The 90,637-nt window shown below is 70.8% G+C and carries 75 protein-coding genes and 3 tRNA genes (1 of these 78 running past the window's edge); 34 read left to right on the top strand and 44 right to left on the bottom strand.

Annotation, left to right across the window (positions count from 1 at the left end; genetic code table 11):
- Window positions 1-92: 92 nt before the first annotated feature.
- Window positions 93-1,511, bottom strand: coding sequence for an MFS transporter (locus ABZ454_RS09585; RefSeq protein ID WP_359537128.1), 1,419 nt, complete (start codon window positions 1,509-1,511; stop codon window positions 93-95).
- Window positions 1,512-1,673: 162 nt separating this feature from the next.
- Here ABZ454_RS09585 and ABZ454_RS09580 point away from each other — a divergent pair, with 162 nt between their 5' ends.
- Window positions 1,674-2,588, top strand: a complete 915-nt coding sequence (locus tag ABZ454_RS09580; RefSeq protein ID WP_359537127.1) for a helix-turn-helix transcriptional regulator — start codon at window positions 1,674-1,676, stop codon at window positions 2,586-2,588.
- Here ABZ454_RS09580 and ABZ454_RS09575 read toward each other — a convergent pair.
- Both ABZ454_RS09575 and ABZ454_RS09570 read right to left on the bottom strand, forming a co-directional pair.
- Window positions 2,561-4,066 carry an MFS transporter gene (locus tag ABZ454_RS09575; RefSeq protein WP_359536900.1) on the bottom strand — a complete coding sequence of 502 codons (1,506 nt, stop codon included), beginning with the start codon at window positions 4,064-4,066 and terminating at the stop codon, window positions 2,561-2,563. The genes ABZ454_RS09580 and ABZ454_RS09575 overlap by 28 nt on opposite strands.
- 15 nt (window positions 4,067-4,081) lie before the next feature.
- On the bottom strand, window positions 4,082-4,417 hold the full coding sequence (locus ABZ454_RS09570; RefSeq protein WP_359536898.1) for a hypothetical protein: 336 nt from the start codon (window positions 4,415-4,417) through the stop codon (window positions 4,082-4,084).
- A gap of 128 nt (window positions 4,418-4,545) precedes the next feature.
- Between ABZ454_RS09570 and dusB the strand changes: the two genes are divergently transcribed.
- From dusB to ABZ454_RS09550, 4 genes are all read left to right on the top strand, one after another.
- Entirely contained in the window at window positions 4,546-5,694 is a 1,149-nt protein-coding gene (gene dusB, locus ABZ454_RS09565) for a tRNA dihydrouridine synthase DusB (RefSeq protein ID WP_359536896.1), read from the top strand.
- Between the two features lie 595 nt (window positions 5,695-6,289).
- Window positions 6,290-9,037: a pyruvate, phosphate dikinase gene (gene ppdK / locus ABZ454_RS09560; protein WP_356319075.1), complete on the top strand. Its 2,748-nt coding sequence runs from the start codon at window positions 6,290-6,292 to the stop codon at window positions 9,035-9,037.
- A gap of 711 nt (window positions 9,038-9,748) precedes the next feature.
- The gene (locus tag ABZ454_RS09555) at window positions 9,749-10,765 is read left to right on the top strand and encodes a helix-turn-helix domain-containing protein (RefSeq protein WP_359536894.1); all 1,017 of its coding nucleotides are present in this window, start codon (window positions 9,749-9,751) and stop codon (window positions 10,763-10,765) included.
- A 160-nt stretch (window positions 10,766-10,925) separates the two neighbouring features.
- On the top strand, window positions 10,926-11,345 hold the full coding sequence (locus tag ABZ454_RS09550) for a VOC family protein (protein WP_359536892.1): 420 nt from the start codon (window positions 10,926-10,928) through the stop codon (window positions 11,343-11,345).
- 221 nt (window positions 11,346-11,566) lie between these two features.
- Here the strand turns inward: ABZ454_RS09550 and ABZ454_RS09545 are convergent, their stop codons facing one another.
- From ABZ454_RS09545 to ABZ454_RS09500, 10 genes are all read right to left on the bottom strand, one after another.
- The gene (locus ABZ454_RS09545; RefSeq protein WP_359536890.1) at window positions 11,567-12,358 is read right to left on the bottom strand and encodes an enoyl-CoA hydratase/isomerase family protein; all 792 of its coding nucleotides are present in this window, start codon (window positions 12,356-12,358) and stop codon (window positions 11,567-11,569) included.
- On the bottom strand, window positions 12,355-13,602 hold the full coding sequence (locus tag ABZ454_RS09540; RefSeq protein WP_356319071.1) for a cytochrome P450: 1,248 nt from the start codon (window positions 13,600-13,602) through the stop codon (window positions 12,355-12,357). The genes ABZ454_RS09545 and ABZ454_RS09540 overlap by 4 nt, the downstream gene beginning before the upstream one ends.
- Before the next feature lie 92 nt (window positions 13,603-13,694).
- Window positions 13,695-15,068 (bottom strand): cytochrome P450, encoded by a 1,374-nt coding sequence (locus ABZ454_RS09535; protein WP_356319070.1) that lies wholly within the window; start codon window positions 15,066-15,068, stop codon window positions 13,695-13,697.
- Between the two features lie 9 nt (window positions 15,069-15,077).
- Entirely contained in the window at window positions 15,078-15,638 is a 561-nt protein-coding gene (locus tag ABZ454_RS09530; RefSeq protein ID WP_356319069.1) for an ATP/GTP-binding protein, read from the bottom strand.
- A gap of 3 nt (window positions 15,639-15,641) precedes the next feature.
- Entirely contained in the window at window positions 15,642-16,025 is a 384-nt protein-coding gene (locus ABZ454_RS09525; RefSeq protein WP_356319068.1) for a DUF742 domain-containing protein, read from the bottom strand.
- Window positions 16,018-16,866, bottom strand: coding sequence for a roadblock/LC7 domain-containing protein (locus tag ABZ454_RS09520; protein WP_356319067.1), 849 nt, complete (start codon window positions 16,864-16,866; stop codon window positions 16,018-16,020). Before ABZ454_RS09520 ends, ABZ454_RS09525 begins: the two co-directional genes overlap by 8 nt.
- The gene (locus ABZ454_RS09515; protein ID WP_359536886.1) at window positions 16,863-18,047 is read right to left on the bottom strand and encodes an ATP-binding protein; all 1,185 of its coding nucleotides are present in this window, start codon (window positions 18,045-18,047) and stop codon (window positions 16,863-16,865) included. Before ABZ454_RS09515 ends, ABZ454_RS09520 begins: the two co-directional genes overlap by 4 nt.
- Window positions 18,048-18,694: 647 nt before the next feature.
- On the bottom strand, window positions 18,695-19,066 hold the full coding sequence (gene nirD / locus ABZ454_RS09510; RefSeq protein ID WP_356319065.1) for a nitrite reductase small subunit NirD: 372 nt from the start codon (window positions 19,064-19,066) through the stop codon (window positions 18,695-18,697).
- Window positions 19,066-21,660, bottom strand: a complete 2,595-nt coding sequence (gene nirB / locus ABZ454_RS09505) for a nitrite reductase large subunit NirB (protein ID WP_359536884.1) — start codon at window positions 21,658-21,660, stop codon at window positions 19,066-19,068. The genes nirD and nirB overlap by 1 nt, the downstream gene beginning before the upstream one ends.
- 1 nt (window position 21,661) lies before the next feature.
- Complete coding sequence (locus ABZ454_RS09500) at window positions 21,662-22,876, bottom strand: FAD-dependent oxidoreductase (protein WP_359536882.1); 1,215 nt, start codon at window positions 22,874-22,876, stop codon at window positions 21,662-21,664.
- 193 nt (window positions 22,877-23,069) lie between these two features.
- On the opposite strand from ABZ454_RS09500, the gene ABZ454_RS09495 reads away from it, so the two are divergent.
- Window positions 23,070-23,858: a TSUP family transporter gene (locus ABZ454_RS09495; RefSeq protein ID WP_356319062.1), complete on the top strand. Its 789-nt coding sequence runs from the start codon at window positions 23,070-23,072 to the stop codon at window positions 23,856-23,858.
- Between the two features lie 19 nt (window positions 23,859-23,877).
- On the opposite strand, the gene ABZ454_RS09490 is transcribed toward ABZ454_RS09495, so the two are convergent.
- The 4 genes from ABZ454_RS09490 to ABZ454_RS09475 form a co-directional block, all read right to left on the bottom strand.
- The gene (locus ABZ454_RS09490) at window positions 23,878-24,501 is read right to left on the bottom strand and encodes a class F sortase (protein WP_356319061.1); all 624 of its coding nucleotides are present in this window, start codon (window positions 24,499-24,501) and stop codon (window positions 23,878-23,880) included.
- Between the two features lie 126 nt (window positions 24,502-24,627).
- Window positions 24,628-25,452, bottom strand: coding sequence for a hypothetical protein (locus ABZ454_RS09485; protein WP_359536879.1), 825 nt, complete (start codon window positions 25,450-25,452; stop codon window positions 24,628-24,630).
- A 389-nt stretch (window positions 25,453-25,841) separates the two neighbouring features.
- Window positions 25,842-26,336 carry a DUF5990 family protein gene (locus tag ABZ454_RS09480; RefSeq protein WP_356319059.1) on the bottom strand — a complete coding sequence of 165 codons (495 nt, stop codon included), beginning with the start codon at window positions 26,334-26,336 and terminating at the stop codon, window positions 25,842-25,844.
- Window positions 26,337-26,379: 43 nt separating this feature from the next.
- Complete coding sequence (locus ABZ454_RS09475) at window positions 26,380-27,180, bottom strand: aminotransferase class IV family protein (protein WP_359536878.1); 801 nt, start codon at window positions 27,178-27,180, stop codon at window positions 26,380-26,382.
- Window positions 27,181-27,267: 87 nt separating this feature from the next.
- Between ABZ454_RS09475 and ABZ454_RS09470 the strand changes: the two genes are divergently transcribed.
- Window positions 27,268-27,891 carry an NAD(P)H-dependent oxidoreductase gene (locus ABZ454_RS09470; protein ID WP_359536876.1) on the top strand — a complete coding sequence of 208 codons (624 nt, stop codon included), beginning with the start codon at window positions 27,268-27,270 and terminating at the stop codon, window positions 27,889-27,891.
- A 66-nt stretch (window positions 27,892-27,957) separates the two neighbouring features.
- A complete protein-coding gene (gene cutA, locus ABZ454_RS09465; protein WP_356319056.1) occupies window positions 27,958-28,296 on the top strand; it encodes a divalent-cation tolerance protein CutA in 339 nt (112 codons plus the stop codon).
- Here the strand turns inward: cutA and ABZ454_RS09460 are convergent.
- Both ABZ454_RS09460 and ABZ454_RS09455 read right to left on the bottom strand, forming a co-directional pair.
- Entirely contained in the window at window positions 28,248-30,398 is a 2,151-nt protein-coding gene (locus ABZ454_RS09460; protein WP_359536874.1) for a molybdopterin oxidoreductase family protein, read from the bottom strand. The two genes, cutA and ABZ454_RS09460, sit on opposite strands and share 49 nt — an antisense overlap.
- 107 nt (window positions 30,399-30,505) lie before the next feature.
- On the bottom strand, window positions 30,506-31,243 hold the full coding sequence (locus tag ABZ454_RS09455) for an ElyC/SanA/YdcF family protein (protein ID WP_359536872.1): 738 nt from the start codon (window positions 31,241-31,243) through the stop codon (window positions 30,506-30,508).
- Between the two features lie 111 nt (window positions 31,244-31,354).
- Here ABZ454_RS09455 and ABZ454_RS09450 point away from each other — a divergent pair, with 111 nt between their 5' ends.
- The 6 genes from ABZ454_RS09450 to ABZ454_RS09425 all read left to right on the top strand — a co-directional run bounded on the left by ABZ454_RS09450 (window position 31,355) and on the right by ABZ454_RS09425 (window position 39,977).
- Entirely contained in the window at window positions 31,355-32,224 is an 870-nt protein-coding gene (locus tag ABZ454_RS09450) for a Cof-type HAD-IIB family hydrolase (protein ID WP_359536870.1), read from the top strand.
- 89 nt (window positions 32,225-32,313) lie between these two features.
- Window positions 32,314-33,252: a sirohydrochlorin chelatase gene (locus tag ABZ454_RS09445; RefSeq protein ID WP_359536868.1), complete on the top strand. Its 939-nt coding sequence runs from the start codon at window positions 32,314-32,316 to the stop codon at window positions 33,250-33,252.
- A gap of 36 nt (window positions 33,253-33,288) precedes the next feature.
- Window positions 33,289-34,626, top strand: a complete 1,338-nt coding sequence (locus ABZ454_RS09440) for a deoxyguanosinetriphosphate triphosphohydrolase (RefSeq protein ID WP_359536867.1) — start codon at window positions 33,289-33,291, stop codon at window positions 34,624-34,626.
- A 184-nt stretch (window positions 34,627-34,810) separates the two neighbouring features.
- Window positions 34,811-36,070 carry an FAD-dependent oxidoreductase gene (locus ABZ454_RS09435; protein WP_359536866.1) on the top strand — a complete coding sequence of 420 codons (1,260 nt, stop codon included), beginning with the start codon at window positions 34,811-34,813 and terminating at the stop codon, window positions 36,068-36,070.
- 609 nt (window positions 36,071-36,679) lie between these two features.
- Window positions 36,680-38,581, top strand: coding sequence for a DNA primase (gene dnaG, locus ABZ454_RS09430; RefSeq protein ID WP_359536865.1), 1,902 nt, complete (start codon window positions 36,680-36,682; stop codon window positions 38,579-38,581).
- Window positions 38,582-38,828: 247 nt separating this feature from the next.
- Window positions 38,829-39,977, top strand: coding sequence for an RNA polymerase sigma factor (locus tag ABZ454_RS09425; protein ID WP_356319133.1), 1,149 nt, complete (start codon window positions 38,829-38,831; stop codon window positions 39,975-39,977).
- A 166-nt stretch (window positions 39,978-40,143) separates the two neighbouring features.
- Here the strand turns inward: ABZ454_RS09425 and ABZ454_RS09420 are convergent, their stop codons facing one another.
- From ABZ454_RS09420 to ABZ454_RS09405, 4 genes are all read right to left on the bottom strand, one after another.
- Window positions 40,144-42,075 carry an ABC transporter ATP-binding protein gene (locus tag ABZ454_RS09420; protein ID WP_356319049.1) on the bottom strand — a complete coding sequence of 644 codons (1,932 nt, stop codon included), beginning with the start codon at window positions 42,073-42,075 and terminating at the stop codon, window positions 40,144-40,146.
- Entirely contained in the window at window positions 42,075-43,808 is a 1,734-nt protein-coding gene (locus ABZ454_RS09415) for an ABC transporter ATP-binding protein (RefSeq protein ID WP_359536862.1), read from the bottom strand. The genes ABZ454_RS09420 and ABZ454_RS09415 overlap by 1 nt, the downstream gene beginning before the upstream one ends.
- A gap of 167 nt (window positions 43,809-43,975) precedes the next feature.
- Entirely contained in the window at window positions 43,976-45,421 is a 1,446-nt protein-coding gene (locus tag ABZ454_RS09410) for an FGGY family carbohydrate kinase (protein ID WP_356324472.1), read from the bottom strand.
- Between the two features lie 66 nt (window positions 45,422-45,487).
- The gene (locus tag ABZ454_RS09405; protein WP_356324470.1) at window positions 45,488-45,787 is read right to left on the bottom strand and encodes a YtxH domain-containing protein; all 300 of its coding nucleotides are present in this window, start codon (window positions 45,785-45,787) and stop codon (window positions 45,488-45,490) included.
- 181 nt (window positions 45,788-45,968) lie between these two features.
- Between ABZ454_RS09405 and ABZ454_RS09400 the strand changes: the two genes are divergently transcribed.
- The 3 genes from ABZ454_RS09400 (at window position 45,969) to ABZ454_RS09390 (ending at window position 46,441) form a co-directional block, all read left to right on the top strand.
- Window positions 45,969-46,041 (top strand) — tRNA-Asn (locus ABZ454_RS09400).
- Window positions 46,042-46,046: 5 nt separating this feature from the next.
- Window positions 46,047-46,119 (top strand) — tRNA-Asn (locus ABZ454_RS09395).
- Between the two features lie 245 nt (window positions 46,120-46,364).
- A tRNA-Ile gene (locus ABZ454_RS09390) sits at window positions 46,365-46,441 on the top strand.
- A 496-nt stretch (window positions 46,442-46,937) separates the two neighbouring features.
- On the opposite strand, the gene ABZ454_RS09385 is transcribed toward ABZ454_RS09390, so the two are convergent.
- Window positions 46,938-47,273, bottom strand: coding sequence for a beta/gamma crystallin domain-containing protein (locus ABZ454_RS09385; RefSeq protein WP_359536859.1), 336 nt, complete (start codon window positions 47,271-47,273; stop codon window positions 46,938-46,940).
- 734 nt (window positions 47,274-48,007) lie between these two features.
- On the opposite strand from ABZ454_RS09385, the gene ABZ454_RS09380 reads away from it, so the two are divergent.
- From ABZ454_RS09380 to ABZ454_RS09370, 3 genes are all read left to right on the top strand, one after another.
- Entirely contained in the window at window positions 48,008-50,755 is a 2,748-nt protein-coding gene (locus ABZ454_RS09380) for an AAA family ATPase (RefSeq protein ID WP_359536858.1), read from the top strand.
- Window positions 50,756-50,861: 106 nt separating this feature from the next.
- Window positions 50,862-51,695 carry an alpha/beta hydrolase gene (locus tag ABZ454_RS09375; RefSeq protein WP_359536857.1) on the top strand — a complete coding sequence of 278 codons (834 nt, stop codon included), beginning with the start codon at window positions 50,862-50,864 and terminating at the stop codon, window positions 51,693-51,695.
- Window positions 51,696-51,795: 100 nt separating this feature from the next.
- Window positions 51,796-52,377, top strand: a complete 582-nt coding sequence (locus ABZ454_RS09370) for a sigma-70 family RNA polymerase sigma factor (RefSeq protein WP_359536855.1) — start codon at window positions 51,796-51,798, stop codon at window positions 52,375-52,377.
- A 74-nt stretch (window positions 52,378-52,451) separates the two neighbouring features.
- Here ABZ454_RS09370 and ABZ454_RS09365 read toward each other — a convergent pair whose 3' ends face one another.
- A complete protein-coding gene (locus tag ABZ454_RS09365; RefSeq protein ID WP_359536853.1) occupies window positions 52,452-53,132 on the bottom strand; it encodes a TetR/AcrR family transcriptional regulator in 681 nt (226 codons plus the stop codon).
- Window positions 53,133-53,368: 236 nt separating this feature from the next.
- Between ABZ454_RS09365 and ABZ454_RS09360 the strand changes: the two genes are divergently transcribed.
- The 4 genes from ABZ454_RS09360 (at window position 53,369) to ABZ454_RS09345 (ending at window position 57,533) form a co-directional block, all read left to right on the top strand.
- Window positions 53,369-53,842: a DNA starvation/stationary phase protection protein gene (locus ABZ454_RS09360; protein ID WP_359536852.1), complete on the top strand. Its 474-nt coding sequence runs from the start codon at window positions 53,369-53,371 to the stop codon at window positions 53,840-53,842.
- Window positions 53,843-54,200: 358 nt separating this feature from the next.
- Window positions 54,201-55,346, top strand: coding sequence for a serine hydrolase domain-containing protein (locus ABZ454_RS09355; RefSeq protein ID WP_359536850.1), 1,146 nt, complete (start codon window positions 54,201-54,203; stop codon window positions 55,344-55,346).
- Window positions 55,347-55,758: 412 nt separating this feature from the next.
- The gene (locus ABZ454_RS09350) at window positions 55,759-56,598 is read left to right on the top strand and encodes an alpha/beta hydrolase (protein WP_359536848.1); all 840 of its coding nucleotides are present in this window, start codon (window positions 55,759-55,761) and stop codon (window positions 56,596-56,598) included.
- Between the two features lie 101 nt (window positions 56,599-56,699).
- Complete coding sequence (locus ABZ454_RS09345) at window positions 56,700-57,533, top strand: alpha/beta hydrolase (protein WP_359536846.1); 834 nt, start codon at window positions 56,700-56,702, stop codon at window positions 57,531-57,533.
- Between the two features lie 521 nt (window positions 57,534-58,054).
- Here the strand turns inward: ABZ454_RS09345 and ABZ454_RS09340 are convergent.
- Window positions 58,055-58,519 (bottom strand): MarR family winged helix-turn-helix transcriptional regulator, encoded by a 465-nt coding sequence (locus ABZ454_RS09340; protein ID WP_359536844.1) that lies wholly within the window; start codon window positions 58,517-58,519, stop codon window positions 58,055-58,057.
- Window positions 58,520-58,613: 94 nt separating this feature from the next.
- Here ABZ454_RS09340 and ABZ454_RS09335 point away from each other — a divergent pair, with 94 nt between their 5' ends.
- Window positions 58,614-59,849, top strand: a complete 1,236-nt coding sequence (locus ABZ454_RS09335; protein WP_359536842.1) for an amidohydrolase family protein — start codon at window positions 58,614-58,616, stop codon at window positions 59,847-59,849.
- Between the two features lie 1,083 nt (window positions 59,850-60,932).
- Complete coding sequence (locus ABZ454_RS09330; protein WP_359536841.1) at window positions 60,933-61,994, top strand: hypothetical protein; 1,062 nt, start codon at window positions 60,933-60,935, stop codon at window positions 61,992-61,994.
- Here ABZ454_RS09330 and ABZ454_RS09325 read toward each other — a convergent pair.
- The 8 genes from ABZ454_RS09325 to dnaK are packed head-to-tail and all read right to left on the bottom strand — an operon-like array spanning window position 61,964 to window position 70,888.
- A complete protein-coding gene (locus tag ABZ454_RS09325) occupies window positions 61,964-63,715 on the bottom strand; it encodes an FAD-dependent oxidoreductase (RefSeq protein WP_359536840.1) in 1,752 nt (583 codons plus the stop codon). The two genes, ABZ454_RS09330 and ABZ454_RS09325, sit on opposite strands and share 31 nt — an antisense overlap.
- Window positions 63,715-63,978: a UBP-type zinc finger domain-containing protein gene (locus tag ABZ454_RS09320; RefSeq protein ID WP_359536838.1), complete on the bottom strand. Its 264-nt coding sequence runs from the start codon at window positions 63,976-63,978 to the stop codon at window positions 63,715-63,717. The genes ABZ454_RS09325 and ABZ454_RS09320 overlap by 1 nt, the downstream gene beginning before the upstream one ends.
- 28 nt (window positions 63,979-64,006) lie before the next feature.
- On the bottom strand, window positions 64,007-64,450 hold the full coding sequence (gene trxA, locus ABZ454_RS09315; protein WP_359537126.1) for a thioredoxin: 444 nt from the start codon (window positions 64,448-64,450) through the stop codon (window positions 64,007-64,009).
- A gap of 5 nt (window positions 64,451-64,455) precedes the next feature.
- Entirely contained in the window at window positions 64,456-67,098 is a 2,643-nt protein-coding gene (gene clpB, locus ABZ454_RS09310) for an ATP-dependent chaperone ClpB (protein WP_359536836.1), read from the bottom strand.
- Window positions 67,089-67,445, bottom strand: coding sequence for a chaperone modulator CbpM (locus ABZ454_RS09305; protein WP_359537125.1), 357 nt, complete (start codon window positions 67,443-67,445; stop codon window positions 67,089-67,091). Before ABZ454_RS09305 ends, clpB begins: the two co-directional genes overlap by 10 nt.
- Window positions 67,446-67,495: 50 nt before the next feature.
- On the bottom strand, window positions 67,496-68,446 hold the full coding sequence (locus tag ABZ454_RS09300) for a DnaJ C-terminal domain-containing protein (protein ID WP_359536835.1): 951 nt from the start codon (window positions 68,444-68,446) through the stop codon (window positions 67,496-67,498).
- Between the two features lie 6 nt (window positions 68,447-68,452).
- Window positions 68,453-68,968 carry a nucleotide exchange factor GrpE gene (locus ABZ454_RS09295; RefSeq protein ID WP_359536834.1) on the bottom strand — a complete coding sequence of 172 codons (516 nt, stop codon included), beginning with the start codon at window positions 68,966-68,968 and terminating at the stop codon, window positions 68,453-68,455.
- Between the two features lie 9 nt (window positions 68,969-68,977).
- A complete protein-coding gene (gene dnaK, locus ABZ454_RS09290) occupies window positions 68,978-70,888 on the bottom strand; it encodes a molecular chaperone DnaK (RefSeq protein WP_359536833.1) in 1,911 nt (636 codons plus the stop codon).
- Window positions 70,889-71,156: 268 nt separating this feature from the next.
- Here dnaK and ABZ454_RS09285 point away from each other — a divergent pair, with 268 nt between their 5' ends.
- Together ABZ454_RS09285 and ABZ454_RS09280 are read left to right on the top strand one after the other, a co-directional pair.
- Window positions 71,157-72,857 (top strand): helix-turn-helix domain-containing protein, encoded by a 1,701-nt coding sequence (locus tag ABZ454_RS09285; RefSeq protein ID WP_359536831.1) that lies wholly within the window; start codon window positions 71,157-71,159, stop codon window positions 72,855-72,857.
- Between the two features lie 20 nt (window positions 72,858-72,877).
- Entirely contained in the window at window positions 72,878-73,522 is a 645-nt protein-coding gene (locus tag ABZ454_RS09280) for an MEDS domain-containing protein (RefSeq protein WP_359536830.1), read from the top strand.
- 8 nt (window positions 73,523-73,530) lie between these two features.
- Here the strand turns inward: ABZ454_RS09280 and ABZ454_RS09275 are convergent, their stop codons facing one another.
- Together ABZ454_RS09275 and uvrA are read right to left on the bottom strand one after the other, a co-directional pair.
- A complete protein-coding gene (locus ABZ454_RS09275) occupies window positions 73,531-75,732 on the bottom strand; it encodes an FUSC family protein (protein ID WP_359536828.1) in 2,202 nt (733 codons plus the stop codon).
- Between the two features lie 280 nt (window positions 75,733-76,012).
- Window positions 76,013-78,481: an excinuclease ABC subunit UvrA gene (gene uvrA, locus ABZ454_RS09270; RefSeq protein ID WP_359536826.1), complete on the bottom strand. Its 2,469-nt coding sequence runs from the start codon at window positions 78,479-78,481 to the stop codon at window positions 76,013-76,015.
- 449 nt (window positions 78,482-78,930) lie between these two features.
- Here uvrA and ABZ454_RS09265 point away from each other — a divergent pair, with 449 nt between their 5' ends.
- A complete protein-coding gene (locus ABZ454_RS09265) occupies window positions 78,931-80,049 on the top strand; it encodes a hypothetical protein (RefSeq protein ID WP_359536824.1) in 1,119 nt (372 codons plus the stop codon).
- Between the two features lie 270 nt (window positions 80,050-80,319).
- Here the strand turns inward: ABZ454_RS09265 and ABZ454_RS09260 are convergent, their stop codons facing one another.
- The 5 genes from ABZ454_RS09260 to ABZ454_RS09240 form a co-directional block, all read right to left on the bottom strand.
- Entirely contained in the window at window positions 80,320-81,171 is an 852-nt protein-coding gene (locus ABZ454_RS09260) for an SDR family oxidoreductase (RefSeq protein WP_359536822.1), read from the bottom strand.
- A 29-nt stretch (window positions 81,172-81,200) separates the two neighbouring features.
- Window positions 81,201-81,842, bottom strand: coding sequence for an SDR family oxidoreductase (locus ABZ454_RS09255; protein WP_359536820.1), 642 nt, complete (start codon window positions 81,840-81,842; stop codon window positions 81,201-81,203).
- Window positions 81,843-81,864: 22 nt separating this feature from the next.
- Window positions 81,865-82,287, bottom strand: coding sequence for an LLM class flavin-dependent oxidoreductase (locus ABZ454_RS09250; RefSeq protein WP_359537123.1), 423 nt, complete (start codon window positions 82,285-82,287; stop codon window positions 81,865-81,867).
- A 149-nt stretch (window positions 82,288-82,436) separates the two neighbouring features.
- Window positions 82,437-83,375, bottom strand: a complete 939-nt coding sequence (locus tag ABZ454_RS09245; protein ID WP_359536818.1) for an NADP-dependent oxidoreductase — start codon at window positions 83,373-83,375, stop codon at window positions 82,437-82,439.
- 359 nt (window positions 83,376-83,734) lie between these two features.
- Window positions 83,735-84,430, bottom strand: coding sequence for a helix-turn-helix domain-containing protein (locus ABZ454_RS09240; RefSeq protein ID WP_359536816.1), 696 nt, complete (start codon window positions 84,428-84,430; stop codon window positions 83,735-83,737).
- Window positions 84,431-84,447: 17 nt separating this feature from the next.
- On the opposite strand from ABZ454_RS09240, the gene ABZ454_RS09235 reads away from it, so the two are divergent.
- Both ABZ454_RS09235 and ABZ454_RS09230 read left to right on the top strand, forming a co-directional pair.
- Window positions 84,448-84,666 carry a hypothetical protein gene (locus ABZ454_RS09235; protein ID WP_359536813.1) on the top strand — a complete coding sequence of 73 codons (219 nt, stop codon included), beginning with the start codon at window positions 84,448-84,450 and terminating at the stop codon, window positions 84,664-84,666.
- Between the two features lie 14 nt (window positions 84,667-84,680).
- On the top strand, window positions 84,681-85,721 hold the full coding sequence (locus ABZ454_RS09230) for an LLM class flavin-dependent oxidoreductase (protein WP_359536811.1): 1,041 nt from the start codon (window positions 84,681-84,683) through the stop codon (window positions 85,719-85,721).
- Between the two features lie 162 nt (window positions 85,722-85,883).
- On the opposite strand, the gene ABZ454_RS09225 is transcribed toward ABZ454_RS09230, so the two are convergent.
- Complete coding sequence (locus tag ABZ454_RS09225) at window positions 85,884-86,234, bottom strand: DoxX family protein (RefSeq protein WP_359536810.1); 351 nt, start codon at window positions 86,232-86,234, stop codon at window positions 85,884-85,886.
- Window positions 86,235-86,387: 153 nt separating this feature from the next.
- Between ABZ454_RS09225 and ABZ454_RS09220 the strand changes: the two genes are divergently transcribed.
- Complete coding sequence (locus tag ABZ454_RS09220; protein ID WP_359536808.1) at window positions 86,388-86,927, top strand: MarR family winged helix-turn-helix transcriptional regulator; 540 nt, start codon at window positions 86,388-86,390, stop codon at window positions 86,925-86,927.
- 292 nt (window positions 86,928-87,219) lie between these two features.
- Window positions 87,220-87,495 carry a GlsB/YeaQ/YmgE family stress response membrane protein gene (locus tag ABZ454_RS09215; protein ID WP_356319702.1) on the top strand — a complete coding sequence of 92 codons (276 nt, stop codon included), beginning with the start codon at window positions 87,220-87,222 and terminating at the stop codon, window positions 87,493-87,495.
- Window positions 87,496-87,744: 249 nt separating this feature from the next.
- Here ABZ454_RS09215 and ABZ454_RS09210 read toward each other — a convergent pair whose 3' ends face one another.
- Window positions 87,745-88,596 (bottom strand): phytanoyl-CoA dioxygenase family protein, encoded by an 852-nt coding sequence (locus tag ABZ454_RS09210; protein ID WP_359536806.1) that lies wholly within the window; start codon window positions 88,594-88,596, stop codon window positions 87,745-87,747.
- Between the two features lie 114 nt (window positions 88,597-88,710).
- On the opposite strand from ABZ454_RS09210, the gene ABZ454_RS09205 reads away from it, so the two are divergent.
- The gene (locus ABZ454_RS09205; protein ID WP_359536804.1) at window positions 88,711-89,727 is read left to right on the top strand and encodes a LacI family DNA-binding transcriptional regulator; all 1,017 of its coding nucleotides are present in this window, start codon (window positions 88,711-88,713) and stop codon (window positions 89,725-89,727) included.
- A 316-nt stretch (window positions 89,728-90,043) separates the two neighbouring features.
- Here ABZ454_RS09205 and ABZ454_RS09200 read toward each other — a convergent pair whose 3' ends face one another.
- Window positions 90,044-90,637, bottom strand: the final stretch of a protein-coding gene (locus tag ABZ454_RS09200; RefSeq protein WP_359536802.1) for a DNRLRE domain-containing protein. Its footprint extends 2,586 nt past the window's final position; only the last 594 of its 3,180 coding nucleotides appear in the window; its start codon lies beyond the right edge, outside the window — the gene reads right to left on this strand; it ends in the stop codon at window positions 90,044-90,046.

The raw sequence follows: 90,637 nt of genomic DNA, 5'->3' as shown, positions 1-90,637 counted from the left end.
GCTCAGCACCGGCCCCGCCGGCACCGGCACAAGAGCCGGCACCGCCCCCGCCGCCACCGGCACGAGTCCCGGCTACGGCTGTCGTGCTCGCCTCACGCCACCGTGCGCGGCAGCCGCAGGCTCAGCAGGGTCGTCAGCACCACCGCCGCCAACTGGACCAGCAGCGTCACGATCAGCGCGTCCCGCATGCCGGAGCCCGGCGTCAGGGTCAGGAACAGCGAGCCGAGCGTGGCCACGCCCAGCGCGAGCGCCGCCTGCTGGGTCGTCGTCATCACTCCGCCGCCCACCCCCGCCCGCTCCGGTGGCACGTCGGACAGGACGATGCGGAACAGGACGGGCAGCTGAAGGCCCTGGCCGAGCCCCGCGACCGCCATACCCGGCGCCAGCCCCAGCAGCCCCAGGTCCGACCAGCCGCGCCACACCGTCAGGGCCAGCACCACGACGCCGGCCGCCTGGATCAGTCCGCCGGCTGTCACGACCCGGCTGCCGTAGCGGCGCACCAGCCGCGGGCCTGCCAGTGAAGCCGCGAAGAAGGCCACCGCCATCGGGGCCATCGACAGCCCCGACTCGGCCGGGCCCAGCCTCAGTCCCTGCTGGAGCGCCACCGCGATGACGAACATGAAGCCGCCGAAGCCGATCGAGAACGGCACCACCAGCGTCAGCCCGCGCCGCAGCGAGTCGATCCGCAACAGGCTCGGCGGGACCAACGGGACCAGTCCGCGCCGGTCCGCCCGCCGCTCCACCAGGTAGAAGGCGACCGCGGCGAACGGGAAGAGCGCCAGCGAGACCCAGGTCCACAGCGGCCACCCCGCGGCCCGCCCCTCGGTGAGCGGGGCCAGCAGCGTCACCAGCGACACGCCGAGCAGCAGTGTGCCCGGTACGTCGACCGGCGCCGGCCGCTCCGAGCGGGTCTCCGGCACCGCACGGGCCGCCAGGAACAGCCCGACGGCCGCCACCGGAACGTTGACCAGGAACACCGAGCGCCAGCCCGCGCTCTCGCCGAAGACCGACGACAGCGGCGCCGCGGCGACCAGCACCCCGCCCAGGATCTGGCCCGCGACCATGGACAGCCCGGCCGTCGCCCCGTACAGGCTCATCGCCCGGGCCCGCCGGTGTCCCGAGGTGGCCGCCTGGATGGTGGCGAGCACCTGGGGCAGCATCAGCGCCGCCGAGGCGCCCTGGGCCACCCGCGCCCCGAACAGCGTCCAGGCGTCCGGCGCGAGTCCGCAGGCCAGTGAGGTGAGCCCGAACGCGGCGATGCCCAGCAGGAAGAGCCGGCGCCGGCCGGCCATGTCCCCGAGCCGGCCACCGAGGACGAGCAGTACCGCGTACGCGAGCCCGTACCCGGCGACGACCAGTTCCAGCAGCGCGGGGCCCGCCGCCAGATCGTGGTCGATGGTGGGGAGGGCGACGTTGACGATGAAGAAGTCGATCAGGGGAAGGGCCGCACCCAGCAGCACGGTGAACAGTCCTAGGGCGCCGAGAACGGGCGTGGGGTGGTCGCGCCGCACGACCGGGGCGGTGGGGGCGTAGGTCTGGTGCCGTACAGAGGATTCACTCACGGCACCGACGATCGCTCTCCTCGGAGCCTGGTACCAGAGTCTCCTTATCCTGGTACAAGGAGCACCTGGCACCGCCACGGGCGGGTCCCGCACCCTGGAGGCATGACCACGATGGTGACGGCAGCGCGCAGGGCCCCGGGAGCGCCGCGGACCCCGCAGGCCCCCACGGCGAGCTCCTCGGGCGCGTCCGGGACCGAGATCCGGAGGCACGAGCTCGCGGACTTCCTGCGCAGCCGGCGGGAACGGATCACGCCCGAGCAGGTGGGGCTCGTCCGGGGCCCCCGCAGGCGCACCCCGGGGCTGCGCCGCGAGGAGGTCGCCCAGCTCTCCGCCGTCGGCGTCACCTGGTACACCTGGCTCGAACAGGCCCGTGACATCCAGGTCTCGCCGCAGGTCCTCGACGCGCTCGCCCGGGCCCTGCTGCTGGACCGCAGCGAGCGCACCCACCTGTTCTCCCTCGCGGGGGCGGTGGACCCGGCGCCCGGCACGGACTGCCCGAGCATCACCCCCGCGCTGCGCACGATGCTGCGGCAGCTGGAGCCGATCCCCGCGTGCGTGCAGAACAGCCGGTACGACGTCCTGGCCCACAACCGGACCTACGGCCGGCTGCTCTGCGACATGGACGCCGTCGCCCCCGAGGACCGCAACATCATGCTGCTGTCCTACACGAACGAGGAGTGGCGCTCCTCGGTCATGGACATCGCCGAGGTGAACCGGCTCCTGACCGCCAAGTTCCGTGCCGCGATGGCGGAACACCTGGCCGAGCCGTCCTGGAAGGCGCTGCTGGAGCGGCTGGAGGCGGAGTCCGCCGACTTCCGGGAGATCTGGGCGAGACACGAGGTCGTGGGGGCCGGCGGCCGGTCCAAGATCTTCCGCAACGCGCATGTCGGCCTGCTCCGCCTGGAGACCACCGACCTCTGGCTCGGCCCCTCGGCCGGGCCGAGGCTGGTGACCTACGCGCCGCGCGACGAGGAGACCCGCGAGCGGCTGGAGCGGCTTCAGGCCCTGGTGCTCGCCGACGCCTGACCCGGGGACGCGCCCGTTTCCGCCTCCGGGAGCGCCCGCGCGGACTCCTCCAGCCGCTCCGCGGTGCGGCGGGCGGTGCCCCGGGCCCAGCGACCGCTGCTCACCGTGCCGACCAGCAGGACGCACACCCCGCAGCCCGTGATGATCCACCAGGCGGCCCTGCTCGCCGCGACGAAGTCGTCCGCCGAACCGGCGCCGTACGAGGAGCCCGCGCCGGCCACCCCCGCCGCGAGGACGGCCCCGATCACGGCGACGCCCAGCGTCTGGCCGATCTGGCGGCTGGTCGAGGCGACGGCCGCGGCGACGCCCGCCTGGGAACGCGGCATCCCGGAGACGGCGGTGTTGGTGATGGGCGCGTTCACCCCGCCGAAGCCCAGGCCGAACAGCACGTAGGCGGTGAACATCGAGACCGTGTCCCGCTCCGCGTCGAACGCCGCGAACATCAGCCCGCTCACCGCCATCCCGACGCCCGCGACCAGCAGGGGGATGCGCGGCCCACGACTGGCGACCACCCGGCCGGAGAGCGGTGACAGCACACAGACCACGGCCGCCATCGGCAGCATGTAGAGACCGGCGTCCAGGGCGCTCAGGCCCCGCACGTCCTGCAGATAGAGCGTGTTGACGAAGAGGAAGCCGCCGAGCGCGGCGAAGGCGCTGACCGCGATGACGGTCGCCCCGCTGAAGGGGGCGCTGCGGAAGAACCGCAGATCGATCAGCGGGTCGGTGCGCCGCGGCTCGTACACCAGCAGGCCGGCGAGCGAGACCGCGGCGAGTGTGGCGAAGAGCAGGATCTCGGGCGAGGTCCACCCCTTTTGCGGCACCTCGATGATCGCGTACGTCAGCGAGCCCAGCAGGGTGATCACCATCAGCTGCCCCACCGGATCGGGGCGGCGGGCCTTCGGCGCGCGGGACTCGGGGACGTAGCGCAGGGTCAGCAGCAGCGCGGCGACGCCGACCGGCAGGTTGATCCAGAAGATCGACCGCCAGCCCACGGAATCGACCAGCGCACCGCCCACCACCGGGCCCGCGGCCATCGAGATGCCGACGACACCGCCCCAGACGCCGATCGCCCGGGCGCGTTCGCGGGCGTCGGTGAAGGTGTTGGTGATGATCGACATCGCCACCGGGTTGAGCATGGAGCCGCCGACGGCCTGCACCATCCGGAACGCGATGAGCGTCTCCAGACTGGGCGCCAGCGAGCAGAGCGCCGAGCCCAGGGTGAACAGGACGAGGCCGGCCATGAAGACCTTGCGCCGCCCGATCCGGTCGGCGGTGGAGCCCGCGAGCATCAGCAGGGAGGCAAGGACCAGCGTGTACGCGTCGATCGTCCATTGCATTCCCGCGACGCTCGCGTCCAGGTCATGGCGCATGGCGGGCAGGGCGACGTTGAGGACGGTGCTGTCGAGGCTGACGATCAGAAGGCTCATGCAGCAGATCGCCAGTACGAGCATCCGTCGCCGGTGGCTGAGCTCGGGCATGCATGGATAGTACGGCTAACTAACGACTTCCGCTGCCAGTACCGCGGCCGCCCGGGCCAGCCGTGGGTGGTCCGTCGCCGCGTCCGTCGCGGGTTTCGTCGCCGGCGCCGCCGGCACCACGGGAGTCCCGTCCGGTGTCCAGGCAGTGCCCACGTCGTTGCAGCCGCCGTAGGAGCCGCCGCCTGTCTGGCCCGCGACGGTCCACTCCGGCGGCGGTCCGGCCCGCAAGCGCGTCCCACGGGTCGAGAGCAGGGTGCGGCGGGCGGGGGCCGGAGCCGCTTCGGCCGCGAGGGCTGCGGGCGCCGTCCGGCCTGAGGAGGGGGCGGGCCGGGCGGAGGGGGCGGAGTTCATGATCTTCGGTCCTTCGCTCGCTGACGTGGCGACGACCTCCTTCACGCTACGTGCAGGGTCCGACAACGGGCCGCGACCCTGCGCGCTCCGCCGCCGGAGCAGTTCCCGGCGTACGCGACAATGGGGCAATGACCACGCTCGCCCCCTCGCCCCAGCTGCTCCGCATCGGCCCGCACACCGTGCAGCCGCCGGTGGTCCTGGCCCCCATGGCCGGCATCACGAACGCGCCCTTCCGCACGCTGTGCCGGGAGTTCTCCGCCGGCAAGGGCCTGTTCGTCAGCGAAATGATCACGACGCGGGCGCTGGTCGAGCGCAACGAGAAGACCATGCAGCTCATCCGCTTCGACGCGAGCGAGACCCCGCGCTCGATCCAGCTGTACGGGGTGGACCCGGTCACGGTCGGCAAGGCCGTCCGCATGATCGTCGACGAGGACCTCGCCGACCACATCGACCTGAACTTCGGCTGTCCGGTCCCCAAGGTCACCCGCAAGGGCGGCGGCTCGGCGCTCCCGTACAAGAGGCCGCTGCTGCGCGCGATCCTCCACCAGGCCGTCTCGAACGCGGGCGACCTGCCCGTCACCATCAAGATGCGCAAGGGCATCGACGACGACCACATCACCTTCCTCGACGCCGGCCGGATCGCCGTCGAGGAGGGGGTCACGGCCGTCGCCCTGCACGGCAGGACGGCCGCCCAGCACTACGGCGGCACCGCCGACTGGGACGCCATTGCCCGGCTCAAGGAACACGTCCCCGAGATCCCCGTCCTCGGCAACGGCGACATCTGGTGCGCGGACGACGCGCTGCGGATGATGCGCGAGACCGGCTGCGACGGCGTGGTCGTGGGCCGTGGCTGCCTGGGCCGCCCCTGGCTCTTCGGCGACCTGGTGAGCGCGTTCGAGGGTACGGAGACGAGGCAGGCGCCCACCCTGCGCACCGTCGCGGACGTGATGCTGCGGCACGCGACGCTGCTGGGGGAGTGGATCGGTGACGAGACCCGCGGTGTCATCGACTTCCGCAAGCACGTGGCCTGGTACCTGAAGGGCTTCGCGGTCGGCTCCGAGATGCGCAAGAAGCTGGCGATCACCTCGTCGCTGGAGGAGCTCGGCTCCCAGCTGCACGAGCTGGAGCTGGACCAGCCGTGGCCGGACGGCGCCGACGGCCCGCGCGGGCGCACCTCGGGCAACAACCGGGTGGTTCTCCCGGACGGCTGGCTGAAGGACCCGTACGACTGCGCGGGGATCAGCGAGGACGCGGAGCTGGACACGTCGGGCGGCTGAGAACGGCCTCCGGCGGAGTGACACCTGAGGGGGTGGTGGGGCACCGGGTGCCGCGCCACCCCCTCCGCTCATGTGAGCGCCCTGTGAGGCGAGAAGGGGAGGGGGCGGGCTCGATCCGGCACGCTTTCACGGGGGAACGAGTTACTTGGGTCACCCTCGCGCCTCCGTGATGGGCGGTGCGTAAAGTCACGGTCACCCAGCGCCATCAGGCAGCCGTCCGCATAGTGACATCTGAGCGCCCCCTCCGGCGTGATCCTCGCCACGCCTGATGCGTGTAGGGCTCAGATGAGCGCATGGAAGAGGGCTGCACTTCTCAAAGGATGGCACTGGGTGCCAGGGGAGCTTCCCTTTGATCGATCGACGCTTCCCTTACCCACCGTTGCGAAAGAGGCGGCACGTGATGGCCGTCCGTGGTCATCTGTTCAAGAGATGAAGGCGGCGCCTCGAACGGCATGGGGTTCACTCCACTTTCGATCCGCTGGCGGACGGGTGGTTACGGCCGTACGACGCGCAAGTGGACGTACCCAGACACCTTCGATCTGGGTATGTTCCTCGCCGTCAGGGCAGCCACCGCGTCCTCGAGGAGTCGAGACCCGTGTCGGAAAACAAAGATTCCCACGTATCCACCCCGGAGTCCGGGGAGCCCGTGGGCCAGAAGTTCGTCTACGACTTCACCGAGGGCAACAAGGAACTGAAGGACCTTCTCGGCGGGAAGGGTGCCAACCTCGCCGAGATGACCAACCTCGGACTTCCCGTCCCTCCGGGTTTCACCATCACCACCGAGGCGTGCAAGGTCTACCTCGACAGCGGCGAGGAGCCGGCCGCACTGCGCGACGAGGTGAGTGCGCACCTCGACGCCCTTGAGGCACGGATGGGCAAGAAGCTCGGCCAGGCCGACGACCCGCTGCTGGTCTCCGTCCGCTCCGGCGCCAAGTTCTCGATGCCCGGCATGATGGACACGGTTCTCAACATCGGCCTCTCCGACGCCTCCGTCGTCGGCCTCGTCGCCCAGTCCGGGGACGAGCGGTTCGCGTGGGACTCCTACCGCCGCCTGATCCAGATGTTCGGCAAGACCGTCCTCGGGGTGGACGGCGACCTCTTCGAGGAGGCGCTGGAGGCCGCCAAGGAGGCCAAGGGCGTCACCGTCGACGTGGACCTCGACGCGGGCGACCTGAAGAAGCTGGTCAAGCAGTTCAAGAAGATCGTCACGCGGGACGCCGGACGCGACTTCCCGCAGGACCCGCGCGAGCAGATGGACCTGGCCATAAAGGCGGTCTTCGACTCGTGGAACACCGACCGGGCCAAGCTCTACCGCCGTCAGGAGCGCATCCCCGGCGACCTCGGCACCGCGGTCAACGTCTGCTCCATGGTCTTCGGTAACCTCGGCCCCGACTCCGGTACGGGTGTCGCCTTCACCCGCGACCCGGCCAGCGGCCACCAGGGCGTGTACGGCGACTACCTGCAGAACGCGCAGGGTGAGGACGTCGTCGCGGGGATCCGCAACACCGTGGCGCTCGCCGAGCTGGAGTCCATCGACAAGAAGTCGTACGACCAGCTGATGCAGATCATGGAGACGCTGGAGACCCACTACAAGGACCTCTGCGACATCGAGTTCACCATCGAGCGCGGCCAGCTGTGGATGCTCCAGACCCGGGTCGGCAAGCGGACCGCCGGCGCGGCCTTCCGCATCGCCACCCAGCTCGTCGACCAGGGGCTCATCGACGAGGCCGAGGCGCTCCAGCGCGTCAACGGCGCGCAGCTGGCGCAGCTGATGTTCCCGCGCTTCGACGACGACGCGAAGACCGAGCGGCTGGGCCGCGGCATCGCCGCGTCGCCGGGGGCCGCGGTCGGCAAGGCCGTCTTCGACTCGTACACCGCGGTCAAGTGGTCCCGCTCCGGCGAGAAGGTCATCCTCATCCGCCGTGAGACCAACCCGGACGACCTCGACGGCATGATCGCCGCCGAGGGCATCCTGACCTCGCGCGGCGGCAAGACCTCGCACGCCGCCGTCGTCGCCCGCGGGATGGGCAAGACGTGTGTCTGCGGGGCCGAGGACCTGGAGGTCGACACCAAGCGCCGCCGGATGACGGTGGGCGGGCGGGTCATCGAGGAGGGCGACGTCGTCTCCATCGACGGTTCGACCGGCAAGGTGTACCTCGGTGAGGTACCCGTCGTGCCGTCACCCGTCGTCGAGTACTTCGAGGGCCGGATGCACGCGGGCGCCGACGACGCCGACGAACTGGTCGCCGCCGTGCACCGGATCATGGCGTACGCGGACCGGGTACGCCGGCTGCGGGTGCGGGCTAACGCGGACAACGCCGAGGACGCCCTGCGGGCCCGCCGGTTCGGCGCCCAGGGCATCGGGCTGTGCCGCACCGAGCACATGTTCCTCGGTGAGCGCCGCGAGATGGTCGAGAAGCTGATCCTGGCCGACACCGACCAGGAGCGCGAGACGGCCCTGGACGAGCTGCTGCCGCTCCAGAAGGCCGACTTCATCGAGCTGTTCGAGGCGATGGACGGGCTGCCCGTCACCGTACGGCTGCTGGACCCGCCGCTGCACGAGTTCCTGCCCGACATCACCGAGCTCTCGGTCCGGGTGGCGCTCGCCGAGTCCCGTAAGGACGCCAACGAGAACGACCTGCGGCTGCTGCAGGCCGTGCACAAGCTGCACGAGCAGAACCCCATGCTCGGCCTGCGCGGGGTCCGGCTCGGTCTGGTCATCCCCGGTCTGTTCGCCATGCAGGTACGGGCGATCGCCGAAGCCGCCGCCGAGCGCAAGAACGCCAAGGGCGACCCGCGCGCGGAGATCATGATCCCGCTCGTCGGCACGGTCCAGGAGCTGGAGATCGTCCGGGAGGAGGCCGACCGGGTCATCGCCGAGGTCCAGGCCGCCACGGGCACGAACCTCAAGCTGAAGATCGGCACGATGATCGAGCTGCCGCGCGCGGCCCTGACCGCCGGCCAGATCGCCGAGGCCGCGGAGTTCTTCTCCTTCGGCACCAACGACCTGACCCAGACGGTCTGGGGCTTCTCCCGCGACGACGTGGAGGCCTCGTTCTTCACCGCGTACCTGGAGAAGGGCATCTTCGGGGTGTCGCCGTTCGAGACGATCGACAAGGACGGCGTGGGATCGCTGGTGCGCAGCGCGGTCGCGGCCGGCAAGGCGACCCGTCCCGACCTGAAGCTGGGCGTCTGCGGCGAGCACGGCGGCGACCCCGAGTCGGTGCACTTCTTCCACGAGGTGGGCCTGGACTACGTCTCCTGCTCCCCGTTCCGCATCCCGGTGGCCCGTCTGGAGGCGGGCCGGGCGGCCGCGCAGTCGCGGGGCAGCGACAGCCGGTGAGGCGACGGAACCACTGATTCCGCCGGCTGCCGCGGGTCCGGACCACCCTCATCGGTCCGGCGGCGGCCGCGGAATTCCCGGAGGCGGCGGCACCCTGTGCGGGGGTGCCGCCGCCTTGTCATGTGCGCGGGCTTCCGCGCGGGCGTGGCGCCTCCCGGGCCGGTGGCCAAAATGGGGGCTCTTTCCGTAATGCGGCACCGCGTCGACGCCGCACCGCACCGGCATTTCATTGCTTCGTTTAATACGCAAAGAGATAGGCCGGAACTGACCGGGGTGCGGTCCATGGATCCCCATCCATGGACCGCACCCGGCCTGGAGGGCCCGGCCATCGGGGGTGGCGTCGCGGGTCGGGCACGCGCATCTGCGGCGTCGTCGTCAATCACCATGGCTCCGCCATGCTTCAATCCTCCGCCTTGCAGCCGCACGCACCCGGCCCCGCTCCTTCACCCACCCCCCGATGACCGGGCCCTCTTACCCCGTCGAGTGCGGAGCCGCACCGTCACCAACCGCCGCCGAGCGAGCAAAACCCCCCACGGCCTTCACTCGCTCTTTCGGTGGCTCCGGAATCGCACCCGACGTCGTACAGCCTTTCGGGTGACGGTGGGTCGGGGCGAGACGTTTCACCTCTGGCCGAAACCCCGTGGTGACGTGCAGTAACCCTTCGCATACTCTGTCCCGGGGGCAATTGCAGGTGCAAGGGGTGAGGGTTCGGTGCTGCGTATCCATGTCTCCGGATGGGACCTTTCCAAGGTGCGGATGGCCACCGGGCCGGACGCATTATGGGAGACCATTCTCAGCTTTCACCGGTTGCGGGACCGGCGGGCTTCCTCGGTCTTCGGGAAGTGGCGCTCCGAAGCGCGACCGCGGTTGAATGGTGAAGTACGTCTGCTGTCCGCCGTGATTCCACCGCGCGGCTATTTCCCGGACTTCCTGACGCCTTCTCAGGAAAGCTCCGAACCCATGGACTTCACCTCCGGAATGGAGGCCCTGCGCGACACCCCGCCCGACCGGTTGCGAGCCGAACTGGCGGTGCTGGGCGCCCAGGCGGCGGCTGGCGGCCGCGGTCCGGCCCGGCGGGCGGTCGGGCCCGTGGCCCTGGACGCGCTGGGCGAAGGGCGCGCCGAGCCCCTCGGCCGGCTCATCGGCGCCCTGCGCGCCTACCACCGGGCCGCCGTCGAGCCGTACTGGCCGCACGTCCAGGCCAGCATCGAGGCCGACCGCGCCGTCCGTGGCCGCGCCCTCCTGGACGGCGGCGCCGAAGAGCTGCTGGGCTCGCTCCCGCCGGTGATCCGCTGGCGGGCGCCCGTCCTGGAGGCGGACTACCCGGTCGACCGCGACCTCCACCTGGACGGACGCGGTCTGCTCCTCCAGCCGTCGTTCTTCTGCCGCGGCACCCCGGTCGTCTACCGCGATCCGCTGCTCCCGCCGGTGCTCGTCTACCCCGTCGCCCAGGCGGCCGCCCCGGTCTTCGCCGCCTCCGGGCCCTGGCTCGGGCGGCTGCTCGGGAACACCCGGTCGACGGTCCTGAGGGTCATAGGCGACGGCTGCACGACCAGCGAGCTCGCCCGCCGGGCCGGAGTGTCCCTCGCCTCGGCTAGCCAGCACGCCTGTGTGCTGCGCGAGGCGGGCCTCGTGCACACCCGGCGCCACGGCAGCTCGGTCCTGCACACGCTCACCCCGCTGGGCGGCTCGCTGCTGCGCGGCGGTGCGCCGCTCGCCGTGTCCTGAACCCCCGGGCCCCGGGCCCCGGGGGAGGTTTTCCGTCCGGCGCCGCGCGGAAGGGATTTCTCGCCCGGCGCCGATGATTTTCCGGCGGCCCAGGCGTCTACCTGTCGTCAACGCGTACGAGAGACGCACAGGGGAACCGCACCGAGAGAGCGAGACGGCCATGCCTCAGATGATCTTCGTGAACCTGCCGGTCAAGGACCTGGAGACGACCAAGGGCTTTTTCGGCAAGCTGGGCTACTCCTTCAACCCCCAGTTCAGCGACGAGCACACCGCCTGTCTCGTCATCAGCGACACGATCTTCGCCATGCTCCTCGAGGAGCCGCGCTTCAAGGACTTCACGAAGAAGGAGATCGCGGACGCCTCGACGTCCACCGAGGTGATCCTGGCGCTCAGCGCCGACAGCCGCGAGAAGGTGGACGAACTGGTGGACACCGCGCTCGCCTCCGGCGGATCGCCGGCCAACGAGCCCCAGGACCTCGGCTTCATGTACGGCCGCTCCTTCCAGGACCCGGACCACCACATGTGGGAGGTCGTCTGGATGGACCCGGCGGCGGTCGAGGGCGACGGCCGGCCCGCCTGAGGGCCGGGTGCGCGTCGGGGAGGACACGGGACGGTGGTCCGGCGAGCGGCACGACCCCGCCCCCGCGCCCCGTACGAACCGCACGCAGGCGTTCGTACGGGGCGCGGCATGCCGAGGGGGAGGCGGACGGAACGAGCCCGGGACGGCTCGGTCCGGTCAGGCACTCACCCTCGCGGGAGCCGGGGTGGTGTCCGGGCGGGCGGCGTCGTGCGGGCGCGCGCTCACCGGGCCCCGGCCGGGTCTCGGTGGTGGCTGATGTGGGCGGTGAGCAGGTGGGAGTCGAGCAGCGAGGCGTCTGCCGTCCGGTCGGCCCGGGCGTAGCCGGCCAGCATGCGCTTGGTCAGGACCAAAGCCTCGGGAGAGCGGCGGACGAGCGGCCGCGTCCATGCGGCGACGACCTCGTCCAGCCGGTCGAGCGGAGCGCTCTTGTGGAGGAGGCCGATGCGCTGGGCGGTGGCCGCGTCGAACACGTCGCAGGTGAGCATGAGCTCGCGGATCCTGGCGGCCCCGGCCTCGGAGACCAGGCGGCCCATCGCTCCTCCCCAGGCGGGCGGGAGCCCGATGCCGACCTCCGGCATGCGGAACCGGCAGGTGTCCGCGCCCGCGCGCAGATCGCAGAACGAGGCGAGGGCGAGTCCGGCGCCGACCACCCGGCCGTGGAGCCGGGCGATCGTGACCGCGTGGGTGGTCTCCAGGGCCTGGCACAGGCGGTGGGCCTTGTCCGCTATGCGCCGCAGGGCCGCTCCGGTCGGATCCACGGTGAGCGCTGCCTGGTACTCGTGGCGGTCGGCGCCCAGGCAGAAGTCCGGGCCCAGGGAGGACAGGGTCAGGATCCGGATGTCCGGGCGTTCGTGGAGGTCGTCGAGCAGGTGGAGGAGCTCGTCGAGCACGGCGACGCCCAGGACGTCGTCCTGCCCCCAGGGGTTGAGGCGGACATGGAGAACGGGACCGTCCTGCTCGACGCGTATCGCCTTGCGGGAGGGGCTGGTGGGGGTATGGGTCGTTTCGGTCATGCGAGGGCGACATCCAAGTTCAGCAGGCGCCGGAACGCCACCCGGGGCGCCATCGACGGGCGGCGCACGAGGGTGAGGCGGGGAAGGCGCCGAACGATCTGACGGAGAAGTATCTGGGCCTCGAGCCGGGCCAGGGGCGCGCCCAGGCAGTAGTGGATGCCTCCACTGAAGGCCAGGTGGGCGGGTTTGCGCAGCGGGTCAAACCGGTCGGGCTCGCTGTGTCTGGCCGGGTCACGGTGCGCGGCTCCCACCATGAGGTGGACCATCTCGTCCTTGCGTATCTCCATTTCCCCGAGGACGCAGTCCTCGGCGGCGACCCTGCTGATGACATGGGTGGGCGGGTCGTAACGGAGCGTCTCCTCCACGAACGCCGGCACCATGTCCGGGCGTTCGGCGACCATGTCCCAGCGTTCCGGGCGCTCGACGAGCAGGAGCGCCATGGTCGCCAGGAGCTGCGAGGTCGTCTCCAGGGCGGCCAGGAGGACGAACAGAACCAGGAAGTAGACGGCCTCGTCGGCCTTGTCGCGATCGGGTTCCATGGAGTCCCACGTCCGTATCCAGCGGGACACGGGGTCGTCGCCGGGGTGGGCGCGGCGCTCGCGCACCAGATCGGTGAAGTAGGCGCGCAGTTCGGCGGTCGCCGCGTCGGACGCGGCCAGCTGGCTGGCCGAGGGCAGCAGCTCCTGGGTGAAGACCTGGTCATGGGTCAGATGCCGCAGACGAGGCCAGTCGGCAGCCGGCAGACCGAGCCAGTCGCCGATGGTGGCGACCGGAAGTTCCTCGCCCACCAGGGCGGCGAAGTCGGCCTCCCCGTCGTGCAACCGCTCCGACAGGGTGTCCAGGAGCCGGTCGGTCGTGGTGGTCACCGTCCGGCTGATCTGTTCCACGGTGGACCGGTCGAACGTACCGGCGGCCCGGCGTGCCCGGGTGTGGTCCGGGGGGTTGAGCGCGGCCAGGGTGTTGCTCATCTCCTGCGAGGAGGACGCGTTCCAGCGCGTGCCCGGCCCCTGCCTGGCGCGCCACTGCTTGTCGGGCTCCAGCCAGTCGCGACTGCGCAGCACCTGGTCGCACACGGCGAAGCTCGTGACGACGGAGCCGCCCCAAGGGGCGGGGATGACCTCGCCCCTCGACAGCAACTCCTCGTATATGGGGAAGGGATCGGCCTGCCCTCCTGCTGTCCGTAGACGGGAGAACAGCGAGGCGGACATCCTGCGCTCGTATGTCGGAGTGGTGACAACGCTCATGATGGCGGCTCCTTTCTAGAACCAGCCGCCATGCATACCCTCAAGATCGTTGAAGCATCCAATAACACAGAGAACTCAGGAGGTTACTTAAATCACTCCCCTCTCGTCCAAGCCAGGAAGCGGCTGAACAGGCCCCCCTTGTGCTGCGGCGCGGAGGCGCTCGCGGGCCCCGACGTCCGCGCGGCGGAACGCTGTTCGGCGGCGGCGGGCTTCTGGGCCGGCTGCGGATGGGCGGGATCGGCGGCCGACAGAACCACCCGCGGGGTGAAGCGGACCGGGAGGGTCACCAACGAGCGGCTCCACGGCGTCGGAGCCCAGGTGAGGGTCCGGAACGGGACGCGCATCTCGACGTCGGGCAGCCGGTTGAGGAGGCTCTCGACGGCGGTGACCGCGATCATGAACGCCGGGTCCTTGGCGGGGCACGCGTGCGGGCCCGCCCCGAAGGCCAGGTGGGCCTTGGCGCTGAGCTGCTGGCGGTGCTCGGTCAGCTTGGGGTCGGTGTTGGCCGCGGCGAAGGAGACCAGGACCGGGTCGTTGGCCCGGATCACCCTGCCGCCCAGTTCGACGTCGTGCGTCGGGTAGTGGGCCGCGTAGTTGGCGATCGGCGCGTAGTTCCACAGCGTCTGGGCCACCGCCTCCTCGACCGGCAGGCCGGTCTGCCACTCCTCGCCGAGGTAGAGCGCGCTGCTGGTCGCGATGGTGGCGGTCAGCGGTGCGGTACCGCCGGAGAGCAGGGTCACGAGCTGGTGCAGCACCTCCTCGTCGCTCAGCTGCGCCGAGTGCTCCATCAGGCGGGTCGTCAGGTCGGCCGCCGGACGGCGTCGCTTGAGGGCGATCAGCTCGGTGAGCGCCGCGCCCAGCAGCTCATCGGCGCCGGGAGTGCCCTCGAAGATGCCGCTGATCCCGGCGATCACGCGGTCGCCGATCTCGGGCGGGCAGCCGAACAGGTCGCTGAAGACCAGCAGCGGCAGCGGCTGGGCGTACTCGGCCATCAGCTCCGCCTGGCCCCGGGGCTCGGAGCTGAAGCGGCTGATCAGGTAGTCCGCGGACTGCTGCGTCTGCTTGATGAGCTGCATCTCGTTGACCGTGGCGAGGCTGTCGGTCACCGCCTGGCGCAGCCGGGCGTGCGCCGCGCCGTCGCTGAACAGCGCGTTGGGCCGGTAGCCCATCATGGGCAGCGCCGGGCTGTCCGCCGGGACGCGCCCCTCGTTCAGCGCGTTCCAGCGGCGGGAGTCACGGACGAAGGACGCGGGGTTCTGCAGCACGTACAGCGCGGCGTCGTAGCTGGTGACCAGCTCCACCTGGACGTCCGGGGCGATGTCCACGGGGGCGCTCAGGCCGAACGTGCGCAGATGCGCGTAGTGGCCGTCGGGGTCGGCCCCGAACGAGGGGCCGTACAACGGGACGTTCCCGTGCGCGGGGCATCCGGGCGGGGGTATCTCCTGTGCGTCACGAGGTTGTTGCATGAGGCGCTCCTAGCCGAGTCGGGACATGAGGTGTGTGACGAGGGTGATGAGGGCCTGGGCCGAGGAGTTCTCGTCGCGCACGTCGCACTTGGCGACGGGGGTGTCGGACGTCAGGTTCAGTGCCTCACGGACCTCGTCGAGCGGGTAGTCCGTGGTGCCCTCGAAGTGATTGACCCCGATGGCGTACGTCAGGCCGAAGCTCTCCACCAGGTCCAGGACGGGGAAGGACTCGTGCAGACGCTCGGGGTCGACCAGGACCAGCGCGCCCAGCGCGCCCCGGGACAGCTCCTCCCACATCTCCTTGAAACGTTCCTGGCCGGGCGTTCCGAAGAGGTACAGCACGAGCGTGTCACTGAGGGTGAGGCGGCCGAAGTCCATGGCCACGGTGGTGGTCTTCTTGTGCGGGGTCCCGGAGAGGTCGTCGAAGCCCTCGCTGGCCTCGGTGATCTCCTCCTCGGTCCGCAGCGGCTCGATCTCGGAGAGACTGCCGATACAGGTGGTCTTCCCGACCCCGAAGTGCCCCACGACGAGGATCTTCACCGCATTGGAGACGTGTGGGTCCAGGTGCACGCGTTACGCTCCGAATCGATTCTTCAGGCCTTCGAGCACGGCGCTGACCAGTTCTCTGTCGACACGCTCGGCGCGCGGTACAGGCCTCCGCACGAGGATGAGGCTGTCCTCCTCCAACTGCGCCAGCAGAATGCGCACGATGCCCAGCGGCAGGTGGGTATGACCGGCCACCTCGGCCACGGACAGGAAGCCGTCGGCGACCAGGTCCATGACCTGCCCCGCTTCCGGGGAGAGCGTGCGCGACGCGGCGGCCGTGTCCTGTGCCGCCATGACGAGGGTGGTGTGCTCGTACTCGTGGTCCGGCGGCAGGGCCCGCCCGTTCGTGATCACGAAGAGGGGGACTAACGGGGAGGTCAGCTCCAGATCCAGCTCCCGCTCGTCAGACATGGTCCGCCCTCTCCTCCCGCGCTGCCGGCGTGGTCAGTCCTGGCACCACCTCGTGCAGGCGCGTGGTGAATTCCTCGATGTCGCAGTCGTGCTCGGCCGCGGCAGCCAGGAAGGCCCCGGAACCGGCCGCCATCAGGAAGATCCAGCCGTGCTGGAACTCGATGACCGTCTGCCGCCATTCGGCGCTCTCCGCACCCGCGAACTGGGAGGTGACCCTGCTGTAGGCGTGAATGCCCGTCATCGCGGCGGAGATCGTGTCCGCCAGGTCCCTGCTCATCCCGCTGGTCGCCCCGCGGGGCAGACCGTCGGACCCCAGCAGCACGGCGTGCCGGGCGCCTCGCACCGTGGCGATCACCCGGTCGAGGTCGGCGAGCACGAAGCCCGCGTCACTCGCACCCGCGCCCCCGCGCCGGGCCGCACCGGTGTTGCGCGTGCCGGCGTCCTCCTCGGTGTTCACCCGTGGCGGCGAGGTGAGGTTGTTGCCCAGCCGCGCGACGAGGCGGTGCATGCGGAAGGAAATCTGCTGCATGTCCACATCAGGGGCCGCGGCGGCAGCCAGATAGGCGCCCTGCCCCGCTCCGATCAGGAAGCTCCACCCGTGGGAGAACTCGATGATCGTCTGGTTCCACTGCCGGTCCTCCTCCGGACCGGCGAAGTGAGCCGTGGCGCGGCTGAGGGACTGCATCCCGGCCATGGCGGCCGAGATGGTGCGTAGCTCCTTCTCGCCCAGGCCCTCCGTGGCCCCACGCGGAAGGCCGTCCGCGGACAGCAGGACGGCGTGCCGCGCCAGGGGCACGTTCTGCACGATGTCCTCGAGCATCCACGACAGGTCTGCGCTCATACGTCCTCAGACCCTTCGAGCGACGTGGCGTCGAGGTTGCGGCCCGACAGCGTGCCGCGCTGGAACGCCCCCAGGCTGCGGCCGGAGGTGCGGCCGGTCTCCTCGAAAGCCCGTGCGGCCGGCCGGTCGGACTCCGGGTCGGGCACACTCGCGATGGGCGCCTGGCGCGCTCCGCGCTTCGGCAGGCCGTGCATCGTGCGCGCCGCCCCGCCCTGCGGCCGTGCCTCGTTGCGCAGGATGCTGCTGACGGGGGCCTCCTGGGCCGGCGGTGTCTCCTCCATGGTCCACAGCTCCTCGGGCAACAGGACGACGGCACGGACGCCGCCGTACCGGGAGACTCCCGTGACGTCCACCTTGAATCCGTACTGACGCGCGATCAGGCCGATCACCGAGAAGCCGAACTTCGGCTGGGTGCCGAGCTGCGACAGACGGGGGGCGACGTCGCCGGACAGCAGCTCGGTCGCCCGCTGCCGGTCTTCGTCGTTCATGCTGACACCGGCGTCGTCGATGACGATGCACAGGTTGTTCTGGACCCGCTGGAACGTCACCTCGATCGGTGCGTCCTGCTGGGAGAAGCTGGCAGCGTTGTCAAGCAGTTCCGCCACGGCAAGGGCCACGGGCGCGACCGCGGACGCCTTCAGCGCGAGACCGGTCTGCTGCATGATGGCGACCCGGTGGAAGTTACGGATCTGCCCCTGGGCGCTGCGCACCACGTCGTAGACGCTGGCGGGCTTGTTGCGGCGGCCGAGCGGCGCGCCGCACATGACCGCGATGCCCTGTGCCTTGCGCGCCATCTGCGCGTTGGCGTGGTTGACCTCCAGCAGGTCGCTCAGCACGGCGTGACCGCCGTACTTCCGCTGGACGCCGTCCAGGAGCGTCGTCTGCTCCGCCGCGAGGCTCTGCAGGAAGCTGGCGGCCCCCTTGAGGACCGCCTTGGTGTTCTCCTCCGCCGCCTCCTTGGCCTCCCGGAGGGTGCTGTCCTGCTGGCTCATGAACCGTTGCAACTCGGCTCGCGAGATGTGGAGGTGACTGTCGGACGTGTGCAGCTGGCGCCGCAGCTCGGCCTCGGTCTGCTTCTTCTTCGCCCCGAGGGCTCTGTTACGTGCGGCGAGTACCACGGCCGCGACAACGGCTATCGCCGCCACCGCAACCAAGCACCACACAAGTGCGTCTTGAGTCATGGAAACCTTTCCCGGCGCAGGACATGCGGACGGCGATGGACGCACCTGGCGAGGACCCGCGGAGCAGCCGCTCGGCACGGCGCGGCCGCTGCTGTGCGGAATCACAGGGCGCCGGAAAGCACATCAGCATCTGAGCCTATTGGATCAAGATCACAGATGCGGGGATGCTATCACCGGCCCCCCGCCCCGCCGGACGGCCGCCGGAGCCCTCGGGGGAGGGCAACGAACCCTCTGTGCAGGCACGTTGAAGGGCCCGCCCGCCTCTGCCGCGGCCGGCCTGGGCATCCCTCGGGCGGTCGGCCTCCGATCGGCTCGGGGATCTGCACAAAGAAATGACAATCTCTCATATGTGCTGGTGGCGTGAACAATCGGTGGTCCGTCAGGCCGGCTCACGGGGTGTCAGGTGCCGGACCAGCGCAGCTTGCCCCGTCCACGGGTAGCACCTGGGGCCAGGCCGGGCCGGTGGTCCCGCATCCCCGCCATCCCCGCTTGCCCGCAGCGCCCAACGCCGAAGGGACGGCCGACCCCGCGCTACCGCTGGGTCGGCCGTCCCTCCTCACCCGCCTGGAGTGACGCCTGCTGCCGGCTCACTCATCCACAGGACCGGGAACGGTGATCAGCTGGACCTCCGTGCCCGCAGCGCTCCTTCAGTCCGCGCGGACCTCGAAGACCGGCACCGAGACCTCGTCGTCGTCCAGGCAGGCGCCCGTCGCCAGGTCGAAGCGCTGCTTGAGCAGCGGGGAGGCCACGAACGGCTGCCCGCCGTCCGAACCGACCAGCCCGCGCGAGAGCACGTACGCGCCGGTGAACGGGTCGCGGTTGTCGATCGCGTACGCACGCCCCGCCCGGTCCACGAACAGCGCGACCTGCCGGCCGTCCGGGAGGAGCGCGGCCACGCCACGGCCCGGCGTCAGCAGCGAGCGGTCGCAGACCGTGAGCCAGTCGTCGCCGGCGGCGAGCCGGATCATCCGGGCGTCGTGCGCGGTCTCGGTCGTCTCGGTCATCGTCTGCGTCGTCATCAGGAGGCGGTCCCTTCAAGAGTACGGATGGCGAGAACCGGGCCCGCGAGGATGTCCAGGTCGGGCTTGACCTGGTCGCGTTCCGGGACGAACTTCACCGACGGGTCGGGCGCGTCGGGTGCGTTGACGAAGGTGACGAAGCGGCGCAGCCGCTCCGGGTCGTTGATGGTCTCGGCCCACTCGTCGCGGTAGCCGCGGACGTGGTCGGCCATCAGCCGCTCCAGCTCGTCGCAGAGCCCCAGCGAGTCGTGGACGACGACGTCCCGCACGTGCTCCAGGCCGCCCTCGATCCGGTCCAGCCAGGTCGAGGTGCGCTCCAGCCGGTCCGCCGTGCGGATGTAGAACATCAGGAACCGGTCGATGAGGCGGACCAGTTCCGCGTCGGACAGGTCCTGGGCCAGCAGGTCCGCGTGGCGCGGGGTGGCGCCGCCGTTGCCGCCCACGTACAGGTTCCAGCCGCCGGCCGTGGCGATGATCCCGAAGTCCTTGCCGCGGGCCTCGGCGCACTCGCGGGCGCAGCCGGAGACCGCCGACTTCAGCTTGTGCGGGGAGCGCAGCCCCCGGTAGCGCAGCTCCAGGTCGATCGCCATCTTCACGGAGTCCTGGACCCCGTAGCGGCACCAGGTCTGCCCCACGCACGACTTGACCGTCCGCAGCGACTTCCCGTACGCGTGCCCCGACTCGAAGCCCGCGTCGACCAGCCGGGTCCAGATCAGCGGCAGCTGGTCGACGCGGGCGCCGAACAGGTCGATCCGCTGACCACCGGTGATCTTGGTGTAGAGACCGAAGTCCCGCGCCACCTCGCCGATCACGATCAGCTTCTCCGGGGTGATCTCACCACCGGGGATGCGCGGCACGATCGAGTACGAGCCGTTGCGCTGGAGGTTGGCGAGGAAGTGGTCGTTGGTGTCCTGGAGGGCCGCCTGCTCGCCGTCCAGGACATAGCCGCTCGCGCCGACCGTCGGCGCCAGCGAGGCGATGACCGAACCGACCGTCGGCTTGCAGATCTCGCAGCCGTCGCCGCCGCGCGCCTGCTCACGGCCGTGCGAGTCCAGCAGCTCGGCGTAGGAGGTGATCTCCAGGGTGCGCACGATCTCGTACAGCTCGCTGCGGGTGTACGAGAAGCAGCCGCACAGGCCCTTGTCCTGGCTCTGCGGGAGCAGCTGGCCGATGACCTTGACGCAGCTGCCGCAGCCCGTACCGGCCTTGGTGCACTTCTTCACCTCGGGCAGCGTGGTGTGCTCGCAGATCGCGCCCTTGGTGACGTTGTGGCAGGAGCAGATCACGGCCTCGTCGGGCAGCGAGGAGGGGCCGAGGGTGACCGGGCCGCCCGCGCCGGCCGGCAGGACCAGCTGCTCGGGGGCGACCGGGAGGACCGTGCCCGTCATCGGGCGGAGCGTGCCGTACTGGTCGGCGTCCCCGACGAGCACCCCGCCGAGCAGCGTGCCGTCCTGGCCGATCACCAGCTTCTTGTAGACGCCGGAGCGGGAGTCCGCGTACACGACGTCGAGGCAGCCCTCGGAGGCGCCGTGGGCGTCACCGAATGACGCCACGTCCACACCGAGCAGCTTCAGCTTCGTCGACAGGTCGGCGCCGGTGAACGCGGCCTCCTTGCCGGCGATCACCTCGGCGGCCGTCTGCGCCATCTCGTAGCCGGGCGCCACCAGGCCGTACACCCGGCCGTCCGAGGCGAGCGCGCACTCGCCGATCGCGAAGACCGCCGGGTCGGAGGTGCGGCACTCCTCGTCGACGATGATGCCGCCGCGCTGGCCGACCGCCAGTCCGCAGTCCCGGGCCAGCTGGTCGCGGGGCCGTACGCCCGCGGAGAAGACCACCAGATCCGTGGCGAGCGAGGAGCCGTCGGAGAGGGACATCCCGTTCACCGAGCCGTCCTCGCCCGCGGTGACCTCCTGGGTGCCGACACCCGTGTGGACGGTGAGGCCCATGTTCTCGATGGTGCGCAGCAGCGCCGCGCCACCGCCCTCGTCCACCTGCACCGGCATCAGCCGGGGCGCGAACTCCACCACGTGGGTCTCGAGTCCGAGCCCCTTCAGCGCGCCCGCCGCCTCCAGGCCGAGCAGGCCGCCGCCGACGACCGCGCCGGTCGTCGCCGTCTTCGCGTACTCCTCGATCGCGAGCAGGTCCTCGATCGTGCGGTAGACGAAACAGCCTTCGCTGTCCTTGCCGGGGACGGGCGGGACGAACGGGTAGGAACCGGTGGCCAGCACCAGCGTGTCGTACGTGAAGGTCTCGCCGGAGCGCGCGGTGACCGTGCGCGCCTCCCGGTCCAGCGACTCGGCGGGGTCACCGACCCGCAGCTCGAAGCCGTGCCGCTCCATGAAGCCCTGCTCGACCAGCGACAGGTCCTCGGGGGTCTTCCCCGAGAAGTACGAGGTCAGCTGCACCCGGTCGTACGCGGCGCGGGGCTCCTCGCACAGGACGACGACCCGGGCGGTGCCGGCGGCGGCCGTCAGCCCGCGGTCGGCGAGGGCCTCCAGGAACCGCTGGCCGACCATTCCGTGCCCGACGACCACGATGGTCGGCACGGCTGCTGCGGTGGAGGTGTGGGCGGTCGGGGAAGTGGACACCGGCATCTCAGAAGCCTCCGTCGTTGGTGAGCAGGTGAAGCAGGGACGTTTCGGCGGGGAGCGGTGCGTCGTCCTGCCAGGTGCGGGCCAGCGTGCCGACCGCGGCGAGATCGCCGAGCAGCACACCGCCCGCCAGCCGGTCGCCGCGGACGACGACCGTGCGGTACGCGCCCCGGGTGGCGTCCGCCAGTCGGATCACGTCGTCGCCGGGCAGCGGCCGGGAGTCGCCGAAGGCGGCGAGATCCAGTGCTCCGGCCCCGGGGTCGTCCGGGCCGTTCAGCGTCAGCCGGGTCAGCGCCCGGGTGCCGTCGTACCGGGCGGGCCGTCCGGCCAGCACCTCGGCGAGCACATCGGCCTGTTCCAGCGCCGGGCCCGCGAGCCCGTACACGGTGGAGCGGTGCTCGGCGCAGTCGCCCACGGCGTGGATGTACGGATCGGAGGTGCGCAGCTGGTCGTCGACGACGACGCCCTTGCGGACCTCCAGCCCGGCCGCCTGCGCGAGGCCGGTGCGGGGACGCACCCCGCAGGCCAGCACGGTGATCTCGGCCGCCAGCTCGTAGCCGTCGGCGAGCTCCACGGCCCGGACCGCGCCGTCGGCGCAGCGCAGCCCGCGGACCCGGCACTCGGTGTGCACCTCGACGCCCAGGGACTCCAGGTGGCGCCGCAGCAGTTCGGCCGATTCGGCGTCCAGCTGCCGCTCCATGAGGTGCTCGCCCTGGTGGGCCAGGACCACCTGGGCGCCGCATTCGGCCAGTGCGCGGGCCGCCGAGACGCCCAGGAGGCCGCCGCCGATGACGACCGCGCTCACCCCCGGCCGCACCGAGGCGCGCAGCGCCAGGCAGTCGTCGAGGGTGCGGAAGGCGTGCACCCCGTCCGGCATCGCGTGCCCGAGCCCCCGCAGCGGCGGGAGCACCGGGTTGGAGCCGGTCGCCAGCACCAGCCGCCCGTAGCGCACGACGCTTCCGTCGTCGCAGTGGACCAGCCGGTCCTCCCGGTCGATCCGCACCACCCGCACCCCGCGCCTGACCTCGGCCGGCGGGAGCGCGATCACCTCCGCCGCGTACCGTCCGGCCAGCACCTCGGCCAGCAGCACCCGGTTGTAGGGGGCGTGCGTCTCCTCGCCGATGACGGTGACATCGGGCACCCGGGCGGCCAGGCGTGCGCCCGCCATCCCGGCGCCGATCACCACCACCCGCGCCGTGTTCTCCGTCCGTGTCCTCATGACACAGAGCGTGGCCCGGGGGTGTTACCCGTCCGGATCCCCGCTGTTTCCCCGGAGGAACCTTGCGCTCAGCGCCCCGGGAACGCGCCTGTGAGGGCCGATCGCCGTGGCAACCTCAGAGTTGGCTCAAGGTTTCCGCCGGAACCACGAGACGGTTGGACGGGGCACGTACCTTCTCCTTAGGGTCGCGATCATGCCTGACATCACCGTGACCACCCTCGTCGTGCTGTGCCTCGCCGCGGCCGCGGCCGGCTGGATCGACGCGGTGGTCGGCGGCGGCGGCCTGCTCCTGCTGCCCGCCCTGCTGCTCGGCCTGCCGCACGTCCCGGCCGCCCAGATCCTCGGCACCAACAAGGCCGTCGCGATCGTCGGCACGTCGGGCGCCGCCGTCACCTACGCGCGCAGGGCGCCCGTGAAGGTCGGCACAGCGGTACGGATAGGGCTGGCGGCCCTGGCCGGCTCGATGACCGGCGCCTTCTTCGCCGCCGGGATCAGCAGCGAGGTGCTGCGCCCGGTGATCATGGTGGTGCTGCTGGCCGTCGCGGCGTTCGTGATGCTGCGGCCCCAGTTCGGCCGGTCGGCCGAGGACGGCGCCGCGCCCCAGGTCACCCGCGCCCGCACGGTCACCGCGATCGTCCTGGTGGGCGGCGGCATCGGCCTGTACGACGGGCTGTTCGGGCCGGGCACCGGCACCTTCCTCGTGCTGGCGCTCACCGCGGTGCTCCACCTCGACCTGGTGACGGCCTCCGCCACCGCCAAGATCGTCAACGTCTGCACCAACGCCGGCGCGCTGGCGATGTTCGCCTACCAGGGCAACGTGATGTGGCAGCTGGCCGCGCTGATGGCGGTGTTCAACCTGGCGGGCGGCCTGTTCGGGGCGCGGATGGCGCTGCGCAAGGGCAGCGAGTTCGTCCGCGGCGTGCTGCTGGTGGTCGTCTTCTCGCTGGTCGCGAAGCTCGCCTTCGACCAGTGGCAGGCCTGACTACGGCTCCGGCCCGGTCTCAGCGCACACCGGTGAGGTGGGCGTACGCCACCACGTTGCCCTGGTAGCCCGTCGCGTCGGAGTACCCGCCACCGCAGGTGATCAGGCGCAGCGACGCGTGCTCCGAGGCCCCGTACACCCGCCGGTCGGGGAAGTCCTCGTTGTCGTACACCTCGATCGCGTCGACCGAGAAGACGGCGGTGCGGCCGTCCTGGCGGAGCACCTCGACGGTGCTGCCCTTGCGCATCGACCCCAGGTCGTAGAAGACGGACGGGCCCTCGGCGTTGTCGACGTGACCGGCGACGATCGCGGTGCCCTTGGCGCCGGGCGGCGGTCCGTCCTTGTACCAGCCGACGATGTCGGTGTTCCCCGCCGGGGGTACGTCGAGGCTGCCGTCCGGTCCGAGCCCGAGCCGCATCACCGGGGCGTCCACCCGGATGCCCGGGATGGTGATGCGGACGGGCGCCGAGGGCCGCAGCGGCTCGGCGACCGGCGATCCGGGCAGCAGCCCGGGACCGGCGGCGAAGGCGTCGGCGGAGGCGGGGGCCGGCGGGGTCAGCCGGGTGTCGGCGCCGTTGCGGACCAGCCAGAGACCGGTCAGCGCCGCGACGACGAGCAGCCAGCCCTTGGCCTTCTGGGACACGGTCGTCCTCCGGGGGACGGGTGACGGGTGACGAGGCCGGAAGGCCCCGGACGAGAAAGGTCCCGCCCCGGTGGCGCGAGGCCACCGGGACGGAAACCGGGCGGTACGGAGAGGTGGAAGTCTCCGTCAGCTGCCGTCCCGCGTGCCGCTCGCCCGGCGACGCAGGAGCCAGGCTCCGCCGACGGCGGTCGCGGCGAGAACGCCGGCTCCCGCCGCGATCTGGGTGGTGTCCGGCCCGACGCTGCCGCCGACACCGGTCTTCACATGCCCCGTCGGGGCGGTGGGAGCGGCCGAGGTGCGGTGGCCGGAGGGGGTCTCGTAGTCGCCGGACGCACTGTCGTGCCCGGCGGAACTCTCGTGCCCCGAGGGGCTCGGGTGTGCGGTGGGCATGGGGCGGCCGAGGAGCGCCGGGGCGTCCGGCACGAGGGACTCGCCGGATGCCTCGGCCTCGTCGAGCCCCGTGGTGTCGTACTCCTCGGAGTCGTAGGGGTCCGAGGGCAGGCCGGCGCCGGCGGGGGAGTCCGCCTCGGTGGACCCGGCGGGGCTGTCCGTCGCGGGGCGGGTCTCCTCGCCCGCGGTGCCTGCCGCCTTCACCTCGATCTCCCCGGTGGCCCGCTTGCCGTTCTCGCAGGCCACGTCGATGCTGTACGGCCCCGGCTCGATGTTGCCCGGCACCCGGAACGAACCGGCCAGGACCTCCTCGAGGGTGGCCGGCGCCAGCGGGAACTCGGGGGCGTCCAGGGCGCTCGCGTCACCCTTGGCAGCGGTGTCGCTGCCGCAGGCGGTGGTGTTCACGGTGACGGTGGCGCCCGGAGCGGCACGTGCGGGAGTGATCTCCAATGGCCCCAGCTCATCCCCGTACGCGGACGGGGCGGCGACGCCGATGCCGAGCGCGGCAGCGGCGAGGGCCGCGGCGGCGGAGCCGGTCACGAGGCGAACAGGACTGCGCATGGGGGGTTCCTCCGAGCGGGGATGGCGCCGGGCTGGTGTGTCCTGGTTCCGAGCTAACGGTCGGCCCGCCATCCACGCACGCTGACACCAAGTCAGCTTTCACCCGACCGGCCCGGCGCCGCCTCCTTGCCACCCCGCATGTGCGCAGGTCACGGCGGTGTTCGCGGAGGCGGGGGCCCGCTCTTCGGCCTCCGGCGCCGATCGGGTGACACCGACGAGGAGGAAGTGGTGTACGTCACACGCATGATCCGGGCTTCCGAGGGCACACGAGGAATACCCCCCACGGGACGGCGTGCACAGCCGCCCCCGGCCACCGCCCCTCACCCGACCCGCCCCCCCTGGGCCCGGTGAGGGGCGGTCCGGCCTGTGCGGGGAGGCGAGGCGGCCCCTCAGGCGGGCGCGGCGGCGGACCACGTGATGACGGGCGGCCGGACCCGGGCGCAGAGCGGCTGCCCCTCGGCGTCGGAGAGCGGGAGCCGCGCGGTGAGGTGTCCGGAGCGCGCCGCCGCTTCGAGGACGCCCCCGTCGATGTCGGCGAACATCAGCTTGGCCCGCCGGAACATGGAGAACAGGCCGTCCCCGTCGACCGTGCCCCACGACAGATAGACGAACCGTCCGCCGAGCCGGTCCTGCACGTACGGCCCGCTCACCTCGACGCCGTCCGGGCCGCCGGTCGTGGTGCACTCCAGGGTCCAGCGGGCGAGGGGGGCGTCGCCGGGGTGCAGTCCGAGGAGTTCGCCGGGCCGGTCCTTGCGCTGGACGCCCACGTGGATGTTCTCCCGGCCGGCGAAGTCGCCGCCCGGCCCGCAGTCGCGGCCGGGCAGGCGGGAGCCCTCGATGTGGATCAGCAGGGGCGACGGCGGTCCTTCGGCGGGGTTCGGCATGGGTTCCATGGTCCACCCTCGCGGCGGTCCGCCGGGCCGCGCGTCAGACGGTCTCCCAGGGGGCGGCCTCGTACGCCGCCGCCAGCCGCTCCATCAGCTCCTCGTCGACCGTGAACGCCGTGTCGTCGATCCGGGCGACCGGCGCCATGCCCTGCGAGTTGGTGACGAACGCCGAGCGGTAGGCCCCCACGCCCTCCCGGTTCACCGCCCGGCGCAGCGACCGCACGCCTGCGCCGGGCAACTGCCGCTCCAGGAGCGTCATGGTGATGCCCCGCAGCGCGGGCGCCTGTGGCCAGACCACCGAAGTGCCGTCCCAGAAACCGATGTTGGTGATCGCTCCCTCGGTCACGGAGCCGTCGGGCAGGGTCAGCAGCGCGTCGTCGTAGCCGGCCCGGCGGGCGAGATCCCCGTAGTACGTCTGGCCGAAGTCGCCGGGACGCTTGAGGTGCGGAGCGGTGCGCGCGTACGGGACGGACATCAGGGTCCTCGGCCCCGGCTCCATCCGGGCCGGTCCGCGCACCGTGACCATGAGGGTCGTCGCGCGGGGGCCGGGCGCCCGCAGGCCGTGCACCCGCACCGAGGCGTCCGCCGTCCCCGCACTCCGCAGCGCGTGCCGGACCCGTTCGCGTACCGAGCCGCCGTCCAGAGGGTGTGCGAACAGCTCCCGGTTCGCGGAGTCGAGCCGTTCCAGATGGTGCTCGCGGCCCCGCACCCGGCCGCCCCGGACCTGCATGGCCGTGAAGTGGCCGTAGCCGGAGAAGGCGGCCCCCCGCAGATCGTCCTCGGTGGCCGGATGCCCGTCGAACTCGGCGTAGGGGAGCGGTACGGCCGCTGGAGTCGTCATGCCGCACACCGTATGCCGACGCGCGCGGGAGACGGAGCGGCGGCGAACGCTTGACCTCAACCATGGTTGATGTACGAGCCTCTTCGCATGGACCTCACCACAGCCGCAACCACGGCCACCACTCCGCCCGGGACCGCCCCGCTGAAGGTCGCGGTCATCCTCGCCAGCAACCGCGAGGGCCGGTTCGCCCCCGTCGTCGCCGACTGGTTCCGCTCCCGCACCGACGCCCACCCCGGCATCGGGACCGACCTGATCGACGTCGCCGCGCTCGACCTCCCGACCGCCCTCTCCCACAGCCCCGGACCCGAGGACCAGGCCCTGCTGGCCGAGGTCTCCGGCCGGCTGGCGGCCGCCGACGCCTTCGTCGTCATCACCCCCGAGTACAACCACTCCTACCCGGCCCCGCTCAAGAACCTCATCGACTGGCACTTCACCGAATGGCAGGCCAAGCCCGTCGCGTTCGTCTCCTACGGCGGCGTCTCCGGCGGTCTGCGCGCGGTCGAGCACCTGCGGCAGGTATTCGCCGAACTGCACGCCGTCACGATCCGCGACACCGTCTCGTTCCACAACGCCGGCGCCCTCTTCGACGACGAGGGCAGGCACCGCGACCCGGTCGGCCCCGACGCGGCGGCCAAGACGCTGCTGGACCAACTCCTCTGGTGGGGGCGGGCGCTGAGGGACGCCAGGGCGGCCCGTCCGTACGGCGGCTGACTGCTCCCCGGCGGCACCGGCCCGACAATCGGGGGAGGAACCGCTGCCGATCCGAGGAGACCGAACGTGACACCGCCCGCATGGCTGACCGTGCTGACCACGACGGACAGCGAGGAGAAGGCCCACCTCCTGGCGCAGGGCGCGGTGGAGGCGCGGCTCGCCGCCTGCGTCCAGATCTCCGCGCCCCTCACCTCGGTCTACCGGTGGCAGAACGCCATCGAGACCACCGAGGAGTGGCAGCTGTCCTTCAAGACGACCTCCGAGCGGTACGACGAACTGGAGGCGTACCTCCAGGACGCGCACGACTACGACACCCCGGAGATCATCGCCCTCCCGGTGCTCCGGGGCAGCGCCCGCTACCTCGGCTGGGTCTCGGCCGAGACGGCCCCGGTGACCTCGCTCTGAGGGGCGCCCGGGCCCGGGACGAGCGCCTCCACCCGCACCGCGCACACCTTGAACTCCGGCATGCGCGACACCGGGTCCAGAGCCGGATTGGTCAGCGTGTTGGCCCGGCCCTCACCCGCCCAGTGGAACGGCATGAACACGGTGTCCTCCCGGATCGCCCCGGTGATCCGGGCGGGCGCCACCGCCCGCCCGCGCCGTGAGGTGACCGCCACCGGACCGCCCTCGGCCACCCCGATCCGCTCGGCGAGCCGCGGGTGCAGCTCCACGAAGGGGCCCGGAGCGGCGGCGTTCAGCTCCGCCACCCGGCGGGTCTGCGCCCCCGACTGGTACTGGGCGACGACCCGGCCGGTGGTCAGCACCACCGGATACTCCGCGTCCGTCTCCTCGGCGGACGGCCGGTGCGTCACGGGGACGAACCTGGCCCGCCCGTCGTCCGTTGCGAACCGGTCCAGGAACAGCTGCGGCGTACCGGCGTGCTCCGTGTCCGGACACGGCCAGAAGACCCCGTCCTCGGTCGCGATCCGTTCGTACGTGATGCCCGCGTAGTCCGCCGGGCCGCCCGCCGAGGCCCGCCGCAGCTCGTCGAACACCTCCTCCGGGTCGGCCGGGAACCCCTTCCCGTGCCCGAGGAGACCGGCCAGCCCGTGCAGCACGTCCAGATCGCTGCGGACACCCTCGGGAGCGGTGACCGCACGCCGGCGCAGCAGCACCCTGCCCTCCAGGTTGGTTGTCGTCCCGGTCTCCTCCGCCCACTGCGTCACCGGCAGCACCACATCGGCCAGCGCGGCCGTCTCGGACAGCACCACATCGGCGACCGCGAGGAAGTCCAGCGACCGCAGCCGCTCCTCCACATGTCCCGCGTGCGGCGCGGACACCACCGGGTTCGACCCCATCACCAGCAGGGCCCGCACCTCGGTGCCCAGCGCGTCCAGCAGTTCGTAGGCGCTGCGCCCCGGTCCCGGCAGGGTGTCCGGATCGACCCCCCAGACCCCCGCGACATGGCGGCGCGCCGCCGGGTCGGTGAGCTTGCGGTAGCCGGGCAACTGGTCGGCCTTCTGGCCGTGTTCGCGGCCGCCCTGGCCGTTGCCCTGCCCGGTCAGACAGCCGTAGCCGGACAGCGGCCGGCCCGCGCGCCCGGTGGCCAGCGCGAAGTTGATCCAGGCGCCGACGGTGTCCGTGCCCTTCGACTGCTGCTCGGGGCCGCGCGCGGTCAGCACCATGCCGCTCTCCGCCTCGCAGAACATCTCGACCGCCGCCCGCAGTTGCGGCACCGGCACGCCGGTCAGCCGCTCCACCAGCTCCGGCCAGTGGGCCATCACCCCGGCCCGCGCCTCGTCCCAGCCGCTGGTGCGCTCACGGACGAACTCCTCGTCCACCCGGCCCTGCGCCACCACCAGGTGGAGCATGCCGAGTGCGAGCGCCAGATCGGTGCCGGGGCGGGGCGCCAGATGGAGGTCCGCCTGCTCGGCGGTCCTCGTGCGGCGCGGATCGATGACGATCAGCCGGCCGCCGTTCTCCCGCAGTTCGGTCAGGTAGCGCAGGGCGGGCGGCATCGTCTCCGCGAGGTTCGACCCCACGAGGATCACGCACCCGGTGCGCGGGATGTCCTCCAGCGGGAACGGCAGTCCCCGGTCGAGACCGAACGCCCGCTGGTGCGCGGCGGCAGCCGAAGACATGCAGAACCGGCCGTTGTAGTCGATCTGCGAGGTGCCGAGCACCACCCGGGCGAACTTGCCCAGGGCGTACGCCTTCTCGTTGGTCAGCCCGCCCCCGCCGAACACCCCGACCGCGTCGGCGCCGTGCTCCGCGCGCGTCCCGCGCAGCCCGTCGGCGATCCGGGCCAGTGCCTCGTCCCAGCCGGCCGGCTCCAGCTCCCCGCTCGCCGCGTTGCGCACGAGCGGTCCGGTCAGCCGCACCGCGGACGACAGCACGGCGGGCGCGGACCGGCCCTTGCCGCACAGCGCGCCCCGGTTCACGGGGAAGGAGGTGCGTTCCTCCACCTCGACGACCGCGTCGCCGGCGGCCGGGCGCAGGTTCATGCCGCACTGCAGTGCGCAGTAGGGGCAGTGGGTCGCGGTGGCGGCAGTCGCGGTGCTGGTCATGCCCCCAGCCTGCGAGCCGGGTGTTACACGGGCGCCCGCTCCCGGTTACGCCGCCGGTACGCGCACCTCAGCCCGCCCGGCAGCCCGCGGTGAGGTGCGCCGCGCCGTCACCGGGCGGCGGTGGCGAGGGCCTTCTCCACACCCGGCTCGCGGGGCCCCAGGAAGTGCGGGTCCGGCTTGAACAGGGCGTCCAGGGCGGCCTTCCCCGCCGCGAACACCTCCCGCGTGCCGCCGTAGTACCAGGTCGCATCGTGTACGGCCTCCACGCCGACGCCGTACGCGTCGATGCCCGCCGCCCGGCACAGTGCGATCGCCCGCCGGATGTGGAACCCCTGGCTCACCAGCACGGCCCGCTCGACCCCGAAGATCTTCCGGGCCCGCACGCACGAGTCCCAGGTGTCGAAGCCGGCGAAGTCGCTGACGATCCTGTTGTCCGGCACCCCGTGGGCGACCAGGAACGTGCGCATCGCGTCCGGCTCGTCGTACTCCACCCGGCTGTTGTCACCGGTCACCAGCACGACCTTCACCTTCCCGTCCCGGTACAGCTCGGCCGCGGCCCGCAGCCGGTTCGCGAGATACGGGGACGGCCTGCCGTCCCACAGTCCCGCGCCGAACACCACCGCGACCTGCTGCGCGGGCACGTCGGCCGTCGTCCTGACCCGGGCGTCGGCGACCGTGTGCATCCAGGTGGCCGGCGCCAGCGCCAGCACACAGGCGGCCATCACCCCCTGCACGGCCCGCCGCCGCCCCCGCCGGGTCCGCGGCAGCCGCGGCCGCAACCGGGCGGCGGCCCCGCGCAGCCGTGACCGGCAGGCCCCTGTCACCCCTCGCACCGGCAGCCGCATGCGTACCCCCCGTTCCTGTGTGTCCCCGTGCCCGTTCCGCACCGTCCCCTATGAGGTGACGAGCGGACGGCCGGAAGGGTTCTCGCGGACGGGCGTCGGTAGCATCGGCCGATGTTGCTTCCCCGGCTCATCGCATCCGATCTCGACGGCACCCTGCTCCGTAACGACGGCACCCTCTCCCCGCGCACTTTGCGAGCCCTGCGTACGGCCCAGGACGCCGGCGCGGAGATCGTCATCGTCACGGCCCGGCCGCCCCGTTTCGTCGACCGGCTCGCCGAGGCCGCCGGCCTCCTGGGCACGGCGGTGTGCAGCAACGGGGCCCTCGTGTACGACATCGCGACCCGCACCGTCCTCTCCTCCCGCCTCCTGCCCCTGGCCACCGCCCGGCGGGTGGCCACCGCCCTGGCGGCCGCGGTGCCCGAGGTGGGCTTCGCCCTGGAGAGCGGCGACCAGGTGCGGTACGAACCCGCCTACCGGCTGCGCATGTCCGAGGACGCCGGCGCCGAACTGCCCGTGCCGAGCCTCGCCGACCTCTGGTTGACCGAGGCCCCCGTCACCAAACTGCTCGCCTGGTCCGACCGGCTCGACGCCGACACCCTGCTGGCCGCCGCCCGGCAGGGCGCGGGTGACGAGGTGCAGCTCACCCACTCGGGCGGGCGCGGACTGCTGGAGATCAGCGCGCCGGGCGTCACCAAGGCGGGCACCCTCGAGGTGCTCTGCGCCGCACGGGGCATCGACGCCGACGAGGTCATCGCCTTCGGCGACATGCCGAACGACCTCACCGTCCTCACCTGGGCGGGGACCGGTTACGCCATGGCCAACGCCCACCCGGCCGTGCTGGCCGCCGTGCCGACGCACACCGCCGGCAACGAGGAGGACGGCGTCGCCCTCGTCATCGAACGCCTGTTCGCAGGGCAGGGCCGGCCCGCGCCGGCGGTCCACCACGAGGCGGGGGCCCCCGGGGAGGCGGCGGCCGTCTGACAGCGGGCGAGCGCTGCCGGTGAGGCGGCGGAAAACGCATGTGACCGGCGCGCAACGAGGCGGCAACCTGCGCACGGCACCATCGGTGCATGACGGAGCCGGCACCGGAACGTCCTCAGGAGTCCCCGCCCCTCGACAGCACGGCGCAACTGCTGATCCGTATCACCGCACAGCTCGGCACCCAGCTCAGCCTCGTCTCCCTGAACGGAACCCGACGGCCCATGCACCGCACCCCGCAGCCCGCACCCGGCAACGTGAGCCCCCTCGTACCCGCCGCCCCCGCACTCGTCGCCGTCGCGCACGGAAGCCGTGACCCGCGGGCGCTGCACACGGTGACGGCCCTCCTGGCCCGGGTGCGGGAGCTGCGGCCGGGGCTCGACGTCCGGCTCGGCCACATCGAGCTCAACACACCCCTCCTCCCGCAGACCCTGGACGCCCTGGGGAGCGGCGAGGCGGTCCTCGTGCCGCTGCTCCTGGGGCGCGGCTACCACGTGAAGCAGGACATCCCGGAGGCCGTCGCCGGCGCCGCCGCCCTGCGCACCCGCACCGCCGGCCCCCTGGGGCCGCACCCGCTGCTCATCGAGGCGCTCCACGGCCGGCTCACCGAGGCCGGCTGGCGGACCCGGGACGACGGGAACCGCGACAGCGCCGTGGTCCTCGCGGCCGCCGGTTCACGGGACCCCGAATCGGCCGCAGGCACCCGCCGCACCGCGCGAGCGCTCAGCGAACGGCTCGGCGGGGTGCCCGTCGTGCCCGCGTACGCCTCCGCCGCGACACCCACCGTCCCGGCCGCCCTGCGCGCGCTGGCCGCACGCGGCCGCCGCCGGGTGGCCGTCGCCTCGTACTTCACCGCCCCCGGACGCTTCGCCTCGGCCGCCGCGGCGCAGGCGACCTGGATCGCCGCGGCCCCGCTCGGCGCCCACCCGGCCATGGCACGCCTGCTGCTCCACCGCTACGACCAGGCACGGGCCACCGGCGCGCCGGCACACGACACCCTGATGAACACACGTTTCCTGGCCTCCGCCTGAGCGCTCCTGTCAGTCCGGCGGATTAGTGTCGCTCCCATGAACGGCACGGACGGCATGGACGGCACGGACCACGCGTACGGAACACAGGACCCCGGCCCGGCGCCCTACGGCGCCGCCGACGCCGAGCGCTGGGACACCGAACCGGACAAACGGCCCGGCCGCACCGCCTTCCAGCGCGACCGCGCCCGGGTGCTGCACTCCGCGGCCCTGCGCAGGCTCGCCGGGAAGACCCAGGTCGTCACCCCCGGCACCCGCAGCCACGTCTGGGACGCCAGCCCCCGGACCCGGCTCACACACTCGCTGGAATGCGCCCAGGTCGGCCGGGAACTCGGCGCCGCGCTCGGCTGCGACCCCGACCTGGTCGAGACGGCCTGCCTCTCCCACGACATGGGCCACCCGCCCTTCGGGCACAACGGCGAACAGGCGCTCAACGACTTCGCCTCCGACTGCGGCGGCTTCGAGGGAAACGCCCAGTCCCTGCGCCTGCTGACCCGCCTCGAACCCAAGCGGTTCGTCCCCGACACCCGCACCGGCGAACTGGTCAGCGTCGGCCTCAACCTGACCCGCGCCGCGCTCGACGCCGCCACCAAGTACCCCTGGACCAGAGGCGCCCACCCCACCGACCCCGGCTCGCCGAAGTTCGGGGTGTACGAGGACGACCTGCCGGTCTTCCACTGGTTCCGCGAGGGAGCCCCGCAGGGCCGCAAGTGCTTCGAGGCCCAGGTGATGGACTGGTCCGACGACGTGGCGTACTCGGTCCACGACTTCGAGGACGGTCTGCACGCCGGGCACATCGACCCCAACTGCCTCGACGCCGAGCCCGAACGCCAGGAGATCTGGTCCGTCGCCATCGGGCGGTACGTCCCCGCCGACACCGATCCCCAGGAGCTGTCCGACGCCCTGGACCGGCTCATCGGCCAGGACTGGTGGCCGCACGGCTACGACGGATCGGCCGTCGCCCAGGCCCGGCTCAAGGACGCCACCAGCCAGCTGATCGGCCGCTTCTGCCTCGCCGCCGAGACCGCCACCCGGCAGGCGTACGGCACCGGACGCCTCGGCAGATACGGCGCCGAGCTCGTCGTCCCCCGCGAGACGCGCCACGAGTGCGCGGTCCTCAAGGCCGTGGCCGACCGCTACGTCATGCAGCGCGCCGAGCAGGAGGCGATCCGGGCCGACCAGCGGATCGTCATCGCCGAACTGGCCGCGGCGCTCACGGCCCGCGCACCCGAGGGACTGGAGCCGCAGCTGCGGGCGCTGTACGAGGCGGCCCCCGACGACCGCGCCCGCAAAAGGGTTCTGGTCGACCAGATCGCCGCCCTGACGGACGCCTCGGCCCGCGCCCTGCACCACTCGCTCACCGCGCGCCGTGGCTGAACCGCACGGTCAGGGCCGCGCCCCGCGGGCCCGGCACCCCGCTCCGCACGGCGCCGGCCCTGATCGGCACACTGGCTTATGACCACGGGGTGTGACCTGATCGGGTCACACCCCCTTTCGCCATCACGCTGCGTGCGGGACGCTCGCAGTCGGCGCCGCGCAGCAAGTACCGAGGAGGCATCAAGTGGTCGACGCACATCGGACGTTCGTCATCGTCGGCGGAGGACTCGCCGGAGCGAAGGCAGCCCAGACGCTCCGGGCGGAGGGTTTCAGCGGCCGGGTCATCCTGATCGGCGATGAGCGCGACCATCCGTACGAACGCCCGCCGCTGTCCAAGGGGTACCTGAGCGGGAAGGAGGACCGCGACAGCGTCTTCGTCCAGGAGACGGCCTGGTACGCGCGGGCCGACGTCGAGCTCCACCTCGGCCAGCCCGTCACCGCGCTGAACCGCGAAGCCCGCTCCGTCGAGCTCGGCGACAGCACCGTCATCCACTACGACAAGCTGCTCCTGGCCACCGGGGCCGAACCGCGCCGCCTCGACATCCCGGGCACCGACCTGGCGGGCGTCCACCACCTGCGCCGCCTCGCCCACGCCGACCGGCTGCGCAACGTGCTGGCGGCGCTCGGCCGCGACAACGGCCATCTGGTGATCGCCGGGGCCGGCTGGATCGGCCTGGAGGTCGCCGCGGCGGCCCGCGGATACGGGGCCGAGGTCACCGTCGTCGAACCGGAGGCGACCCCGCTGCTCCGGGTCATCGGCCCCGAACTCGGCCAGCTCTTCACCGATCTGCACAGCGACCACGGCGTCCGCTTCCACTTCGGCGGCCGTCTCACCGAGATCGTCGGCCAGGACGGCATGGTCCTCGCGGTCCGCACCGACGACGGCGAGGAGCACCCCGCCCACGACGTCCTCGCCGCGATCGGCGCCGCCCCGCGCGCCGCCCTCGCCGAAGCCGCGGGCCTGGACATCGCCCCGCGCGAGCAGGGCGGCGGCATCGCCGTGGACGCCTCGCTGCGCACCAGCGACCCGCACATCTTCGCGGCCGGAGACGTGGCCAACGTGGCCCATCCGCTGCTCGGGGCCCGGCTGCGGGTGGAGCACTGGGCCAACGCGCTGAACAGCGGCCCGGCGGCCGCCCGCGCCATGCTCGGCCAGGACGTGTCCTACGACCGGGTGCCGTACTTCTTCTCCGACCAGTACGACCTCGGCCTCGAGTACTCGGGCTGGGCGCCGCCCGGCAGCTACGACCAGGTGGTGATCCGCGGCGACGCGGGCAAGCGCGCGTTCATCGCGTTCTGGCTGAAGGACCACAAGGTGCTGGCCGGAATGAACGTGAACGTGTGGGACGTCACGGAGACCGTGCAGGAACTGATCAAGGCCGGCCAGCCGGTAGACCCGGACGCCCTGGCGGACCCGTCGGTGCGGCTGGAATCCCTGATCTGAAGGCCCGTTGCTCCGCGGGGTGCGGTGGTCCGGGGCGGGCCCGTTGTTCGCCCCGGTCCGGGGCGCGGGGTTCCGTCCTCAATCGCCGGACGGGCTTGATGTGTGCGGGTTGCTCCGCGGGGTGTGCCGTTGCCCGGTGGGTGGGGGTCCGGGGTCCCTCCGGGGCGTCTCCTCGGACGACGAACGTTCGGCGGGTACGCAGCGGACCCGGGTCGATGTTCGTCGTCCTGCGGGGACTCCCCTGCACGCCCCCGAACCCAGCCGTCTCGCGGCTGCGACAGTCATCGGACTGATCCGCAGACGCGACTGATGCCGGGTGGGGGCGTGCAGGGCAGTCCCCGCAGAAAATGGCGTACGACCCGGGTACCAGTGCGTCGTCGGGTGCACACGCCATTTTTGAGGAGTCTGCCCGGAGGGCCCCCACCCCCACCCACCGGCTAATCCGCGCCGCCCCGCGGGGCAACCCGCACACAAGCCCGTCCGGCGATTGAGGACGGAACCCCGCACCCGGGACCGGGGCGCCTGGAGGACCCCCCGCCCCGGACAGGGGCAAGCGCTCAGGCCCACGTCCGGACGTGGGCTGTCCTACCTCACCCGTAGACTTCACTCGTGGCAGGCAGGATCAATGACGACGACGTGAAGGCGGTCCGGGACGCGGTCCCGATCGACGCCGTCGTTTCCGAGTACCTCCAGCTGCGCAACGCGGGCGGGGGAAACCTCAAGGGCCTGTGCCCCTTCCACGACGAGAAGTCCCCGTCCTTCCAGGTCAGTCCGAGCAAGGGCCTCTTCCACTGCTTCGGCTGCCAGGAGGGCGGCGACACGATCGCCTTCGTGCAGAAGATCGACCACCTGACGTTCGCGGAGGTCGTCGAGCGGCTCGCCGCGAAGGCCGGCATCACCCTGCGGTACGAGGAGGGCGGGTACAACCCCTCCCACCAGCGCGGTGAGCGGATCAGGCTGGTCGAGGCACACAAGGTGGCCGCCCAGTTCTACATCGAGCAGCTGGACGGCCCCGAGGCCGAGATCGGCCGCAAGTTCCTCGCCGAGCGCGGCTTCGACCAGGCGGCGGCCGCCCACTTCGGTGTGGGCTACAGCCCGGCGGGCTGGGACCACCTCACCCGCTATCTGCGCGGCAAGGGCTTCAGCGACAAGGAACTGATCGCCTCCGGTCTCTCCCAGGACGGCAGGCGCGGCCCCATCGACCGCTTCCGCGGCCGGCTGATGTGGCCGATCAGAGACACCTCCGGAGAGGTCGTCGGCTTCGGCGCCCGCAAGCTCCGCGACGACGACAACGGCCCGAAGTACCTGAACACCCCCGAGACCGCGATCTACAAGAAGTCCCAGGTGCTCTACGGCATCGACCTGGCCAAGAAGGACATCGCGAAGGCCAGCCGGGCCGTCGTCGTCGAGGGGTACACGGACGTGATGGCCTGCCATCTCGCCGGGGTCACCACCGCCATCGCGACCTGCGGCACGGCGTTCGGCGGCGACCACATCAAGATCCTTCGCCGCCTCCTGATGGACAACGGCAGCGCCCGGGTGATCTTCACCTTCGACGGTGACGCGGCCGGCCAGAAGGCCGCCCTGCGCGCCTTCGAGGACGACCAGAAGTTCGCCGCCGAGACCTACATCGCCATCGCACCGGAGAACATGGACCCGTGCGACCTGCGCCTGGCCAAGGGCGACGAGGCCGTCCGGGACCTGGTCGAACCGCGCACCCCGCTCTTCGAGTTCGCGCTCCGCCAGATCGTCGGCCGCTACGACCTGGAGACCCCGGCGGGCCGCGCCGCCGCGCTCGACGAGGCCGCGCCCGTCGTCGCCAAGATCAAGACGGGCAGCATCCAGCGCGAGGTCGCCGTCCAGCTGGCCGGCTTCGTCGGCATCCTGGACCAGGAGTACGTCGTGCACCGGGTCAACCAGCTCGCCCAGTGGGCCCGCGGCCGGGGCGACCGGGGGCCCGCCCCCGCCGCGCGCGGCGGCTCCCGGCGCCAGGAGATCCAGGCGCCCCCCGCCTCCTCGGGCCCCGCGCTCAACCTCCGCAGCCCGGCCCACCGCACCGAGCGCGAACTGCTCAAGCTCGCCCTGCAGAAGCCCGCCCTGGTCTCCCCGGCGTTCGACGCCTACGGGGTCGACGAGTTCACCGCCCCGCCGTACGCGGCGGTCCGCCAGTGCATCGCGGAGGCGGGTGGTGCCGAGCTCGGCGTCCCCGAGACCCGCGAGTACCTCGTGCAGGTGCTGGAAGCGACCCCGAACGACGCGGTGCGCAAGCTGGTCACGGAGCTGGCCGTCGAGGTCTTCCACGGCAAGTCCATCGACGAGGCGTACGCGGGCGAGCACCTGGTCAAGGTCCGGCTGCGCGCGGTCGACCGGCGGATCAACGACGTCCAGGGCAGCCTCGCCCGCCTCGGCAGCAACGTGGCCCCGGACCACCTGGCCGCCGCGCAGAACGAGGTCTGGGTCCTCCAGCAGTACGCCCAGTCCCTGCGCAACAACGGCGCCGCCGCGCTCTGAGGGCGCCCCGCGCCCCTGCGGCCCGGCTCCCCTGCTGGTAACCGCGCGGTCACGGACCGGATTCAGAAAGTGCCCGCACGCCCCTCGTGGCGGCTGTGTGTCGTACCCCACACTGGGTGGCGGTGCCAGGGCCGACCGGCACCCGGGGCGCGACACCGCCCCCCGATCGCCGACCGGTCCGAGTCATCGGAGCGCGGCCGGACCGCCGAACGGTGGTCCTCCATCCCCGCGATCCGGCAGCGATCACCTGGAGGTCGCCCTCGTGCAGACCCGGACCGTGACCGATACCGAGCGTGTCCCGGCCATCCCCGCGCAGACCCGGGCCGTGCATCACCCCGAGGCCGCGGCGGACCCGCCGACACCCCCGCCCGACCCGCAGGACCCGTCCGAAGCGCCACCGGACCCGCCCGAGCCGCCCGAGACCGTCATGGAGGAGCCGGAGCTCCCCGAACCCCCGGAACCGCGCGGCCGCCCCGACACCGGCGGACCGTCGTCCGACCTCTTCCGCCAGTACCTGCGCGAGATCGGCCGCATCCCGCTCCTCACCGCCGCCGACGAGGTGGAACTCGCCCGCCGCGTCGAAGCCGGCCTGTTCGCCGAGGAACGCCTGTCCCGCACCCCGGACCCCGACACCCGGCTGGCCGTCGACCTGGACCGGCTCGTGGTCATGGGGCGGATGGCCAAGCGCCGTCTCATCGAAGCCAATCTCCGGCTGGTCGTCTCCGTGGCGAAGCGCTACGTCGGCCGGGGACTGACGATGCTGGACCTGGTCCAGGAGGGGAACCTCGGGCTGATCCGGGCGGTCGAGAAGTTCGACTACGCCCGCGGCTACAAGTTCTCGACGTACGCCACCTGGTGGATCCGGCAGGCCATGTCCCGTGCCCTCGCCGACCAGGCGCGGACCATCCGGGTCCCGGTCCACGTCGTCGAACTGATCAACCGCGTCGTCCGGGTCCAGCGCCGCATGCTCCAGGAGCGCGGCTACGAGCCGACGCCCGAGGAGGTCGCCGCCCAGCTCGACCTGACCCCCGAACGGGTCGGCGAGGTCCTGCGCCTCGCCCAGGAACCGGTGTCCCTGCACGCCCCGGTGGGCGAGGAGGACGATGTCTCGCTCGGCGACCTCATCGAGGACGGCGACGCCGCGTCCCCCGTGGAGTCCGCCGCCTTCCTGCTGCTGCGCGAACACCTGGAGGCGGTGCTCTCCACCCTCAACGAGCGCGAGCGCAAGGTGGTCCAGCTGCGCTACGGGCTGGCCGACGGGCGGCCGCGCACGCTGGAGGAGATAGGGCGGATCTTCGGCGTGACGCGCGAGCGCATCCGGCAGATCGAGTCCAAGACCCTCAACAAGCTGCGGGACCACGCCTTCGCCGACCAGCTCCGCGGCTACCTCGACTGAACGCACGTACGTGCACGGACGCACGGCGGCTGCCCCGGTCCGCACGTACGCGCGCGCACGAACGGCGGCTGCCCCGGTCCGCACGCACACGCGCGCGGACCGGGGCAGCCGTGGACCACCGCGAGGGCCGTCACCGGCCGTCACCGGCCGGCCTCGGCGGCAGCCCTCAGTCGACCTCGGCGACCGCCTGCGCGAACTGTGCCGCGTACAGCCGGGCGTACGCGCCGTGCGCTTCCAGCAGCTCGTCGTGCGTGCCCTGCTCGACGATCGACCCGTTCTCCATCACCAGGATGACGTCGGCGTCCCGGATGGTGGAGAGGCGGTGCGCGATCACGAAGCTCGTACGGCCGTGCGCGAGACCGGCCATCGCCTTCTGGATCAGCACCTCGGTGCGGGTGTCGACCGAGCTGGTCGCCTCGTCGAGCACCAGTATCACCGGGTCGGACAGGAACGCCCGCGCGATGGTGATCAGCTGCTTCTCGCCCGCGCTGACGCCCGATCCCTCGTCGTCGATGCGCGTGTCGTAGCCGTCCGGCAGGGTGCGGATGAAGCGGTCGGCGTGGGCCGCCCGCGCCGCCTCCTCGATCTGCTCCCGGGTGACGTCGCCCGAGGCGCCGTAGGCGATGTTCTCCGCGATGGTCCCGCCGAACAGCCAGGTGTCCTGGAGGACCATGCCGATCCCCGAGCGCAGGTCGTCGCGCGACATCTTCGCGATGTCGACCCCGTCGAGAGCGATCCGGCCTCCGGTCACCTCGTAGAACCGCATCAGCAGATTGACCAGCGTCGTCTTGCCGGCGCCGGTCGGGCCGACGATCGCGACGGTGTGGCCCGGCTCGACGCTCAGCGACAGGTCCTCGATGAGCGGCTTCTCCGGGTCGTAGCGGAACGACACGTTCTCCAGACTGACGCTGCCACGCAGCTCGGCCGGGTACGCGCCCTCGCCCTTCGCGGGGTCGGCGTGCTGCTCGTCGGCGTCCAGCAGCTCGAAGATCCGCTCCGCCGAAGCCACCCCCGACTGCACCAGGTTGGCCATCGAGGCGACCTGGGTCAGCGGCATGGAGAACTGCCGCGAGTACTGGATGAAGGCCTGCACATCACCGATCGACAGCGAGCCCGAAGCGACCCGCAGCCCGCCGACGACAGCGATCAGCACGTAGTTCAGGTTCGACACGAACATCATCAGCGGCTGCATGATCCCGCTGTTGAACTGTGCCTTGAACCCGGCCTCGTACAGCGCGTCGTTCTGCTCGGCGAAGTCCCGCGCCGACTCGTCCTGCCGCCCGAAGACCTTCACCAGGGTGTGCCCGGTGTACATCTCCTCGATGTGGGCGTTGAGCTTGCCCGTCACCTTCCACTGCTGGACGAACTGCGGCTGGGAGCGCTTGCCGACCCGCGTCGCCACGACCACCGACAGCGGTACCGTCACCAGCGCGACCAGCGCCAGCAGCGGCGAGATCCAGAACATCATCACGAGCACGCCGACGATGGTCAGCAGCGAGTTGATGAGCTGGCCCATCGTCTGCTGCATCGTCTGCGAGATGTTGTCGATGTCGTTCGTCGCCCGGCTCAGCACCTCGCCGCGCTTGGCCCGGTCGAAGTACGACAGCGGCAGCCGCGACAGCTTCGTCTGGATGTCCTCCCGCATCTGGAACACGACGCGGTTGATCACCCGGATCGACAGCCGCGTCGACACCAGCATCAGCAGGCCCGCGCCGACGTACACGGCCAGCGCCACCAGCAGCACATGGCCGATCGCGTCGAAGTCCATGCCCTGCCCCGGGGTGAAGTCCACCTTGGAGAGCATGTCGGCCAGACCGCTGTTGCTCCTGCGCAGGCCTTCGACGGCCTGTTCCTTCGTCGTCCCCGCGTCCATCCCCCGGCCGACGACACCGGCGAACACCAGGTCGGTCGCCTTGCCGAGGATCTTCGGGCCGACCACCGACAGCGCCACACTCAGCGCCACGGCCACCAGCATCACGTACAGCGTGGACTTCTCCGCCGCGAAGCGCTTCAGCAGCCGCTTCGAGGAGCCCTTGAAGTCCATGGACCGCTCGGTCGGCGCCCCGCCCGCCATCATGCGTCCGCCAGGCCCGGCCATTACGCGGCCTCCGCTTCCGTCAGCTGCGAGAGAACGATCTCCCGGTAGGTCTCATTGCCGTCCATCAGTTCGTGGTGACTGCCGGAGCCGACGACGCGGCCCTCGTCCAGCACCAGGATGCGGTCGGCGTCACGGATGGTGGACACCCGCTGCGCGACGATCACCACCGTCGCCCCCGCGGTCTCCCGCAGCAGCGCCGCACGCAGCGCCGCGTCCGTGGCGTAGTCCAGCGCCGAGAAGGAGTCGTCGAAGAGGTAGATCTCCGGCCGCTGCACCAGCGTCCGGGCGATCGAGAGCCGCTGACGCTGACCGCCGGAGACATTGGTCCCGCCCTGCGCGATGGGTGCGTCGAGCCCGTGCTCCAGGCCCTCGACGAACTCCTTGGCCTGCGCGATCTCCAGGGCGTGCCACAGCTCCTCGTCGGTCGCGTCCGGGTTCCCGTACCGCAGGTTCGTCGCGACCGTCCCCGAGAAGAGATAGGGCTTCTGCGGGACCAGACTCACCGTCTTCGCCAGCAGGGCCGGATCCAGCGTCCGCACGTCCGTCCCGTCGACCAGCACCTGGCCGTCCGTGACGTCGAACAGCCGGGGTACGAGACCGAGCAGCGTCGACTTCCCGCTGCCCGTCGACCCGATGATCGCGGTCGTCTCACCGGCCCTGGCCACCAGGTCCACCGAGCGCAGCACGGGCTCCTCGGCGCCGGGGTAACGGAAGTCCGCGCCGCGCACTTCCAGATGACCCTGGACCGCGAGCTCCCGGACCGGCTTCACCGGCGGCACCACGGAGGAATCGGTCTCCAGGACCTCCTGGATGCGCTCGGCGCAGACCTCGGCACGCGGCACCATCATGAACATGAAGGTGGCCACCATCACCGACATGACGATCTGCATCAGATAGGAGAGGAACGCGGTCAGCGCGCCGATCTCCATCCCGCCGCTGTCGATCCGGTGGGCGCCGAACCAGACGACGGCGATCGACGACACGTTCACGACCGTCATCACGGTCGGGAACATCAGTGCCATCAGCCGGCCCGTGGACAGGGCCACATCGGTCAGCTCGGTGTTGGCGCCCCGGAAGCGCCCCTCCTCGTAGTCGTCGCGCACGAAGGCGCGGATGACCCGGTTGCCGGTGATCTGCTCGCGCAGCACCCGGTTCACCGTGTCGAGCCGCTCCTGCATCGTGCGGAACAGCGGGCGCATCTTCCGCACGATGAGGCTCACCGCGATGCCGAGGACCGGCACCACCGCGAGCAGCACCGCGGACAGCGGGACGTCCTGGCCGAGCGCCATGATGATCCCGCCGACGCACATGATCGGCGCCGACACCATCAGCGTGAACGTCATCAGGGCCAGCATCTGGACCTGCTGCACGTCATTGGTGGTACGGGTGATCAGCGAGGGCGCGCCGAACCGGCCGACCTCACGCGCGGAGAACGACTGCACCCGGTCGAAGACCGAGGCCCGCACGTCGCGGCCGAGCGCGGACGCGGTGCGGGCGCCGATGTAGACGGCCCCGATGTTGCAGACCACCTGGGCGATGCTGACGACGATCATGACGCCGCCGTACTGGACGATGTAGCCCGTGTCCCCCTGGACGACACCGTTGTCGATGATGTCGGCGTTCAGGGTGGGCAGGTAGAGCGTGGCGCAGGTCTGCAGCAGCTGGAAGACGACCAGCAGCGCGATCGGTTTCTTGTACGGACCGAGATAGGCCCGCAGGAGTTTTATGAGCACGCGTGTCTCTCGGTGTCGGCGAGGTCGGGAGTCGCCTCATTTTCCGGTACCGCCCACCGGGACTGCGAACGTTTTTATTCAAGTCCAGGTCAAAAAACGGACCGAGTCCACAATTCCCTGGTCCGGACCACGCCAGGGGCCCGGACCCGTCACCGAGAGCGGTCGCCTCACCGCGCGGCGTCGAACGCCCCCGGATGGATCTGGTCGCGCGTCGCCACGTACTGCTGACGCACGGCCTTGCCGACCGACAGCTCCTCGCCGGGCTCCAGCACCTGCGCCGCGGCGCCCTGCCACGCCGGGGGAGTGCGCCCGTCCAGGGCCCCCTGGGAGACGCCCAGCGCCCAGGCCGCCTGCCGGGCCGCACCCAGCGCCGCGTACTGCGCCGGCTGCGGTACGACCACCTGGGTGCCCAGCAACGCGGGCGCCAGCCCCTGCACGGCGGGCAGCTCGGCCGCAGCGCCCAGCAGGAACACCCGCCGCACCTCGACCCCACGGCCGCGCAGTACGTCCAGCGCGTCGGCCAGCGAGCACAGCATCCCCTCGAACGCGGCCCGCGCCAGGTGCTCCGGCTTCATCGACTCGCGGCGCAGTCCGCTCAGCGTTCCGGCGGTGTGCGGCAGGTGCGGGGTGCGCTCACCCTCCAGATACGGCAGGAGCACCAGCCCCGAAGAGCCCGGCGTCGACTTCAGCGCCAGTGCCGAGAGCTCCTCCAGCCCCTCCATCCCCAGCATCTCGGCGGTGCCGCGCAGCGCGCGCACCGCGTTCGACGTGTGGACGACCGGCAGGTGCATCCCCGTGGCGTCGGCGAACGACGTGATCATCCCGGTCGGGTCGGCCAGCGCCTCGTGGTGCACCGCCATCACCGAGCCCGAGGCCCCCAGCGACACCACCGCGTCACCGACCGCGACCCCCAGCCCGAACGCCGCCGCCATCGTCTCGCCGGTACCCGCCGAGATCAGCAGCCCCTCGGGCGTCGTCCCCGCCGCGTCCGACGGGCCGAGCACCTCCGGCAGCGCCGCCCGGTGCCCGAGCGCGAGCTCCACCAGGTCGGGGCGGTACGCCTCGCTGCCCGCCGACCAGTACCCCGTCCCGGAGGCGGCCCCCCGGTCCGTGGTCCGCCGGGCCGGCCGGCCCAGCAACTGCCACACCAGCCAGTCGTGCGGCTGGAGCACGGCGGCGACCCGCTGCGCCGCGTCCGGTTCGGTACGCGCCAGCCAGCGCAGCTTCGACACGGGCTGCGCGGCCTGCGGCACCGCCCCGACCGCCTCGGCCCAGGCCTGCCGCCCGCCGAGCCCGTCGATCAGATCGGCCGCGGCGACCTGCGCCCGCCGGTCGTTGCCGAGCAGCGCCGGGCGCACGAGATTGCCCTGCTGGTCCAGCGGCACCAGCCCGTGCTGCTGCGCCGACACCCCGATGGCCTGCACCCCTTCGAGCAGCCCGCCGGCGGCGGCCTCACCGAGTGAGAGCAGCCACGCCTGAGGATCGACGTCGGTGGCCTTCGCGTCGACGGGATGCGCGGCGTATCCCTGGCGCAGTACGGCACCCGTGTCCGTATCGCAGACCACGATGTGCGTGAAGGCGGAAGAACTGTCCAAGCCGGCGACTATGCCCATACGTGGATTCTGCCGCACCGCCGGAGGTTTCCCGACCGGTGGTGCGGCAGACGCGGCGAAGCCGACTCAGGTGTTGGTCGTGCCCCAGTCGTCCTCGCCGTTCGCCCCGCGCCCGCGCAGCGACCGCACGCGGTCGGCCACCGACGCCGGCACCTTGTCGCCGACCTTGTCCTCGACCGCGTGGTACGCCTTCCCCGCGAACTCGCGGCCGCTCTGGGCCGCCGTCTCGCAGGTGTTGCGCACGGCCGGGTTCTGGGCGAACTGGCGCGCGGACTTCTTCAGCTGCTCGTAACGCTCGCGCCCGGCTCGCGTGCCGAGCACGTAACCGAGGGCCACTCCGGCGATGAACGTGAGCCGGTACCGCATGGGTTGCCACCCTTCCTTCGCTCCGTGCGACGTGTGCTGCTCGCCTACCCGCAGACGCCCGAGATCACCCCGGGCGATACCGATTGGCAAAGCACCCCCCTGCTTGCGCTAATGTATGTGTCGCAGCGAACGCGCGCCGCCCGGCAGCAGCCGGGCAGGTACGTTCGAGGCAACGCAGCAATCCCCTGTAGCTCAATTGGCAGAGCAGCCGGCTGTTAACCGGCAGGTTACTGGTTCGAGTCCAGTCGGGGGAGCGCGATCCCCTGTAGCTCAATTGGCAGAGCATTCGGCTGTTAACCGGAGGGTTACTGGTTCGAGTCCAGTCGGGGGAGCGGAACGGAAGAGGACCCTCAGGGGTCCTTTTTCGCGTGCCCGGGACCTGCCCGCGAGAGGCCCGTCACGGAGGTGCCCCTGGTGCCCGAGTGACACTTTCGCGTCAACTTTCCGCCACCCGGAACCGGGCAGCGAGCAGCACGGTCTTCATGGTCAGCAGGAGCCGGGCAGTCGGAGCGAGAGATCGTATGACCGGCTATGCTGCGGCAGACGGCGCGCACACATGTACGCGCCACGCCGAAAAGGGGCGGTAGCTCAGCCGGTTAGAGCAGCGGACTCATAATCCGTCGGCCGTGGGTTCGAGTCCCACCCGCCCCACCAGTTTCACCCTGCGGAAACGTTCTGACCTGCGGAAACGTGGTTTTCGCGGTGCTTTCGCGTGGGGTGTTCACTTCGCGACGGTGTGGCGAACGCGGGCTTTCACACAGCCGGAGCGAGCCTCGGACGTGCTTTACCTGCGCTTGTGTCGACCCTTGCCTGTGGGGCGCGTGGTGGTGGTTCCCACGGCTGTCTCTTGAAGTCGGCCGGGCCTGCACCGGTGCCGAATCCTGGGCCGCCGCCCGCTCGACGGCGAACTGTCGTCGGCCGAGCGGATGCTGAACCTGGCACTCGCCCAGGCCCGCGCTCCTGCCGAACGGCGTCACCCGCTGGAAGCCCTGGCGGGTTCTCCACCGGAGCCGCTGCCCGAGCCGGACGACGGACATCGCCATCTCGGGCCCGGCCCTGGAGAGGCGACGCCGAACGGACTCAACGGACCAAGCGCAGCGACGTCATCTCTGATGAGGACTCGCTGTCACCCCGTTCGCAACGGTGGGCGCTACCAGATCCTGATCTTCGTGATCTTGTGGATGGGCTCGACGTTGCCGAAATGCCACTTGTCCACGGTCGCGCTGGTCGCCGGAGTGCCCAGCCTCGGCACGTACTCGAAGGTGACCTTGTTGTCCCCGGTCCAGATCTGGTCCACGCCGTAGATCGCCACGCTTTGCACGCCCGCGTTGGCGAAGCAGAGGGAGCCGCCTGCGTTGTGAAGCGACAGGAGACCCAGGCTATTGCAATCGGTGCGGTTGATGGCGGACGCCGACGAGGCAGGCAGTACGACGGCCATGGCCCCAGCCGCCGCGACTACCGCGAGGCGTGTGATGAAGCGCTTCACTGGTGTGTTGTTCCTTCCATGGTGGTGTGGTGCCGCAGAGGGCCGGAGCGCACGGCGGCATCGCAGGGACGCAGGTACGTCCCATCAGCGCAACGTGGAAAAGGGCGCTCCCGTTCACCACTCGAGCGCCCTGCTTCGGCCGCGGTCGCGCTCTCCCTCGGCTGCTCACGCGCCCGACGCAGGCAGGCAGGATCGGCCATGGCGAATGCTGGGGGTCGTGCGCCTGCGGCGTGAGGGCGGCTGTATCCGAGCGAACCCGACCCCCTGCCCGGCAGGACCGTCCTGCCGGATGACGTGGCTCCTCGGCCGCCGATGTCCACGCCCCCCACGCCGGGGCAGCGCTGTCGCCGCCCCGGCCGGGAGCAGCCCGCACCCGGCGCCGGCGCCGTGGAAGTGCCGACATCACGCCGGAGGCCATGGAGCGCACCGGCGCCGCCCTCCAGATCCTGTTCGTCCCCGTGATCCGCAATCGCAGGGCGGCGAAGGCGCCGCCCCCTCCGGTCCGGCGCATCGACGAGGAACTGGTCGCCCTCCACTACGACACCGCCACGGGCGGCGGCCCTTGGGACGCGGACCGCGGTAGTTCCCGCCCCCCGGCGTGCATACCATTGCATGAACGGCATCCAGGACAGGCTTTCAGATCGCCCGCCGTCGGAGATGCCGCCGGGTCACCTGGTGACGCAAGGACGTGGAGTCCTCGGGTGCTGGGGAGGCGCAGAGAATCGGAGTGAGGCATGCACAGGCGGGCGCTGCTGGGGCGCGAGACGGAGCGTCGCGCGCTGGCTGCCCTGGTTGAGCAGGGGGCCACCGGGTCGGGCGGCGCGACGGTGATCATCGGCGCGCCGGGAATCGGCAAGTCCGCGCTGGTCGCAGAGGCCGCGGCCGCGGCAGAGCGCAGCGGAACCCATGTGATCACTGCCGTGGGGGTCCAGTCGGAGGAAAACCTGCCCTGGGCCGGCCTGCACCAACTCGTTCACCAACTGCGTGACGGAATCGACGACTTGCCTGAGCGCCAGCGTGCCGCGCTGCTCGCCGCCGTCGGCCTCGTCGACGAGACCGTCCCCGACCTGTACCTCGTCGGCCTGGCCGCGCTGACCTTGCTGACGGACGCGGCAGCAAAGGCACCGCTGCTGGTTGTCGTCGAGGACGCCCACTGGATGGACCATGCCAGCCTCGATGTGCTCGGGTTCGTGGCACGGCGCATCGAGTCCGATCCCCTCGTCCTGGTCGCCGTCACCCGGCGCCTCGACGACCGCCTCGGCGCCGCCGGCCTGCCGGTGCTGCACCTGGGGCCGCTGACGGACGAGGTGTCGGGCGAGGTCCTGGATGCGGTGGCCCCCGACCTGGGACAGCAGGTCAGACGACGGCTGCTGGAGGAGTCCGCGGGGAACCCGCTGGCGCTGACCGAGTTGCCGGTCGCGCTGCGGTCGGTCGGCGGCGCGTACGCGCTCAACCCGGGCCCGCTGCCGCTGACCGCGCGGTTGGAGCGGACCTTCACGGCGCGGGTCTCTCGCCTTCCGGCCGACACCCGTGCGGTCCTGCTCCTCCTGGCTCTCAACGGTGACGGAACGATGGACGAATGCCTTGCCGCGGCGACCCGGATGCTCGGGACGGCGGTCGACGTCTCCGCCGGTGAGGCAGCGGTCGACGGCGGTCTGGTGGAAGCCCGGGAGCTGGCCTTCAGGCATCCGCTCATCCGCTCGGCCATGTACCACGCCGCCACCGCCGCGGAACGACAGGCCGCGCACGCCGCTTTGGCCGCCGTGCTCCGGGGACAGCCCGATCGGCAGGCATGGCACCGTGCCGCCGCCACCGCTGGTCCCGACGAACGGGTAGCAAGGGATCTGGACTCCACTGCCGGCAGAGCCCTGCGGCGAGGCGGTGTCGCCGCAGCCCTTGCCGCGCTGAGGCGGGCGACGGAGCTGACGAAGGATCCGTCCGCGCGGGCCGACCGGCTGCTCCGGGCGGCGGAGCTCGCGCTGGAGTCGGGCCGAGGAGACGTCGCGGCACATCTGCTGGTCCAGGCGCGCTCACTGGACCTTTCGGTCCGGGACCAAGGCCGCGCGGCCTGGGTCAGCATCGCTCTGGCCGAGGGGACTCGGGGCGAGGGCGCCGCGACCGCCGAGCTGGCCGATTTGGCGGTCGAGATCGCCGCTGAAGGCGAACCGACCCTGGGGCTGCGCATGCTGTGGGGCGCGGTCATGCAGTGCTTCTGGGGAGAGCCGGGGCCGGCCGCCCGCGAGCGCGTTGCCGCCGCCGCGGACCGGATGCCCGTGCATGCCGATGACGCCGACCTGGTCGCTCTGCGGGCGTACTCAGCCCCGGTGGAGCGTGGGGAAGCGGTCATGGCAGACCTGGTGGGCCAGCTGGAGCGCTCGTCCGAGAACGCCGAGGGGGACCAGCTCCTGGGGGCGGCCGCCGTGACGGTGGGCGCTCCCGCCCTGGCGGGCCGGTTGACGGCGAGGGCGCTGGACACCTTGCGCGCGGAGGGCAGGCTTTCGATGCTGGCTCGCGCCCTCTGCGTCCAGGCGGGGAGCGCCGCACGGCTGGGTGACGTGCGCGCCGGTTCCCTCGCCGCGGAGGAAGCCGCGTCGCTTGCCCGCGAGACCGGTCAGCCTCTCGTACACGCGATGGTGAACGCCATCCGCGCGCAGCTGGCCGCCGTCAGCGGAGACCCGGCGGCGGAGGCGTGGGCGGCGGAAGCGGAGCGCGAGGCCCTCCCCAGCGGAGGGCGCCCGGTGCTGGCCATCCTGCAGATGGCCCGCGGCCAGGCGGCACTCTGCCAGGGCCGCTACGCCGACGCGTTCGGCCACCTGCAGCGCGTCTTCGACCCGGCTGATCCTGCCTTTCACCCCTGGCTGCGCTTCTACGCGGTCGCGGAGCTGGTCGAGGCGGCTGTGCGCAGCGAATCCGCGGAGGTGGCACGCGGCATCGTGCGGGAGCTGACCCCGCTCGGGAAAACGACCTCTTCGCCCGCCCTGCTCTGCGGGTTGCGCCTGGGCCGGGCCCTGCTGAGTCCGCAGGATGACGCCGAGCCGCTCTACAGGGCGGCCCTCGACGCGGTCCCCACGGACTGGCCGTTCGAGCGGGCGCGGGCGCGCCTTGCCCTGGGCGAGTGGTTGCGGCGGCACCGGCGGCCCGCGGAGTCCCGCGTCGCACTGCAGGCCGCGCGCGAGATCTTCGACGCCCTGGGCGCGTCGGCATGGGCGGAGCGGGCACGGCAGGAGCTGCGCGCCGCGGGCGCGTCGTCCCCGCGCCAGGATCCGGCCGCGGTCGACCGGCTGACCTCGACCGAACTGCATGTCGCCCAGCTTGCCGCGCAGGGTCTGACGAACCGGGAGATCGGCGAGCGGTTGTACGTCTCGCCCAGGACGGTGAGCACCCATCTCCAGCGGATGTTTCCCAAACTGGGTGTGGCGTCCCGCGGTGAGCTCGCCGCGGTGCTGGGCGGCACGATGACGTACCCCGGCGGTGCGGCGTGATGACGTACGCCGAAGCCGTAATCCGACGGACGCGGTCCTCCCTGCTCGTTTTCTAGGTTTGCGCCATGCCTGGTTCGCACACGGCGGACGGGCGGGAAGGCACACCATGGGAACGATCACTGTCGGAACCGAGGGCTCGACCAGCATCGAGCTCTACTACGAGGACCACGGGGCAGGGCAGCCGGTCGTCCTGATCCACGGCTACCCGCTGGACGGGCAGTCGTGGGAGAAGCAGACCGATGCGCTGGTCAACGCCGGCTACCGCGTCATCACCTACGACCGCCGCGGCTTCGGCCGGTCGAGCAAGACCATGACGGGCTACGACTACGACACCTTCGCCGCCGACCTGGACACCGTACTGACACAGCTGGACCTGCGTGACGTGGTGCTCGTCGGGTTCTCGATGGGCTCGGGCGAGGTCGCCCGCTACCTCGGCGTCCACGGGTCGCAGCGGGTGGCGAAGGCGGCGTTCCTCGGTTCGCTCCAGCCGTTCCTGCTGCAGACACCGGACAACCCCGCCGGTGTGCCGCAGAGCGTCTTCGACGGCATCGCGGAGCAGGCGGAGACCGACCGCCACGCCTGGTACGAGAGCTTCTTCGTCGACTTCTTCAACACCGACGAGACCCTCGGGTCGCGCCTCAGCGAGGCCGCGCTGCGGGCGAACTGGGTCACCGCCATCGGCTCGGCGCCCAGGGCGGCATACGCGTGCGTCCCGGCGTGGCTGACGGACTTCCGGGCCGACGTCGAGCGCATCGACGTGCCGTCGCTGATCCTGCACGGGACCGCCGACCGCATCCTGCCGATCGACGCCACAGCCCGAGAGTTCCGCCGCCGCCTGCCCGACGCGCGATACGTCGAGATCGACGGCGCTCCGCACGGCCTGCTGCTCACCCACGCAGCCGAGGTCAACGCCGCTCTGATCGACTTCCTCGCCGCCTGACAGCCGGCCTTCCCTCTGGTGCGGAGCACGTGCGTGAGCTGTTGTCCGCGCCTGCGGGCGGGCAGGCCGCAGGCCACTCGAACAGGATTGGGCACCTCTCATGAACGGGATCATGGAAGCGGGGGCCACCGCCCTCGTTCCGACCGCGTCGCCGGCCCGGGACCTCTCAACGGACGCCGACTGCGACGCCTTCATCAAGGACATCTACGACCAGTACGGTCCTCTGCTCGTCCGATATGCCACGCGGCTGCTGGACGGTGACTGGCACAAGGGGGAGGACATCTTCCAGGAGACCGCGGCCCGTGCCTGGAAGCACGCCCGCTTCCTGGGCAGCCGCAACGAGCGCCTCAGACCCTGGTTGTTCACCGTGGCCCGAAACCTCGTCATCGACCATCACCGGGCACGCCAGGTCAGGCCGCTGGAGCTCATGCCCGTCGAGGAGCTGGACATATCCAGCGACAGCACGGCATCCACGATCAACTCCCATGTGGTGATGCAGGCCCTGGGGGAGCTGAACGAGCGGCAGCAAACCGTCATCCGCCTCATGTACTTCCTGGAATGCAGCGTCAACCAGGCTGCCGAGCACCTCGGCGTACCACCCGGCACCGTCAAGAGCCGCGCTTTCTATGCCATGCGGGCGCTGCGCAAGGTGCTGGAGAGGCAGGGAATCCTGGGGGTGTAGCCGCTGCGCGGCCACGCGCCGGCCGGATTTCCCCACCGCCCTCCGCGGACCCCGTGGTGCTGGTCGCATCGTCGTCAGCGGCACCTGTGATCCAAGCTGGGAAGCACCACGCAGGTGAAGTACGCGCGCAGGTACGCCGTGTCGGGATCTGCCCCCGTCACTGCCTGCTGTGACAGCATCGCGCCGAGCACCAGTTGAGGGAAGTAGGCGATGGCAGGGCAGTCGCTGGAGACCTCCCCTCGTTCGACCGCACGGTGCAGCAGCAGACGCAGTGCCTCCAGGTGCCCCTCGACGACATGTTTGCGCAGGGCCTCCGCGAGGTGGCTGTCGCTGCGTACCGCGTGCGTCAGGGAGGAGAGCAAGCGGGCGGATTGCCCCCCGTCTTCTCCCGCCCTCACGGCGACCTCGTCCAGGTCGCCCATGAGAGTGCCGGTATCGACGGCGTCGAGGTGGATGCGTTCGCTCTGTTCGAGGGCTGCTGTCACGAGATGCGTCTTGTGTGGCCACCGGCGGTAGAGAGTCGCCTTGCTCGCGCGCGCCCTCGCGCTGACCATGTCCATCGTCAGCGTTTCGAAGCCCACGTCTCTGAGCAGTTCGCGAACTGCGGCGAATATGAGGCGCCGGCGCTCTTCGCTCAGCCGGGACGGGGCTGGGCTTGCAGGTGTCGGCTGCATGAGGATTTCCACTTTCGGTAGCGGTTGTCGGGATTCGGTGACCGGCAGGGGCTGAGCGGGATCGCGGTCGGCTGCGGCCATGGACGCATGGGACGTCCGAGTTCTGCCGGGAGCCCGGCGTCGGCTCGGGCACAACCCCGCACGCTCGATTCGGGATCTCGTGCCGGATGAGCTGAACCCACGGCGCACTCCTGCCGTTTCTAGCCTCGGACTCATCAACGCCCTCCTGGAAACGAGCTGCGCGTGTCTCTGCCAACGGCAGTCGTCGGCGTCCGCGGCCAGGGCGTCAGCACCTCTCACGAAAGGACGGCACTCCTATGCCGGTCATCAACAACCCTCTGCCGGAGCGCGACCGCGAGACCGCGGGTGCGGCGCTGCAGGCGACCCTGGTCGACCTTCTCGACCTGTCCCTGGTGGCCAAGCAGGCCCACTGGAATGTGTACGGCCCGCGTTTCCGCTCGGTTCACGTCCAGCTCGACGAGGCCGCCACCGTCGCCCGGAACCACGCTGACACGGTGGCCGAGCGCGCGGCTGCCCTGGGCTTCAGCCCGGACGGACGGGCCGGGACCATAGCGGGAGCCAGCGGCGTGCCCGGCTTTCCGCCAGGCTGGACCAAGGACAGTGACGCCGTCGAGGCCTTGGTGCACGTGCTCTCCGCAGTGACCGGAAGACTGCGTGAACGCATCGTCGAGGTAGGCCCCGTGGATGTCGTCACTGAGGACCTCCTCATCGGACTCACATCTGATCTGGAGAAGCAGAGCTGGATGTTCCAGGCGGAGAACCGGGGCTGACCCGTGCCCGGTTCCCGCGAGGCGATCTCCGGCCTGAGCTGTCGGCATCGGGCGAGGATCGCCTCGTGGACAGGGTCATGCGCGGGTCCAGGTCTTGTCCGTGGCATCGGTGCAGGGCCATGGGCGGGCCCGGCGGGCAGCCGGATCCGACCGTGCCCGGCCGGATCGCGAGAAGCCGTTCGGCACGCATCCGCTGCGCAAACGCGTGACGGATCGATGGGCTCGCGGACGGGCTTCGTAGCCGCGTCTTGCTGCAGAGGCGTATGGGCATATCTCATGACCCACATCGATGTGTGAACCGAGGTGTTTTTTGTCCCGTTGAGTGATCGAACGGTTGTCGTCAGGAGTGGAGAAGAGCATGGGCGTCGAGGGAACGAGCACAGACCGGTTCGAACCGGTACGAGCGGTGCTGGGAGCGCACCTCGAAGCCGGCGACGAGTTGGGGGCGTCGATCGCCGTCGACGTGGACGGGGTCATGGAAGTCGATCTGTGGGGTGGCCACGCGGACGAAGCGCGGACCGTCCCGTGGCACCGGGACACGTTGGTGAGCATGTGGTCGACCACGAAAACCCTTACCAATCTCGCGGCTCTCATCCTCGTCGACCGGGGCGCGCTGGATCTGCACCGCCCGGTTGCGCACTACTGGCCCGAGTTCGCCGCCCAGGGAAAGAAGCACATCGAGGTGCGGCACGTCCTGGCCCACACCTCGGGACTCTCCGGCTGGGAGCAGCCCTTCTCCATGGACGATCTGTACGACTGGCCCACCGCGAGTGCCCGTCTGGCCGCGCAGGCACCCTGGTGGGAGCCGGGCTCCGCGTCCGGCTACCACGTGCAGACCCAAGGGCAACTGGTGGGAGAGCTTGTCCGGCGGGTCAGTGGCCTCAGCCTGAAGGAGTTCGTCGCCACCGAGATCGCTGAACCGGCGCACGCTGATGTCCAGATCGGCGCACGACGGGCCGACTGGCCGCGCATCGCCGATCTGGTGGCCCCCTCGCAGCTGGGCGGTATACCCGCGGCTCTCGATCCCGAGGGGATCTTCACCAGGACACTGCTCGGAAGCCCCGCACGTGACGAGCACGTCGACACCCCGCAGTGGCGCTCGGCCGAACTCGGAGCCGTCAACGGACACGGCAACGCACGTGGCCTGGCCCGAGCGCTCTCGGTCATCTCGCGTCGCGGCCAGGTCAACGGCCTGCGGCTTCTCTCCGAGGAGACGGTGGACAAAGTGTTCGACGTACAGGCCGACGGAGTCGACCTGTTCCTGGGCGTACCCGTCCGCTGGGGCATGGGCTACGCACTCGCCGATCCGAGGACGATGCCGCACATGCCCACCGGGAGGATCTGTTTCTGGGTCGGTCGGGGCGGTTCGATCGTCATGATGGACCTCGACCGGCGCGTCACGTTCTCGTACACGATGAACCGGGTGGGCGACGGGATCCTCGGCTCGGAACGCACCCACGACTACATCAAGCACGTCTACGAAGTCCTGGAGCGTACCGGCTGAGGCAGCGCCGTACGCTCCGCGCGCGGCGCTGCCGCACACCGTCGAACGTGCCGTCAACCGTCTCGACCGCGGCACGTCGCACCGCCAGCCATATCCGCGAACGAACAGTCCGCCGCCGGGTGAACCGGTCCGGTCACCCCCTCGTAGGACAGGATGAAGGACGCTCCTCGCCCGGTGGACGGGCGAGGCCAAAGCCTCAGGACCACAATCGGGCCGCAGCCCGGTGGCCGCTTTCCCGGCCACTGTTGGCTGCCGCCCGCCAGCGCTCCGATCCGCGCTGCTCACGTGGCCAGACGGACGCACGTCAACGAGCCACCGGCAAAGCGATCCGGGCCCCGTTTCCCGGCATACCCCCCGTGCATCGCCTTCCAATCCGTCGAGCACCATCCATCGAACAAGAGGGACTTCACACATGCGCAACACCCGCCTCGTCCGTCCGGGCAGCAGATACGCGCTGCTCGGTGTCACCGCGGCCGTCGGACTGCCCGTCGCCGCCGTCACCCTGCCCACTGCAGCCGATGCGTCGCCCCACCACCCCCTACGTCCGACGATCGTGCTGGAACACGGAGCGTTCGCCGACGCCGCGAGCTGGGACGGTGTCGTCGCCCGGCTGCAGCGCGAGGGCTACCCGGTGGTGGCCGCCGCCAACCCGCTGCGCGGTCCGGCGACCGATGCCGCTTACCTGCGCAGCGTCCTCGACCACATCGACGGGCCCGTGGTCCTGGTCGGCCACTCCTACGGCGGCACCGTCATCAGCCAGGCCGCCGCGGGCATCGAGGACAAGGTCAAGGCACTGGTCTACATCGCGGCGTTCCTGCCCGACACCGGCGAGAGCTCGATCGGACTGACGAACAAGTTCCCCGGCAGCACCCTCGGCGAGGCCGTCGAGTCCGTCAACTACTCCCTGCCCGACGGCGGTCAGGGCGCTGACGTCTACATCAAGCCGGAGAAGTTCCGCAGTCAGTTCGCCGCGGATGTGCCGGCGGACAAGGCCGGGCTCATGGCTGCCGGGCAGCGTCCGGTCGCCGCCGCCGCGCTGGAGGAGAAGTCCACCCGGGCCGCCTGGAAGACGATCCCCTCCTGGTCGCTGGTCACCACGGAGGACCGCAACATCCCCGTGGCCGCCCAGCGCTTCATGTCGGCCCGCGCCAAGGCTCGCACGACGACCATCGACGCGTCGCACGCGGTATCCGTCTCCCACCCCGAGGCCGTCACCCGCATCGTCGAGCAGGCGGCCCGCACGGTCCGATGACCGACGGGTCCGCCCCGTCGCTCGGCGCACCTCACCCCACGGACGTGCCCGGCCGGGCACGTCACCCTCAGACGCGTTCACACCGAAAGGCACCAACCACCATGGCGTTCATCACCGTCGACCAGGAAAACTCCACCAGCGTCGAGCTGTACTACGAGGACCACGGCACGGGGCAGCCGGTCGTGCTGATCCACGGATACCCGCTCGACGGCCACTCCTGGGAGAAGCAGTCCGCAGCACTCCTGTCGGCGGGCTACCGCGTGATCACGTACGACCGGCGCGGTTTCGGCCGCTCCAGTCGGCCCACCACCGGCTATGACTACGACACCTTCGCCGCCGACCTGAACGTGGTCCTGGAGACCCTCGACCTCGATGACGTCGTCCTCGTGGGCTTCTCCATGGGCACCGGTGAGGTCGGCCGTTACCTGGGCACCTACGGCTCCGCCCGGATCGCCAAGGCCGCCTTCCTCGCCTCCCTCGAACCTTTCCTCCTGAAGACCGACGACAACCCCGGCGGCGTTGACGGCACCATCTTCAAGGACATCGAAGGTGCAGTCACCGCCGACCGCTACGCCTACTTCACCGCGTTCTACGAGAACTTCTACAACCTCGACGAGAACCTCGGTACCCGCATCAGCGAGGAAGCGGTCCGCAACAGCTGGAACGTCGCCGCCGGCGCCTCCTCGTACGCCTCCCTGGCATGCGTGGCCACCTGGTCCACCGACTTCCGTGCCGACCTGCCCAAGATCGACGTACCGACACTCATCCTGCACGGCACCGCCGACCGCATCCTGCCCATCGAGGCCACCGGAGAACGTTTCCACCAGGCACTCCCGCAGGCCGACTACGTCGTCATCGACGGCGCCCCCCACGGCCTGCTGTGGACCCACGCCCAGGAAGTCACCGACGCCCTCCTCGCGTTCCTCGCCAAGTGACCGGCGGCCCACGCCTCACCTGCCGCGAGGTGGCACGCGGCCGGTTACGCACCGGGCGCGAGGCTGAACCGTACCCCCACTGCCGCACGGCAGGCCCGTGAGGCGCACAGAGCATGCCGTTCGAGCTGACGACAGAGATTCGCGCGCATCATGGAGGCAGCACGACCGGGCCGGGCGCTGTTCGCCACACGAGACGCCCGCCGCATGACTGGGCGGGCGTCTCGCCGGTGACGGCACAGGCCGCGTGTGGGATCGGGCTGCAGGGCCCCTGCTGCGTCCACGTGGCACGGCTCGGTACTGGGCCTTACGGTTGCGGCACGTCCGGGGATGGCGGCATGTCGGCGATCAGTGATTCAGCAAGATGTGTGACCTGCCGCCGCAGACACCTCGGTACCACCACGCCGAAGCCTGCTAGTCGTGTTGTCCACCAGCGTTGTTGACAGGGCGGTCAGAACCGCCGATGGGTGGTCGACCGCGACGAGGTCGCTTCGAGTGCCGGCAGCCGTCGCTGAGCGGCCGGATCAGCCTTCCGACTTGCCGCGGGCTGTCCAGATGCTTGCGTCCTGGCCGTATCTGGTGAGGAAGCGCGCGAACTGCAAGCGGTCCGCCCTGTCCCAGTGCGCGGTGATCTCCTCGAAGGCGAGACGCTGCTCACTGGCGTAGGCCCTGCGTGCCGATTCTCCCTCGTCGGTGAGTTCGAGCTGGCTGCTGCGGCCGTCCTGCTGGGAGGCGACGCGGCGAAGCAGGCCCTCCGCTGTGCATGCGGCGATGGCGCGGCTGGCGACGGGTTGGGCGACGCCCATCTTCTCGGCGACGCCGCCCACCGTGATCCGGCCCGCTGCGTCGCCGATCACGTTCAGGACGATGTTGCGGGTCAGGTCCCCACGTCCTGACCCGACCTGCCGACGCAGCCGGGACAGCGCTGGCCCCACGTTGTCGAGGAGCCAGTCGTCGTCGGCGGGTACAGGCTGTTCTTGGCTCTTCACGCCTCAAATCTACGACACACACGATCGACATGCATCTTGCATCTACATGACTTAAGGTATGTAATTACAGTCCAGTAGACAGCGAGGCACGACCATGAGCACCACCGCCATCACCGGCGCGCAGGTCTTCGACGGGGAGAAGCCGCTCGGCGTCACCACCGTCGTCATCCGACGGGGCAGGATCGTCCAGGTTGGCGGTCAGGCCCCGGCCGAGGCCGAGGTCGTCAACGGGGCCGGGGCGACACTGCTGCCCGGCCTGATCGACGCGCACGTCCATACCGACCGCGACTCCCTCGCACTGGCCCTCCAGTTCGGCGTCACCACCGAACTGGAGATGCAGGGCGCCAACACCCGCAACCGGCGCGGCGCGATCAGCGAGGACGACTCTGTCGCCGACGTGCGCTCCTCGGGCTTCGCCCTGACGCCGCCCGGCGGGCACCCCAGCGAACTGTTCCCGAAGGACTTCCACCCGGGCAGGCCCGCCGGAGGGGGCCCGGGTGGCGAGCACCGGGGCGAGCCGCCCTACCGCCCCGACGCCACCAGCCCCGAGGCGGCGGCGGCCTCGATTCCGCAGCTGATCGCCCACGGCTCGGACTACATCAAGTTCATGATCGACGACGGCAGCGTCGAGGGCCACCCGGGCCTGCCCATGCTCGACCAGGCCACCTTGAACGCCGGCGTCGCCGCGGCGAAGAAGCACGGCGCGCTGACCGTCGCCCACGCACTGACCATCGACGCCACCCGCATGGCGATCGAGGCGGGGATCGACGGCCTTGCCCACCTGTTCGTCGAACCTCCCACCGACGAGATCGTCACGCTGATCAAGGACGCGGGCATGTTCGTCGTGCCGTGCACCGTGCTGAACGCCTCCATGATGGGCATCACCGGCAGTGAACTGGCCGACGACCCGCGGGTGGCCTCCCGCCTGAACGCCGCCTGGGACGCCACCTTGCGCTCCTGCTTCGGCCACTACCCCCAGGGCAAGTTCCAGGACGTCCTGGACAGCGTCAAGGCCCTCGCCGACGCCGGGGTGGACCTGCTGGTGGGCACCGACGTTTCCCAGCCCGTGCCGTTCCTCGGCGGCCTCGCCCCTGGTGCCAGTGTCCACCAGGAACTGCAGCACCTCGTCGAAGCCGGTCTGCCCCCCGCAGCCGCCTTGCGCTCCGCCACCGCCACGACCGCCCGCCGCTTCCACCTCTCCGACCGCGGCCGGATCGCCGAGGGCCTGCGCGCCGACCTGCTCCTGGTCGACGGCGACCCCACCACCACCATCACCGACACCCTCAACACCCGCGCGGTGTGGCGCCACGGCACCCGCCTGGCCGCCTGACCTCCCCGTCAGATCCAGGGCCGGGCCCCGAAGGGCCCGGCCCTGGCCCGCCCGACTCCTTTCTCTTCCTCCCTGCCACGAGGCGACCGCACCGTGCCCGCCCACCTCATCGATGTCCACGCCCTCATAAGTGCGTTCTCCCGTTGAGGGATGGCCCTCCACTACGGAACGTGACTGCCGCAGGGAGCCCAGGCCGTGGGGACTGGACCGCGTCACGGGGACTCGGGTGACCCAGTGGCAGGAAGGGGAGAGTTGCCTATGGCGGTCCTGTGCTGCCGGAGGCCCGCGAGGAACTGCGGTGGGGCGAACGTGGGTCCCCGTACAGCGGTGGCGGTCCTTGAACGGCTTTGACCCGGACTTTTCCTGTCCCGCTGCCGTGGGACTGTGGTCAGGTCCCACCCTTCCCGCCACACGGCGCGCTGAGAATCGCCCTGACGAGCGGCGGTTCTCGGCTTGGTCCGTCGACGAAGGCGAACAGCGTTACGCGAGTATCTCTGACGCGGAGTCTTGCGTCCCGGCCCTGAATCTTCGGTACGGCAGCGGCAGCCGCACACAGCCCATGAGCACTCGAAGCGCCTGGCCGTCGGAGCACCGACCCGGCAGTCCTCCGGCAGGACCCTGATAGGAGGGCAATACGGCTAGCCGTCAGGCGGACGCCCGCTCAGAGGGAAGGACCCACACCTGTCGGCGGCGCCCGGCGGGCGGATCCGGGCCGGGGCTGTTGTGCTGGTCGGGGCGCCCCCACCCGTACACCGGAGAGAGCCGGATGAGAACCTACCGCGTGGTACCGCCGCCGACTCCGATGCCCGTCACCGGGGACAGGGGACAGGCTGGACGGCCTGTTGCACCGCGCGGGGAGTGGGTGGTCATCGGCGCGTCCCCGGCCCTTGGCGACTCCATGAATCCCGCTCGCACCCGGCATCCGCTGAGGGGGTGGGTTGAGCGGCAGGCATCGAGGTGGGGCCCGGCGCCTGCGTTCAACTGGTGCTGCGAAGCGCGGTGTATCGGCTGGTCCGATGTCGTCCGGGCCCTTTCGTGCCCGCACCTCCGCGCCCCGGCCTCCCGGTGAGCACACACCCGCAGGTGAGCCCCCCGCCCCGGCACCGGACGCTCGACCTCCTTGTGATGGCCGATCCGGGGTGGCCGACCGAAGTCGCCGAGCGGCTCAAGGAAGACCTCGCCGGTCTTCTCGGCGAGGCGTCGCCGGATGTGGACTGGCGGGTGACGGTGGTGTCGAGTTCCCTGGGCGTGCTTGCACAGACGGACCTGCCTCGGATGATGTACGCGCTCAATGAACGTCTGCAGGGCAGGACGTGGGACATCGCGGTCTTCGTGACCGACCTGCCCTATCGCGACAAGGCCCGGCCGGTCGTGCTGATGCTGAGTCCCTCGGAGCAGATCGCTCTGCTGTCCCTGCCGTCGTTGGGCATGTTCCGCATCTCCCGGCGGGTGCGTGATGCGGTGCTCGGAGTCATCGGTGAGCTGTTCCCGGCGAAGCTGGGCGAAACCTTGCTTCCACGTCGGATCCAGTACGCGGGACAGCGGCGGTATTACGTTCTCCCCGGCACCTGGGGCCGAGTGCGACTGCTGGCCGGAATGGTTCGGGCCAACCGGCCCTGGCTCCTGTTCCTCGGGCTGTCACGCGCGCTTGCCGGCGTCTTCGCCACCACTGCCTTCGGACTGATCAGCAATGACGTCTGGCAGGTCAGCCGCCATCTGGACGCTGCCCACGACGCCGTTCTCACCTTAGCGTCCATCACCGCCGTGGTCGCCTGGCTGGTCATCGATCACGAACTGTGGGAACGGCCGAGCGGGGAGATGGCCCGGCATCAGGCACGCCTGTACAACGTGGCGACGATCATGACGCTGTACGTCGGTATCGTCTGCCTGTACGCCGTGCTGTTTCTGCTCGTCACCGTCACGGCGGTGTTCCTGCTCACCCCCGAGACGGTTCGGGCCACCGTCGGACAGGAGCCGAGCGCAGGCTATTACCTCTCTCTCGCCTGGTTCATCACCTCCATGGGCACGGTGGGCGGCGCCCTGGGCGTCGGACTGGAGGACGACAGGGCGGTCCGCCAGGCCGCCTATGGCACGCGCCAGCGGCAGGGGCAGCGTCAGGACACCGACTGGCCGGGCGCGGACTGAGACTCGTTCCTCCCGGGCTCGCGGACGAGGTTGCCCTCCTGAGCCCGGTGTTCATGGACGAGCCGGACAGCCATGGCGCCCTCGCCCGCGGCGGAGGCGACCCGCTTGACCGATCCGCTCCTGACATCACCCGCGGCGAAGACGCCCGGCAGCGTGGTCTCCAGCATCAGTGGTCCGCGCCCGAGCGATTCCCAGAGACTCTGGTCGGCCGATGCCCGGGCGTCGGCGCCGGTGAGCACGAATCCGCGGGGGTCCAGCCCGACCACTCCCTTCAGCCATTCGGTGTGCGGCCGGGCGCCGATGAAGACGAAGAGGGCACGTGCCGGCAGTTCGCGCCGGTCGCCGGACTTGCCGTCCTCCACGGTCAACGAGTCCAGGACCCCCTCCCCGTCGACCCGGCGCACTTCGGTGCGGGTCAGCACCTCGACCTTCGGATGGCGTGTCACCAGGTCCACGAGATAGCGCGACATGTCCTTGCCGAGGTCGCCACTGCGGACGAGCAGATACACCTTGGGCGCGTACTCGGCGAGGAAGAGCACCGCCTGTCCTGCGGAGTTGCCGCCGCCCACCACGGCCACGGGGTCCATTCGGCACAGATTGGCTTCGTGGAGCGTGGCGGCGTAGTAGACGCTGGTGCCTTCCAGCCGGTCGATACCGGGGACTTGCAGCCTGCGGTAGCGCACTCCCGAGGCCAGGACGAGGGTGCTGGTCCGTATCTCGGAGCCGTCCGTGAAGGTGATGGCGTACCGCCCGTCGCGTTGTCCGAGTGCGGTGGCCTCGGCGGGGACGGTGATCCGGGAGCCGAATTTGCGGGCCTGGAGCACCGAGCGTTCCATCAGTTCACCACCCGAGATCCCGGACGGGAAGCCCAGGTAGTTCTCGATGCGCGAGGAGGTGGCCGCCTGGCCTCCGGTAGCTATGGCGTCGACGGTGACGGTGACGAGGCCGTCGGATGCGCCGTAGACGGCGGCAGCGAGTCCGGCCGGACCGGCGCCGATCACCACCAGGTCGTATGCGCCGGAGTCGGGCGCGGAAGGGGGGAGTCCGACGAGGCGGGCGAGGTCCGTGATGTCGGGATTGCGCAGTACCTGCTCGCCTCTCCAGATGACGACCGGCGTCTCGTCCGGGCGGATGCCGAAGCGGCGCAGCAGCGCCTCGGCTTCCGGGTCCTTCTCCAGGTCGATCCATCGGTGCGGAAGCCGGTTACGGGCGGCGAACTCGCGCAGGCGCAGGGTGTTGGGTGAGTAGCGCGAGCCCAGGATCCGGAAGCCGGCGCCCAGGCCGATGAGCAGGGACCGGCGGCCCAGGTAGGCGCGCAGCACCAGGTCTCCGAGGACCGGATCACGTGCCACCAGGGCCTGTTGCCGCTCCACCGGGACCGCGAGGACCTGGCCGGGCACACGCACGATCGCGGTGTCGAATGCGGGCTGCCCTTCGAGCAGGCCGAGTTCGCCCAGGAACCGGCCGGGGCCGTGCACGGCCACGGTGCGTTCGTCGGGACCGCCGTAGTCGTGGATGATCTCGACCATCCCGCCGACGATGGCAAAGAACTCCTCGCCCGGCTCGCCCTCGCGAAACAGCACCTCGCCCTTCCGCGTGGGACGGTGCTCGCCGTGCTGGGTCAGCGCTTCGAGCTGTTCCGACGTCAGCCGGGGGAAGGCGCCGAACCGGTCGGGGGTTTCGGCGATCGCCCCGTGTGGGTCCTCCGTACCCGCCCTCATCAGACCATTGCCTCGTGGACGTAGCACCAGCGCCAGTTCTCTCCCGGTTCGAGGGGCCGCACAATGGGGTGGCCGACGTCGGCGGCGTGCAGTCGGGCGTGCTTGAGCGGCGAGGAATCACAACATCCGACGTGCCCGCAGGTCAGACACAACCTGAGGTGCACCCATGGGGAGCCCAGACGCAGACACTCCTCGCAGCCCTCGGGTGTGCGTGGCGTCACCGGGCGTACGAGCGACAGGTGCCAGTCGCTTTCGGTGGTCATGATGATCGTCCTTCCCTTGACGAGCGGCTCAGCGGCGCCCCGCGAGGGTGTCCTCCACCCATTGGCGCAGTGTTCTGGCGGGAGCGGCGCCGGCCTGCCGCGCTATGACCTTTCCCTTGTCGAGAAGGAGCAGGGTCGGCACGGCCTGCACCTGGAACCGCTGGGACAGCTGGGGAGCCTGGTCGACATCGACCTTGACGAGCTTGATCTTTCCTGCGAGCTCGCGGGCGACCTGTTCCAGCGCGGGACTGACCATGCGGCATGGACCACACCAGGTGGCCCACAGGTCGACGAGGACGACGGGCGCCGCCTGCTCGGCGATCTCCGCGAAGTCGTCATCGCCGGCATCCACGATCCAGGGCAGTGAAGCCCCGCAGTTCCCGCACTGCGGGCGTCCCTCCGCTGCTGCCGGCACCCGGTTCTTACGGCCGCACTTCTCGCAGGCGACCGTCTTGCTCCGGTTCGTAGTCACCGTTCTCACGCAGCCATTCCATGGTCTGCGCGGGCCGGCCCGTCGTAGGTCACGACCAGTTCAGCGTTCTGGGCGTCGACCCGGATCGCCGAGCCGTCCTGCACATCGCCGCGGATCAGCGCCCGCCCGACGAGCGTTTCCACTTCATGGGAGATGAAGCGGCGCAGCGGCCGTGCCCCGTAGACGGGGTCGAAGCCCTGCTGGGCGATGAGCTCCCGGGCCTGTTCGGTGAGCTCGACGGTGACCTGGCGTTCGGCCAGGCGCCGGCGCAGGTCGTTGAACTGCAGCTCGACGATGTGCTTGATCTGCTCCATGCCCAGCGGCTTGAACAGCACGATGTCGTCAACGCGGTTGAGGAACTCGGGTCGGAAGTGGCTCCGCAGCTCACCCATCACCAGGGCCCGGGCCTCGGGTTTGATCTCGCCCTCGGCGCTCGCCCCGTCGAGCAGATGTGTCGATCCGATGTTGGAGGTCATGATGACGACGGTGTTGCGGAAGTCGACAGTGCGGCCCTGGGCGTCGGTGATCCGGCCGTCGTCGAGTACCTGGAGCAACGTGTTGAAGACATCGGCATGTGCCTTCTCCACCTCGTCGAACAGGACCACGGAGTAGGGCTTGCGGCGGACCGCCTCAGTGAGCTGGCCGCCCTCCTCGTAGCCGACGTATCCGGGCGGCGCCCCGACCAGCCTGCTGACGGTGTGCCGTTCCTGGTACTCGCTCATGTCGAGGCGGACGATGCTCTCTTCGGAGTCGAACAGTGCCGCGGCGAGCGCCTTGGCCAGTTCGGTCTTGCCGACGCCGGTGGGGCCGAGGAAGATGAACGAGCCGATGGGTCGGCGCGGGTCGCGGATTCCGGAGCGGGCTCGGATGATGGCGTCGCTGACCAGCTTGACGGCCTCGTTCTGACCGACCACGCGTTCGGTGAGGATCTCGTCCAGCCGCAGCAGCTTCTCCCGTTCGCCTTCCTGCAGTCGGGTCACCGGGATGCCGGTCCACGCGGCGACTATCTCGGCGATCTCGTCTTCCGTGACGACCTCGCGCAGGAGCCGGGTCTCGCCCTGCTTGGCGGCGAGCGCCTCCTCTTCGGCGGCCAGCCGGCGTTCGAGCTCGGTGAGTGTGCCGTAGCGCAGTTCGGCGGCGCGGTTGAGGTCGTAGGTGCGCTCGGCCTCCTCGGCGTCCTGACGCACCTGTTCCAGTTCCTGACGCAGTTCCTGCACCCGCCGGATGGCCTGGCGTTCGGCCTCCCACTGGGCGTTCATGGCGTCGGCCTCGGCACGCAGGTCGGACAGTTCGCGCCGGAGCTCTTCCAGGCGTTTGCGGCTGGCGGCGTCGGTCTCCTTCGACAGGGCCGCTTCCTCGATCTCCAGGCGGGTCACCCGGCGGGTGCTTTCGTCGAGTTCGGCCGGCATGGAGTCGATCTCGGTGCGCAGCCGTGCGCAGGCCTCGTCGACGAGGTCGATGGCCTTGTCCGGCAGGAACCGGTCGGAGATGTAGCGGTGGCTGAGGGTGGCAGCGGCGACGAGCGCGGTGTCCTGGATCTTCACGCCGTGGAAGACCTCAAGGCGTTCGCGCAGGCCGCGAAGGATGGAGACGGTGTCCTCCACGCTCGGCTCGTCCACCACGACCTGCTGGAAGCGGCGCTCGAGGGCGGCGTCGGATTCGACGTGCTTGCGGTACTCCTCCAGCGTGGTGGCGCCGATCATGTGCAGCTCACCGCGGGCGAGCATCGGCTTGAGCATGTTGCCGGCGTCCATCGCGCCCTCGGCGCCGCCACCGGCCCCGACGACCGTGTGGAGCTCGTCGACGAAGAGCAGGATGCGTCCCTCGGCGGCCTTGACCTCACTCAGTACGGCCTGCAGTCGTTCCTCGAACTCACCGCGGTACTTGGCACCTGCCACCAGCGAGCTCATGTCGAGGGAGAAGATGGTCTTCTCGCGCAGCCCCTCGGGCACGTCGCCGCGGACGATCCGCTGTGCCAGGCCTTCCACGATGGCCGTCTTGCCGACGCCCGGATCTCCGATCAGCACGGGGTTGTTCTTGGTTTTGCGGCTGAGGATCTGCATCACCCGGCGGATCTCCGCGTCCCGGCCGATCACCGGGTCCATCTTGCCGTTCCGCGCCTCGGCCACCAGATCGCGGCCGTACTTCTCCAACGCCTCGTACGCACTCTCCGGCGTGGCCGAGGTGACACGCTGGTTCCCTCGGATCCGGGTCAGCGCGGACAGGAAGGAGTCCTTGGTGATGCCGTGTTCCTTGAGCAGGCGCCCCGCCGCGGTCCTGGATCCCTCGTCGGCCAGTGCCAGGACGAGGTGCTCCACGGACACATATTCGTCCTTGAGGCGCTTGGCCTCCTGTTCGGCGGTGTCCAGCAGCTTGGCCAGCCGCTGGGTGACGTATACCTGCCCGGGTGTGGCGCCGGGGCCGGTCACCTTCGGTCTGCGTGACAACTCGCTCATGAGCGAGGCGCGCAACGCCTCCGTGTCGGCGCCGGCTTGGTCGAAGAGCCGTGGAACCAGACCCTCCGGCTGGTCGAGGAGCGCCAGCAGCAGATGCTCGCCGTCGACCTCGGTCTGGTCCATCCGGCCGGCGATCGTCTGCGCTTGCTGAAGAGCTTCCTGGGACTTCTGGGTGAGCCGGTTCATATCCACGATTCATCACTCCTAGAGCCGGCGTTGCTGCGCCTCAACGCGGCCTCCAGTTCGCTGATCCGGTCGAGCAGGTCGAGCACCACACCGAGGGATGCGTAATTGAGGGGGAGCCCGGCCCGTAGCCGTTGGATCCGGGCGAGCGCGGCGGGGGCGGTCGGTTCGAACCACAGCCGCCCCTTGTCGTCCCGCGTGGCGTCGACCAGGCCGAGTGTGACGAACCGCTCGACGAGATCGGGGTGGAGTCCGGAGCGTCGGGCCACGACGTCGAGGCTGAGTCTGTGAACCGGCACGATGGCGTAGTTGCGGACAACGACATTCAGGGGCTGCTGCGGACCTGGCGCCGTCATCCGGCGGTACCCGGCCTCCGGCCCGGCGTCAGCACGCCGCGGATCATGGGTCATCCTGGCTTCCTCGGGTCGAAGGTGGAAACGGCAGCCAGCTCCTCGAAGAGCTCACGCTCCCGGTCGGTGAGTACGGGCGGCACCATGATGCGGACCTCCGCGTAGAGGTCTCCGTCGGTGCCACGGGGGTTGGGCATGCCCTCGCCGCGCAGCCGCAGCCGGCGGGCGCTGGAGGAGCCCTTGGGTACGGTGACCTTGGCAGTTCCGCCGGGCGTGGGAACCGGTACCGTCGCGCCGAGCGCCGCCTCCCACGGCGTCACCGGCACTGCGACATGGATGTCCCGTCCCTCCAGGCGGAATCGCGAGTCGGGCTTGATCCGTACACGTAGGTACAGATCCCCCGGAGGGCCGTAGCCCCTCCCCGTTCCGCCTTCCCCGGCCAGCCGGATGCGCTGCCCGTCGATCACACCCCGGGGGATGTTGACGTCATAGGTCCGCTGTCCGCTGAGCCCGGCGAGGGTGACGCTGCGCCGGCCGCCGCGGTACGCCTCCTCGACACCGAGCTGAATCTCGGCCTCCTGGTCGGCGCCGGGTACCGGCCCCCCGCGCCGGCCGCTGTCTCCGCCGCTGAACATCCCTCCGAAGAGGTCCTCGAAGTTGACGCCGGAGCCGTCGAATCCCTCGCCGTAGTCGAACCGGACCCCGCCGCCGTCGCCGCCCCGGCCGGACGAGCCACGGCCACGGGCTCCTGCCCCTGCGGCCACCCGCTCGTCCCAGTCCTCCGGGATCTGCCGGAAGTCTTCGCCGAAGCGGTCGTAGCGACTGCGGGTCTTGGGGTCGGACAGCACGCTGTACGCCTCGTTGAGCTCCTTGAAGCGCTCCTCGGCCTGCGGATCCTTGTTGATGTCGGGGTGGTATTTGCGCGCCAGTCTGCGGAAGGCCTGCTGTATTTCGTCGGAGCTCGCGTTGCGCTGCACCCCGAGCACGTCGTAGTAGTCCCGTGCCATGGTGCGTCACTCCTGCCGCTTGGTGACCATGACGGCTGCAGGACGCAGCTGTTGGCTGCCCTCGCCGTACCCGGGACGCAGGATCTGGACCACGGTGTTCGGCTCGGCATCGGGGTCCTCGACGGTGCCGACGACCTCGTGCCTGGCTGGGTCGAAGGGCACGCCGGTGTCCTCGTAGCGGGGGTACCCGAGTCGGCCGAGCACGTCGACCGCCTGGTCGCGTACGGCTTTGACGCCCTCCAGTACGGCCGACATGTCGGATCCGGCGTGCGTGAGCGCCAGGTCCAGATTGTCGATCACGGGCAGCCAGGCCGCCGCGGTGCGGGCGCGTTCGGTACTGCGTTCGCGCTCCAGTTCCTTCGCGTGACGCTTGCGGAGGTTGTCCAGGTCCGCGAGCGCGCGGCGCCAGCGGTCCTGGAGTTCGTCGAGGGCCGCGGCGTGGTCGTCCACCTCCTGCTGCTCCGGGGGCGGGGCCTGGGGCCGCTCCTCCTGGGGAGTGGTCGGCTCCTGTTCGGTGGACATCACCGCACCTCAGCTCTTGTCGAATTCGGCATCGATCACGTCGTCGTCGGATCCGCTGGAGCTGCTCGGCCCGCCCGCTGCCGCGGAGCCTGCCGTGGCCCGGTCCTCCGCGGACGTGCCCGCGCCTGCCTGGTGGGAGGCCAGCGACGCGTGGATCTGCTGGAGCTCGGAGGTCAGCGACCTGACCCTGTCGAGCGGCGCTTCCTGCTTGACGGCTTCCCGGGCGTCGGTGACGAGCATCTCGGCACGTGCCTTCTCGTGCGCGGGCGCGGCGTCGCCCAGTTCGTTCAGCCGGCGTTCGACCTGGTAGGCAACGGCGTCCAGTTCGTTGCGGGCGTCCACCGCCTCGCGCAACGCCTGGTCCTCGCCGCGGTTCTCTTCGGCTTCCCGGACCATCCGCTCGACCTCACTCTGGTCGAGGTTGGAGCCCTCGCTGATGGTGATGCCCTGCTCGGCGCCGGTGTTCTTGTCCCGTGCGGTGACGTTCAGGATGCCGTTGGCGTCGACATCGAAGGTGACCTCGATCTGCGGCTCACCGCGGGGCGCGGGCCTGATGTCCTTGAGCTGGAAGCGCCCGAGGACACGGTTGTCCTTCGCGAGCTCACGCTCGCCCTGCAGGACGACGATGTCGACGGCTCCCTGATTGTCCTCGGCGGTGGAGAAAGTCTCCGTGCGGCGGACGGGGATGGTGGTGTTCCGCTCGATGAGTGTGGTCATGACACCGCCGCGGGTCTCCACACCGAGCGACAGCGGGATGACGTCGAGCAGCAGGACGTCCTTGACGTCGCCCTTGAGCACCCCGGCCTGGATCGCGGCTCCCATGGCCACGACCTCGTCGGGGTTGACGCTCATGTTCGGGTCCTTGCCGCCGGTAAGCCGGCGGACGAGGTTCTGGACGGCGGGGATGCGTGTGGAGCCGCCCACCAGGATGACCTCGTCGATATCGTTCTCGCTGATCTTGGCGTCGGTCATCGCCTGCTTGACCGGTTCCATGGTTCGCTCGATGAGGTCCTCGGTGATCTGCTCGAACGTGGACCGCATGACCGTCTCGGTGAGATGCTTCGGTCCGGCGGCGTCCGCAGTGATGAACGGCAGGCTGACCTGAGTCTGAGTGACCGAACTGAGCTCGGTCTTGGCCTTCTCGGCGGCCTCGAAGAGCCGTTGCAGGGCCTGCGGGTCGCTCCGCAGATCGATGCCGTTGTCCCGTTGGAAGTTGTCCGCCAGGTGGTCCACCAGCCGCCGGTCGAAGTCATCACCGCCCAGGTGACTGTCGCCCGCGGTCGACCGGACCTCGACCACCCCGTCGCCGACGTCGAGCAGGCTGACGTCGAAGGTGCCGCCGCCCAGGTCGAAGACGAGCACGGTCTCGTGCCCCTTCTTGTCCAGTCCGTAGGCGAGGGCCGCCGCTGTGGGCTCATTGATGATGCGCAGGACCTCCAGGCCCGCGATGCGCCCCGCGTCCTTCGTCGCGGTGCGCTGGGCGTCGTTGAAGTAGGCGGGGACGGTGATGACGGCTTCCGTCACCTTCTCGCCCAGCTGCTTCGCGGCATCGTCGGCGAGCTTGCGCAGAACCAGTGCGCTGACCTCCTCCGGCGCATACAGTTTGCCGCGCACCTCGAAGCGGGCATTGCCCTGCTCATCTCCGACCACGTCGAAGCCGACGGCCTTCGCCTCGTCGGATATCTCGTCGTAGCGGCGGCCGATGAACCGCTTGGCCGAGTAGATGGTTCCCTTGGGATTGAGGATCGCCTGGCGGCGGGCCAGCTGTCCGACGAGCCGTTCGCCCGTGTCGGTGAACGCGACGACCGACGGAGTCGTGCGGTTGCCCTCGGAGTTCGGGAGAACCGCCGCCTCACCGCCCTCCCATGCGGCGATCACGGAGTTGGTGGTGCCGAGGTCAATCCCGACTGCCTTAGCCATGAGGTACTCCTTCGTTGCACATGGGCTGACGGTCCTGCATGCACACGGCCCCTTCTCCGGACGACACGCGGCACCACTGGATCACTGCTGACCGCTTCAGTCTCACCGCCGGTGGTGCCCCGCGGCCTGCGCCTGCGAGGCCGAAATCTCTACGCGAGCTCGGTCTGACAGGACGAGAACAGAGAGGGGCATCCACGGACAAAACCTATATATGTGAGTAACGTGGGACTTCAGGGATTGTTCACCCAGGAAGGTCCCGGCAACAGACATGGCCACGACCTCGGGCACCGCCGGTAGATCCACCCGGAGCACCTGGGGCCGTGAGCATCTGGCGAGCGTGTTCAGCCTTTCCGTGCTCTCGACGATCATGAACGACGGGCCGGACGAGCGCGAAGTGCTGACGCTGGCGCTCACAGCCGTGGGCGGCCTCGGTCCGTTCCGGGCCGAGGCCGCCTACCTCACCTCCGACAGGGGCCTGACCCGAACCCCCGCCGACTGGCCGCACGCCACCTCCCACCTCGATGCCCAGGTCAGGATGGAGAGCGGCCGGGACGGGCCGGTCACGGTGCCGGACCGGGCATGGGGCTGGAACTTCGCACTGCGCGGCAAGGCGTACAGCATCGGACAATTGGTGGTCAGTGCGCGGTCACAGCCCTCCGGTGACGAGTGTTTTCTGCTGCGAGTCCTGGCGCAGCAGACCGCGGCGGCCCTGACACAGGCCATGACCAGGCGGACTGAGCGCGCCGGTGCACAGCAGCTCCGGAAGGTGAACGAGGACCACTCGGCCACGAACGCCCGGCTCACCACGTCCCTCTCCGAACTGGAGCGTCAGCGTTCCGTCCAAGAGATGCTCAATGACGTCTCCGCGAACGATGACGGCGTACAAGGCATCGCCGGGGCCCTCCACCGGCTCACCGGCTACCCGGTCGCCATCGAGGACCGCTTCGGCAATCTGTGGGCCTGGGCAGGCCCGGGCCCGCCCGACCCCTACCCCAAATCCGAGGCGGCCCCGCACGAAGAGCTGCTGCAGGGGGCGGCCCGCCGGCTGCGGCCGGTGCGGATGGGGGAACGGCTCATCGCCCTGGCCCGGCACCGTGGCGAGGTCCTCGGCATCGTCGCCCTGATCGACCCCGCGGCGAGTACCGGCGAGCAGGAGCAGTTCGCCCTCGACCACGCCTGCACCGTGCTGGCCCTGGAACTGGCCCACCTGCGCAACCTCGCCGAGGTGGAACTGCGGCTACGGCGCGAGCTGGTGGACGATCTGATCACGGGCACCGACGACGAAAGCGCCTACGCCAGGGCCGCCGCGCTCGGCCACGACCTGCACCGCCCGCACTATCTTGTCGCGGTGCAATGGGTGGGCCAGCCAGCTGACGAAACCTTCGTGCAGGCGATCGGCCGGGCTGCGGCCGGGCTGTCGATGCGGTCAATGCTGGTCGGACGGTCCGGGATGGCCATCCTCGTCCTGCAGGGCCGCCCCCGGGCGACGGCCCTGTACGAGGCAGTGGCCGGCGAACTGGGCTCGCCCACCGGTTCCATCGGTGTGGGCGGACGCTGCGACACTCCGAGCGAGATCTCGCGCTCGTACCAGGAGGCGCTGCGCTCTCTGGAAGTCCGTCAGCACTCGCGGTCACCGCACGGCGCCACCACCTTCGACGAGCTGGGCTTCTATCGCATCCTGGGGCCGGGGGGCAGCTACCGCGAGGTCGAGCAGTTCGTCCGTGAGTGGCTCGGGCCGCTCCTGGACTATGACGCCGCACACCACTCGAACCTGGTCCAGACCCTTTCCCAGTACTTCGAGTGCGGCGGCAACTACGACGCCACGGCGGGCGCCCTGGCCATCCACCGCAGCACTCTGCGCTACCGGCTCCAGCGCATCCGCGAGGTCAGCGGTACGGACCTCGGCGACGTCGACAACCGGCTGAATCTGCACGTGGCCACCCGGGTGTGGAAAGTTCTGGGCGGATGACCCTGATCAGGAGACGAGCGATGCATCGACGGACAGCGGAGACCCTCCGGGCATCCGTCGCCTCGGTGAGCGGTAGTCCGCTGGCTGCTGGTGACCACGTCTGCGCCCTGTACCGGGGCCGCGCCGAGCGGGACCGGCTCGTGGCACCGTACTTCGCGGACGGCCTGGACAGGGGGCACACCTGTCTCTTCCTGGCCGCGGAGGGAGAGGGCCCCACCTTCCGCGACGTCCTGACCGCGGCCGGGACCGCCGACGGCCGGGGTCTGGAGAACCTCCAGGTCAAGGGCCCGGCCGAGTACCTGCAGAACGGGACCTTCGACGGAGACCGCACACTGGCCCGGATGTATGCCTGGTCCGACGAGACGTTCCCGGGCGGCAACGGCGCCCTCGCCCGGCTGGCAACCGATATGAGCTGGGCCCGGCCCCTCGTGCAGCCTTCCTTCGTCCGGGCACTCGTCCGGTACGAGGTGAACGCGACGCGCTGGCTGCGGTCCTATCCCCAGGTGGGCATGTGCATGTACGACCTGGACGTATTCCGCAGCGATGTGGTCCTTCCCCTGGTCAAGGCCCACCCGCTGGTCTGGCTCAACGGCATGATCATGGAAAATCCGTACTGCCCGGCACCCGGGAAAGCGCCCGGCGCGACGGCTGCCGCCGAAGGCTGACGGCCCGCTCAGATGCCCTCCCGCGGCGGTCGGGCCGATACGTCGTCCCGCGCTCCCTCTTCCATGTCCGCTCGGGCCTGCCGATCCTGCCGATCCTGCCGGACCGACGCCACCTCCCGCTCCAGCGGCGACGTACCGATGGCGGTCGTCAGCTCCTCAAGGGCCCGGAGCACGAGTTCGGCACCGCGCCGCACCACCGGAGCCGGGCTGTCCTCGGCGCTCTCCCAGGCGGCGAGCGCCTCCTCGACCCGGTCCCAGGACGGGGTCAGCCGCTGGCGTACCTCCCGTGCCGCCTGCGCGGTGTCCGCCCTCAGGGACTCGGCGAACCGCTCGGCGCCGGGGACAGGCCGCGTCCCCCGCGCCGGCAGATGGGCCTCCAGCAGCATCGCCGCCCGCCCCAGCGAGGTGAGTGCTTCCCGGGCGTCCTCCGCCGCACTGCGGCTCAGTCCACGGTGCTTGACGGGCTCCCGCTTGGCCCGGTCGAAGGCCTCGTCCCACGCTGCCTCCGCCGCGCGGCTGGCGAGCAGGGCCCGCCGCACTTCCGCACGGTGCCGGTCCGCCGGATCCGCGTACGCGGCGATCACCGCCGCCGCGTAGCGCCCGCTCGCGGCGAGCCAGTCCGCGAGCCGGTCAAGCAGCCGCGGGGTCTCCCAGGCAGGGAAAACCATGTAGGCCAGCATCGCGAGCGCACCGCCGATCAGCGTGAGCAGCACCCGGTCCGGCACGGTCTGGTGCCACTCCTCGCCCCCCATCCCGAGCAGGAAGACGACATACGCCGCCACAAAGGACTGGGAGACGGCGTACCCGGTGTGCATCAGCAAGTACAGCAACGCGGCCGAGGAGACGGCCAGCCCGCCGGACAGATACGGGCCCGGATTCAGCAACTGAACCACCCCGGTGGCCAGTCCGACACCGATCAGAGTGCCGGCGAACCGGGCCACAGCACGGGCATAGGTCTGATGGAAGTCGGGTCGCAGCACCATGACGGAGGTGATCGGCACCCAGTAGCCGTGCCCCAAAGGGAGCGCCGTACCGAGCAGAAAGCCGAGGGAGGCCACCACCGCCAGGCGTACGGCGTGCCGGAGGACCGGCGAGTCCCGCACGAGTTCGTGACGCATCGAGCGCAGGACGGTCGGCACCATCCGGAGCACGGTCGGACGCAGCAGGGGCGACGCGCCCGGCTTCCCGGGGGCAGGGGCGTACCCCGCGCGGCTGTCACCGCACTCCACGGTCTCCACGACTTCGCCGAGCAGGTCGACCAGCCGGGACGCGGCCGCCCTCGCCGGACCCTTCAGCACCTCCTCCCTTTCCTCCCTTGCCCCGGCCCGTAGCGCCTCCACGGCCAGGGCGGGCACCTGGGCCGGGGCACCGCGGCGGATGGACCGAGCGGCGGAGTCCAGGACCTCGGCGGCCGTGGCCAGCAGTTCCCGCGCCCGGTCGCGTTCGGGGCCCTCCGCCGGTGCGCCTACCCCGGGGTCGGCGAGCGAGGCCAGGACCGGCCGGATGCGCTCGGCCAGGCCTCGGGGGCCGTGCAGGGCAGCGGGCCGCGTGCGTGCCTGCAACGGCGTGACCGCAGCAGCATCCCGGGCCGTCATCATCGGCTCCGGGTCGAAGCGGGCCGTGGGATCGTGCCGCAGCCGCCGGGCGTAGTCCGCCACGGCGGCGAGGGCGTCGGCGAGCGCGTCCCGGTGTGCTCCCCATCGGCGGATCGGGACCAGCAGGATAAGTGTCGCCTGCACCACTCCGCCGAAGGCGATGATCGCGGCGTGCTCCACTGCCTCTCCGATGCTGGTGGGCAGGGTGACGGTCACCAGCATGATGCCGACGGTGGTGGTCGCGACGATCCCGGCGGTCGGGCTCGCGGCCCAGGCCGCCCCGGCGAGAAACGCCCACACGGCGAGCAGCAAAAGGAACGCTACGAGGTGTGCCGCCGCGACATAGCCCAGGAAGGTACTGAGCGCCAGACCGGCACCAGCAGCCAGCGCGAGCACCTTGCGCGGGCGCCAACTGCGCTGGAACGTGGCGGTGCCGGCCGAGAACGCGCCGAACGCCGCGGAGGCGGCGGAGGCCGGGGAGGAAAGCCACAGAGAGAGTCCGATCACGACTGCGAGACCGGCCGCCGCGCGCAGCGCGACCAGGGGTTCGAGCCGCGTGCGCTCGATCGTCAGCCCGGAACGCACGACCTCCATCAGCGCCCGCAGCCACGTCACGGCGCCGAGCTTAGGCCGAGGCCAGGGCCGTCCGCGTCAGCCGCACCGAGCCCCGGTCCGTGGATCGGCGCCGCGGTCTCGACCGGCACCCGCATCGCGGCCGCCTTCGACATCCCACGATGCGCCACCTCGCCGGACTCATCGTGGAATGGGCCCGGACGGAGCACCTCCCGAGCGTGGCTTTGTCCACGAGAACGCCACAGGCCGGAACGCGGCATGGCGAGGCGCGTGGCCCTGCGCTCCGAACCCGGCTGATGGGTGCTCAGCCCTTCGCGCGGCGTCAGGAGCGCGCGAGCCGGGCCGCGAGATAGGGCGCGGTGGCGCTGCGGCGGACCCTCGCCAACTTGGCCGGCGGGCCCGCCGCGACCACCCGCCCTCCCGCGTCGCCGCCGCCCGGCCCGAGGTCGATGACCCAGTCGGCGGTGGCGATCGTGTCCAGGTCGTGCTCGACGAGGACGACCGTGTTGCCGGCGTCGACGAGCCGGTGCAGCTGTCGCAGCAGCAGCGCGATGTCCGAGGGGTGCAGCCCGGCCGTCGGCTCGTCGAGCAGGTAGAGCGCGTGCCCACGACGGGCTCGCTGCAGTTCGGTGGCCAGCTTGATGCGTTGCGCCTCACCACCGCTGAGTTCCGTCGCGGGCTGGCCCAGCCGCAGGTACCCCAGTCCCACCTCGCGCAGCGTCTCCAGACTGCGGGAGGCGGCCGGAACGGCGGAAAGGAACTTGGCGGCGGCGTCGACCGACAGCGCCAGCACTTCCGCGATGTTCTTGCCGCGGTAGGTGACTTCCAGCGTTTCCGCGTTGTACCGGGCACCCTGGCAGGTAGGGCATGGCGCGTAGGTGCCGGGCAGGAACAGCAGTTCTACCGCGACGAATCCTTCGCCCTGGCAGGTCTCGCACCGCCCTTCGGGCACGTTGAAGGAGAACCGCCCGGCCGAGTAGCCACGCGCCCTGGCCTCGTCCGTCGCCGCGTACAGCTTGCGCACCGCGTCGAACATCCCCGTGTACGTGGCCAGGTTGGACCGGGGAGTTCGGCCGATGGGCCGTTGGTCGACCCGGACCAGCCGGTCGAACGACTCGACCCCCGACGCGTCCTGGACGTCGACCTCCAACTGCGCCTCGCCGGGCTCCTCGGGTACGAGTCCGAGGTGGGCGCGGACGACCTCGGCGAGCACCTGCGTCACCAGCGTCGACTTTCCGGAACCGGACACGCCCGTCACCGCCGTCAGTACGCAGAGCGGTACATCGACGGACACGTCGTGCAGATTGTGGCGGGAGACGCCACGCAGGTGCAGCCAGCCGTGCGGTGTGCGTGGGCGGTGATCGAGCGGCTGGGCGCGCCCGAACAGGTACTGGCTCGTGGCCGACTCCCCGACCCGCTCAAGACCGGCGACCGGGCCGCTGTACAGCACGCGTCCGCCGCCCTCGCCCGCACGGGGGCCGATGTCGACCACCCAGTCCGCCCGCCGTACGACGTCCATGTCGTGCTCCACGACGAACAGCGAGTTGCCTGCCGCCCTGAGGCGGTCCAGTACGTCCAGCAGCGGTTCCGCGTCAGCCGGGTGCAGGCCCGCGGAGGGTTCGTCGAGGACGTAGACGACGCCGAACAGCCCCGAGCGCAGCTGGGTGGCGATGCGCAGGCGCTGCGCCTCGCCGGGCGACAGGGTCGTCGAGCGGCGTCCGAGGCTGAGATACCCCAGGCCCAGGTCGAGCAGGACGTCGACCCGCGCGACCAGATCGCCGCAGATCCGGACCGCGACCTCGGTCGTCTCCCCGGATCGGGCGGTCGATGTGGTGGCGGCGGCCCTGGACCGTCCCGCGACGGGCCGCAGCAGCGCCACGACCTGGGTGAGCGGCATCGCGTTGATCTCGGCGATGGACCGTCCGGCGAAGGTCACGGCGAGTGCCTCGGGACGCAGCCCGCTGCCGTGGCACTCGGGGCAGGGCACACTCCTGACGAACCGGAGCGCCCGTTCGCGCATCTTCTCGCTCTTGGAGTCGGCGAGGACGTGCATGACGTGCTTGCGGGCACTCCAGAACTTGCCCTGGTAGCCGTAGTCGACGCGGTCCTGCTCCGGCTCGATGTAGACGGAGGGCTGCTCGTCCGTGTACAGCAGCCAGTCCCGGTCCTTCTTCCTGAGCCTGCGCCACGGCCGGTCGATGTCGATCCCCAGGCCGGTCACGACACTGCGCAGGTTGGCGCCCTGCCAGGCACCCGGCCAGGCGGCGATCGCCCCCTCGCGGATGCTGAGCGAGGGGTCCGGGACGAGCAGGTCCTCGGCGACGTCGTGTACGACGCCCAGTCCGTGGCACTCCGGGCAGGCGCCGGCCGGGGTGTTCGGTGAGAACGACTCGGCTTCAAGCCGTGCGGCCCGGGGCGGATAGGTGCCGGCACGGGAGTACAGCATGCGCAGCAGATTGGACAGCGTGGTGATGGTGCCGACCGTCGAGCGCGTGCTGGGCGACCCGCGGCGCTGCTGCAGGGCCACGGCCGGTGGCAGTCCGGTGATTTCCTGCACGTGCGGTGCGCCGACCTGTTGCAGGAGTCTTCGGGCGTACGGTGCTACGGACTCGAAGTAGCGCCGCTGGGCCTCCGCGTAGAGCGTGCCGAACGCCAGCGAGGACTTGCCCGAACCGGAGACGCCGGTGAAGGCGACCATCGCGTCCCGCGGAACGTCGACATCGATGTTCCGCAGGTTGTTCTCACTGGCGCCCCGGACATGCACGAAGGGGTCGCTCGCGTCCTTGTTCACCGTTCCTGATTACCTGATCGCGCCGTGAACCGCGCGACAGGCACCGTCACCGGGCTCGCTCACACGAGCGTTCGGAGTGTCCCAAAGATTCATTCTCGATACACGGCTAGTAGCACGTCGTCACCTTGGGTGATATTGCCTGGTGGTGGGCATCTTCTGGACGTCTGGACGTGAAGCTGAGCGAGGTGGAGGGACTCCAGGGCCCGGCGCGGACGGTGGCGCGCCATGCAGTGCAGGCGGGAGCGGTACCGGAGCGGGTGGCCGCGGTGACACACGCGATCGTGACCTTGGTGGTGAGAGCAGGCCCTGTACTGGGCGACCGAAGAGATCTGCCCATACCGCCTGCACCGGTCGGCGGGAGCCAGCGTGTCACGTCGTGCCCACGCCACCCCGGGGGCATCCTGTGGGCACTCGCGATCGCGGGGACAGCCGACGAAAAGGGTCCAGCCATGCCGGTGTCCTCGCAGGTTACGGTCGTGGCTCTCCTCGCGGACCCGGACGCGCCGACCGAGATCGCTCAGCGCATGGCCCAGACACTTCCTGGTCGGCTCGCCGGCAAGTCAGGCCAGGGGCGACGGTTCGACGTCGAGGTGGTCAGTGAGCCTTTCACCGCAGGGACCGAGGACCCGCCCACCTTGATGCACCGTGTCATGGACCGCGCGAGTACGGAGAACTGGGACATCGTCGTGGCCCTCACCGACCTTCCGCTGCACTCTCACAGGCGCAAGCTCGTTGTGGATCTGAGTCACGAACACGGCGTCGCGCTGCTGTCCCTTCCGACACTGGGGGGCTGGCGGCTGCAGAGAAAAGCCCGGCGAGCCGTGGAAGAAGCCGTGCTCAGCTTGGCGAACCCGCGGGCCACTGGGGCTGAGGAAACGCCGCGAAGTCAGCCGCCGCTGGGGCCCTTCGCCGGTCGTCTCGCACCTATCCATCCGGGCCCGGTCGACGAGGAGGAGACCGCCGATCTGCGCTACGTCGCCAGCGGGCCGCGCGGTTACCTCCGAGTGCTCGTCGGTATGGTCCGCGCCAACCGCCCGTGGCGGCTGGTGCCGGGTCTGTCCAAGGCCCTGGCGGCCGCACTCGCCACAGGAGCCATCGCCACCGTGAACTCCACCGTCTGGAGCCTGGCCGCGTCCCTGAGCGCGCTACGTCTCGTGATCGCCATGGTCGGTTCTGTCGCGCTCATGATCGGCTGGCTGATCGTGGACGCGAACCTGTGGCATCGAACAGCGGAGGTCTCGCCGGAGGCGAGGAAGAGGGAGGCTCTCTACAACGCCTCGACCGTTGTGACCGTGGGTATCGGGGTGCTCGTCTGCTACGTGGGTTTGCTGGTCATCAACTTGGTGTGGGCGCTGTTCATCCTCACCGACCAGGTGTTCGCCTCCATGACACGAACGCCGCTCCACGCCACGGAATACTGGACGCTGTCCTGGTTCGTCGCTTCGATCGCCACGGTGGGCGGCGCTTTGGGATCGGGCTTGGAGAGCGACGAGGCGATCCGGGCAGCCGCCTACTCCAAGCGCGAACAGGAACGTCGCCGCACGCTGCAGGACGACCACGGTGACTAGGCAGTTTGTGCTTGGATCACCGGTCGACCAGAGGAAGGTGCCCGACGTGGAGTCCGGCCAGGTGGACGGTCGCGGTCCATGTTGCTGATCGTTCCGCCCCGGTGGCGTCCGGAGCCGGGGTGCAGGGGGTGGTTGTGGGTAGACCGCCGGCTGCGGTCGTGACCGCCCATGCGGTCGGACGTACCGGTTCGCTGGGCGGTGCTCGCATCGTCTGTGCGGAGGAAAGAGCGGGGAGTCGCGGTGCGGCGCCCCGCTCTCGAGGACCGGAGATCAGGCCCAGGTGCGGAGGGTCGTGGCCAGGGGCTCGGTGGGGTGGCCGATCAGCCGGGTGAGATCGCCCGAGGTGGGGGCCATGGCGCCGTCACGCATGTTGGCGTTGAGCGTGACCATGAAGGCTGCGGTCCCCTCGTCGAGGCCGAACGCGAGGAGCTGCTCGCGCTCCTGCTCGCCGGTGAGCGCCTGGTAGCGAACCGGGGTGCCGAGCACCTCGGCCGCGGTGGTGGCGAACTCCTCGAAGGACCAGGCGGTGTCGCCGGACAGCTCGTACGCCTTGCCTTCGTGGCCGGGGGTGGACAGGACGACGGCGGCGGCTTCGGCGAAGTCCTTGCGGGGTGCGGTGGCGATGCGGCCGCCGGCGATGCTGTTGGCGATGACGCCGCGCTCGCGCGCTCCGGCGAAGTCCTGCTGGTGGTTCTCGGTGTACCAGCCGTTGCGCAGGAAGGTCGCGGGGATGCCGGAGGCGGTGATGAGCTCCTCGGTGGCCTTGTGGTCGGCGGCGAGTTCGAGGATCGTCGTCGGCGCTTCCAGACCCGAGGTGTAGATCAGGTGCGTTACGCCGGCCTGGCGGGCGGCGTCGATCGCGTTGCCGTGCTGGGCGACGCGGTCTCCGGGGCCGAAGGAGACCAGGAGCAGCTTGTCTGCGCCGTCGAGCGACTTGGCGGTCCCGTCGACGTCGTCGAGGTCGACGGCAGCGGTGCGCAGCCCGCGTCCGGCGAGTTCGGCGAGACGCTCGGCGTTGCGGCCGAGGGCGAGGATGTCGCCGGCGGGTACACCTCGTGCGATGAGTGCGTCGATGGTGAGGGCGCCGAGCTTGCCGGTGGCGCCGATGATCGCGATGGTCATGAGGAGACTCTTCTTCCGGCCGGGTGGGTTCAGTTGCTGATGGCGGGTGCGCGGCCGACGTACGTGTCGTCGTCGATCTGGGCCGCGGTGAAGGCGGCGATGTCGGCGCGGCTGACGGCGAATCCGAGCTTGTCCGTGCCGAAGTAGCCGATGCGGACGCGGTCCTGCCTGGGGGTGTTCTTGGGTGCGATGAAGCGGATGACGGTCCAGTCGAGGCCGGACTGCTTGATGAGGTCGGTCATGCCGGTGATCTCGTCGTAGGCGCGGCGCATGAAGGTGCGGGGCAGGAAGCCGATGAGCCGGGTGACCGGGGTGGGCTTCTCCCGCGGGTCGAGGACCGCCGGGGTGGCGTGGCCGATGTAGCGGCGCACCTTGTGGTTCTTCATTGCGTCGAGGATGTGGCCGGTTCCGGCGACGAGCGGCGTGCCGGTGGCCTTGCGGTCCATGCTCGGGCCGAGCGCGCTGACGACCGCGTCCGCACCGGCGACGGCCGTGTCGATGGCGTCCTGGTCGGAAACTTCGCCGATCACGATGCGGACGCGGTCGCCCCAGGTGGCGGGAACCTTCTGCGGGTTGCGGGCGTAGGCGGTGACCTGGTGGCCGCGCTCCAGGAGCTCGGCGACGGTCAGGGAGCCGATCGCGCCGGTGGCACCGAAGACGGTGACGTTCATGCGGGGTCTTCTTCCTTGGGTCTCAGGAGGCGAGGACGTGGCGGACGGCCCGGGGGTTCACTTCGGCCTCGTGCAGCGGCGGGCGGAAGCGGCCCTCCCACGTGACACGCTCTTCGTCCCGGAGCCGCAGCAGCAGGTCGAGCTTCTCTGCGTACAGGTCGTCCAGTCGCGAGATGTCCTCGCCGAACAGGGCGAACGGCTCGGCGAACGCGCTGCGCCCGGCGATGATCTCCGCCCTGCCGTGGCTGACGAGGTCGAGCGTGGCGAAGTCCTGATTCACGCGCACCGGGTCGAGCACACTCGGCACCGTCGCCGTCGTGGTGAGCCTGGTGCGGCTGGTCGACCTCGCGATCGCGGCGTGCACCACCGCCGGGGAGGACACGGCGAACTGCCTGGTGTGGTGTTCGCCGATCCCGAAGACGTCCAGCCCGTGCTGCTCGGCCAGGACGCCTTACCCGATGATGTCGTCGGTGCGGCCGGCCGCCGTGTCCGGGCTGCCGGGGAATATGTCGCGCACGGAGAAGACGCCGAGTTCCATGAGGCTCCTTGGACTTCTTCGGGTGCCGTCGCGAGGCCGGGGCGGGGCGGGGCAGGTCAGGAGCAGGTGACGGTGATCTTGCCGAGGGTGCCGTTGGTGAAGGCGGTGAACGCCTTGTCGACCTCATCGAGGGGGTAGGTGGCGGTGACGGGCACGGTGAGAGCGCCGGTCGCGGCCTGGTCGGCGAGGGTGGTGAGGGTGGCCGGGTCGGGGTTGGCCATGATCGGGTGGACGGTGATGTCGATGCCCTCGACGGCGTCCTGCGTCAGACCGACGGTGGAGGCGAGGTGTCCGCCGGGGCGGACCAGGCCGGCCAGGGCGGTGCCGTCGCCCGCGAGGTGCAGGACGGCGTCGACGCCGCCGGGGGCCAGGGCGCGGACCTGGGCGACGAGGTCGCCGGTGAAGTCCACGACCGCGATGTCGGTGTCGTGGAGGCCGGTGACGAAGTCGGCTTCGGCGCCGGGGCGGGCGGTCGCGATGACGCGGGCGCCGCGGGCGGCGGCGATCTGGAGGGCGATCGCGCCGACCCCGCCGGTCGCTCCGGAGACCAGAACGGTCTGGTCCTTGGCGACGCCTGCGGCGTCGATGCTGTTCAGCGCGGCGGTCCCGGCCAGCCCGAGCCCGCCGGCGTCCTTGACGTCCAGGCCCTCGGGGATCGGGGCGACGCCGAAGCCGGCGTTGACGGTGACGTATTCGGCCAGCGCGCCGCCGCCGAGGTAGGGCTTGAGGGCCACACCGAAGACCTTGTCGCCGACCGCGTAGCCCTCGACGCCTTCGCCGAGCGCGTCGACGGTGCCGGCGAAGTCCATCCCGGCCACCAGCGGGAAGCGGTGTTCCATCATCCCCTGCAGGTGACCGCCCAGGACGGAGAGGTCGAAGCCGTTCACCGAGGACACGGCGACCTTCACCAGCAGTTCGCCGGCCTCGGGACGCGGCGTCTCGGCCTCGGCGACGACGGGAGCGGAGGGAACCTCATTCAGCGTGACTGCACGCATGACACAACACCTTTCTGAAATGGAAAGGGCTATCCGTTTCCATGTTGTCCAGAGTAACAACAGAAGTGGGGAGCGCATTCCACTTGGTGCGAGGTGATGGGGCTCACCGTTCGCCGCGACTGCCTCGACGGCGTATCCGAACGGCTCTCATGCGCAGGTGGGACCACGTTTCCCGGCGCGCGTGGCCAACGTGTGGCGCACCATCGCCCGCCCGGTCCGGCTCGTCATGTGCGCGCCGTAGGTCTCCTCTGACGCTCAGTGACCGTCCGCGTCCGCGCGTGAGTCCGGCGGGCGACGACAGCCCGACTGTGCCGCGAGGGTCCATGCGTCGCCCGATCGCCGCGGTCCGCGTCGCGCGCCTACGAGGCGTGTGAGCCGCTTCGCGTCAGGCGGACCATCGCCCGGTAGAGGGCCGCGGGCGCGGGGGCCTCCGGCATGGGAGGTACCGGGGCGTCGGGGGCGGCGTAGGAGCGGAGCATGTGAGCAACCAGTCGCCGCCAGGCGTCAGGAGCGGCGTCGCCCGCGGCACTGACGACACCCGCGTTGGCCATCAGCAGGATCGGGATGTCCCGGTCGGTGAAGTCTTCGCGCAGGTGACCCGTCTTCCGGGCCCGGGCGATGAGCGCGAGAACGTCGTTGTACGCCTCGGCGCGGCGGGCTTCGAGCGCCTTGGCCGCCGGGAAGGTCATGGTCAGCACGTCGGCGAAGCCGCGGTCGGCTGCCTGCATGGCGCAGATCGCGTAGATGTAGTCGGTGAACGCCCGCCAGGCGTCGGGCTCGGCCAGGGCCGTGGTGACGGACGCGGCATAGGCGTCCATGCGGTCGGAGAAGACGGCGTTGATCAGTTCCTCCCGGCTGGCGAACCGGCGGGAGAGAGTCGCATTGCCGACCCCCGCTTCCCGGGCGACGGCCGCCATGGAAACGGCGAGACCCTCGCGGGCGTAGAGGCGGCGGGCGGCCGCGAGGATGCGGTCGCGGTTTCGCTCGGCATCGATGCGCAAGCCCGTTCCGGACTGCACATCCTGGGACGCGTCGGGGTCTGCAGGAGAAGTCATGCCTCCATCCTAGTCAAGTGGGAAACCCATCCCACTTCTGTTGTTACGCTGTACAGCGCCGAAACGGGCAGGCCATTCCACTTCGGGTCGAGCTCGCGAGCGGCCGCATCCGCTCCGGCTTCCTCGGCATCGACAAGGCCGGCTCCGCTGTGAGCCGCGCCGACATTGCTGCCTTCCCCATCTCCCAGATCACCGACACCCGGTACCGACGGGCCAGGCCCGCCATCGGCAACTGAAACAGGAACAGGTCATGACCTTCGAACTCGGCGTCTACTCCTTCGGCAACACGCCGCGCCTGGCGGACGGCAGCCGCGGCCCTACCGCTCACGCCATCCGGGACGTCCTGGAGGCGATCAAGCTTGCCGACGAGGTCGGACTGGATTACTTCGGAGTGGGCGAGCACCACATGCGCGCGATGCCGCTGTCCTCGCCCACCTCCGTCGTCAACGCCGCCGCGGCGTCCACGAACCGGATCAAGCTCAGTACCGCCGTCAGCGTCCTGTCGACCGACGACCCCATCCGCGTCTTCCAGCAGCTCGCCACCGCCGCGGCCATCGCGCCCGGCCGGATCGAGACGGTCGCGGGGCGCGGCTCCTCCGCCATCACCTTCCCGCTGTTCGACCACAGCGAGCACGACTACGACATGCTCTACGCCTCCAAGCTCGAACTGCTGATGGCGGTCAACGCCGGTGAGAACGTGTCCTTCGACGGCCCGCACCGCAAGCGCCCCCTCCAGGACGCGACCGTCTTCCCGCGTCCCGAACAGCCGCTGAAGATCTGGCTGGGCACCGGCGGCAGCCCCAACTCCGTCTACCGCGCGGTCGAACTCGGCCTGCCCATGTTCCTCGGCATCCTCGGCGGCACCCCCGAGCACTGGGCCCAGTACGGCCGCGCCTACCGCGCCGCCTGGGCGGAGGCCGGCCACCCCGCCGAGCAGGCCGACATCGCCGTCGCCGTCCACGGGTTCGTCGCCGACACCGGTGAGCAGGCCCGCGCCACCTACCTGGAGTACGAGCACCGCATGATGGCCGAAGGCATGGCCGAACTCGGCCGCCCCGCCCCGCCGCGCGCCGACCGCGCCGCCGCCTTCGGGCCCGACGGCATGGTCTTCGTCGGCAGCCCCGACGAGATCGCCGACCGCATCCTGCGCCTCCACGGTCTGCTCGGTCACAGCCGCCAGATCCTCCAGATGGACGTGGGCGGCATGCCCCAGCGTGACTTCCTGCGCGGCATCGAACTCCTCGGCACCAAGGTCCTGCCCCGGATCCGCGCCGAGCTCCAGGGCTCCTGAGCCGCGGACGGCGCCCTCCCGCAGTACGTGTCGACCGAACGCGCAGCCGATCCCTGGGCCGGCTCGTCGGCGAAACGCTGACTCGACGGGAGAAGTCGCCCACGGGGGGAAGTCGTCCACCGGCCCGCGCGCCGCGGGCCGGTGTCACTGCCGTGCGCGCGGTCAGATCGTCGCGATGGCCAATACCAGCGGTGCCACGGAGACGAGCATGATGACGGCCGGCGCGCCGACTCCCTTCTTGTCGCCCGCGCGGAGATGCGTGATCACGGCGCCCAGGAAGTAGAGGACGACACCGATGGCGGCCGCGACACCCAGCGGGCGGTAGGCGATGCCGACGAGGAGGCCCAAGGCGCCCGCGATCTTGACGAGGCCGAGTGGCACGAACCAGCTGTCACGAACCCCGAGCGCCTTGAGCTGGTCCGTGATCTTCGGGTCGCGCGTGATGTCGCCGCGGGCCGAAGCGAGCAGCAGCAGGGACAACAGGATGGCGACGACGACATAGGCGATGAACATGAGGAACTCCGGAGGGGAATGGGGGACGGGGCCCGCTGGGGGGTCCAGAAACGTCCGGGGTGCGGTACGGAAAACGATGTATCGCAGGAGATAATGTAAGTGCTTCAATGATTCGCGGCAACCAACTCTTTGCTTGCTTGCTACGGTCGAACCATGGCCCGCGAACAATCCGGCGACACCGCCCCCGCCGCCCGCGCTCCCGTCAGTTCCACCGCCCGCGACGACGCCCCCGAGCCAACCGGCCCGGAGTCCCGGCTCTCCCTGCTCCTGGCGCGGCACGGAGGGGTCACCGAAGCGTGGATCCGTGAGGCGCTCACGACCTCCGGGGTCACTCCCCGCCACGCCATCGTGCTGATGCACCTCAACGACGGTCAGCTCGGTCAGCGTGATCTCGGTGCCCGTCTGTGTGTGGATCCCAGCGTCCTGGTCACCCTTCTCAACTCGCTGGAGGACCGCGACCTGGTGCGACGGCGCCGTGATCCAGCCGATCGACGCCGTCATATCGTGGAGATCACCGATGCGGGCGCGGCTGCCGTCACGAAGATCGACGCCGCCATCAGCCGTGTCGAGGACGAACTCCTGGGGGACCTCACGCCACAAGAGCGCGACACCCTGCGCGCGCTCCTGGCCCGCGTCCGCACCACTCACGACGGCGACTGCGACGGCGGGGGCGATCCGGCCGCGAAGTGCTGACGACGAGGTACCTCGAAAGACGCCGGTCCCTGGGCTGCTGATCCCGGGGCCCGGCCTCGGCACGGCCACGGCTATGTCCGGTCGGCGGCCTCGACCGCACGCTGACCAGCCCCGTCCCGTACGCGACGATGGCGGCCGGACGCGGTCGCGGAGTCAGGCAGTCACGGTGCCGGGGAGACGCAGTGCGGGCGGTCCGGTCGGCACATGGGCAGAGGTGCCACGTTTGAAGGGGCCCGGACGGTAAAGACGGTGCTTTGACACAGCCTTTATACGACGAGGTAGGAGACGCATCATGGGCGTAATTGCCTGGATCTTCATCGGGTTGCTCGCAGGCGTCATCGCCAAGGCGCTTCTTCCGGGCAGGGACCCGGGCGGCATCATCATCACGATACTCATCGGCATCGCGGGAGGACTTCTCGGCGGCTGGCTCGGCAAGGTCATCTTCGGAGTCGACTCCATCGACGGCTTCTTCGACCTGTCCACCTGGATCGCCGCGATCGTCGGCTCCATCATTCTCCTCGTCCTGTACCGGGTCATCACAGGCAATCGGCATTCCCGTCACGCCTGACACCCGGCTCCACGCGGACCGCACGCGCTGAAACGGCTCCCCCTCTGCACGAGGGGGAGCCGTTCCGCCGTTCGCCGCACAAGACGTCGGCACGCCGGAATCCCGCCGCGCCATGGGGTCGGCCCGGAAGCCGCGGGGGGTGGGCAGGGCGAATCGAGGCTGCGGCGGCCCGTGCGGCGGCCGAGCGAGCGGGGCTCGGCTTGCCGGGGCGCCGACGGGTGGCGCCTCCGGCGCCACCGCGGGGTGGCCTCAGGCGTCCCCCATGACCAGACCTTCGATGGTGTGTTTCTGCGTCATGGGCGTCAGTTCGTCCACGACGGGGCAGTCGAGGTGCCGGCGCACCCGCGCGGGCAGGGCGTCCCAGTAGGCGCGGGTGACGGCGGTGTCGTGGCGATCGCCGTTGTGGGCCTCCGGCCCGTCGATTCCGAGGACGAGGACGGGGCGGGGCTTGGCGGACCGGTTGGTCGTCCCGCGATGGATCGTCAGGGCGGTCCGGGCCGAGATGTCGCCGCGCTGCGGGTACTTGCGGACCGCTCGTTCCTGGTAGCGGGCGTAGTGCGACCTGGGCGGGAACATGCCGTGCTCGAACTCCGGGCTGTCGTCCCACTGCGTGCCCGGGGCGATCTCGAACGGCCCCATGTCCTCGGCCGTGTCGACGGTGGTCACGTTGAAGGCGAGGGAGGTGAGGCGCCGTTCGCGACGTGTCTCGTCGGGGATGGGGAAGTCGCGGTGCCACGGTTGGTTGACGGCGCCCTCCAGCGGCACGTCGAAGCCGAGCTCCACGATGCGGTAGTCAGGACCGAGCGTCGCGGCGCACAGGGAACGCACCCAGGGGTGCTCCACCAGCTCCACGAACCCCCTGATCTGCTCGGGGTGAATCTCCACGTAGAACCGGTGGGGGCCACGGCCGACGGCGCCGCCGGGGCGGCCCAGCGCTTCCTTGAACGCCGTGTCCACGTCCTCGCCGAGCTGATCCGCCCACGCCTTGGTGAAGGCGCCCTTACGTGCGGTGATGCCGTCCCCGTAAAGGGCCTCCACGTCCGGCGACACGTCGATGTCCAGCTCGTCGACGGCGATGCCCGGGAAGATGTGCGCGCTCATATCGCGCCTCCTTGCGCCTCGGTGTGCGCACCATGTTGCAACGTCGCATGCGACGTTGCAATAGCCCTCCGGGAATTCTGGTGCCCGTGATCGCCACGTGGGAGGATGCCGACCGTGAGCAGCCGTCTGAAGGATGTCGCCGCCCTCGCCGGGGTGTCGACGCGAACCGTTTCCAACGTCGTCAGTGGCACGGGGGCCGTGGCCGAGGAAACGCGTGCGCGGGTCCAGGCCGCCCTGGACGAGCTGGGTTATCGCCCGAACGTCGCCGCCCGTAATCTGCGCGCCGGCCGGACCGGGCTGATCGGCCTGGCCATTCCCGAGCTCCACTCGCCCTACTTCGGCGAGCTCGCCGGACTGATCGTCGAGGCCGCCCAGCAGCGGTCGTGGACCGTCGTCATCGATCAGACCTTCGGGGACCGGGAGGCGGAGCGGCGGCTGCTGGAGGGCACCGGCGGTCGGCTGGTCGACGGTCTCATCATCAGCCCGTGGTCACTCGGCCCCGAGGAACTGACCGGCCGCTCCCGGGAGGTGCCGGTCGTGCTCCTCGGCGAACAGCAGGCTCATGGGCTCGCCGACCGGGTCGCCGTCGACAACGTCCTCGCCGCCGACGAAGCCACCACGCACCTGCTGCGCACCGGGCGCAGGCGCGTCGCCGCGATCGGCGTGCAGCCCCACCTGCGCAACGAGACCGCCCGGCAACGGCTGGCGGGCTACCGGCAGGCGTTGCGCCGCGCCGGCCTGACGCCGGACCCGGCCCTGGAGCGGTCCGTGACGACGCTGCACCGCAAGGACGGCGCGGAGGCGATGACCGCTCTCCTGGAAGCGGACGGCCGGCCTGACGCCGTCTTCGCGTTCAGTGACGAACTCGCCCTGGGGGCCCTGCACATCGCCGTCCAGCGAGGGGTGCGCGTTCCGCAGGACCTGGCCGTGGTGGGATTCGACGGGATCGAGGACGGGCGGTACGCCAATCCGCCCCTGACGACTGTCGTCCCGGACAAGGCGCAGATCGCCGAGCGGGTTCTGCAATGTCTCGCGGACCGCATCTACAGTCCCGCCTCCACGGTGCCGCCCCTCGACATCGTGATCCCGCACCACCTGGAAGAACGCGCCAGCAGCGGTACGGCGGGCTGAGCGAAGGGGGTGGGTGAGGGCTACGAGTACGGGCGCGCCCCGACCTGTCGGCGGAGACCTCCCGCGACGGGAGCCGCCCCGCACCGGCCGCATCGCAGACTCCGCTCCACGCCGGCCGCATCGCAGCACTACGCCCCACGCCGGCCGTATCGCAGCACCACGCCCCCCGCTGGTCGCATCACAGCACTACGCCCCGCCGAGCACGAGCTCGGCGGGGCGTAGTGCTGCGATGCGACCAGCGCGTGCGGTGACCGACAGCGTCCTCGCGGGCGCCGCGGCCCGCTGGTGAGGTGCGGGCCGGGTCAGACCAGGCGGATCACCCGAAGGCCCGCTTGTCTGCCCAGCCGGACCCGATGACGGTCTTCGCCGGTGCGTTGGTGTTGGTGGTGGACGGGTGGTAGACGGCCATGTGGCCGTCCGACGGGAACCGGGCCCAGATGTCCGGGATGCCGTCGCCGCTGATGTCCGGGATGCCGATCGCCGCGTCGACGTTGGCCTCGGTCCAGCTGGTGCCGAACGCGACGTCGCCGTTGAGCGAGTTGGCGGCCAGCATCAAGGAGTTGAGGTCGACGCTGCCGGCGACGGAGCCCGGCTTGCCGTGCCGGACGTACATGTTGCCGTTGTCCAGGTTGCGCCAGAGCAGGTCGGGCGTACCGTCCTTGTTCATGTCGGCGAGGTTGACGATGTCGCGGCGCGCCCAGGCGTCGGAGTTCATCAGGGTCGCCGCCCGGAAGGTGGCGCCGCTGTAGCCGGAGAGCACCCAGAAGGCCATGTCGGTACGCAGGACCAGGTCGGGCAGCTTGTCGCCGTTGATGTCGCCGACGGCCTTGAGCTGGGTCCAGGTGGACGGCGCGGGCGCGTTCGACGGCAGGCGGACCTTCAGCCGCCGGCCGACGTCGAACGAGCCGTA

This window comes from Streptomyces sp. NPDC005803 (assembly GCF_040630435.1).
Taxonomy (GTDB): domain Bacteria; phylum Actinomycetota; class Actinomycetes; order Streptomycetales; family Streptomycetaceae; genus Streptomyces.
This window is presented reverse-complemented; position numbering and strand designations above follow the sequence as displayed.

Bases quoted from the DNA above. Each gene is read 5' to 3' on its own strand.
- ABZ454_RS09260 (WP_359536822.1), bottom strand. From the start codon at position 81,171: ATGACCATCGCGATCATCGGCGCCACCGGCAAGCTCGGCGCCCTCACC.
- ABZ454_RS09230 (WP_359536811.1), top strand. From the start codon at position 84,681: ATGACCTTCGAACTCGGCGTCTACTCCTTCGGCAACACGCCGCGCCTG.
- ABZ454_RS09580 (WP_359537127.1), top strand. From the start codon at position 1,674: ATGGTGACGGCAGCGCGCAGGGCCCCGGGAGCGCCGCGGACCCCGCAG.
- ABZ454_RS09335 (WP_359536842.1), top strand. From the start codon at position 58,614: ATGAGCACCACCGCCATCACCGGCGCGCAGGTCTTCGACGGGGAGAAG.
- ABZ454_RS09520 (WP_356319067.1), bottom strand. From the start codon at position 16,866: ATGAGCGCAGACCTGTCGTGGATGCTCGAGGACATCGTGCAGAACGTG.
- ABZ454_RS09245 (WP_359536818.1), bottom strand. From the start codon at position 83,375: ATGCGTGCAGTCACGCTGAATGAGGTTCCCTCCGCTCCCGTCGTCGCC.
- ABZ454_RS09300 (WP_359536835.1), bottom strand. From the start codon at position 68,446: ATGGCACGGGACTACTACGACGTGCTCGGGGTGCAGCGCAACGCGAGC.
- ABZ454_RS09380 (WP_359536858.1), top strand. From the start codon at position 48,008: ATGCACAGGCGGGCGCTGCTGGGGCGCGAGACGGAGCGTCGCGCGCTG.
- ABZ454_RS09320 (WP_359536838.1), bottom strand. From the start codon at position 63,978: ATGACCACCGAAAGCGACTGGCACCTGTCGCTCGTACGCCCGGTGACG.
- ABZ454_RS09545 (WP_359536890.1), bottom strand. From the start codon at position 12,358: ATGACCGAAACGACCCATACCCCCACCAGCCCCTCCCGCAAGGCGATA.
- ABZ454_RS09240 (WP_359536816.1), bottom strand. From the start codon at position 84,430: ATGACTTCTCCTGCAGACCCCGACGCGTCCCAGGATGTGCAGTCCGGA.
- ABZ454_RS09440 (WP_359536867.1), top strand. From the start codon at position 33,289: ATGAACGGCACGGACGGCATGGACGGCACGGACCACGCGTACGGAACA.
- ABZ454_RS09540 (WP_356319071.1), bottom strand. From the start codon at position 13,602: ATGAGCGTTGTCACCACTCCGACATACGAGCGCAGGATGTCCGCCTCG.
- ABZ454_RS09450 (WP_359536870.1), top strand. From the start codon at position 31,355: ATGTTGCTTCCCCGGCTCATCGCATCCGATCTCGACGGCACCCTGCTC.
- ABZ454_RS09305 (WP_359537125.1), bottom strand. From the start codon at position 67,445: ATGACGGCGCCAGGTCCGCAGCAGCCCCTGAATGTCGTTGTCCGCAAC.
- ABZ454_RS09405 (WP_356324470.1), bottom strand. From the start codon at position 45,787: ATGCGGTACCGGCTCACGTTCATCGCCGGAGTGGCCCTCGGTTACGTG.
- ABZ454_RS09455 (WP_359536872.1), bottom strand. From the start codon at position 31,243: ATGCGGCTGCCGGTGCGAGGGGTGACAGGGGCCTGCCGGTCACGGCTG.
- ABZ454_RS09485 (WP_359536879.1), bottom strand. From the start codon at position 25,452: ATGCGCAGTCCTGTTCGCCTCGTGACCGGCTCCGCCGCCGCGGCCCTC.
- ABZ454_RS09420 (WP_356319049.1), bottom strand. From the start codon at position 42,075: ATGGCCGGGCCTGGCGGACGCATGATGGCGGGCGGGGCGCCGACCGAG.
- ABZ454_RS09475 (WP_359536878.1), bottom strand. From the start codon at position 27,180: ATGACGACTCCAGCGGCCGTACCGCTCCCCTACGCCGAGTTCGACGGG.
- dusB (WP_359536896.1), top strand. From the start codon at position 4,546: ATGACCACGCTCGCCCCCTCGCCCCAGCTGCTCCGCATCGGCCCGCAC.
- ABZ454_RS09325 (WP_359536840.1), bottom strand. From the start codon at position 63,715: ATGAGGGCGGGTACGGAGGACCCACACGGGGCGATCGCCGAAACCCCC.
- ABZ454_RS09370 (WP_359536855.1), top strand. From the start codon at position 51,796: ATGAACGGGATCATGGAAGCGGGGGCCACCGCCCTCGTTCCGACCGCG.
- ABZ454_RS09470 (WP_359536876.1), top strand. From the start codon at position 27,268: ATGGACCTCACCACAGCCGCAACCACGGCCACCACTCCGCCCGGGACC.
- ABZ454_RS09535 (WP_356319070.1), bottom strand. From the start codon at position 15,068: ATGCAACAACCTCGTGACGCACAGGAGATACCCCCGCCCGGATGCCCC.
- ABZ454_RS09525 (WP_356319068.1), bottom strand. From the start codon at position 16,025: ATGTCTGACGAGCGGGAGCTGGATCTGGAGCTGACCTCCCCGTTAGTC.
- nirD (WP_356319065.1), bottom strand. From the start codon at position 19,066: ATGACGACGCAGACGATGACCGAGACGACCGAGACCGCGCACGACGCC.
- ABZ454_RS09265 (WP_359536824.1), top strand. From the start codon at position 78,931: ATGCCGGTGTCCTCGCAGGTTACGGTCGTGGCTCTCCTCGCGGACCCG.
- ABZ454_RS09515 (WP_359536886.1), bottom strand. From the start codon at position 18,047: ATGACTCAAGACGCACTTGTGTGGTGCTTGGTTGCGGTGGCGGCGATA.
- ABZ454_RS09575 (WP_359536900.1), bottom strand. From the start codon at position 4,066: ATGCCCGAGCTCAGCCACCGGCGACGGATGCTCGTACTGGCGATCTGC.
- dnaK (WP_359536833.1), bottom strand. From the start codon at position 70,888: ATGGCTAAGGCAGTCGGGATTGACCTCGGCACCACCAACTCCGTGATC.
- nirB (WP_359536884.1), bottom strand. From the start codon at position 21,660: ATGCCGGTGTCCACTTCCCCGACCGCCCACACCTCCACCGCAGCAGCC.
- ABZ454_RS09570 (WP_359536898.1), bottom strand. From the start codon at position 4,417: ATGAACTCCGCCCCCTCCGCCCGGCCCGCCCCCTCCTCAGGCCGGACG.
- ABZ454_RS09215 (WP_356319702.1), top strand. From the start codon at position 87,220: ATGGGCGTAATTGCCTGGATCTTCATCGGGTTGCTCGCAGGCGTCATC.
- ABZ454_RS09365 (WP_359536853.1), bottom strand. From the start codon at position 53,132: ATGGCCGCAGCCGACCGCGATCCCGCTCAGCCCCTGCCGGTCACCGAA.
- ABZ454_RS09285 (WP_359536831.1), top strand. From the start codon at position 71,157: ATGGCCACGACCTCGGGCACCGCCGGTAGATCCACCCGGAGCACCTGG.
- ABZ454_RS09225 (WP_359536810.1), bottom strand. From the start codon at position 86,234: ATGTTCATCGCCTATGTCGTCGTCGCCATCCTGTTGTCCCTGCTGCTG.
- ABZ454_RS09355 (WP_359536850.1), top strand. From the start codon at position 54,201: ATGGGCGTCGAGGGAACGAGCACAGACCGGTTCGAACCGGTACGAGCG.
- ABZ454_RS09480 (WP_356319059.1), bottom strand. From the start codon at position 26,336: ATGCCGAACCCCGCCGAAGGACCGCCGTCGCCCCTGCTGATCCACATC.
- ABZ454_RS09295 (WP_359536834.1), bottom strand. From the start codon at position 68,968: ATGTCCACCGAACAGGAGCCGACCACTCCCCAGGAGGAGCGGCCCCAG.
- ABZ454_RS09460 (WP_359536874.1), bottom strand. From the start codon at position 30,398: ATGACCAGCACCGCGACTGCCGCCACCGCGACCCACTGCCCCTACTGC.
- ABZ454_RS09210 (WP_359536806.1), bottom strand. From the start codon at position 88,596: ATGAGCGCGCACATCTTCCCGGGCATCGCCGTCGACGAGCTGGACATC.
- ABZ454_RS09345 (WP_359536846.1), top strand. From the start codon at position 56,700: ATGGCGTTCATCACCGTCGACCAGGAAAACTCCACCAGCGTCGAGCTG.
- ABZ454_RS09410 (WP_356324472.1), bottom strand. From the start codon at position 45,421: ATGGGCATAGTCGCCGGCTTGGACAGTTCTTCCGCCTTCACGCACATC.
- ABZ454_RS09255 (WP_359536820.1), bottom strand. From the start codon at position 81,842: ATGAACGTCACCGTCTTCGGTGCCACCGGCGCGATCGGCTCCCTGACC.
- ABZ454_RS09550 (WP_359536892.1), top strand. From the start codon at position 10,926: ATGCCTCAGATGATCTTCGTGAACCTGCCGGTCAAGGACCTGGAGACG.
- ABZ454_RS09445 (WP_359536868.1), top strand. From the start codon at position 32,314: ATGACGGAGCCGGCACCGGAACGTCCTCAGGAGTCCCCGCCCCTCGAC.
- ABZ454_RS09360 (WP_359536852.1), top strand. From the start codon at position 53,369: ATGCCGGTCATCAACAACCCTCTGCCGGAGCGCGACCGCGAGACCGCG.
- ABZ454_RS09500 (WP_359536882.1), bottom strand. From the start codon at position 22,876: ATGAGGACACGGACGGAGAACACGGCGCGGGTGGTGGTGATCGGCGCC.
- ABZ454_RS09220 (WP_359536808.1), top strand. From the start codon at position 86,388: ATGGCCCGCGAACAATCCGGCGACACCGCCCCCGCCGCCCGCGCTCCC.
- ABZ454_RS09495 (WP_356319062.1), top strand. From the start codon at position 23,070: ATGCCTGACATCACCGTGACCACCCTCGTCGTGCTGTGCCTCGCCGCG.
- ABZ454_RS09350 (WP_359536848.1), top strand. From the start codon at position 55,759: ATGCGCAACACCCGCCTCGTCCGTCCGGGCAGCAGATACGCGCTGCTC.
- ABZ454_RS09375 (WP_359536857.1), top strand. From the start codon at position 50,862: ATGGGAACGATCACTGTCGGAACCGAGGGCTCGACCAGCATCGAGCTC.
- ABZ454_RS09280 (WP_359536830.1), top strand. From the start codon at position 72,878: ATGCATCGACGGACAGCGGAGACCCTCCGGGCATCCGTCGCCTCGGTG.